The 111,291-nt window shown below is 71.6% G+C and carries 101 protein-coding genes (2 of these 101 running past the window's edge); 45 read left to right on the top strand and 56 right to left on the bottom strand.

Going from position 1 to position 111,291, the window contains the following annotated elements:
- Positions 1–161, top strand: partial view of a ribosome biogenesis GTP-binding protein YihA/YsxC gene (yihA, locus tag G537_RS0104955; RefSeq protein ID WP_051247910.1) — the final stretch only. It extends 502 nt beyond the left edge of the window; only the last 161 of its 663 coding nucleotides appear in the window; the start codon falls outside the window, past its left edge; the stop codon is at positions 159–161.
- Positions 162–489: 328 nt separating this feature from the next.
- Entirely contained in the window at positions 490–1,404 is a 915-nt protein-coding gene (gene argB, locus G537_RS0104950; protein WP_051247908.1) for an acetylglutamate kinase, read from the top strand.
- 153 nt (positions 1,405–1,557) lie between these two features.
- Here the strand turns inward: argB and G537_RS0104945 are convergent, their stop codons facing one another.
- Positions 1,558–2,790, bottom strand: coding sequence for a Zn-dependent hydrolase (locus G537_RS0104945; RefSeq protein ID WP_026869158.1), 1,233 nt, complete (start codon positions 2,788–2,790; stop codon positions 1,558–1,560).
- Between the two features lie 152 nt (positions 2,791–2,942).
- On the opposite strand from G537_RS0104945, the gene G537_RS0104940 reads away from it, so the two are divergent.
- The 3 genes from G537_RS0104940 to G537_RS0104930 all read left to right on the top strand — a co-directional run bounded on the left by G537_RS0104940 (position 2,943) and on the right by G537_RS0104930 (position 6,001).
- Positions 2,943–4,073 carry an iron-containing alcohol dehydrogenase gene (locus G537_RS0104940; protein ID WP_026869157.1) on the top strand — a complete coding sequence of 377 codons (1,131 nt, stop codon included), beginning with the start codon at positions 2,943–2,945 and terminating at the stop codon, positions 4,071–4,073.
- Between the two features lie 279 nt (positions 4,074–4,352).
- A complete protein-coding gene (locus tag G537_RS0104935) occupies positions 4,353–5,441 on the top strand; it encodes a P1 family peptidase (RefSeq protein WP_026869156.1) in 1,089 nt (362 codons plus the stop codon).
- Between the two features lie 56 nt (positions 5,442–5,497).
- A complete protein-coding gene (locus G537_RS0104930) occupies positions 5,498–6,001 on the top strand; it encodes an SH3 domain-containing protein (RefSeq protein WP_026869155.1) in 504 nt (167 codons plus the stop codon).
- Positions 6,002–6,055: 54 nt separating this feature from the next.
- Here G537_RS0104930 and trxA read toward each other — a convergent pair whose 3' ends face one another.
- From trxA to tsaE, 4 genes are all read right to left on the bottom strand, one after another.
- Positions 6,056–6,376 carry a thioredoxin TrxA gene (gene trxA / locus G537_RS0104925; RefSeq protein ID WP_026869154.1) on the bottom strand — a complete coding sequence of 107 codons (321 nt, stop codon included), beginning with the start codon at positions 6,374–6,376 and terminating at the stop codon, positions 6,056–6,058.
- A 75-nt stretch (positions 6,377–6,451) separates the two neighbouring features.
- Positions 6,452–9,889 (bottom strand): double-strand break repair helicase AddA, encoded by a 3,438-nt coding sequence (gene addA, locus G537_RS0104920; protein ID WP_026869153.1) that lies wholly within the window; start codon positions 9,887–9,889, stop codon positions 6,452–6,454.
- A gap of 190 nt (positions 9,890–10,079) precedes the next feature.
- The gene (addB, locus tag G537_RS0104915; RefSeq protein WP_026869152.1) at positions 10,080–13,028 is read right to left on the bottom strand and encodes a double-strand break repair protein AddB; all 2,949 of its coding nucleotides are present in this window, start codon (positions 13,026–13,028) and stop codon (positions 10,080–10,082) included.
- A complete protein-coding gene (gene tsaE, locus G537_RS0104910; RefSeq protein ID WP_026869151.1) occupies positions 13,025–13,495 on the bottom strand; it encodes a tRNA (adenosine(37)-N6)-threonylcarbamoyltransferase complex ATPase subunit type 1 TsaE in 471 nt (156 codons plus the stop codon). Before tsaE ends, addB begins: the two co-directional genes overlap by 4 nt.
- A 362-nt stretch (positions 13,496–13,857) precedes the next feature.
- Here tsaE and G537_RS0104905 point away from each other — a divergent pair, with 362 nt between their 5' ends.
- The gene (locus tag G537_RS0104905; protein ID WP_026869150.1) at positions 13,858–14,877 is read left to right on the top strand and encodes an NAD(P)/FAD-dependent oxidoreductase; all 1,020 of its coding nucleotides are present in this window, start codon (positions 13,858–13,860) and stop codon (positions 14,875–14,877) included.
- On the opposite strand, the gene G537_RS0104900 is transcribed toward G537_RS0104905, so the two are convergent.
- Positions 14,874–15,479: a LysE family translocator gene (locus tag G537_RS0104900; RefSeq protein WP_026869149.1), complete on the bottom strand. Its 606-nt coding sequence runs from the start codon at positions 15,477–15,479 to the stop codon at positions 14,874–14,876. The genes G537_RS0104905 and G537_RS0104900 overlap by 4 nt on opposite strands.
- Positions 15,480–15,602: 123 nt before the next feature.
- Between G537_RS0104900 and G537_RS0104895 the strand changes: the two genes are divergently transcribed.
- From G537_RS0104895 to G537_RS0104885, 3 genes are all read left to right on the top strand, one after another.
- Positions 15,603–16,220, top strand: coding sequence for a helix-turn-helix transcriptional regulator (locus tag G537_RS0104895; RefSeq protein WP_026869148.1), 618 nt, complete (start codon positions 15,603–15,605; stop codon positions 16,218–16,220).
- A 10-nt stretch (positions 16,221–16,230) separates the two neighbouring features.
- The gene (locus G537_RS0104890) at positions 16,231–17,367 is read left to right on the top strand and encodes an aminotransferase class I/II-fold pyridoxal phosphate-dependent enzyme (protein WP_034850651.1); all 1,137 of its coding nucleotides are present in this window, start codon (positions 16,231–16,233) and stop codon (positions 17,365–17,367) included.
- 77 nt (positions 17,368–17,444) lie between these two features.
- Positions 17,445–18,410 carry a hypothetical protein gene (locus G537_RS0104885; protein ID WP_026869146.1) on the top strand — a complete coding sequence of 322 codons (966 nt, stop codon included), beginning with the start codon at positions 17,445–17,447 and terminating at the stop codon, positions 18,408–18,410.
- 19 nt (positions 18,411–18,429) lie between these two features.
- Here the strand turns inward: G537_RS0104885 and G537_RS0104880 are convergent, their stop codons facing one another.
- Together G537_RS0104880 and ahcY are read right to left on the bottom strand one after the other, a co-directional pair.
- Positions 18,430–18,672 (bottom strand): hypothetical protein, encoded by a 243-nt coding sequence (locus tag G537_RS0104880; RefSeq protein WP_026869145.1) that lies wholly within the window; start codon positions 18,670–18,672, stop codon positions 18,430–18,432.
- 156 nt (positions 18,673–18,828) lie between these two features.
- Positions 18,829–20,133, bottom strand: coding sequence for an adenosylhomocysteinase (gene ahcY, locus G537_RS0104875; RefSeq protein ID WP_026869144.1), 1,305 nt, complete (start codon positions 20,131–20,133; stop codon positions 18,829–18,831).
- A gap of 183 nt (positions 20,134–20,316) precedes the next feature.
- On the opposite strand from ahcY, the gene G537_RS0104870 reads away from it, so the two are divergent.
- Positions 20,317–21,084: a DeoR/GlpR family DNA-binding transcription regulator gene (locus G537_RS0104870; RefSeq protein WP_051247906.1), complete on the top strand. Its 768-nt coding sequence runs from the start codon at positions 20,317–20,319 to the stop codon at positions 21,082–21,084.
- Between the two features lie 11 nt (positions 21,085–21,095).
- The gene (locus tag G537_RS0104865; protein ID WP_026869142.1) at positions 21,096–22,256 is read left to right on the top strand and encodes an MFS transporter; all 1,161 of its coding nucleotides are present in this window, start codon (positions 21,096–21,098) and stop codon (positions 22,254–22,256) included.
- 8 nt (positions 22,257–22,264) lie between these two features.
- Here G537_RS0104865 and G537_RS0104860 read toward each other — a convergent pair whose 3' ends face one another.
- The 10 genes from G537_RS0104860 to G537_RS0104815 all read right to left on the bottom strand — a co-directional run bounded on the left by G537_RS0104860 (position 22,265) and on the right by G537_RS0104815 (position 31,734).
- Entirely contained in the window at positions 22,265–22,669 is a 405-nt protein-coding gene (locus tag G537_RS0104860) for a hypothetical protein (protein ID WP_026869141.1), read from the bottom strand.
- A 117-nt stretch (positions 22,670–22,786) separates the two neighbouring features.
- Positions 22,787–23,770: an NAD-dependent epimerase/dehydratase family protein gene (locus tag G537_RS0104855; RefSeq protein ID WP_026869140.1), complete on the bottom strand. Its 984-nt coding sequence runs from the start codon at positions 23,768–23,770 to the stop codon at positions 22,787–22,789.
- Between the two features lie 4 nt (positions 23,771–23,774).
- A complete protein-coding gene (gene ptsP, locus G537_RS0104850) occupies positions 23,775–25,562 on the bottom strand; it encodes a phosphoenolpyruvate--protein phosphotransferase (protein WP_034850650.1) in 1,788 nt (595 codons plus the stop codon).
- Between the two features lie 5 nt (positions 25,563–25,567).
- Positions 25,568–25,870, bottom strand: coding sequence for an HPr family phosphocarrier protein (locus G537_RS0104845; RefSeq protein ID WP_026869138.1), 303 nt, complete (start codon positions 25,868–25,870; stop codon positions 25,568–25,570).
- Positions 25,867–26,277, bottom strand: a complete 411-nt coding sequence (locus G537_RS0104840) for a PTS sugar transporter subunit IIA (RefSeq protein WP_026869137.1) — start codon at positions 26,275–26,277, stop codon at positions 25,867–25,869. Before G537_RS0104840 ends, G537_RS0104845 begins: the two co-directional genes overlap by 4 nt.
- A 43-nt stretch (positions 26,278–26,320) precedes the next feature.
- Positions 26,321–27,208 (bottom strand): RNase adapter RapZ, encoded by an 888-nt coding sequence (rapZ, locus tag G537_RS0104835; RefSeq protein WP_026869136.1) that lies wholly within the window; start codon positions 27,206–27,208, stop codon positions 26,321–26,323.
- Positions 27,205–27,642, bottom strand: coding sequence for an HPr kinase/phosphorylase (locus G537_RS0104830; RefSeq protein WP_026869135.1), 438 nt, complete (start codon positions 27,640–27,642; stop codon positions 27,205–27,207). Before G537_RS0104830 ends, rapZ begins: the two co-directional genes overlap by 4 nt.
- Before the next feature lie 73 nt (positions 27,643–27,715).
- Positions 27,716–29,167 carry a pre-peptidase C-terminal domain-containing protein gene (locus G537_RS41905; RefSeq protein WP_026869134.1) on the bottom strand — a complete coding sequence of 484 codons (1,452 nt, stop codon included), beginning with the start codon at positions 29,165–29,167 and terminating at the stop codon, positions 27,716–27,718.
- Positions 29,168–29,208: 41 nt separating this feature from the next.
- The gene (locus tag G537_RS0104820; protein ID WP_026869133.1) at positions 29,209–30,954 is read right to left on the bottom strand and encodes a HAMP domain-containing histidine kinase; all 1,746 of its coding nucleotides are present in this window, start codon (positions 30,952–30,954) and stop codon (positions 29,209–29,211) included.
- Positions 30,955–31,035: 81 nt separating this feature from the next.
- The gene (locus G537_RS0104815; RefSeq protein WP_026869132.1) at positions 31,036–31,734 is read right to left on the bottom strand and encodes a response regulator transcription factor; all 699 of its coding nucleotides are present in this window, start codon (positions 31,732–31,734) and stop codon (positions 31,036–31,038) included.
- 144 nt (positions 31,735–31,878) lie between these two features.
- Here G537_RS0104815 and G537_RS36495 point away from each other — a divergent pair, with 144 nt between their 5' ends.
- Positions 31,879–32,604 carry a HugZ family pyridoxamine 5'-phosphate oxidase gene (locus tag G537_RS36495; protein WP_034850648.1) on the top strand — a complete coding sequence of 242 codons (726 nt, stop codon included), beginning with the start codon at positions 31,879–31,881 and terminating at the stop codon, positions 32,602–32,604.
- 18 nt (positions 32,605–32,622) lie between these two features.
- Here the strand turns inward: G537_RS36495 and G537_RS0104805 are convergent, their stop codons facing one another.
- A complete protein-coding gene (locus G537_RS0104805; protein ID WP_026869131.1) occupies positions 32,623–35,328 on the bottom strand; it encodes a calcium-binding protein in 2,706 nt (901 codons plus the stop codon).
- Positions 35,329–35,435: 107 nt separating this feature from the next.
- Entirely contained in the window at positions 35,436–36,386 is a 951-nt protein-coding gene (gene pip / locus G537_RS0104800; protein ID WP_026869130.1) for a prolyl aminopeptidase, read from the bottom strand.
- 76 nt (positions 36,387–36,462) lie between these two features.
- Between pip and G537_RS36490 the strand changes: the two genes are divergently transcribed.
- The gene (locus G537_RS36490) at positions 36,463–37,239 is read left to right on the top strand and encodes a thermonuclease family protein (RefSeq protein WP_211230293.1); all 777 of its coding nucleotides are present in this window, start codon (positions 36,463–36,465) and stop codon (positions 37,237–37,239) included.
- Between the two features lies 1 nt (position 37,240).
- On the top strand, positions 37,241–38,572 hold the full coding sequence (locus G537_RS0104790; RefSeq protein WP_026869129.1) for a M48 family metalloprotease: 1,332 nt from the start codon (positions 37,241–37,243) through the stop codon (positions 38,570–38,572).
- Between the two features lie 10 nt (positions 38,573–38,582).
- Here G537_RS0104790 and G537_RS0104785 read toward each other — a convergent pair whose 3' ends face one another.
- The 7 genes from G537_RS0104785 to G537_RS0104755 form a co-directional block, all read right to left on the bottom strand.
- Positions 38,583–39,470 carry an RNA polymerase factor sigma-32 gene (locus tag G537_RS0104785; protein ID WP_026869128.1) on the bottom strand — a complete coding sequence of 296 codons (888 nt, stop codon included), beginning with the start codon at positions 39,468–39,470 and terminating at the stop codon, positions 38,583–38,585.
- Between the two features lie 157 nt (positions 39,471–39,627).
- Positions 39,628–40,431, bottom strand: a complete 804-nt coding sequence (locus G537_RS0104780; RefSeq protein WP_026869127.1) for a hypothetical protein — start codon at positions 40,429–40,431, stop codon at positions 39,628–39,630.
- A 129-nt stretch (positions 40,432–40,560) separates the two neighbouring features.
- Positions 40,561–41,061, bottom strand: coding sequence for a CarD family transcriptional regulator (locus G537_RS0104775; protein WP_026869126.1), 501 nt, complete (start codon positions 41,059–41,061; stop codon positions 40,561–40,563).
- Positions 41,062–41,337: 276 nt separating this feature from the next.
- Entirely contained in the window at positions 41,338–41,679 is a 342-nt protein-coding gene (gene fdxA / locus G537_RS0104770) for a ferredoxin FdxA (protein ID WP_026869125.1), read from the bottom strand.
- Positions 41,680–41,686: 7 nt separating this feature from the next.
- The gene (locus G537_RS0104765) at positions 41,687–42,160 is read right to left on the bottom strand and encodes a tellurite resistance TerB family protein (protein ID WP_026869124.1); all 474 of its coding nucleotides are present in this window, start codon (positions 42,158–42,160) and stop codon (positions 41,687–41,689) included.
- Positions 42,161–42,169: 9 nt separating this feature from the next.
- Complete coding sequence (locus G537_RS0104760; RefSeq protein WP_026869123.1) at positions 42,170–42,535, bottom strand: RNA-binding S4 domain-containing protein; 366 nt, start codon at positions 42,533–42,535, stop codon at positions 42,170–42,172.
- Entirely contained in the window at positions 42,528–44,981 is a 2,454-nt protein-coding gene (locus G537_RS0104755) for a helicase-related protein (RefSeq protein WP_245578922.1), read from the bottom strand. Before G537_RS0104755 ends, G537_RS0104760 begins: the two co-directional genes overlap by 8 nt.
- Before the next feature lie 161 nt (positions 44,982–45,142).
- Between G537_RS0104755 and G537_RS0104750 the strand changes: the two genes are divergently transcribed.
- The 5 genes from G537_RS0104750 (at position 45,143) to htpG (ending at position 52,667) form a co-directional block, all read left to right on the top strand.
- Complete coding sequence (locus G537_RS0104750; RefSeq protein WP_026869121.1) at positions 45,143–46,645, top strand: hypothetical protein; 1,503 nt, start codon at positions 45,143–45,145, stop codon at positions 46,643–46,645.
- A 32-nt stretch (positions 46,646–46,677) separates the two neighbouring features.
- Positions 46,678–48,222, top strand: a complete 1,545-nt coding sequence (locus G537_RS0104745) for a hypothetical protein (RefSeq protein ID WP_026869120.1) — start codon at positions 46,678–46,680, stop codon at positions 48,220–48,222.
- A gap of 31 nt (positions 48,223–48,253) precedes the next feature.
- A complete protein-coding gene (locus tag G537_RS0104740) occupies positions 48,254–48,589 on the top strand; it encodes a hypothetical protein (protein ID WP_026869119.1) in 336 nt (111 codons plus the stop codon).
- A 36-nt stretch (positions 48,590–48,625) separates the two neighbouring features.
- Complete coding sequence (locus G537_RS0104735) at positions 48,626–50,677, top strand: hypothetical protein (RefSeq protein ID WP_026869118.1); 2,052 nt, start codon at positions 48,626–48,628, stop codon at positions 50,675–50,677.
- Between the two features lie 106 nt (positions 50,678–50,783).
- Positions 50,784–52,667 (top strand): molecular chaperone HtpG, encoded by a 1,884-nt coding sequence (htpG, locus tag G537_RS0104730; protein ID WP_026869117.1) that lies wholly within the window; start codon positions 50,784–50,786, stop codon positions 52,665–52,667.
- Here the strand turns inward: htpG and G537_RS0104725 are convergent, their stop codons facing one another.
- From G537_RS0104725 to G537_RS0104705, 5 genes are all read right to left on the bottom strand, one after another.
- Positions 52,668–53,816: an adenylate/guanylate cyclase domain-containing protein gene (locus tag G537_RS0104725; protein WP_026869116.1), complete on the bottom strand. Its 1,149-nt coding sequence runs from the start codon at positions 53,814–53,816 to the stop codon at positions 52,668–52,670.
- A gap of 61 nt (positions 53,817–53,877) precedes the next feature.
- Positions 53,878–54,495, bottom strand: coding sequence for an MlaC/ttg2D family ABC transporter substrate-binding protein (locus G537_RS0104720; RefSeq protein WP_026869115.1), 618 nt, complete (start codon positions 54,493–54,495; stop codon positions 53,878–53,880).
- Positions 54,496–54,625: 130 nt separating this feature from the next.
- Positions 54,626–55,069 (bottom strand): hypothetical protein, encoded by a 444-nt coding sequence (locus tag G537_RS0104715; protein WP_026869114.1) that lies wholly within the window; start codon positions 55,067–55,069, stop codon positions 54,626–54,628.
- A 7-nt stretch (positions 55,070–55,076) separates the two neighbouring features.
- Positions 55,077–55,388: an ElaB/YgaM/YqjD family protein gene (locus tag G537_RS41900; RefSeq protein WP_026869113.1), complete on the bottom strand. Its 312-nt coding sequence runs from the start codon at positions 55,386–55,388 to the stop codon at positions 55,077–55,079.
- Between the two features lie 190 nt (positions 55,389–55,578).
- A complete protein-coding gene (locus G537_RS0104705) occupies positions 55,579–55,827 on the bottom strand; it encodes a hypothetical protein (protein ID WP_026869112.1) in 249 nt (82 codons plus the stop codon).
- A 291-nt stretch (positions 55,828–56,118) separates the two neighbouring features.
- Here G537_RS0104705 and G537_RS0104700 point away from each other — a divergent pair, with 291 nt between their 5' ends.
- The 3 genes from G537_RS0104700 (at position 56,119) to G537_RS0104690 (ending at position 58,823) form a co-directional block, all read left to right on the top strand.
- Positions 56,119–57,798 carry a sensor histidine kinase gene (locus G537_RS0104700; RefSeq protein WP_026869111.1) on the top strand — a complete coding sequence of 560 codons (1,680 nt, stop codon included), beginning with the start codon at positions 56,119–56,121 and terminating at the stop codon, positions 57,796–57,798.
- The gene (locus G537_RS0104695) at positions 57,795–58,301 is read left to right on the top strand and encodes a tetratricopeptide repeat protein (RefSeq protein WP_026869110.1); all 507 of its coding nucleotides are present in this window, start codon (positions 57,795–57,797) and stop codon (positions 58,299–58,301) included. Before G537_RS0104700 ends, G537_RS0104695 begins: the two co-directional genes overlap by 4 nt.
- Before the next feature lie 282 nt (positions 58,302–58,583).
- Entirely contained in the window at positions 58,584–58,823 is a 240-nt protein-coding gene (locus G537_RS0104690) for a hypothetical protein (RefSeq protein WP_026869109.1), read from the top strand.
- 95 nt (positions 58,824–58,918) lie between these two features.
- On the opposite strand, the gene G537_RS36480 is transcribed toward G537_RS0104690, so the two are convergent.
- From G537_RS36480 to G537_RS36470, 8 genes are all read right to left on the bottom strand, one after another.
- Positions 58,919–60,184 carry a TCR/Tet family MFS transporter gene (locus tag G537_RS36480; protein ID WP_245578921.1) on the bottom strand — a complete coding sequence of 422 codons (1,266 nt, stop codon included), beginning with the start codon at positions 60,182–60,184 and terminating at the stop codon, positions 58,919–58,921.
- Between the two features lie 6 nt (positions 60,185–60,190).
- Entirely contained in the window at positions 60,191–61,168 is a 978-nt protein-coding gene (locus G537_RS36475; RefSeq protein ID WP_064742075.1) for a glycosyltransferase family 2 protein, read from the bottom strand.
- A 32-nt stretch (positions 61,169–61,200) separates the two neighbouring features.
- Positions 61,201–64,302, bottom strand: coding sequence for an efflux RND transporter permease subunit (locus G537_RS0104675; protein WP_026869108.1), 3,102 nt, complete (start codon positions 64,300–64,302; stop codon positions 61,201–61,203).
- A gap of 2 nt (positions 64,303–64,304) precedes the next feature.
- Entirely contained in the window at positions 64,305–65,534 is a 1,230-nt protein-coding gene (locus tag G537_RS0104670) for an efflux RND transporter periplasmic adaptor subunit (RefSeq protein ID WP_026869107.1), read from the bottom strand.
- 15 nt (positions 65,535–65,549) lie between these two features.
- On the bottom strand, positions 65,550–66,860 hold the full coding sequence (locus G537_RS0104665; RefSeq protein ID WP_026869106.1) for a glycosyltransferase: 1,311 nt from the start codon (positions 66,858–66,860) through the stop codon (positions 65,550–65,552).
- A 54-nt stretch (positions 66,861–66,914) separates the two neighbouring features.
- Positions 66,915–71,258 (bottom strand): non-ribosomal peptide synthetase, encoded by a 4,344-nt coding sequence (locus G537_RS0104660; RefSeq protein WP_026869105.1) that lies wholly within the window; start codon positions 71,256–71,258, stop codon positions 66,915–66,917.
- 46 nt (positions 71,259–71,304) lie between these two features.
- Positions 71,305–71,505: an MbtH family protein gene (locus G537_RS0104655; RefSeq protein ID WP_026869104.1), complete on the bottom strand. Its 201-nt coding sequence runs from the start codon at positions 71,503–71,505 to the stop codon at positions 71,305–71,307.
- Between the two features lie 255 nt (positions 71,506–71,760).
- The gene (locus tag G537_RS36470; RefSeq protein WP_034850643.1) at positions 71,761–72,492 is read right to left on the bottom strand and encodes a helix-turn-helix transcriptional regulator; all 732 of its coding nucleotides are present in this window, start codon (positions 72,490–72,492) and stop codon (positions 71,761–71,763) included.
- 533 nt (positions 72,493–73,025) lie between these two features.
- Here G537_RS36470 and G537_RS41895 point away from each other — a divergent pair.
- Complete coding sequence (locus tag G537_RS41895) at positions 73,026–73,382, top strand: hypothetical protein (protein ID WP_026869103.1); 357 nt, start codon at positions 73,026–73,028, stop codon at positions 73,380–73,382.
- Positions 73,383–73,426: 44 nt separating this feature from the next.
- On the opposite strand, the gene G537_RS0104640 is transcribed toward G537_RS41895, so the two are convergent.
- Positions 73,427–74,011 (bottom strand): DNA-3-methyladenine glycosylase, encoded by a 585-nt coding sequence (locus G537_RS0104640; RefSeq protein ID WP_034850641.1) that lies wholly within the window; start codon positions 74,009–74,011, stop codon positions 73,427–73,429.
- Between the two features lie 129 nt (positions 74,012–74,140).
- Here G537_RS0104640 and G537_RS0104635 point away from each other — a divergent pair, with 129 nt between their 5' ends.
- Complete coding sequence (locus G537_RS0104635; protein WP_026869101.1) at positions 74,141–74,458, top strand: chorismate mutase; 318 nt, start codon at positions 74,141–74,143, stop codon at positions 74,456–74,458.
- A 144-nt stretch (positions 74,459–74,602) separates the two neighbouring features.
- On the opposite strand, the gene G537_RS0104630 is transcribed toward G537_RS0104635, so the two are convergent.
- Positions 74,603–75,301 carry an extensin-like domain-containing protein gene (locus G537_RS0104630; protein ID WP_026869100.1) on the bottom strand — a complete coding sequence of 233 codons (699 nt, stop codon included), beginning with the start codon at positions 75,299–75,301 and terminating at the stop codon, positions 74,603–74,605.
- Positions 75,302–75,399: 98 nt separating this feature from the next.
- Here G537_RS0104630 and G537_RS0104625 point away from each other — a divergent pair, with 98 nt between their 5' ends.
- Positions 75,400–76,254, top strand: coding sequence for an SDR family NAD(P)-dependent oxidoreductase (locus G537_RS0104625; protein ID WP_034850639.1), 855 nt, complete (start codon positions 75,400–75,402; stop codon positions 76,252–76,254).
- Positions 76,255–76,492: 238 nt separating this feature from the next.
- Here the strand turns inward: G537_RS0104625 and G537_RS0104620 are convergent, their stop codons facing one another.
- A complete protein-coding gene (locus G537_RS0104620; protein ID WP_051247893.1) occupies positions 76,493–76,978 on the bottom strand; it encodes a GNAT family N-acetyltransferase in 486 nt (161 codons plus the stop codon).
- Between the two features lie 225 nt (positions 76,979–77,203).
- Positions 77,204–78,286, bottom strand: coding sequence for a 3-deoxy-7-phosphoheptulonate synthase (locus G537_RS0104615; protein WP_026869097.1), 1,083 nt, complete (start codon positions 78,284–78,286; stop codon positions 77,204–77,206).
- Positions 78,287–78,680: 394 nt separating this feature from the next.
- Between G537_RS0104615 and G537_RS0104610 the strand changes: the two genes are divergently transcribed.
- Complete coding sequence (locus G537_RS0104610) at positions 78,681–79,625, top strand: hypothetical protein (protein ID WP_026869096.1); 945 nt, start codon at positions 78,681–78,683, stop codon at positions 79,623–79,625.
- Between the two features lie 7 nt (positions 79,626–79,632).
- Here G537_RS0104610 and G537_RS0104605 read toward each other — a convergent pair whose 3' ends face one another.
- Positions 79,633–80,568 carry a LysR family transcriptional regulator gene (locus G537_RS0104605; protein ID WP_026869095.1) on the bottom strand — a complete coding sequence of 312 codons (936 nt, stop codon included), beginning with the start codon at positions 80,566–80,568 and terminating at the stop codon, positions 79,633–79,635.
- A 90-nt stretch (positions 80,569–80,658) separates the two neighbouring features.
- Here G537_RS0104605 and G537_RS0104600 point away from each other — a divergent pair, with 90 nt between their 5' ends.
- Together G537_RS0104600 and G537_RS0104595 are read left to right on the top strand one after the other, a co-directional pair.
- Complete coding sequence (locus tag G537_RS0104600; protein ID WP_026869094.1) at positions 80,659–81,582, top strand: MBL fold metallo-hydrolase; 924 nt, start codon at positions 80,659–80,661, stop codon at positions 81,580–81,582.
- 14 nt (positions 81,583–81,596) lie between these two features.
- On the top strand, positions 81,597–82,595 hold the full coding sequence (locus G537_RS0104595; RefSeq protein ID WP_026869093.1) for an alpha/beta hydrolase: 999 nt from the start codon (positions 81,597–81,599) through the stop codon (positions 82,593–82,595).
- 3 nt (positions 82,596–82,598) lie between these two features.
- Here G537_RS0104595 and G537_RS0104590 read toward each other — a convergent pair whose 3' ends face one another.
- A complete protein-coding gene (locus G537_RS0104590) occupies positions 82,599–82,982 on the bottom strand; it encodes a rhodanese-like domain-containing protein (protein WP_026869092.1) in 384 nt (127 codons plus the stop codon).
- 179 nt (positions 82,983–83,161) lie between these two features.
- Here G537_RS0104590 and G537_RS0104585 point away from each other — a divergent pair, with 179 nt between their 5' ends.
- A complete protein-coding gene (locus G537_RS0104585; RefSeq protein ID WP_051247889.1) occupies positions 83,162–84,133 on the top strand; it encodes a phosphoribosylaminoimidazolesuccinocarboxamide synthase in 972 nt (323 codons plus the stop codon).
- 129 nt (positions 84,134–84,262) lie between these two features.
- On the opposite strand, the gene G537_RS0104580 is transcribed toward G537_RS0104585, so the two are convergent.
- Both G537_RS0104580 and G537_RS0104575 read right to left on the bottom strand, forming a co-directional pair.
- Positions 84,263–86,257, bottom strand: a complete 1,995-nt coding sequence (locus G537_RS0104580; RefSeq protein WP_026869090.1) for an alpha/beta fold hydrolase — start codon at positions 86,255–86,257, stop codon at positions 84,263–84,265.
- A 39-nt stretch (positions 86,258–86,296) separates the two neighbouring features.
- A complete protein-coding gene (locus tag G537_RS0104575) occupies positions 86,297–86,704 on the bottom strand; it encodes a tellurite resistance TerB family protein (protein WP_026869089.1) in 408 nt (135 codons plus the stop codon).
- Between the two features lie 190 nt (positions 86,705–86,894).
- Between G537_RS0104575 and G537_RS0104570 the strand changes: the two genes are divergently transcribed.
- The 5 genes from G537_RS0104570 (at position 86,895) to G537_RS0104550 (ending at position 92,915) form a co-directional block, all read left to right on the top strand.
- Entirely contained in the window at positions 86,895–87,848 is a 954-nt protein-coding gene (locus tag G537_RS0104570) for an AEC family transporter (protein ID WP_026869088.1), read from the top strand.
- Positions 87,849–87,950: 102 nt separating this feature from the next.
- Positions 87,951–89,213 (top strand): glucose-1-phosphate adenylyltransferase, encoded by a 1,263-nt coding sequence (gene glgC / locus G537_RS0104565; protein ID WP_026869087.1) that lies wholly within the window; start codon positions 87,951–87,953, stop codon positions 89,211–89,213.
- 135 nt (positions 89,214–89,348) lie between these two features.
- On the top strand, positions 89,349–90,818 hold the full coding sequence (glgA, locus tag G537_RS0104560) for a glycogen synthase GlgA (RefSeq protein WP_026869086.1): 1,470 nt from the start codon (positions 89,349–89,351) through the stop codon (positions 90,816–90,818).
- Positions 90,815–91,585: an alpha/beta hydrolase family protein gene (locus G537_RS0104555; RefSeq protein ID WP_026869085.1), complete on the top strand. Its 771-nt coding sequence runs from the start codon at positions 90,815–90,817 to the stop codon at positions 91,583–91,585. Before glgA ends, G537_RS0104555 begins: the two co-directional genes overlap by 4 nt.
- A gap of 73 nt (positions 91,586–91,658) precedes the next feature.
- Positions 91,659–92,915 (top strand): hypothetical protein, encoded by a 1,257-nt coding sequence (locus tag G537_RS0104550; protein WP_026869084.1) that lies wholly within the window; start codon positions 91,659–91,661, stop codon positions 92,913–92,915.
- Positions 92,916–92,925: 10 nt separating this feature from the next.
- Here the strand turns inward: G537_RS0104550 and G537_RS0104545 are convergent, their stop codons facing one another.
- The 3 genes from G537_RS0104545 to G537_RS0104535 are packed head-to-tail and all read right to left on the bottom strand — an operon-like array spanning position 92,926 to position 96,370.
- Positions 92,926–93,342, bottom strand: a complete 417-nt coding sequence (locus tag G537_RS0104545; protein WP_026869083.1) for a type II toxin-antitoxin system VapC family toxin — start codon at positions 93,340–93,342, stop codon at positions 92,926–92,928.
- Entirely contained in the window at positions 93,339–93,578 is a 240-nt protein-coding gene (locus G537_RS0104540) for a type II toxin-antitoxin system Phd/YefM family antitoxin (protein WP_026869082.1), read from the bottom strand. Before G537_RS0104540 ends, G537_RS0104545 begins: the two co-directional genes overlap by 4 nt.
- Positions 93,575–96,370 (bottom strand): ATP-dependent DNA helicase, encoded by a 2,796-nt coding sequence (locus G537_RS0104535; RefSeq protein ID WP_026869081.1) that lies wholly within the window; start codon positions 96,368–96,370, stop codon positions 93,575–93,577. Before G537_RS0104535 ends, G537_RS0104540 begins: the two co-directional genes overlap by 4 nt.
- Before the next feature lie 252 nt (positions 96,371–96,622).
- Here G537_RS0104535 and G537_RS0104530 point away from each other — a divergent pair, with 252 nt between their 5' ends.
- The 7 genes from G537_RS0104530 (at position 96,623) to G537_RS36455 (ending at position 104,689) form a co-directional block, all read left to right on the top strand.
- Positions 96,623–98,233 (top strand): ABC transporter substrate-binding protein, encoded by a 1,611-nt coding sequence (locus G537_RS0104530; protein WP_026869080.1) that lies wholly within the window; start codon positions 96,623–96,625, stop codon positions 98,231–98,233.
- Between the two features lie 437 nt (positions 98,234–98,670).
- Positions 98,671–99,282 (top strand): putative adhesin, encoded by a 612-nt coding sequence (locus G537_RS0104525; RefSeq protein ID WP_026869079.1) that lies wholly within the window; start codon positions 98,671–98,673, stop codon positions 99,280–99,282.
- Between the two features lie 336 nt (positions 99,283–99,618).
- Positions 99,619–100,410 carry a response regulator transcription factor gene (locus G537_RS36460; protein WP_051247887.1) on the top strand — a complete coding sequence of 264 codons (792 nt, stop codon included), beginning with the start codon at positions 99,619–99,621 and terminating at the stop codon, positions 100,408–100,410.
- A 283-nt stretch (positions 100,411–100,693) separates the two neighbouring features.
- Entirely contained in the window at positions 100,694–101,425 is a 732-nt protein-coding gene (locus tag G537_RS0104515; RefSeq protein ID WP_155888500.1) for a hypothetical protein, read from the top strand.
- A 309-nt stretch (positions 101,426–101,734) separates the two neighbouring features.
- Positions 101,735–102,715 (top strand): ABC transporter permease, encoded by a 981-nt coding sequence (locus tag G537_RS0104510; protein WP_026869077.1) that lies wholly within the window; start codon positions 101,735–101,737, stop codon positions 102,713–102,715.
- A 244-nt stretch (positions 102,716–102,959) separates the two neighbouring features.
- Positions 102,960–103,790, top strand: coding sequence for an ABC transporter permease (locus G537_RS0104505; RefSeq protein WP_026869076.1), 831 nt, complete (start codon positions 102,960–102,962; stop codon positions 103,788–103,790).
- A complete protein-coding gene (locus G537_RS36455) occupies positions 103,787–104,689 on the top strand; it encodes an ABC transporter ATP-binding protein (protein WP_051247885.1) in 903 nt (300 codons plus the stop codon). The genes G537_RS0104505 and G537_RS36455 overlap by 4 nt, the downstream gene beginning before the upstream one ends.
- Positions 104,690–104,694: 5 nt before the next feature.
- Here the strand turns inward: G537_RS36455 and G537_RS0104495 are convergent, their stop codons facing one another.
- Together G537_RS0104495 and G537_RS0104490 are read right to left on the bottom strand one after the other, a co-directional pair.
- The gene (locus G537_RS0104495; RefSeq protein WP_026869075.1) at positions 104,695–105,540 is read right to left on the bottom strand and encodes a helix-turn-helix domain-containing protein; all 846 of its coding nucleotides are present in this window, start codon (positions 105,538–105,540) and stop codon (positions 104,695–104,697) included.
- Between the two features lie 42 nt (positions 105,541–105,582).
- Positions 105,583–106,167 (bottom strand): DUF6506 family protein, encoded by a 585-nt coding sequence (locus G537_RS0104490; RefSeq protein ID WP_026869074.1) that lies wholly within the window; start codon positions 106,165–106,167, stop codon positions 105,583–105,585.
- Positions 106,168–106,285: 118 nt separating this feature from the next.
- Here G537_RS0104490 and G537_RS0104485 point away from each other — a divergent pair, with 118 nt between their 5' ends.
- Positions 106,286–107,185, top strand: a complete 900-nt coding sequence (locus G537_RS0104485; RefSeq protein ID WP_026869073.1) for a LysR family transcriptional regulator — start codon at positions 106,286–106,288, stop codon at positions 107,183–107,185.
- Between the two features lie 5 nt (positions 107,186–107,190).
- Here G537_RS0104485 and G537_RS0104480 read toward each other — a convergent pair whose 3' ends face one another.
- A complete protein-coding gene (locus G537_RS0104480; protein WP_026869072.1) occupies positions 107,191–107,736 on the bottom strand; it encodes a methylated-DNA--[protein]-cysteine S-methyltransferase in 546 nt (181 codons plus the stop codon).
- Between the two features lie 154 nt (positions 107,737–107,890).
- Between G537_RS0104480 and G537_RS0104475 the strand changes: the two genes are divergently transcribed.
- Positions 107,891–108,238, top strand: coding sequence for a GFA family protein (locus G537_RS0104475; protein ID WP_026869071.1), 348 nt, complete (start codon positions 107,891–107,893; stop codon positions 108,236–108,238).
- A gap of 25 nt (positions 108,239–108,263) precedes the next feature.
- On the opposite strand, the gene G537_RS0104470 is transcribed toward G537_RS0104475, so the two are convergent.
- Positions 108,264–109,235, bottom strand: a complete 972-nt coding sequence (locus G537_RS0104470; RefSeq protein WP_155888499.1) for a DUF4436 family protein — start codon at positions 109,233–109,235, stop codon at positions 108,264–108,266.
- Between the two features lie 30 nt (positions 109,236–109,265).
- A complete protein-coding gene (locus tag G537_RS0104465) occupies positions 109,266–110,171 on the bottom strand; it encodes a LysR family transcriptional regulator (protein ID WP_026869069.1) in 906 nt (301 codons plus the stop codon).
- A 106-nt stretch (positions 110,172–110,277) separates the two neighbouring features.
- On the opposite strand from G537_RS0104465, the gene G537_RS44630 reads away from it, so the two are divergent.
- Both G537_RS44630 and G537_RS36450 read left to right on the top strand, forming a co-directional pair.
- Positions 110,278–110,472 carry an NAD-dependent epimerase/dehydratase family protein gene (locus G537_RS44630; RefSeq protein WP_211230292.1) on the top strand — a complete coding sequence of 65 codons (195 nt, stop codon included), beginning with the start codon at positions 110,278–110,280 and terminating at the stop codon, positions 110,470–110,472.
- A protein-coding gene (locus G537_RS36450; protein WP_211230291.1) for an SDR family oxidoreductase crosses the window boundary here: on the top strand, positions 110,418–111,291 show its 5' portion. Its footprint extends 38 nt past the window's final position; only the first 874 of its 912 coding nucleotides appear in the window; its start codon is at positions 110,418–110,420; its stop codon lies beyond the right edge, outside the window. The genes G537_RS44630 and G537_RS36450 overlap by 55 nt, the downstream gene beginning before the upstream one ends.

Below are 111,291 nucleotides of genomic sequence, written 5' to 3'. Positions count from 1 at the left end.
AGGTCGGCAAGGGCGAGCGGCAGCGCCGGATCCCGGAGGTCGAGGCGGCGCTGAAGCGCCACCCGGCCGCCTTCCCGAAGGTGCTGCTGACCAGCAGCGACAGCGGCGAGGGCATCCCCGAGCTGCGCGCCTTCCTGGCGGAGATCGCGAAGAACGGCTGAGGGGGAGACCTCTCACAATTCCCAACACCGTCATTGCGAGCGCAGCGAAGCAATCCAGGGCGGCTCGCACCGGCCCCTGGATTGCTTCGTCGGCTTCGCCTCCTCGCAATGACGGTTGGGGGGCGTTCCGGAGAGGTGCCGCAAGCGGACAAGGCTTCTCTCGGCGGTTGATCGCGGCCGCGCGCTGGGGCATGAGAGGGGCGCCGGCAACCGCCCGTGTCGCTTCGCGACACGAATATTTAAGATACTGGTGCGATTCAGCTTCGGAAATCTGTGGCACGCCGTGCCACAAATTTCCGAACCATCGCACCAGCAGGACCCGAGCCCGATGACCAAGCCTTTCGCCGCCCCGCCCAACCTGCCCGCCGCCTCGCTCGACAAGGCCCAGACCCTGGTCGAGGCGCTGCCTTTCATGCGCCGCTACGCCGGCGCCACCTTCGTGATCAAATACGGCGGCAACGCCATGGGCGACGACTCGCTGACCGAGAGCTTCGCCCGCGACGTCGTGCTGCTGAAGCAGGTCGGCATCAACCCGGTGGTGGTGCATGGCGGCGGCCCGCAGATCGGCGCGATGCTGGAGCGGCTGCAGATCAAGTCGGAATTCGTCGACGGGCTGCGCATCACCGACCGCAACACCGTCGATGTGGTCGAGATGGTGCTGTCCGGCAACATCAACAAGCAGATCGTCTCGGCCATCCAGTCGGTCGGCGGCAAGGCGGTCGGCGTCTCCGGCAAGGACGGGGCGCTGATCTCGGCCCGCAAGCTGCAGCGCACCAAGCGCGACCCCGACAGCAACATCGAGCGCATCCTCGACCTCGGCTTCGTCGGCGAGCCGGCGGCGGTGAACCCGGAGATCCTGGAGGCGTTCGAGGACAGCGACTTCATCCCGGTGATCGCGCCGATCGGCGTCGGCCCGCGTGGCGAGAGCTACAACATCAACGCCGACACCGCGGCCGGCGCCATCGCCGCGGCGCTGAACGCCACCCGCTTCTTCCTGCTGACCGACGTCGCCGGCGTGCTGGACAAGGACAAGAAGCTGATCCAGGAGCTGCCGCTGGCCCGGGCGCGCGAGCTGATGACCGACGGCACCATCTCCGGCGGCATGATCCCGAAGCTCGAGACCTGCATCTCGGCGGTCGAGCAGGGGGTCGAGGGCGCGGTGATCATGGACGGCCGCGTGCCGCACGCGGTGCTGCTCGAGGTCTTCACCGAAGGCGGCGTCGGGACGCTGATCCGCGCCTAGGTGCTTAGAAGGCCTCTTCCTTTTCTGTCATTGCCGGGCTTGACCCGGCAATCCAGGGGCCACCGAGAGCGGCTCTCGAAAGCCCCTGGATCCTCGGGTCAAGCCCGAGGATGACAATAGAATAGGGAGGGTGGGGGGCACGCTGCCAACAACCTACACCTGTCGACCCACCAACCCCGCCACCACGTCCAGCAGCACATCGGCGCCGGCGGCCAGCTTGTCGGGTTCGGTGAACTCCGCCGGGTTGTGGCTGATGCCGCCGCGGCTGGGCACGAAGATCATGGCGGCGGGCGCGATCCGGGCGATCATCTGCGCGTCGTGCCCGGCGCCGGAGGTCATGCGCCGCCAGCCAAGGCCGCGCCGCTCCGCCGCCTCGGCGATCAGCCGCACCAGCTCCGGGTCGAACCGCACCGGGCTGAACCGGGCCAGCCGCTCCGTCGCCACCTCGACGCCTTCGGTCGCGGCCAGCCTGTCGAGATAGCCGGCCAGCTCCGCCTCGGCGGCCTGCAGCCGCTCCTCCTCCGGGTCGCGCAGGTCGACCGTGAACACCGCGCGCGACGGGATCACGTTGATCGCGTCCGGCTCCAGCCGCAGCGACCCGACGGTGGCCAGCGTGCCGGCATTGGCGCCCGCCACCCGGTCGCGCAGATGGGCGATGACGCGGGCGGCGGCCAGGCCGGCGTCGCGGCGGGCCGCGATCGGCGTGGTGCCGGCATGATTGGCCGCGCCGGTGATGGTGATGCGCTGCCAGGAGATGCCCTGCAGCGAGTCGACGGCGCCGATGGCCAGCCCTTCCGCCTCCAGCACCGGGCCCTGCTCGATGTGAAGCTCCAGGTAACAGGCCGGCCGGATCGACCCGGGCTCCAGGTCGCCGGCATAGCCGATGCGCGCCAGCTCCTCGCCCAGCTCCTTGCCGTCGGTGCCGGCCGTGGCCAGGGCGGCGTCGAGGTCGAGCCCGCCGGCATGGACCAGCGACCCCATCATGTCCGGCTGGAACCGCACCCCCTCCTCATTGGTGAAGGCGGCGACCGCGACCGGCCGCGCCGGAACGGCGCCGGCCTCTCGCAAGGCCTCGACCACCGCCAGCCCGGCCAGGACGCCATAGCAGCCGTCATAGATGCCGGCGTCGATCACCGTGTCGATGTGCGATCCGACCATCACCGGATCGGCGCCGGAAGCGGGCCACAGGCCGAAGATGTTGCCGATCCGGTCGATCCGCACCTCCAGCCCGGCGTCGCGCATCCAGCCGGCCACCAGGTCGCGGCCGGCCCGGTCGGCATCGGTCAGGGCCAGCCGCGTCGGGCCGCCGGAGGGGCCGCCGCCGATGGCGCCCAGGCGCTGCAGCCGGGCGAGCAGGCGGGCATGGTCGATGGCGGAGGAGGTCATGGCGGGTCCCGGATGGTTGCGGCGGCAGCTTATCGCCGGGTCCGGTCGATCGGTTTGCGTATTGCGCCGCGCCGCGCAAAGGCTTTGCGCGGCTTCCGATGGCGGGCGGCATCCTCTAGGGTTCCCCTCGACTCCGCAGAAGGACCAGTGCGATGGCCGACACCATCACCTATCTGACCACCACCCGCTTCGGCTGGGGCGCCGTCGAGCTGCTGCCGCAGGAGCTGGCCGAGCTCGGCATCCGCAAGCCGCTGCTGGTCACCGATCCGGGCATTGCCCGGCTGCCGCTGCTCGACCGGGTCCGCGGCATGCTGCCCGAGGGCTATGCGCTGTTCACCGAGACCCCCGGCAACCCGACCGAGGCGGCGGTCGACAAGGCCTTCGACGCCTACAAGCACGCCGCCTGCGATGGGCTGGTCGCCCTCGGCGGCGGCTCGGCCATGGACCTGGCGAAGGCGGTGGCGCTGCGAGCCACCCATGCCGGGCAGCTGGCCGAATACGCGCTGATCGAGGGCGGCGCCAGCCGGATCGGGCCGGTGGCGCCGCTGGTCGCGATCCCGACCACCGCCGGCACCGGCAGCGAAGTCGGCCGCGGCGCCCTGATCACGCTGCGCGACGGCCGCAAGCTGGCGCTGATCAGCCCGCATCTGATCCCGGCCCGCGCCATCTGCGACCCGGAGCTGACGCTGGGCCTGCCGCCGCTGCTGACCGCCGCGACCGGCATGGACGCGCTGACCCATTGCATCGAGACCTTCCTGTCGCCGCGCCACAATCCGCCGGCCGACGCGATCGCGCTGGACGGTGCCGCCCGCGCCATGCGCTTCCTGCCGCGGGCGGTGGCCGATGGCGGCGACCGCGAGGCGAGGGCCGAGATGATGATGGCGGCGCTGGAAGGCGGCCTGACCTTCCAGAAGGGGCTGGGCGCGGTGCACGGCCTGTCGCACGCGCTCGGCGCCCTTCCGAACCCGGTGCTGCACCACGGCACGCTCAACGCCGTGATCCTGCCGGCGGTGCTGCGCTTCAACGCCCCGGCGGCCGCGGACAAGTATCCGCGCCTGGCCCGGGCGATGGGGCTGGCGGAGGACGCCGACCTCGCCGGCGCGATCGAGGATCTCAACGCCAGGCTCGGCCTGCCGCGGAGCCTGCGGCAGATGGGCGTGACCGAGGCGCATCGCGAGCGCGCCGTGGCCGGCGCCCTGGCCGACCACTCCACCGCCAGCAACGCCCGGCCGGTGTCGCGGGCCGACTATGAGGCGATGTTCGACGCCGCGCTCAACGGGTGAACAAAAGCTCAAAGTGCTCGACTGGTAGGCAATTTCACAGGACGCTTATGGTATGAACAAAAAATTTCGGGGGGGTGGGAACCTCCCCTTTTGCGAGGCGTTCTACGGTTGCACGTCCGCATCGTGCATGAACCTCCCTGTTCAACTCGGGCCGGCCATGGGGTCGGCCCGTTCTTTTTTGGGACCCAGCCATCCACCCCAATCGGGGCGTAGATCGGGAGGCGACGGCTCTGGTACCCAGGCGCCGGGCATGACGCTTCGAGTCACGGCGAGGGGGCGATGGCGCGCGCGAGATTGCGGGATCTGGGGCTTTCGATCGGCTCGCTGCCGCCCGGCCCGAAGAACGGCATCACCGATGTCCCCGGCGTCCTGGTCGGCCAGGTGACGCTGGTCGAGGAGGCGCCGCACGTCATCCGCACCGGCATCACCGCGATCGTGCCGCAGGAGGGCGAGATCTGGCGTCGCAACCTGTTCGCCGCCGGCCATGTGCTGAACGGCAACAGCGAGGTCACCGGCCTGACCTGGATCAACGAGTTCGGCCTGCTTTGTGGCCCCTTGGCCCTGACCGGCACCTTCTCGATCGGCGCGGTGCACGAGGGCATGGTCGACGCCGAGATGACGCTGGCCACCGGCGCCGACTTCAAGATGCCGCTGGTGGCCGAGACCTATGACGGCTGGCTGTCCGAGAGCGAGCATTTCGTGCTGCGGCCGCAGCACGTGCTGGAGGCGCTGCGCCGGGCCACGGCCGACCCGGTGGCGGAGGGCAATGCCGGCGGCGGCACCGGCACCAATGCGCATGAGTTCAAGGCCGGCACCGGCACGGCCTCCCGCATCGTCGCCCAGGGCGGCGACAGCTGGACCGTCGGCATCCTGGTGCAGACCAATTACGGCGACCGCGAGCGGCTGCTGCTCGACGGCGTGCCGGTCGGGCGCGAGATCCCGGTGACCGACGTGCCGAGCTGCTTCGCCGAGCGCCGGGTCGAGGGCTCGATCCTGGTCGTGGTCGCGACCGACGCGCCGTTGTTCCCGCACCAGCTGCGGCGGCTGGCGCAGCGGGCCGGGCTGGGGCTGGCGCGGGTCGGCGGCCTCGGCTGGCCGGGCAGCGGCGACGTGTTCATCGCCTTCTCCACCGGCAATGATCTCGGCCAGGCCACCGATACAAGGCGCGCGCAGCCCTTCGAGAACCTCCGCATGCTGCCGGATTTCGCGCTGCAGCCGCTGATGGCGGCGGTGGTGGAGGCGACGGAGGAGGCGATCTGGAACTCGCTCTGCGCCGCCGAGACCATGACCGGCCGCAAGGGCCGGGTCAGCCACGCCCTGCCGGTCGAACGGCTGCCGGAGATCATGCGCCGCTACGGACGCACTTGACGGCGCCGGTCCCGGGGATTCTTGTGTCGGCATCGACCGACGCAGCACGGACCCTCATGCGCCGATCCATCGCCGCCTTCCTCGTCCTCCTCGCCGCAGCATCGCCGTTCGCGGCCCATGCCGCCGGCAGCGGCCAGCCGGTGCCGCGATTCGTGTCGCTGCGGTCGGACGAGGTCAATCTCCGCACCGGGCCGGGCGAGCGCTACCCGGTCGAATGGGTGATCAGCAAGAAGGGCCTGCCGGTCGAGGTGATCGCGGAGTTCGACACCTGGCGCCGGGTGCGCGACTGGGAGGGGATCGAGGGCTGGGTGCACCAGGCCCTCCTGACCCGCCGGCGCAGCCTGGTGGTCACCGGCAAGGAGGACCAGCCGATCTACAACGAGTCCAGCGAGGGCTCGGGGCTGATGGCGAAGGCGGAGCCGGGAGTGATCGGCTCGCTGCTGCGCTGCCCGGGCGACGGGGCGCAGGCCGACTGGTGCTATGTCGACCTCAAGGGCTATCGCGGCTGGATGCGCCGCGCCTCGTTCTGGGGCGCCTATCCGGGCGAGAAGGTGGAGTAGAAACAAAAAGCCCCGCCGAGAGGCGGGGCTTCGCGTTTCAGGATCGCAGCGGGATCAGAGGTTGCTCTCGACCCACTGGTGCAGCGCGCCCTTCGGCACGGCGCCGATCTTGGTGGCGGCGACCTGGCCGTCCTTGAACAGCATCAGGGTCGGGATGCCGCGCACGCCGTATTTCGGCGGGGTCAGCGGGTTGTCGTCGATGTTCAGCTTGACGACGCTGACCTTCTCGCCCAGCTCGGCGGCGATCTCCTCCAGCGCCGGGGCGATCATCTTGCAGGGGCCGCACCATTCGGCCCAGAAGTCCACCAGGACGGGACCCGAGGCCTTCAGGACGTCGGTTTCGAAGCTGGTATCCGAGACGGGCTTCGTGCTCATGGAAGTTCCTTGCCTTAGGGGCGGGGACGCCACCTCACCACGTGGAGATAGGGTAGGGACCGGAACGGAACAAGGTCAAGCCGATGCGCCCGGGGCATGCCGGTCCAGCGTCTCCGGAGGGAGCTCCATCAGCCTCGGGCCTTCTGTCCACAACAGCGCACAGCGCACTGTCCGGCCTGGATAAACCAGGCGCAGCGCGGCGCGGTAGGCGGCCATCTGTGCGAGATAGGCGCGCGGCACGGACTCGATGCTCGCCGGCGGCGGGCGGTTGGTCTTGTAGTCGACCACCAGCACCGAATCGGGGGTCACGACCAGCCGGTCGATCTGGCCGGACAGGGCACGGCCGCCGATCAGGCCGACCACCGGCACCTCGGCCCGGCTGCCGGGGCCGAACAGCGCCTCGAAGCCGGGCTGGTCCAGCACCGCCAGCGTGGTCTCCACGATCTCCGCCTGCTCCGCCTCGTCGCGGCCGTGCTGCGGCCGGGCCAGGTAGCGCCGCGCCGCCGCCTCGCGCGCCTCGGGCGGCAGCTCCGGCAGCGCCTGCAGCAGGGCGTGGATCAAGGCGCCGCGGCGGAACCGGCCCTGGTCGCCGCCCTCCAGCGGCGACCGCGCCGGCGGCTCGACCTCGGGCCGCGACGGGGTCAGGGGCCGGGTCGGTTCCGGCTCCGGCGGTGCCGGCCGGTGCAGCCAGTCCGGCGCCAGCGCCTCGGCGATGACCGCCGGCGCCACCGGTTCGGGGCCGGCTGGACGGTCCGCCTGCGGCCGGTGGAGGCGCAGCCCCTCGCCCTCGATTCCATCGATCGAGGCCGTCTCGGCGTCGGGATGCGTCGCCAGGCCGTCGCGGCACAGATGATACCAGCAGCCCTCGGCCGGCTTGCCGCGCTCGGTGGCGTAGTGGCCGCAGAGATAGAGCCTATCCTCGGCCCGGGTCAGGGCGACGTAGAGCAGGCGGCGGTATTCCTGGTCGCGGCGGCGGTCGGCGCGCTCCATCGCCTCGCGGTAGACCGGCGGGCGGGCGGCCGCGCGCGGCGCCCACAGCGGCACCGGCAGAGCCTCGTCGGGCCACAGGATCTTCTCCCCGGCCCGGGCGCCGCCGCGCGGCATGCCGACCAGGTCGGGCAGGATCACGATCGGCGCCTGCAGGCCCTTGGAGCCGTGCACGGTCATGATCCGCACCTGGCCGTCGCCCTGTTCCTGCTCGCGCTTGACCTCGGTCTCGCCGGTCTCTAGCCAGTGCAGAAAGCGCTGCAGCGACGGCGGCAGCTGCCGCTCGAAGCCCAGCGCCAGCGTCAGGAACTCGTCCAGAGGGTCCTCCGCCTCGGGCCCCAGCCGGCCCAGCATGGCGCGGCGGCCGGAGACGGGGTCGCCCGGGCAGGGCCGGGCCAGCACGCCGGAGAACAGCTCGAAGGGCGGCTGGAAGTCGACCCGGTCCAGGATCTCCGTCAGCCAGTCCCGCGCCGCTTTCACCGCCGGGTCGGCCGACGCCGCCATCGCCCCCCACAGCGTGCCCGGCCGGTCATGGGCGAGGGCGAACAGCCGGTCGTCGTCGAAGCCGAACAGCGGGCCCTTCAGTAGCTCGGCCAGGGACAAATCGTCCTCCGGCAGCAGCAGGAAGCGGGCCAGCGCCATCAGGTCCATCACCGCCAGCTGCTCGGTCAGCACCATGCGGTCCATGCCGCCGACCGGGACATTGGCCGCCTTCAGCGCCCGCATCAGCTCAACGAAGAAGCGGTTGCGGGTGCGCACCAGGATCAGGATGTCGCCGGGCCGGATCGGCCGGCCCTTCGACTCCAGCAGCGCGCCGTCGCGCAGCCAGCCGGCGATGCGGGCCGCGATCAGCCGGGCCAGCCGGGCGCCCGGATCGCTGATGCCGCGCTGCTCGGTCGGCGGCTCCCAGGCCGGGGGCTCGTCGCTCTCGCTCGGGCCGACCAGCGGCCACAGCTCGACCAGCCCGCCGTCCAGACGCCGGCGCTCCGACACGAAGTGATGCGGCGGCTTGGGCGCGACGCCGTCCAGCGCCGGGTCGCGAGCGAAGACGGCGTCGACCAGCTCCAGCACGGCGGAGACCGAGCGGAAGGAAGTCTCCAGCGGCACGATCTCGAAGGGGCGCTCGGCGGCGCGGATGCGGCGGTCGAAGACGGCGCGCATGCGGGCGAACTCGGCCGGGTCGGCGCCCTGGAAGCTGAAGATCGACTGCTTCTCGTCGCCGACCACGAAGACGGTGCGCTCGACATCGCTGCGCGCGCCGAGGCCGGCGAAGAACTCCTCGGTCAGGGCGGCGACCACCCGCCACTGCTCCGGGCTGGTGTCCTGCGCCTCGTCGATCAGCACATGGTCGATGCCGCCGTCCAGCTTGAACAGCACCCAGGCCGACTTGCCCGGCCGCTCCAGCAGGGAGGCCGTCTGCAGGATCAGGTCGTCATAGTCCAGCAGGGCGCGGCGCGTCTTCTCCGCCCGGTAGCGCTCGATCAGCGCGGCGCCGAGGGCCAGCAGCGCCTCGGTGGCCTCGGCGGTCTCGGCGGCGCGCAGCCGCTCGGTCAGGGCCAGGATGCGCTCCGCCTCGGCCTGCAGCGCTTCCAGCACGCCCGGGGTCTTGGCCACGCCCTGGGTCGCCAGCCGGGCGCGGATGGTGCCGTCGGCGGTCAGAAAGGCCCCGACATAGACGGCGAAGCCGGCGGTACGGTCGGCCGCATCGGCCAGCCAGGCGGCGATCATGCCGCCGCGCTCCTGGTCGGTCTTGCCGCCGGCCATCAGCGCCTCGGCGGCGGCGCGCAGGGCATCGCAATCCAGCGCCGAGTCGGCGCAGGCCTCCTGCAGCAGGCTGTCGCGGGTGGCGCCGGCGGGCAGGTCGAGCAGTTGGCGGATCTGCGCCACCAGCGGCGCCAGCCCGCCGTGCTCGTCGAGCAGACGGGTCAGCCGCCCGCGCTCGGCCACCAGAGCGCGCACGATCTCGCCGAACTCCTCGGCACCGACCGCGGCCGCGATCCGGTCGACCGCCCAGCCGAGGCCTTCGTCCTCCAGCACCTGGCGGCGCACCCGCTCCAGCATCTCGCCGGCGCTGCGGTCGTCGATCAGCTCGAATTGCGGCGGCAGCCCGGCCTCGACCGGGAAGCGGCGCAGCAGCGACTGGCAGAAGCTGTGCACCGTCTGGATCCGCATGCCGCCGGGCACGTCCAGCACTTTGGCGAACAGACGGCGGGCCTCGGTCTGCACCTCGGTGCCCGGCGGCGCGCCCATCAGGTCGGCCAGGGCGAGCTGCAGCGCGTCGTCCGGCAGGGTGGCCCAGCGCGCCAGGGTGGCGGCGATGCGGTTCGCCATCTCGGCCGCGGCGGCGCGGGTGAAGGTGATGCACAGGATCCGGTCGGGCGGGGTGCCGGCCAGCATCAGCCGCAGCACCCGGTCGGTCAGCACCTTGGTCTTGCCGGTGCCGGCCGAGGCGCCGACCCAGACCGACCGTGCGGGGTCGGAGGCGCGCCGCTGCGTCGCCGTCGGATCGGGGCGGATCAGGCTCATGGCGCGATCCCGGGGCCGGAGCTTCGGCGCGAACCCCCTCCCCCCACCCCCTCCCGCGAGGGGAGGGGGGACAAAAATGGACTGGCCCGTTCACCGCGATTTCGGGCCAACAACACAATCGAGTCCCCCCTCCCCCCGCGGGAGGGGGGTAGGGGGAGGGGGGTTCCGGCGCCCAAGCAGACCCCGATCCTCATCCCTCGCCCCCTGCCGACCACTCCTTCACCCGCGCCAGATGGGCGTAGTCGGAGAAGCGCGGCGCCAGGCCGCGCGGCTGGGAGAGATACGGCGTCTCCGGCAGGTCGAAGCGGGCGATCAGGCCGTGCAGCCCGGCCAGCGCCTGCTCGGCCAATGCCGCGATGTCGCCTTCGGCCGGCTTCACCGGCTTGATCTCGCCGGCCTGGGCGCCGCCGGACAGGCGCCAATGCTCCAGCCCGGCGACCGGCACCTCCGCCGGCGCGCCGGGGAAGCCGCCGGCGCGGATCATCATCGCCTCCAGCGGCAGCTGCGGCTGATAGCCGGCCAGGATCTGCTCGTTCGACGGCACGGTGCCAGTCTTGTAGTCGACCACCACCAGCCCCTCGACGCCGCGGTCGATGCGGTCGGCAACGCCGCTCAGCGCGAAGGGGCCGGCCGGGGCGTTCAGCACGACCTGGCCCTTCTGCTCGGTCAGGATCGCGCGCCGCCCGGCCGCGCGCTGCCGCGCCTCGGTGTCGACGAACCAGGCGGCGATGCGGGCGAAGCGCGGCCACCAGAAGGTGCGGATGTCCGGCCCCGGCGGCAGCTTCGCGAACTCCGCCCGGCCCAGCGCCAGCAGCCGGTCGAGCGCGTCCGGCGGCAGGGCCTCAGGATAGGCCTGCAGGAAGGCGGCGAGGGCGGCGTGGATGGCGGTGCCGCGCTCCGACGCCCCCGGCTCGGCCTCGATCGGGTCCAGCCGCGACAGGTTCAGCACCATCCGGGCGTAGATGGCGTAGGGGTCCTGCATCCAGACCGAGATCTGGGTGACCGACAGGCGGCGCGGCCGGGCGGCGACCGGCGGCCTGGGGGTGGGCGGCGCCACCGGCCGCACGGCGTCCGGCGCGTCGATCCGGCGGACCAAGGCGCGCCAGTCGCGCTGCGGCGGGGCCAGGGCCAGGCCGGCGCCGTCCAGCACCGCCTGCAGGCGCAGCAGCCAGCGCGACGGCACGGTCGGCGTGCCCTCCACCTTCTCCGCCCGGGTCAGGAACACCTCGGGGCCGGCGGCGGCCTGGGCGAAGTCGTTGGCCGCCAGGCCGACGCGCCGCTCCGGCGCCGGCAGGCCGAACGCCCGCCGCATCGGCCGCGACATCCAGGGATCGGCAGCGGGCATGGCCGGCCAGGTGCCCTCGTTCAGCCCGCCCAGCACGATGCGGTCGAACCGCGCCATCCGGGCCTCGACCGGACCCAGGATCGCCAGCCGCGGGTGCCGGCCCCAGCGCGGCCGGACCACGGCCCCGTCCATCATCGCCTCGAACAGGCCGGGCCAGTCCTGGCCGGGGATCGGCGGGAAGCCGTCGAAGCCGGCCAGCAGCTCCTCGACCAGCGCCTGCGCCGCCTCGCCGTCCTCGGCCCGCCACAGCCGGTCCGGCCCGGGTTCGGCGTCGGTCGCGGCCAGCGCCTCGGCGCATTCGATGTGCAGCCGCAACAGCTCGGCCGGGGACTGGCCGTCCTCGCGGACAGCAGCGACGAAGGGGGCGAGAATGGCGCCGACTCGATCCAGCCACCGGTCCAGCGCCGGGCCGGCGCCGCTGGCCGCCAGCGCCGCCCCGAGGCCGGCGATGCCCGGCTCCGGCGCCGGGCCGCGCAGAACCTGGCGCTCGAGCCGCCGCAGCGCCTCGCGGAACAGGCCGATCGGCTCGCCGCCGGACGCGAAGGGATGCTTCAGCAGGGCCAGCAGCGACAGCGGCGAGGCGTCGCGGAAGCCGACATCGCCGACCAGGCGCAGATAGGCGCCGACCGGGGTGTCGGCCAGCGGACGGCCCGCCGAATCGTCGACCGCCACCTGCCAGCGCCCCAGCTCCGCCGCCACCCGGCGGGCCAGGTCGCGATCCGGTGTCACCAGCGCGGCGGTGCGGCCCGGCGCCTCCAGCACCTCGCGCAGCAGCAGGGCCACGACTCCGGCCTCCTCCTGCGCCGTGGCGCAGTCGATCCGCGTCAGCCCGGCCAGCGCCGCGCCGTCGAGGCCGGCCGGGCTGCGCCAGGCGTCGGTGGTGGCGGCGGGCCGCATCACCTCGCGCAGCAGCACGGCGCGGTCGGGGCCGGCCGCGGCCGGCGCTGGGGGTGGCCAGTCGGCGACCGCGGCGCGGTCCACTCCCAGCCCCTCCAGCAGCCGTTTGAACGGCTGCTGCGGGTGGCCGTCGTCGAGCTGGGCCCAGCTCTCCTCGTCCATGCCGCGGTCCAGCCCGGGCAGCACCACCGCGCCCTGCGGCAGCGCCGCGACGACGCGCAGCAGCTCGATCTCCGCCGGATTGGTGCCGATCAGCCCGGCGGCGATCACCGGCTCGGCCGGCGGTGAAGCCGACCAGGCCTCGGCCTGGGCCAGGGTCAGCCGGGCGCGCCATTCGGCCGGGTCGAGCGCGTCGAGCTCCTGCAGCACTCCGGGCCAGGTCTGGGTGACGATGCCGAGGAACCTCAGCGTCTCCTGCCAGTGCTCGGCCAGTTCCTCCGGCACCAGCCCGTCCAGCCGGTCGAAGCCCAGCCCTTCGGCCTGCACCTCGTCGATCAGCCGGGCGAGGGCCGCGGCCAGATGCATTGCCTGGTCGGCGCCGACCTCCTGGTCCCGCCGGGCCAGGATCAGCCGCGCCAGAAGGATCTGCCGCCGCCGCGGCGCGATCGCCGGCGGCAGGTCCAACACCTCGGCCACCGCCGCGGTCTCGCCCGCCGCCAGGCCCAGCGCGTCGGCGTCGATGTCGCCGACCGGCAGCAGCCGCGGCAGCAGCAGCGGCCGGCCTTCGGCCGCGCGCAGGAAGGCGTCGCGCAGGGTGACGCCGGCGCGCCGGCTGGGCAGCAGCACGGTCATGGCGCCCAGAGCCAGCGGGTCGCCCGCGGCCCGGGTCATGAGGCCGCGCGCCAGGGCGTCGGCGACGCCGCCGCCGGCCGGGATGGTGAGGACTCGGGCGGTCACGGCTGCTCGCGCAGGGCCCGCGCCAGGGCCGCGCCGCGACCGCCCAGGCCGATGATCGTCGCCGTCCGGCCGTCGCCCCGGCCATGGGCCAGCTCGATCTTCAGCCGGTCGGCGGGCAGCAGCGGGCCGAGGCGGTCGGGCCACTCCACCAGGCAGATGCCCAGCCGCGCCTCGTCCCAGCCCAGCTCCAGCACCTCCTCCGGTGCCGCCAGGCGGTACAGGTCGAAATGCCACAGCGGGCCCGCCGGCAGATCGTAGGACTGGACCAGGGTGAAGGTCGGGCTCGGCGCCTCGAGGCCCGGCTCGCCGGCCGCGGCGCGGATCAGGGCGCGGGCCAGGTACGACTTGCCGGCGCCGAGATCGCCGGCCAGGAGGACGATGTCGCCGGGCTGCAGCAGCGCCGCCAGGCGCGCCGCCAGGGCTTCGGTCGCGGCTTCGTCCGGCAGGTCGAGGGTGAATCGGAACATCGGCGATAGTTTGCACAGCCCGTCCGCCGCGTCACCCCCGTGCACCGCGGCGCGGAACCGGCTATCCCTGGAAAGTCTGGATCTCCGGAGGACAGTCATGCCTAGCCCGCATTTCCCACCCTCCTTGTGCCCTGCGCCGTCGTCCCATCCCGGCAGGGCAGGAGCCGCGCGCGGCGCGATGCGGCACATCGGGCAAGCGCGGCGACGAACCCTGCCGGGATGGGGCGACGGCCCGAAGGGTCGCCTTGCGGCGGCCGTCTGCGGGCGCGGGCCACTCGACCGTATGGCCCGATACGCTCTTCGCGGCCCGCGCCCTCACTCGACTCACCGCAAGGCGACGCAGGGCGCAAGGAGGGTGGGAAATGCGGGCTAATCCGCACCGCACCGACGTCGCCATCATCGGGGCCGGCCCGGTCGGGCTGTTCGCGGTGTTCGAATGCGGCATGCTGAAGATGAAATGCCATGTCGTCGACGTGCTGGACGTCCCCGGCGGGCAATGCGCCGCCCTCTATCCGGAGAAGCCGATCTACGACATCCCCGGCCAGCCGCGGATCGAGGCGGCGGAGCTGATCGAGCGGCTGACGGCGCAGGCCGCGCCCTTCCACCCGGTCTACCATCTCGGCCAGCGGGTGGAGACGCTGGCGCGCCAGCCGGACGGACGCTGGCTGGTGGGCACCAGCGCCGGCACGCAGATCGACGCCGCGGCGGTGATCGTCGCCGCCGGGGTCGGCGCCTTCGGCCCGAACCGGCCGCCGCTGCCGGGCATCGAGGCCTACGAGAACCGCTCGGTCTTCTACATGGTGACGCGCAAGGAGGCGCTGCGCGGCAAGCGGGTGGTGGTGGCCGGCGGCGGCGACAGCGCGCTCGACTGGTCGATCCTCCTGGCCGACATCGCCGCCAAGGTCATGGTGGTGCACCGGCGCGACAAGTTCCGCGGCGCGCCCGACAGCGTCGCCAGGCTGCATGCCCTGGCCGAGGCGGGGACGGTCGAGCTGGTCACGCCCTACCAGCTGCACGGCCTCGAAGGATCGGACGGGCAGCTCTCCGCCGTCACCGTGGCGACGCTGGACGGCGAGGTGCGGCGGCTGGAGGCCGACGTGCTGCTGCCCTTCTTCGGCCTGTCGATGAATCTCGGGCCGATCGCCGATTGGGGCCTGGCGCTGGACAGGAACCATATCGCCATCGACCAGGCCACGGCGGCGACCAGCGCGCCCGGCATCTTCGCGGTCGGCGACATTGCGACGTATCCGCACAAGCTGAAGCTGATCCTGACCGGCTTCGCCGAGGCCGCCTCGGCCGCCCATGCGATCTATCCGCTCGTCCATCCGGGCGAGGCGCTGCACTTCGAGTATTCGACGACGTCCGGCGTGCCGACGCTCTAGCCCAGCATCTCCGCCGCGATCGGGTACAGCGAGGCGACCAGCAGCAGGGCCATGACGATGTTGAAGGCGCGGACCGCGGCGGGGGCGTGCAGCACCCGGCGCAGCGCCGTGCCGAACAGCGCCCACCAGCCGACGCTGGGCAGGTTCACCAGGCCGAAGACGGTGGTGACGATCGCCAGGTTGCCCAGAAAGCCGGCCTGCGGCGTGTAGGTGGCGATGGCGCCGACCGCCATCACCCAGGCCTTGGGATTGACCCATTGGAACGCCGCGGCCTCCAGGAAGGTCATCGGCCGCCCGGCCTCGCCGCCGGCGGCGATCGGCCCGGACCGCGCGATCTTCCAGGCGAGATACAGCAGATAGGCGGCGCCGCCGTATTTCAGCACCTCGTACAGCAGCGGCCAGGCGGCGAAGGCGGCGCCCAGCCCCAGCCCGACCGCCGCCACCATTACGGTGAAGCCGGCGGCGATCCCGACCATGTGCGGCACCGTGCGGCGGAAGCCGAAGGTCAGGCCGGAGGCCGTCAGCATGATGTTGTTCGGCCCCGGCGTGATCGAGGTGACGAAGGCGAACAGGACGAAGGAGGAGAGCAGCTCGGGAGTCATGGCCGCAGAGTGGCGTGGCGGCAGAATCAGGACAATCGAAACATTGTCCCGAACAATCCTTCCATGGAATGGGAACAATCAATGTGATAGACTCATACGAACTGTCTGATCTAGACAATTCGTATGAATTGGTCCTCCCGATACGAGCCGGTCGCGGAAGCAATCGCCGCCCTGCTCGGCCCCGAGGCCGAGGTGGTGCTGCACGATCTCGCCACCGACCGGATCCTGCGGATCGTCAACCCGCTGTCGCGCCGCCAGCCCGGCGACCCGTCGCTGCTGGATCTGGAGGAGGGCGACCTGGCGCCCGGCCGCACGGTGCTCGGCCCCTATGAAAAGGCCGGCCCATCGGGCGACCGCATCCGCTCGGTCAGCGCCGTGCTGCCGGGCGATGACGGCCGGCCCGCCGGCCTCCTCTGCATCAATCTCGGCCTCGGCCGGATAGACGCCGCGGCCCGCCTGCTGGCCGGGCTGTTCCCGCCGCCGGCGCCGCGGCCGGAGCCGCTGTTCCGCCGCGACTGGCGCGAGGCGATCAACCTGATCCTGCGCGACCACCTGGCCGCGGCGGGCCTGTCCGCCGACCGGCTCGACCGCGCCGGGCGCATCGCGCTGGTCGCCGCAATCGACGCCGAAGGCCTGCTGGAGATGCGCCATGCCGCGGGCTATGTCGCGGCGCAGCTCGGCATCTCCCGCGCCACCCTCTACGCCGACCGCGCCGCCGCGCGGTCCCGAGCCGCCGCCTGAGGAGATCCCGATGCGCCTGCCCGAATTCGCGCTCGAAGCCTATTTCGCCCGCTGGAAATTCACCGCCCGCCACAATCTCTGCGCTTCCGACATGCAGTCGCTGACGCTGACGGATCTGCTGGCCTTGGGCACGCCGCAGCAGCGCGACGCCTGGGACCGGCTGTGGCTCGGCTACACCGAGACCGTCGGGGCGCCGTCGCTGCGGGCCGCCATCGCCGGCATGTATGCCGGCCTCGAGGCCGACGACGTCGCGGTCACGGTCGGGGCGGGGGAGGCGATCTTCCAGTCGGTGCGGGCGCTGCTGGGGCCGGACGACCATGCGGTGACGCTGATCCCGAACTACCAGTCGCTCGAGGCGGTGGCGGGCAGTATCTGCGCCGTCACCGGCGTGCCGCTCGATCCGGCGCCCGACTCCGGGCGCGGCTGGTCGCTCGACCCGGACCGGATCGCGGCGGCGCTGCGGCCGAACACCAGGGCGATCATCCTGAACCTGCCGCACAACCCGACCGGCTACCTGCCGCCGCGGCCGGTGTTCGAGGCGATCGTCGGGCTCGCCCGGGCGCGCGGCATCTGGATCCTGTCGGACGAGGTCTATCGCGGGCTGGAGCGGCGCGAGGAAGACCGCCTGCCGCCGGCGGTCGAGCTCTACGAGCGCGCCCTGTCGGTCGGGGTGCTGTCCAAGACCTACGGCCTGCCGGGGCTGCGTCTCGGCTGGATCGCCTGCCGCGACCGCGAGCTCTTGCGCCGGATCGTGCGGCAGAAGGACTACACCACGCTCTGCGCCCCGGCGCCGAGCGAGGCGCTGGCCGAGATCGCGATCGGCGCCCGCGACCATCTGGTGGCCCGCAGCCGCGCCCTGGTGGCCGAGAACCTGCCGCTGCTCGACGCCTTCTTCGCCCGCCACGCCGACCGGTTCGACTGGCAGGTGCCGCCGGCCGGCTGCATCGCCTATCCGCGCTATCACGGGGCGGAGGGCGTCGACGCCTTCACCGACGACCTGGTCGAACGCGCCGGCGTGCTGCTTCTGCCGGCGCGGGTCTACCGCTCGGCCCTCGGCCCGGTGCCGGCGGACCGGTTCCGCATCGGCTTCGGCCGGGCCGACCTGCCGCAGGCGCTGGAGGCGTTCGAGGCGTATCTGGCGCGCTGAGACCGTGCGACGCGATGGCGGGGAGGCGCGGCGGGGCCGCAGCGTGTAGGGTGCGGCCGGACCATCGGGAAGAGATCATGCTGCGCCGCCTCGCTTTCGCCCTCCTGCTCCTGCTGCCGGCCGTGCCCGCGGCGGCGGCCGACCAGACCCTCGGCACCTTTCACGGCACGGTGGAGGGGCCGGGCGGCGAGACCGAGACAATCGAGGGCTTCGCGGCCGCAGTGAAGGATGACCGTGGCCGATTCATCATCGGAATGACCGCGACCGGCGAGGGGGTGATCCGCGCCCGCCAGATCCAACTGCTGCTGCCGGCCGATGTCGCGCCCGGGACCCTGCAGGTCGGCAGTTACGACTCGGCCCGGCATGCCTCGGACGGCAAGGCGGTCGGCGCGCTCTACCTCGCCATCGGCGCGGACGGGGCGCGGGTGCGGGACTGCCGGCTGGTGCCCCAGGGCGCGGTGGAGTTGTCCGCCGTCTCGCCCTTCGCCGGCACGCTGAACTTCACCTGCCGCGATTCGGCCGAGGCGACGCTGTCGCTGACCTTCGACGCGGTGCCGGTCGACCCGAACCAGGTGGTGCCGTCCGAACCGGCGGCGGCTTCGGCCAGGCCCGGCCGGGTCAGCACCAAGGTCGGCGCGCCGGTCAACGCCACCATCACCGGCACCGGCGCGGCCAAGCGCCAGGCCGCCGGCAGCCGCTGGCTGATGCTGTATCTGGAGCAGGAGCGCGAGGTCCACGGCACCAAGCAGATGATGCCGGTCGGGGCCGTGGTCCTCGCCCTGCCGAAGGAGCTGAGCCTCGGCACGCACGACCTCAAGCCGTTCTCCCAGGCGGTCGCGGCCGACAAGTCGGCGACCGATTACGGCATCTCCTTCAGCCTCGAGGCCGGCGACGGCTCGATCGACGGCTGCGACCAGGCGGCGAGCGGCACCCTGACCCTGACCGGCCTCGACCCGCTCGCCGGCTCGGCCCGCTTCACCTGCGCCGACCAGAAGGACCTGTCAGTGGAGAGCGACTTCGACGGGATCCCGACGACCGATTGAGGGCGAGGGGCGCGCCGGGTCAGTCGACCAGATCGAGCCGCTGCTTGATGCGGTCGATTTCCTCCCGCAGCCGGTCGAGCCTGGCTTCGAGATGCGCGATCGTCTCGGCATCTCCGGCCTGCTCGCGGCGCAGTCCGGCGATCGCTGTCTCGATCCGGGCAAGGCGATGGCCGTGCTCGCCCAGCACCTCGAGAATTCTGCTCTGCCCGGCATGGAGGCGGCGCAAATGCTCGAGGGGCAGATCGGACGGCTTGTCGCTCATCGAGGGGCTCGCGGTCGATTGCTGTTGGGTAGCATACACCACAAGCGGCAGCTTTACGAAATCAGCGGCTGGGCGGGCCGGTCGGACCACCCGGCCCAAGACAAAAAGCCCCCGCCGGAGGGCGGGGGCTGGTCTCCATCGAAACCCGAGGGGCGATCAGTAGCGGTAGTGGTCCGGCTTGTAAGGACCCTGGACCGGCACGCCGATGTATTCGGCCTGCTTCGGGGTCAGCTGGGTCAGCTTGGCGCCGATCTTGTCGAGATGCAGCGCCGCCACCTTCTCGTCCAGGTGCTTCGGCAGGACGTAGACCTTGCGCTCATAGTTGGCGTGGTTCTGCCACAGCTCGATCTGCGCCAGCACCTGGTTGGTGAAGCTGGCCGACATCACGAAGCTGGGATGGCCGGTGGCGCAGCCGAGATTCACGAGGCGGCCCTTGGCCAGGACGATCAGGCGCTTGCCGTCCGGGAACACCACCTCGTCGACCTGCGGCTTGACCTCCTCCCACTTGTAGTTGCGGAGGCCGTCGATCTGGATCTCGCTGTCGAAGTGGCCGATGTTGCAGACGATGGCGCGGTCCTTCATCTGCCGCATGTGATCGACGGTGATGACGTCGACATTGCCGGTGGCTGTGACGAAGATGTCACCGATCGACGCCGCCTCGTCCATGGTCACGACCTGGTAGCCCTCCATCGCCGCCTGCAGGGCGTTGATCGGGTCGATCTCGGTGACCATGACCCGGGCGCCCTGGCTGCGCAGCGAGGCGGCCGAGCCCTTGCCGACATCGCCGTAGCCGGCGACGACCGCGACCTTGCCGGCCATCATCACGTCGGTGGCGCGCTTGATGCCGTCGACCAGGCTCTCGCGGCAGCCGTAGAGGTTGTCGAACTTCGACTTGGTGACGCTGTCGTTGACGTTGATGGCGGGGACGCGAAGCGTGCCCTTCTTCATCATCTCATACAGGCGGTGCACGCCCGTGGTCGTCTCCTCGGACAGGCCGCGGACGTCGTTCAGCATCTCCGGGTACTTGTCGTGCATGATCTGGGTGACGTCGCCGCCGTCGTCCAGGATCATGTTCGGGGTCCAGCCGCCCGGGCCGCGCAGCGTCTGCTCGATGCACCACCAGAACTCCTCCTCGGTCTCGCCCTTCCAGGCGAAGACCGGGATGCCGGCGGCGGCGACCGCCGCGGCGGCCTGATCCTGGGTCGAGAAGATGTTGCAGGACGACCAGCGCACCGTGGCGCCGAGGGCCGTCAGCGTCTCGATCAGCACCGCGGTCTGGATCGTCATGTGCAGGCAGCCGACGATGCGGGCGCCCTTCAGCGGCTGCGACGGGCCGAATTCCTGCCGCAGCGCCATCAGGCCGGGCATCTCGGTCTCGGCGATCGCGATCTCCTTGCGGCCCCAGTCGGCGAGGCTGATGTCCTTGACCTTGTAATCGGTGAAGGTGGCGGCGTCGGGCATCGGGTGCTCCTCGAGGCAATGCGGGATTGCCGCAGGGTGTAGCAGCCGGGCTCGTCCGCCACAAGCATAAAGATATCTTTATATATTTGATTCCGTTTGGCGGGCCATGGAATCTTTGCCCTTCTGCCGGATGTTGCGCGTTTATGCCTGATCGTGCATGATCGGGCAAAATCAGGCAACGCCATGACCGATATCCTGCTGCCGGAGGAACGGCGCAAGCGCCTCCTCGACCTCCTCGCCCTCGACGGCAAGATCCTGGCCACCGCCGCCAGCGCCGCGCTGGGCGTGTCGGAGGACACGATCCGGCGCGACCTCAACGATCTCGCCCGCGCCGGGGTGGTGCGCCGCGTCCATGGCGGGGCCCTGCCGCTGGCCCCCGCCGCCGGGACCTTCGCCACCCGGGCCGGCGAGCGCCCGGAGGCCAAGGCGGCGCTCGGCCGGCTGGCGGCCGGGCTGATCCGGCCGGGCGAGGTGGTGCTGCTGGACGGCGGCACCACCATGCTGGCGGTGGCGGAGGCGCTGCCGCCCGACCTGCGCGCCACCATCGTCACCCCGAACCTGCCGGCGGCGCTGGCCCTGACCCGGCATCCGACGGTCGAGGTGGTGCTGCTGGGCGGCCGGCTCGACAAGGCCGACCAGGCGACGGTCGGCACCTCTGTGCTGGCCGCGCTCGACGGGCTGCGGGCGGATCTCTGCCTCCTCGGGATCTGCGGCCTCGACGTCGAGACCGGGCTCGGCGCCATGGACCATGAGGAGGCGCTGGTGAAGCGGCGCATGGCCGGCTGCGCCGCCCGGGTCGCAGCCGCGGTCACCGCCGACAAGCTGGGCACCGACGCACCCTTCCCGATCCTGCCGATCGACCGGCTGAACGCGTTGATCACCGAGAAGACCGCCGACGCTTCCCTCCTGGCCGCCTGCCGACGGGCCGGCCTCACCCTGATCCTCGCCTGAGGGGAATCCTGATGACCAGCCTCGCCCATACCGAGGGCACGACCGCCGATCTCCGCGCCGCGCGCCTCGCCACCCGCGCCATGTTCCTGATCTGCGGCACCGTCACCGCCAGCTGGGCGCCGCAGGTGCCGCTGGCCAAGGCCCGGCTCGGGCTCGATGACGGCGTGCTCGGCCTCGCCCTGCTCGGCATGGGCGCCGGGGCCATGGTGGCGATGCCGCTGGCCGGCTTTCTCGCCGCCCGGTTCAGCAGCCGCCTGATCACGGCGCTCGGCGGGCTGGGGCTCTGCCTGTCGCTGCCGCTGATCATCCTGGCGTCGGACGCATGGCTGCTCGGCCTGGCCCTGTTCCTGTTCGGCGCCACGACCGGGTCGATGGACGTGGCGATGAACGTCCAGGCCGCGGCGGTGGAAGCGCGCGGCCGCCGGCCGCTGATGTCCTCCTTCCACGGCATGTTCAGCGTCGGCGGCCTGGTCGGCGCTGGCGGCGCCAGCCTGCTGCTCGGCCTCGGCCTCTCGCCGCTGACGGTCAGCCTGATCGTCAGCGGGCTGATGCTGGCGCTGCTGGCCACCCAGGCCGGATCGATGCTGCCGCCGGAGCGCGGCGCGACGCAGGCCGGGATGCGCCTCACCCTGCCGCGCGGCATCGTCCTGGTGCTCGGGCTCCTGACCTTCGTGCTGTTCCAGGCCGAGGGCGCGGTGCTGGACTGGAGCGCCGTGTTCCTGCACGAGAGCCGCGGCCAGGACCCGGCGGTGGCCGGGCTCGGCTACGCCATGTTCGCAGTGGCGATGGCGGTGATGCGGCTGGCCGGCGACGGCATCACCAGCCGCTTCGGCGGCGAGACGGTGGTCCGGCTCGGCTCCACCCTGGCCGCGGCCGGCTTCCTGCTGGCGATCCTGGCGCCCTGGCCGGTGGCCGGGCTGATCGGCTTCGCCCTGGTCGGGGTCGGCGCCGCCAATGTGGTGCCGGTGCTGTTCAGCGCCGCCGGCCGGGTCCCGGGCATGCCGCCGGGGCTGGCGATCTCGACCATCGCCACGCTCGGCTATTGCGGCATCCTGGTCGGCCCGGCGGCGATCGGCTTCGTCGCCGATCACCTCGGCCTGCCGGTCGCGCTCGGGATCGTGGCAGCACTGCTGGTGGCGACGGCCGCCTCGGCGCGGGCGGTGCGGGTCTAGAACAAGGGCTAGAAGAGCCGCCGCAGCTCGATGACCTGCGCCGGCGGAGCGTGGGTGCGGTGCCGGTCGCGCGGCGAGGCGGCCGGGCCCGAGGTGGCCGGCGCCGCTCCGCCTCGGTCCGGCACGGCAGCGGCGACGGACACGCCGTTCAGCCTGGCGATCGCCGCCACGACGTCCCGGCGCAGCTCGGCCGGCAGATGGTCGACATCGGCATCGATCGCCGCCTCCACCCGGGCCAGCAGCGCCTCCAGCTCCAGGACCTGGCGGTCCCGGGGCGACGGCCGGCTTCGCATCAGCGACGCACATGTCCGGCCCAGCCAGTCGGCAAGGTCGTCGGCATCGCCCAGGCAGATCGGCGACCGGTCCCCATCCCGGATCCAGATCACCGGCGTGATGTGAACGTTCCCATGCATGCCCGGTTCCCGGCTGCGAGTCGGCATCAACTAGTTTTGTGTAAAATATTATGCAATGCAAGATCGAGAATGCATCTTATTCGTTTCCGGCCGCCGGTCCGGATCGCCGGCGCCGGCTCAGCCGACCGGGTAAGGGCCTTCGGCGAAGGTCTCGGCGTGGTAGCCTTTCGACCCGATCAGCCGGGCCAGCGGGCTCCACAGCCCGCCGCCCGCCCGCATCCGCTCGATCACGGCCGGGAAATCGTGGCGCGGCTGCCAGCCCAGCTCGGCCCGGGCGCGGTCGTTGACATAGACGCGGTCGATGCCGGGCATCATGACCCAGCCGCGGCGCGCATACTCCGCTTCGAAGCCGGGGACGCGGCGTCGCACCACCGCCGGCGCGTCGTGCCGCAGCTCCGCCAGGTCCTCGGGCCGGAACGGCGTGGTGGCGCTGACGATGTAGCGGCGGAAGCCGATCGCCGGCGCCTTCTCCAGCGCCAGCAGATGGGCGTCGACCACGTCCTCGATGTCGACCCGCCGGAACAGGTGCTCGTTGGCCTTCAGATTGTCGTCGGCATAGGCCTCGCGCTTGGCCCTGTCGTCATCCGCTTCGGGGAAGAAGCGCGAGGTCCGCAGCACGATGCAGGGCAGGCCCTGGTTGCGGTGGAAGATCTGGCACAGATCCTCCGCCGCGGCCTTGGTGACGCCGTAGATGTTCTTCGGCACCGGCACCACCTCTTCGGTCACCCAGGCCGCCGGGGCGCCGGCGGGCGGCACCAGCGCGTCGCCGAACACGCTGGTGGTGCTGGTGAAGACGAAGGCGCCGACGCCGGCAGCGACGGCCTCCTCCAGCAGGTTCAGCGTGCCGGTGATATTGGTGTCGACGAAATCCTGCCGGCCGTGGGTAGCGACATGCGGCTTGTGCAGCGTGGCGGCGTGCAGCACCGCCTGCGCCCCGGCCATGGCGCGACGCACGCCGTCGCGGTCGGCGACCGAGCCGACCAAGTCGGTGAACGGCCCGGGCCGCAGGTCGAATCCGACCGCCTCATGCCCCCGGCCGCGCAGGCTGCGGACCAGCGCCTCGCCGAGATGGCCGGAACTGCCGGTGACCAGGATCTTCATGCGCTCAGCCGCCCTCGTTGAAATCGTCCAGCAGCGCCGCGATCCGGCCGGAATCGGTCTGGTCCAGCATCATCCGGGCGCGGCGGGCGGCGGCGACGCTGTCCAGAGTCAGGATCCGGCGCTTGACCTCGAGCAGCCGCAGCGGCGCCATCGACAGGTCGCGGACGCCGAGGCCGATCAGGAGGGCGGTGAAGCGCGGGTCGCCCGCGATCTCGCCGCAGGCGCTGACCGGAATGCGGGCCTGCAGCGCGGCCTCGACCGTGAACTGCACCAGCCGCAGCACCGAGGTGTGCAGCGGATCGTAGAGATGGGCGACGGTCTCGTCGCCGCGGTCGGCCGCCAGCGTGTACATCACCAGGTCGTTGGTGCCGATGGCGAAGAAATCGACCTCGCGCGCCAGGGCGTCGGCGATCAGCGCCGCCCCCGGCACCTCGATCATCACCCCGAGCGGCGGCATCGCCGCCGGCACCGGCACCCGGCGCCGCTTCAGCCGCCGCAGCGTCCGGTCGAGCGCCGCCTTGACCGCGCGGATCTCGCCGATCGTGGTGATCAGCGGCAGCAGCACCCGGATCGGCCCGTGCGCCCCGGCGCGCAGGATCGCCGCCAGCTGCGTCTCCAGCAGCTTCGGCTCCTTCAACGACAGCCGAACGGCGCGCAGGCCCAGCGCCGGGTTGGCGGTCTCGGCGAAGCGGCCGCCGAGGGCCGAGGCGATCTTGTCGCCGCCGAGGTCGAGGGTGCGGATCGTCACCGGCTTGCCGGCCATGCCCTCGACGATGCCGCGCAGGATGGAATACTGCTCCTCCTCGCCCGGCAGGTCGTCCCGGTTCATGAACATGAACTCGGTGCGCAGCAGGCCGACGCCCGCGGCGTTCAGCTCGGTCGCCACCTGCACGTCGCGCGGCAGCTCGACATTGGCCGACAGGGTGACGGCGACGCCGTCGCGGGTGCGCGAGGGCAGGCCGACCAGCGCCTCCAGCTGCTTGCGGTCGGCCCGCGCCAGGTCGCGCCGGATGCGGTAGGCGGAGAGGGTCTCGGGCGTCGGGTCGATGATCACCCGCCCGGCGGTGCCGTCGACGATCACGGTCTGGCCGGCGCGGACCCCGGCCAGGAGGCCCGGCACGCCCAGCACCGCCGGCAGGCCCAGCGACCGGGCCATCACCGCGGTGTGGCTCTGGGCGCCGCCGAGGGCCGAGGCGAAGCCCGCCACCCGGCGCGGATCCATCAGCGCGGTGTCGGCCGGGGTGATCTCCTCGGCCAGCACGATGCTGCCCTCGGGCAGGCTGGCGAAGGCCTGGAACTGACGCTTGGTCAGGTTGCGGATCAGCCGGGCCCCGACCTCGCGGATGTCGTCGATGCGGCTGGCGAGATAGCTGTCGTCCATCGCCGCGAACTGGGCGGCGATGGCCGCGATCTCCGACTGCACCGCGTATTCGGCGTTGACCCGCTCCTCGGCGATGCGGGTCTCGACCCCGCGCAGGAGGCGAGAGCCGGACAGGATCGCGGCATGGGCGTCCAGCAGATAGCCGACATCCTCCGCCGCCTGCTCCGGCAGCGCCTGGGCCTTGGCCTTCAGCTTCTTGATCTGCCGCCGGGACTTGGCCAGCGCCTCGGCGAAGCGCTCGCGCTCGCCGGCGACGTCGGCCTCCTCCAGCCGGTATTCCGGCACCTGCTCGAAGCCGCTCTCGATCAGATGCGCCGGGCCGATGGCGACGCCGCCGGAGACCGGAAGGCCGCTCAGCTCGATCTCCCGGCTCGGCGCCGGCGGGGGAAGGTTGGCGATCCGCGTCGCCATAGAGGTCAATCCTCGTCGAAGCCGCGCTCGACCAGCGCCGCCAGGGCCGTCAGGGCTTCCGCCGCCTGCGGCCCGGTCGCCGCGATCGAGATGGCGCTGCCGGGCCCGGCCGCCAGCATCATCAGACCCATGATCGACTGGCCGCCGACCTCGGTGCCGTTGCGCTCGACCCAGATCTCGGCGTCGAACTCGGCCACCAGCTTGACGAACTTCGCCGCCGCCCGGGCGTGCAGCCCGCGCTGGTTGCAGATGGTGACGCTGCGAGTCAGCCGCTGCTCGGCCGCGTCCGGGGACGCCGGACCGCTCATTTCCGCTTCTCCGGCTTCAGCAGGGCCGAGGCGACGCTGATGTATTTCTGCCCGGCCTCGCGGGCGGCGGTCACGGCATCGGTCAGGGTGTCGGTCTTCCGCACCGAGGCCAGCTTGATCAGCATCGGCAGGTTGATGCCGGCGATCACCTCGACATTGGCGCGGTCGAGGATCGAGATCGCCAGGTTCGACGGCGTGCCGCCGAACATGTCGGTCAGAAGCACCACGCCGCGCCCGCCATCGACCGCGGACACCTTGTCCATGATCTCGGCCCGGCGCTGTTCCATGTCGTCCTCGGGTCCGATGCAGACCGTGGCGACCTGGGGCTGGGCGCCCACCACATGCTCCATCGCCGCGACGAACTCGTCGGCGAGGCGACCATGGGTCACGAGGACCATGCCGATCATCGGGTGGGTGGTCATGTCGTTCCGGTTGCCTTCCTGTCAGCCCTTATGTCGGCATGTCGCGGTGGACCAGGCCGCGGCGGTAGCCCTGGCCGTCCAGCCAGGCCGCCAGCGTCTCCGCCACGAACACCGAGCGATGCTTGCCGCCGGTGCAGCCGACGGCGATGGTGAGATAGCTCTTGCCCTCACGGTTGTAGCGCGGCAGCAGCGGTTTGAGCAGGCCGAACAGCGATGCCATGAACGGGTCGTACTGCGCGTCGCGCCGGATCATCGCCTGCACCGCCGGGGCCTGGCCGGTCTGCGGCCGCAGCTCCGGCACCCAATGCGGGTTGTCGAGGAAGCGGACGTCGAACACCAGGTCGGCCTCGCGCGGCAGGCCGCGCTTGAACGAGAAGGACATCACCGTGACGTAGAGGCCCGGCGTGGCGTCCAGCCCGAAATGGCCCTCGATCATCCGCCGCAGGTCCTGCGGGCTGGTCAGCGAGGTGTCGACGATCACATCGGCCAGCAGGCGCAGCGGATACAGCTCCGACCGCTCGCGCCGGATGCCGTCCGCGACCGGCCGGTCGATCGCCAGCGGGTGCCGCCGCCGCGTCTCGGTGTAGCGGCGCTGCAGCACCTCGTCGTCGGCGTCCATGAACAGCAGTCTGACGTCGACGTCGCCGCGAGTGCGCAGGGCGGCCATCTCGGCCTCCAGCGCCTCGACCGAGAAGCCGCGGGTGCGGGTGTCGATGGTCACCGCCATCGGCCGGCCTTCGGCGTGGTCGACCAGGGGGCTCAGCAGCGCGATCGGCAGGTTGTCGATCGCCTCGTGCCCGAGATCCTCGAGGATTTTCAGCGAGGTGGAATGGCCGGCGCCGGACATGCCGGTCACCAGCACCAGACGGTGGCGGAGACCGGGTCGGGCCGGCGGCGATTGGGGAATGTCGGTCATCTTGCGAGACGGTGTTCGGGCAGCGCCAGCGCGGCCAGGGCCAGGCGCAGCTTGACCGGCGCCGAAGCCTCGAAGGGCGCCACCGCGACCAGCGGCAGGCGGACGCCGAGATAGGCGCAGACCGCCGGCTCCGGCAGCCTTTCGATCGCCTCGGCCGCCTTCAGGTCGGCGACCAGCAGCACCGGCGCGGCGGGCACGAAGGGCACCGGGATCGGGCCGAAGCCGCGGGCCTCGATCAGACCGGCCAGAACGGCGGGCGGGCGGGCGACCACGACGCCGCCCTCGAGCGAGAGCTGCACCCGGTCGTCCGCCACCAGCCGGCCGCCGGCATCGATCAGCCGGAGCGCCAGGTCGGATTTGCCGCTGCCCGACGGCCCGCGCAGCAGCACGCCGCGGCCGTCGACTGCGACGCAGGTCGCATGGATCGTCGCCATCGCGGGTGGGAAGGTGACCGGCGCCCTGGTCCCTGTCAATCGCAACGGCAAAATCATCGGACAAGAAGACGCGTTATTTCGTCGGCACCGCCTTGGCCTCCAGCGTGTAGGGCGTGTCGCCCTGATAGGAATAGACCCGCAGCAGATAGGTGCCGGGCTCGAGCCGCAGCTTCAGCTCCTCCGGGTCGGTGCCGGAATTGGCGCCGCTGATCAGGCTTTCCTGGTCCGAGGCGCGCAAGAGGTCGATATCGGCATCGCCCTGCTCCATGGTCAGGCGGATGGTGACGTCGGCGCGGGCGACCAGGGTGAAGCGCCAATAGTCGTCGCGGTCGGTGAAGCCGACCCAGTCGCGGACCGTGGCCGGCTCCGGCCCGACGCGCTCGATCGTCCCGGCCGCGTCCGGGGTGTTGCCGGCGCCGTCCGGCGGCGGCGGAGGGGCGTCCGCGCCGGTCACGGTCACCCGGTATTCGGTGGCCTCGCCGTCGGCCGGATAGACGTTCAGGTAGTACGTGCCGGGGTCCAGGGTGGCGGTCAGCGATTCCGCCTCGGCATCGGCGTTGGTGCCGCTCAGCAGGGTGCCGTCATCGCTCTCCAGATTGATGTCGGCGTCGGCCGACATGCCGTCCAGGCCGATGGTGACGGCCTGCCGCTCGCGGATCCGGAAGACGTAGTAGTCGACGGAATCGGCCGGCCCGACCCAGTCGCCGGCCTCCGCGCTGCCGCCGGTGACGTCGCCGAGGTCGTGGGCGTCGGACTGGCTGGACCCCGCCGAATCCGGCGGCGGCGGCTCGCCCGGCGTGCCGGAGACGGAGAGGCGGTACGGCGTGTCCTCGTCATAGCTGGTGACGACGAGATAATAGCTGCCGGGCCCGACCGAGGTCGTCATGCGCTCGTCGTCCGAGCCGCCGGCGGAGGAGGAGCCGAGGCTGTTGCCGTCGCCGTCGCGCAGCTCCAGGTCGGCGTCGCCGGTCATCCCGGTCAGCTCGACCGTGAGGTCGGTCCAGCCGGTGGTGGTGATGCTGTAGACATCGGTCTCGTCGCTGCGCGAGACGCGGCCCTCCGCCGCCAGCGGGGCGGGGCCGACGGCGCCGAGCGGCGTCGCGCCGGCGATGTTGTCGTCGGCGGATTCGTCGGCCGGGGCCAAGCCGGGCGCGCCGGCACCGGGCGCGACGGTGCCGGGCAGGGTGATGCGCATCGGCGCCAGCGTCTGCGCCCACATGTAGCCGACCGGCGTCTTCGGCGTCTGCACCCGCACCCAGCCGCCGACGGCCAGCCGGCCGGTGACGATGACCTGGGCGCCGAAGGGCAGGGTCTCCTGAAGCTCGGCGGTGCCGCTCGGGGCGGCGCGGACCGAGGCGCTGGCCCAGGTGACGAAGGACAGGGCGTCCATCTCCTCCACCACCGCCGGCGGTGCCGGCGGCGCCGGGACGGGCGCCGCCGGTTCCACCTGCTCCTGGGCGAAGGCCGGGCCGGCGGCCAGGGCGAAGACGCTGCCGAGCAACAGCCGGCGCAGGCTCGATGTCATGAAGTTCCCCCTTCGATGCGGATTGTCGTCGATGCCGCCCCTCACTTCGCGGGGATCTTCACCGTGAAGCGGGCGCCGGGGCGCCCCTCCCGGTTCTCGGCGAAGATCTGGCCGCGATGGGCGGTGATGATCTGCTTGGAAATGCTGAGCCCCAGGCCGGAATGGGTGCCGAACTTCTCGCCGGCCGGACGCTCGGTGTAGAAGCGGTCGAAGATCGCCTCCAGCTTGGCCGGCGGGATGCCGGGGCCGTCATCCTCGACCGTCGCGATCACCCAGGCGCCCTCGCGGCGGGCGCGCAGGGTGATGGCCCCGTCGGGCGGCGAGAACGAGATCGCGTTGGTGATCAGGTTGCGGAACACCTGCACCAGCCGGTCCTCGATGCCGGGCACGGTCAGGGTCGAGCCGGGCGGCAGGCTCAGGCTGATCTTGAGGCCGGTGTCCTCCAGCGTGGTCTTGTACAGCTCGGTCAGCATGCCCAGCATGCGGGCGATGTCGACCGTCTCGGTCTCGGCCCGCGACAGCTCGGCGTCCAGGCGCGAGGCGTCGGAGATGTCGGTGATCAGCCGGTCCAGGCGCTGCACGTCCTCGAGGATGATGGTCATCAGCCGGCGCTGCTGTGCCGGGTCGGTGATCCGGGCGGTGGTCTCGACCGCGCTGCGCAGCGAGGTCAGCGGGTTCTTGATCTCGTGCGAGACGTCGGCGGCGAAGCGCTCGATCGCGTCGATCCGGTTCCACAGCGCCGCGGTCATGGCCCGCAGCGCCGAGGCCAGCTCGCCGATCTCGTCGCGCCGGCCGCTCATGTCCGGGATCTCGATCTTGCGGCCGCGGCCCTGCTGCACCCGCTCCGCCGCCCGCGCCAGCCGGCGGATCGGCCGGGTGATGGTGCCGGCGAGGTACAGCGACAGGATGATGGTGACGCCGAGCGCGATGGCGAAGACCTTCAGGATCTCCTCGCGCACGGTCTGCAGGTTGCCCTCGATGTTGACGCCCTCGCGAGTCATCAGCACCGCGCCCAGCACCAGCCGCACGCGCTGCACCGGCACGGCGACGCCGAGCATCAGCTTGCCGTCCTCGCGGGTCCAGATCTGGCGGCCGACCCCGCCGCCCAGCGCGGCGCGGACGCTGGCGTAGTCGTTGGCCTGCTGGTCCTGGCGCTCGACATAGGCCGGCCAGCGCTTGCGCGGCCCGGCGAATTCGGTGCTCCAGTCGTAGATCGCGTCCCAGATGCTGCGCAGCCAGCCCTTGGACTGCGGCGGCAGCAGCGGCCGCACCTCGATGATGCCGCCGGGCTGCCCCAGCATCCGGCTGTCGGCCACCAGCTTGCCGTCGGCGCCGAACAGCCGGGCCCTGGTGTCGTTGGTCTGGTACACCCGGCGCACGATCTGGCGGGCGGTGTCCGGGTCCAGCGACTGCACCGTGTCGACGCCGCCGACCACCGCCGCCTCCGCCAGGTTGGCGGCCAGGATCGTGGCCTCGGCGTCGAGCGAGGACAGCTCGTTCTCGATCAGCCGCTCCTGATAGGACGACAGGTACAGCATGCCGCCGACCAGCATCATCAGCGCCATCATGTTGACGGCCAGGACGCGGGCGGTGAGCTTGGAGAAGAAGCGGCGGCGGATGCGCACGACGGGCGCGTCGACGGTGCGGCCGCCGACGGGGGTCGCGGTGATCGGCTCGGCGGCCGGCTCCGGCACGGCGGCCTGGGCGCCGGCCTGGACCGGGCTGGCCTCGGCCGCTTCGCCGAGGCGCGGCGCAGGGCCGCGGGAGGCTCGCAGCGGGGCCGTCATGGCGTCATGGGGCGGTCAGCCTCCGCGCGGCCGGCACGGGAGGCCGGCTGCGGGCGAGGGCAGGGGCGGCAGCCGGCGCGTTCACGCCTCCTTGTAGCGGTAGCCGACGCCGTACAGCGTCTCGATGTGGCTGAAATCCGCATCGATCGCCTTGAACTTCTTGCGGATCCGCTTGATGTGGCTGTCGATGGTGCGGTCGTCGACATAGATGTGCTCGCCATAGGCCGCATCCATCAGCTGGTCGCGGCTCTTGACGTGGCCGGGGCGCAGAGCCAGGGCCTTGACCAGAAGGAACTCGGTGACGGTCAGGTCGATGGTCTCGCCGCGCCACAGGCAGGCGTGGCGGTTGCCGTCGAGCGTCAGGTCGCCGCGCGTGACCACGGCCGAGGGGTCGGCCGGCGCGGTGTCGGCCGCCAGCTGCTCGCGCCGCAGCAGGGCGCGGATGCGCTCGATCAGGAGGCGTTGCGAGAACGGCTTCTTGATGTAGTCGTCGGCGCCCATGCGCAGGCCGAGCAGCTCGTCGACCTCGTCGTCCTTCGAGGTCAGGAAGATGATCGGCATGTTGGTGGTCTTGCGCAGCCGGCCCAGCAGCTCCATCCCGTCCATGCGCGGCATCTTGATGTCGAGCACGGCGAGGTCGACCGGCTTCTGGGTCAGGCCGCGCAGCGCCTCGTCGCCGTCGGAGAAGGTGCGGACCTCATAGCCTTCGGACTCCAGCGACATCGCGACCGATGTCAGGATGTTGCGATCGTCGTCGACCAGCGCGATGGTCTGGGCCATGGCCCCCTCCACTTTCACCACCCGCCCCCGGCAGGCACAGATTCAACGTTGCCGGCGACGCTGAACGCCCAATATGGCGTATCTGCGGCCAAAATGTCACTCGGACGAGGTAATTTCCAATTAAACCAGCGAGGTAGCGGCGCGATGACGACATCGGAACCCGCCCCGGCCGAACGGGCCCGGATCCTGCTGCGCAGCCTCGACCGCGCCGCCCTGGCGACGCTGGACGCCGAGGGCGCCCCCTACGCCTCGCTCGTGCTGGTCGCGACCGACCCGGCGGGGCAGCCGCTGCTGCTGATCTCGCGGCTGGCGGAGCACACCGGCAATCTCGAGCGCGATTCCCGGGCATCGCTGCTGTTCGACGGCACCGCCGGGGTCGACCAGCCGCTGACCGGGCCGCGCCTGACCGTCTCCGGCCGGGCCGAGCCGGCGGACGACCCGGCGCTGCGCGCCCGCTACCTGGCCCGGCACCCGGACGCGGCAACCTATGCCGGCTTCCCGGATTTCAGCCTGTGGCGGGTGCGGGTCGCGCGCGGCCACATGGTCGCCGGCTTCGGCGCCATCCACCGGCTCGACGCCGCCGATCTGCTGATCGACCCGCCGCCGGCGCTGGCCGCGGCCGAGCCCGGCATCCTCGCCCATATGAACCAGGACCACGCGGACGCGCTCGACCTCTACGCCCAGGCGCTGCTCGGCCGGACCGGCAGCGGCTGGCGGATGACCGGGATCGACGCCGACGGCGCCGATCTGCGCCTCGGCGGCGCCGTCGCCCGGCTGGCCTTCGCGGCGCCGGTGACCGACGCCGACTCGGCGCGGAAGGAGCTGGTGCGCCTGGTCCGCCACGCCCGCGGCGGCGGGCTGGCGGACTGAACGGCCGCGGCCGGCCCGTCAGAGCACGAAGTCGGCCGCCGTCACCGACGGCAGGACCTGTCCGCCGAAATTGATCTGGATCTCGATGTCGGGCCCGTTCTTGCCGTCGAGATCGATGGCGACGATCAGCTGGTCCCAGGAGAGATAGTAGCCGACCTCGCCGCCCTTGCCGCTGAACCCCTCCCGGCCGATGAAGGTGAAGGCCTGGTCGCCGGCGGTCAGCGGGTCGGCATCGATCCGCGACAGGTCGATGCGGTCGCCCTCGGCAGTCTTGAAGCCGGAGATCACGTCGCGCTTGCCGGCGCCCAGCCCGGTATCCGCCGTGCTCTGATAGATGAAGCGGTTCGCGCCGCTTGATCCGCGCATCGTGTCAACCCCCTGGCCGCCGGTCAGCGAGCCGGCGCCGGCGGCCGAGAGCGTGTCGGCGTAGCGGGAACCGATGATGCCCTCGACGCCCGAATAGATATCGCCCTCCGCATCGCCGCCGACGCCGGGGCCCTCATTGACCCCGAGCCTCACCTGCACCGCGGCGCTGCTGGTGGAATAGTCGACGGTGTCGATGCCGGCTTCGCCATACAGCCAATCCCTTCCGGCGCCCCCGGCCAGGACGTCGTCGCCATCGCCCCCGCCGAGGAAGTCGTTGCCGGCGTCGCCGATGATCCGGTCGTTGCCGGCCCCGCCCAGGAGCTCGTCGGCGCCGAGACCGCCGAAGACGATGTCGTTGCCGCCGCCGGCATCCACCTTGTCGTCGCCACCGTCGCCGGCGAGCTGGTCGGCGCTGCCGCCGCCGGTGACGCGATCGTTGCCGTCGCCTCCCGTCACGACATTCGAGCCTTCGCCGACGCCCAGGGTGTCGTTGCCGGCGCCGCCGCTGAGGAGATCGTCGCCGTTGCCGCCGTTGAGGATGTCGTCGCCCGTGCCGCCGTAAAGGCGGTCGGCGAAGGCGCTGCCCGTCAGCTGGACGATCTCGATGTTCACCACCGAGGTGCCGTCGGATGTGGTGGACGTCGCCCCGGGAGTCATGTTGAGGGCGAAGCGGACGGCGCCGCCGGCACTCTCGAAGCTGTGGCTCCAGGTATCGATGCCGGTGCCGCCATCGACCTGGCTCCGGCCGATCCCCCCGGTGGCGATCAGGTCGTTGCCGTCGTCGCCGCGGATGACGTCGTTGCCGCCACCGCCGCCCAGGGTGTCGTCGCCGATGCCCCCCTTCAGGAAGTCATCGCCTCCGTCGCCAAAGACGCTGTCCGCACCTTCGTCGCCGCTGATGACGTCGTTGCCGGCTCCACCCCGGAGGTTGTCGTCGCCGTCGCCGCCCCCGATATCGTCATTGTCGTTCTCGCCATAGACGAAATCCCTGTCGGCGTCGCCACGCAGCACGTCGGTGCCGTCGCCGCCGTACAGCGTGTCCGTGCCGGCTCCGGCCCAGATTCGGTCGATGCCTGCGCCGCCGCGGAGGATATCGATCCCGTCCTCGCCATACAGCCGGTCGTCGCCGAGGCCGCCGTCGAGCTCGTCGTTCCCGGCCCCGCCGAAGAGCCGGTCGTCGCCGCCATGTCCCTTCAGCGAGTCGCTGCCGGCGGCGGCGCCCAGCAGATCGGCGAACTGGCTCCCTTGGATGAAGACGGTCTCGATGTTGCGCAGCGTCAGGCCTGTTGATGCCGTGGTCAGCGCGCCGGCGGCCGGATTCATCTGCAGCACCACCGCCCGGGTGACGACGCTGAAATTGCCGCTCCAGGAATCCTGGCCGTCGCCGCCGTCGATCTGGTCGCGGCCGATGCCGTCGACGTCGCCGCTCTGGATCACGTCGTCGCCGGCGTCGCCATACATCAGGTTGTTGTTGGCGTGGCCGGAGGTGATCCGGTCGCTGCCGCCGCCGCCGTGAAGGTCGTTGTCGCCGGCGCCGCCATTGAGCACGTCGTTGCCCCCGTCCCCCAGGAGGGTGTCGTTGCCGTCGCCGCCGATCAGGTCGTCCGCGCCGTCGCCACCCGAGATCCGGTCGTCACCTGCCTGGCCCTTGAGATCGTCGTTGCCGTCGCCGCCGTCGAGGGTGTCCGCGCCCGCGCCGCCGACCAGATCGTCGGTGTCGACGCCGCCGAGCAGGGAATCGTCGCCGTCGCCGCCATCCAGCTCGTCCTGGCCTCCCCCGCCGATCAGCGTATCCTGCCCTGCCTCTCCGTACAGCTCGTCTCCGCCGGCCCCGCCGGTGAGCCGGTCATTGCCGTCGCCGCCGCCGATCGTGATGAACCCGTAGGTGTCGGTCACGACGTCGTCGCCCCGGCCGCCCCAGATATCGAAGCCCTCGACATTGCGGATCGTGGTGCCGTCGGAGGCGGTGGTGGTCGCCCCGGGCGTCCGATCGATCGTCAGCAGCAGGTTGGCCGTCAGGCTGCCGAAGTCGAGGGTCAGGAAATCGTAGCCGTCGCCGCCGTCGATGACGGCGGTGCCGAGGCCCGGCGTCGCCGACCAGCGGATCAGGTCGTCGCCCGCCCCGCCCTCCAGCCGGTCGGCGCCGGTGCCGCCGTTCAGGGTGTCGTTGTTGGTCCCGCCCAGCAGCGTGTCGGCGCCATCGCCGCCGGTGAGCGTGTCGCGGCCGGCCCCGCCGTCCAGCAGGTCGCTGCCCGCGAGACCGTCGAGCCTGTCGTCGCCGTCGAGACCGTAGATCTGGTCGTTGCCCGACGTGCCGGCCAGCACATCGGCGCCCTGGGTGCCGTTGACGATCGCCACAGCCCGCCTCCCCGCGGAAAAAGAACAATGCAAATCAGATAAATTCGAAATATCCGACGAGGAACGATGTCCTGATTCTGCGGTGCGCGCAATAGGGGGCAGAGGGGTCAGGCGACGGTCTTCAGCCGCTCCATGGTGTCGACCAGGGCGGTGCGGATGCCGGGCTCCATCGCCGAATGGCCGGCGTCCGGCACCACCACATAGGTCGCCTCCGGCCAGGCGCGGTGCAGCTCGTCCGCCGTCCTGATCGGGCAGACCGTGTCGTAGCGGCCCTGCACGATGGTGGCCGGGATGTGCCGGATCCGGTCGACCTCGCGCAGCAGCCGGTCGGGCGGGGTGAACAGGTTGTTCAGGAAATAATGCGCCTCGATCCGGGCCAGGCCCAGCGCATGCGCGTCCTCGCCTGCCGAGGCGACGATCTCCGGATTCGGCAGCAGGGTGGAGCAGGAGCCCTCATAGATGCTCCAGGCCCGGGCCGCGGGCAGGTGCACCGCCGGGTCCGGGTCAGTCAGCCGGCGGTGATAGGCGCGGGTCGGGTCGCCGCGCTCGGCCGGCGGCAGGAACTCGACGAAGCTGCGATGCGCCTCGGGGAAGAAGGTGCCCATGCCGTGGAAGAACCAGTCGATCTCCTCGGGCCGCATCAGGAAGATGCCGCGCAGGGTCAGCGACCGGCAGCGCTGCGGATGCGCCTGGGCATAGGCCAGGGCGAGGGTCGAACCCCAGGAGCCGCCGAAGACGTGCCAGCGGTCGATGCCCAGCATGCGGCGCAGCTGCTCCATGTCCTCGACCAGATGCTCGGTGGTGTTCTGCCGGGTCTCGCCCAGCGGCCGGGACCGGCCGGCGCCGCGCTGGTCGAAGATGATGATGCGGTAGAAGCCGGGGTCGAAGAAGCGGCGATGGGTGGGCGAGGCGCCGGCGCCCGGGCCGCCGTGCAGGAACACCACCGGCACGCCGTCCGGCCGGCCGCACTGTTCCCAGTAGATGCTGTGCAGGTCGTCGACCGGCAGCATGCCGGTGGCGAAGGGTTCGATGGTCGGGAAGATCAGGTCGCGCGGCATGGGTCTCGCTGTCGGCTCGGGCTCGGCCTTCCACTCTACGGACTCGGCGGCGCGTTGCCAAAAGCCGATCGAGGCGATGCCGGGCGCTTTGCCCTATGCTGCGCCGATGCGCCGCGCTCTGCTTCCCCTCCTGCTGCTCTGCGCCGCCGGTGCCCGGGCCGAGCCGCCGGCCCCGCCGGAGGACGGCCCGCCGGTCGCGGTCTCAGCCGTGCTCGACGGCCGCACCGTCGCCCTGGCCGACGGCACGGTGCTGCGGCTCGCCGCCCTCGACATCCCCGCCGGCCGCTGGCGGGACATCGCCCGCTCGGTGCTGGCCGGGCTGCTGCAGGACCGGCCGGTCCGGCCGCTACGGCTGGCGCCGCCGGACCGCTACGGCCGGGTGCCGGCCGAGCTGCAGTGGGAGGACGGGCTCTCGCCCGAGGCGGAGCTGCTGCGCCGCGGCTTGGCGCGGGTCGATGCCGGCGGCGCCGATCCCGCGGCGGCGCTGGCCCCGCTGCTGGCGGCGGAGGCCGAGGCCCGGGCCGCCGGCCGCGGCCTGTGGGGCGATCCCGCCTTCGCGGTGCGCCTGGCGGATGTGCTCGGCCGCGGCGATCTCGACCGCTTCCAGATCGTCGAAGGGCGGGTGCTGGGGGCGGCGCTGGTGCGCGGCCGGGCCTATCTCAACTTCGGCGCCGATCCGCGGCAGGATTTCACCGTGACGGCGGAGCCGGAGGTGGTCCGCCGGCTGGCCGAAGCCGGGCAGGATCTGACGGCGCTGCAGGGGCGTCGGGTGCGGGTGCGCGGCTGGCTCGACTGGTCCGGCGGGCCGCGTATGGTGCTCGGCCGGATGGAGCAGATCGAGAGGCTGGACTGAGATGAACCGTCGCGACCTGCTGCTGGGCCTGACCGCCCTGCCGCTGCTGCCGCGCATGGCCCGCGCCGCCCCCGACGAGGCGCAGGCGATCCGGGCGGCCTTCGGCGGCCCCTACGACGCGCCGGCGCTGCGCGGCCATGTCGCCCGCATCGCCCAGCGGGTGGCGGATGCCGAGACCGGCGGCCGCCTGCGGGTGGCGGTCGAGCTGCTCGATTCCGACCAGGTCAACGCCGCGGCGCTGCCGGACGGCCGCCTGCTGGTCAATCGCGGCCTCCTGGCCCTGGCGCGCAGCGAGGCCGAGGTGGCCTCGGTGCTGGCGCATGAGATCGGCCATGTCGTCGCCGGCCATGCCCGGCAGCGCGCGGCGCGGCCGCCGGTCGACCCGGCGGTCGCCGGGCTGGCGGAGGTCCGGGCCGAGGCCGAGTTCGACCGGGCGCAGGAGCAGGAGGCCGACCGGATCGGCATCGACGCCCTGGCCCGGGCCGGCTTCGACCCCGCGGCGGCGCCCGCCTTCCTGGCCCGGCTCGGCGCCGCCCAGCGCCTGGCCGCGTCCCTGTCGGGCCGGCCGGAGATGGCGACGGCGGCGATCAGCGGCGGCGACCATCCGGAGACGGCGGAGCGGCTGGCGGCGGCCCGTGCCCGGGCCGCGGCGCTGCCGCCCGGCGAGGCGGGGGAGGAGGCCTGGCTCGCCGCCGTCGACCGCCTGCCCTGGGGCGAGGGGCGGGGCCAGACCCCCATCCGCGGCCAGGCCGTGATCGACCCCGCGGCCCGCTTCCGCTGGGACGCGCCGGTCGGCGTCGCCCTGCTGCGCCAGCGCCAGCGGGTGATGGGGATCGGGCCGGATGATTCGGTGATCCTGTTCGACCGGCTGTCGCAGCCGCGGGCGCTGCCGGCGCGGCTGTTCCTGGAGCGGGTCTGGAGCCGCAGGGCCGGGGGCGTGCAGGGTGTCGGCGAGGGCGATCTCGGCGGCTTCCACGCCGCCTGGGGCGTCGCCGGGATCGCGATCGGGGCCGATCGGTGGGAAGCGCTGCTGGTCGCGATCGAGACCACGCCGGAACGGCGCGAGCGCTTCACCGTCCTGACCCGGGCCGGCAGCCCGGCAACCCCGCTGGTCCGCGGCGCGGTCGAAAGCTTCCGCCGGATCGGCGCCGCCGAGGCCGCCGCGGTGCGGCCCCGCCGCCTCGCCGTCGCCGCGGTTCAGCCGGGCGACACCATGCCGGCGTTGGTGGCGCGCATGCGGGTCGAGGCGGCGGAGGCGCAGTTCCGGCTGCTGAACGACATCGCCGGAGAGGCGCTGACGCCTGGGACCAAGGTGAAGCTGATCGTGGAATGAGGACGGAGCCTCACTCCTCCAGGAACAGCTCCCGAGGTTCGGCCACGCGGCGGGAGATCGAGGCGCGCAGCTTGGTCAGCGCCCGGTGCTCCAGCTGGCGCACCCGCTCCTTGCTGACGCCCAGCTGGCGGCCCAGCTCCTCCAGCGTCGCGCCGCTGTCGCGCAGGCGGCGCTGGCGGATGATGGTCTGCTCGCGCGGGCTCAGCGCGCCGATCGCCTCGGCCAGCCAGCGCGAGCGGGTGACGTTGTCGCGCAGGCCGATCACCACCTCCTCGGGCGAGGGGCGGCTGTCGGCCAGAAGGCCCTGCCAGTCGTCCTCGCCGTCCTCCGAGATCGGGGCGTTCAGCGACTGGTCGGAGGCGGCCAGGCGCATCTCCATCGCCTCGACATCGGCGATGTCGACCCTGAGCTCGCTGGCGATCCAGGCGCGGCCGGCCTGGGTCATGCCGGACTGGCCGTCGGCGCTCTCGATCTTGGCGCGCAGCCGCCGCAGGTTGAAGAACAGTGATTTCTGCGCCGCGGTGGTGCCGGTGCGCACGATCGACCAGTTGCGCAGCACGTAATCCTGCATCGCCGAGCGGATCCACCAGGCGGCATAGGTCGAGAAGCGCACCTCGCGGTCGTGCTCGAACCGCGCGGCGGCCTGCATCAGCCCGACATTGCCCTCCTGCACCAGGTCGCCGATCGGCAGGCCGTAGTTGCGGAAGCGCGAGGCGGTGGCGATGACCAGCCGGGTATAGGCCCGCACCAGGGCGTGCAGCGCCGGCTCGTCATGGTCTTCGCGCCAGCGTCGGGCGAGCTCGAACTCGGCTTCGCGCGACAGCAGCGGTTCGTTCATCGAGGCCTTGATGAACTTCAGGTTGGCGCGCTGGGTCTCCGGATCGTCGAGATGCGGCATGGATGCCCCCTCTTCGGCCGAACGGCGCCGCGGATCCATCCCGCGACCTCGATAGACGAACACCCTCCCCTGTGGCGGCGTTCCCTTGCCGGGTCGGGGTTCGTCCCTAGTGATGAATTCGCCGGAACGGGTTGATCCGTTACAGGGAAAAGGGCGGTCAGGCCTCGACGATCTCGACCAGCGTCCCGTCGGGGTCGAACAGGCCGGCGGCGAGGCGGCCGCCGCGGCCGCAGCCGGAATCGAGCGTCACCGCCGGCCCGTCGAGCCGCAGCCCGCCGCCGGCCGGGTCGTAGCCGCGGATCAGCCGGCGGAAGCCGGCATAGGGCTCCTGCAGCGCGGCGAAGGCGGGGGCGGACCACCAGAAGGCGTCGCCCTGGGCGGCGAGCGGCCGGCTCGGGTCGAGCCCGGCGCTGACGAACAGGATGCCGTCATCCTCGGTGTAGGCGGCCCGGCGCAGCGCGGCGTAGAGCGCGTTGTGGCCGGGGGCGGCGCGGATCGCCTCGCGCAGCCCGTTGGTCCAGCGGGTCAGCCGGACGGCGCCCTCGCGCGCCGCGGCCAGGCCCTCCTCGGGCCGGCCGCCATAGGCGCGCAGCGTGCCGTCGACCCCCTGCGCCAGCATCCAGCGCAGCACGTCCTGCGGGTTCGGCGCGAATTGCAGCTGCAGCATCTTCTGCCACATCTCCTCCTGCGCTCCGCGCAGGAAGACGACGTCCTCGGCCAGCACGCCGGGGCGGGCGATCAGGGCCCGCCGCATCGACAGCACCTCGTCGACCAGGGCATGCAGCCGGTCGGACCGGCCGATCAGGTTGCCGAGATAGAGCAGCCGGTCGCCGGGCTGGAACCGGGCCGCGACATGGTCGTGCAGCACGGCCAGGCGGTCGACCTCGCCATGCACGGCGCCGACGGCCCAGATCCGCTTCGGGCGGCCGAGCCGGGCGAACTTTTCGGAATCGCGGGTCACGCGCGAACGGGGAGAGAGGAGCTGGTCATCTGCCGCCGCAGTTTAGCGGCTCGCCCCGGTGAAACCAGCCCTAATCATCGCCATGAAAAAGGCGGCCCGAAGGCCGCCTGTTTTCGTGGGAAGAAGGTCTCAGGCCGCCTTCTTCAGCACCTGCTCCAGCTTCTGGGTCGCCTTGACCTCGTCGATCTTCTCGACCGCGGCCAGCTCCCGCGCCAGGCGCTCCAGCGCCGCCTGGTAGATCTGGCGCTCGCTGTAGGACTGCTCCGGCTGGTCGGTGGCGCGGTGAAGGTCGCGCACCACCTCGGCGATCGACACCGGGTCGCCGGAATTGATCTTGGCCTCGTATTCCTGGGCCCGGCGGCTCCACATGGTGCGGCGCACGCGGCTGCGCCCGGTCAGGGTCTCCAGCGCGGTCTTGATCCGGTCCTTCGACGACAGCTTGCGCAGGCCCGACTTCTTGGCCTTGGCGACAGGAACCTTGAGCGTCATCCGCTCCTTTTCGAAGCTGATCGCGTAGAGCTGCACGGTCATGCCGCTGATGCTGTGCGTTTCGAGCGCCTCGATGCGGCCGACGCCGTGCGCCGGATACACGACGTAGTCGCCAACGTCGTACTCAAGTTCCTGAGCCATGTCTGCCAATGGAGTCACCCTCTGTGGTCGGACCCAGCGGCGATGGCCGCCAAATGGCCGCCGCCCCGCAATTCGCCGCGCCGTGACCGCCTTGGACCTCCGCACCGAAACGAAGACGCAGAAGTCGATTCCGGCCCTGTGGTGATGGGTCGGAATGTGGTCGTCAGCACCGGGAATGGACAAAGATTATAATACGTTGCGCTTCCGATATGAAGGCCGAGTCCGCCCCGGTATGACGCTTTTTTTGCAATGCAGGCCGGCGGACTCGGCGAATCGTTAATTGCCTTCGCCCGGATTCGGGCTGAAATGCTCGGCGAATTTGTTCCCCACGTCCTTCCAGGAGTCGGCGTCGGCCGGCGCGTCCTTCTTGCGGGTGATGTTCGGCCAGATCGCGGAGTATTCGCGGTTCAGCTCACCCCATTTCTCCGCGGCCTCGGCCTCGGTGTCCGGCTTGATCGCCTCGGCCGGGCACTCCGGCTCACACACGCCGCAGTCGATACACTCGTCCGGGTGGATGACCAGCATGTTCTCGCCCTCGTAGAAGCAGTCCACGGGGCACACTTCGACGCAATCCGTGTACTTGCACTTGATGCAAGCTTCACCCACCACATAGGCCATACTTGATTTACTCCGGGTCTCCTTCGGCGGCCGCCGCGGCGCCGTTGCGGGCAAGCACGCGGCGGCGGGCAGCGCCGCTATCCGCATCCGAGACGAATAGAAGCGCTGCGACTCGCCGCATCAGATTGGCTTCAAGGTCGTCGACCTTACCATCCGCGAGGATCACATCCCACAGCATTTCCACAATGCGGATGCGCGCCGGCTCGTCGCAATGCTCGCGGATGGTGTGGGTCAGGGCGTGCCAGGAGACGGCGCCGTCGCTGTCGCGCTCGGCCTCGGTCTCCAGCTGCGCCGCCTCGAAGGGGCCGAGCCGGAAGCGCCAGGTCAGCAGCGTCTGGATCCGCTCGCGCTCCGCCTCGTCCAGCGAATCGTCGATTCGGGCCGCCTCCATCAGCAGCGCGGCGACAGCACGGCGCAGCGTCGCATCGTCCGGAGCCGGCCGGGCGTCGCCGCGGGCCCAGTCGAGAATGTGGCTCAGCATCGGCTAGATCTAATCGCCGCCGCCCTTCGGCGGAAGGGACCGGCGGTCGCGGCCGGTCGGGCGGGGGCCGCCGGCCATGGGCAGCGCCGTCTCCGGCGTCGGCGGCTGCAGGTCGCGGTACAGCAGCTGCGCCTCGCTGGCCGGGCCGCGGCGCTCGGCCAGGGCCAGCACCTCGATGACGCGGATGTGCCGGCCCTGGACGAAGGTCAGCACCTGGCCGGGACGGATCGTCGCATGCGCCTTCTGGGTCGGGACGCCGTCGATGCGGACGCCGCCCGAGGAGCACAGCTTCGCCGCCAGGCTGCGGGTCTTGAAGAAGCGCGCCTGCCACAGCCACTTGTCCAGCCGCGGGCGGTCGGTGTCCCGCTCAGCCATCGCGGCGGAGGAGGGCAAGCTTGGCGAACGGGCTGTCGGCCGCCGCCGCTGCGCGCCGCGGCGCCTGGGGCCGTCTGGTCCTCACCGGAACATAGGTCACGCGTCCCTCGTCGTCCTGGGCCGGCCGATACCCGACCGCCTGCAGGATAGCCGGGATTTCGGCGACGGTGCAGCCGACGATCGGCGCCAGCGCAGGATCGGCGGTCAGCCCGCCGCGGCGGCGGCGCGATTCGGCGGCGTCGCGCAGCACGTCGATGCGGTCGAGCCGGATGCGCCGCGGGCCGCAGGGAACGAAGCCGGCCAGGTCCAGCGCCGCGGCGTCCTGGCCTTCCTCCGCCGGCACCGAGATCCGGGCCGGCGCGGGCAGGACGGCCGGCAGCTTGCGGCCGGCGGCGACGGCGCCCAGAAGCACGCGCAGCGCGGTCGGCCGCGGCTTCAGCATCGGCGCCAGATAGACATGGCTCGGCCCGAACCGCACGCCGAAGCCGGCCAGCTGCTTGCGGTCGGCCGCGGTCAGGGCGTGAATCAGCCCCTCCAGCGCGCGCCGCGGCTGGATCCCCAGACCCTCGACCAGCTGGAAGGCGATGCCGCGGGCGGCGCCGCTCAGCGCCGCGTCGCGCAGCCGCAGCAGCGGCTGCAGCTCCTGCGTGACATGGTCGGCCAGGAAGCGCGTCAGCCGTGCCGCCACCCGGTCGCGGCCAGCGCCGTCCAGCAGGTCGGTGTCGCGCACCTTGACCGCGGGCGCCAGCGGCGACGGGCCGGCGGCGATGCGGCCGATGCCGACGCCGCGCCAGGACACTACGCCGTCGGCGGCCAGGGCGAAATCGGCATCGGGCGCGGCCTCCAGCCGGGCGATTCGGGCCGCCACCTCGTCCTTCAGCGCCCGTCGCGCGGCGCTGCGGATGGCCCGCAGGTCGTCGTCCTCGATGGTGGCGTCGGGCAGGAAGGCGAAGCCCTCGATGCTGCCGACGTGCTCGCCCTCGACCAGCACCTCGCCCCGGGCGTTGACCGCGGCCAGGAGCTCGCCGCCCGCCTTCATCGTGCGGACCAGCAGAGCGGTGCGCCGGTCGACGAAGCGCTGGGTCAGGCGCTCGTGCAGCGCGTCCGACAGCCGGTCCTCGACCGCGCGGGTGCGCTCCTGCCAATGCGCCGAATCGGCGATCCAGGCACCGCGATGCGCGATGTAGGTCCAGGTCCGGATATGGGCGATGCGGGCGACCAGCGCGTCGATGTCGCCCTCGGTCCGCTCCAGCTTCTCCACCTGCTCGGCCACCCAGTCGGTGTCCAGCCGCTCCTCCGGGCTGGTCAGCTGACGGAAGATCTGCCCCTGCATCCGGATATGGGCGTCGGACAGCACCTTGCGGAAGTCCGGGATCTGGCAGACCTCCCACAACAGGCGCACCGCCGCCGGATTGCGGGCGCGGCCGGTCAGCTCCGCGTCACGCATGAGGAGACCGAGCGAGAGCTGGTCGTCGGCCTCGGCCATCCGTCGCAGCTCCGGCCGCTGCGGCCGCCGCTCCAGGCTGCGCAGCAGGCCGAGCGGGCTGCGGAAGTCGAGATCGGCGTTGCGCCACATCACCGATTGCAGCGGGTCGAAGCGGTGGTTCTCGACCCGGTCGACCAGCTCCTCGTCCAGGGTGCCGGCCTCGTCGGTGGTGCCGAAGGTGCCGTTGGCCATGTGCCGCCCGGCGCGGCCGGCGATCTGGGCGATCTCGGTGGCGCGCAGGCGGCGCGGGAAGCGGCCGTCGAACTTGGTCAGCCGGGCGAAGGCGACATGGTCGATGTCCATGTTCAGCCCCATGCCGATGGCGTCGGTCGCCACCAGGTAGTCGACCTCGCCCGACTGGTACAGCCCCACCTGGGCGTTGCGCGTGCGCGGGCTCAAGGCGCCCAGCACCACCGCGGTGCCGCCGCGCGTGCGGCGCATCAGCTCGGCGATCTCGTAGACGTCGTTGGCCGAGAACACGACGATGGCGCTGCGCGGCGGCAGCCGCGTCAGCTTGCGCATGCCGGTGTGGGTCAGCTCGGAGAAGCGCGGTCGGGTCACGAACTCCGCCTCCGGCACCAGCTTGCGGATCAGGGGCCGGATCGTCTCCGCCCCCATCACCATGGTCTCGGCGCCGCCGCGGGCGTGCAGCAGCCGGTCGGTGAAGACGTGGCCGCGCTCCGGGTCGGCGCAGAGCTGGATCTCGTCGATGCCGAGGAAGGAGACCGGTCGGTCGAGCGGCATGCTCTCGACCGTGCACAGGAACCAGCGGGCGCCGGGCGGCACGATCTTCTCCTCGCCCGTCACCAAAGCGACATGCGCCCGTCCCTTGATCGCCACGATCCGGTCGTAGTTCTCGCGGGCGAGCAGGCGGAGCGGGAAGCCGATCATGCCGCTCGCATGGCCGAGCATGCGTTCGATGGCGAGATGGGTCTTTCCGGTGTTGGTCGGGCCGAGCACGGCCGTGAGCCGCGGGCGATCACCTGCGAGGTCCATACCCGACAATTGAATGCTGCAGGGCGCTAATGCAAGACTGCCGCCCGCCGGCGGCGCGGGCGGCCGCTTTGGTCGCAGCCGGCAACTGCCAGGGCCTCCGCCCGGATAGACGGAGAATTATAGAGATGCGTTCGCTTTCCCTGTTTGCCGCCGGCGTCGCCGCCTGGGTCCTTTTGCCGGCCGCCGCTCAGGCGCAGGCGACGGCGGACGGTGCCGAGAAGATCCGGCTCGGCCTCAAGGACTGGATCGCCAGCCACCTGACCACGCCGGACAAGTCGGTCGTGGTCAACTTCCAGGGGCCGATCACGGTCGATCCGCAAGGTGATTCCTACAAGGCGGTGATCCCGAAGGCCGAGGTCGTGTTCGCTTTCGAGGGCGACCCCGCCAGCCTCGCCCTCGATCCGATCGAGCTGACGCTGACGCCGCTGGCCAATGGCTGGCTGGACACGGTCGCGACCATCCCCTCCGCCTACCGTCTCGTCCCGGCCAAGGGCGACGACAAGGGGCTGGAGGTGGCGATCGGGACGCAGTCGCTGCGCGGCGTCTTCGCCCCGCAGTACCACGCCTTCATGTCGCTGGACGGCAAGCTGGGCCAGGTCACCGCCCGGTCGCTGAACCCGGACGAGGCGAAGGGCGCGTTCCGGATCGGCGAGGTCGCGCTGGTCGGCGACAGCCACGAGGTCGGCCGCGACACCTATGACAGCACCGGCACGGTGACGCTCTCCGACATCGCCTTCACCGACGACACCGGGGCGCAGCTCCTCCACTTCGACGGCGCCACGGTGGAAGGCAAGGCGACGGCGGCGAACATGGCGGCGCTGCGCGCCTTCAGCGACGCGCTGACGGAGCTGCAGAAGCGCTACCCGCCCCAGCCCGACGGGCAGATGCCGAAGGAATTCCTGGCCGAGCTCGGCCGCATCTTCGGCGCCACCCCGAAGCTGTTCGACGATTTCGGCTTCACCTACGGGCTGAAGGGGCTCGAGGTCACGCCGGGCGACGGCGAGGTCAACAAGGTGACGGTCGCCTCCGCCGGCTTCGGCGCCGGCATCGCCGGCCTGGCCCAGGACGCCTCGACCTTCCGCATCACCTTCGACCTGGCCCAGCTCGGCATCGACCCGCTGCCGCAGTTCGGGCAGTTCATCCCGCAGAGCGCGACCGTCGACCTGGCGCTGACCAACCTGCCGAACCAGGCGCTGCTGCAGGCGCTGACCGGGATGCTCGACAGCTCGGCCACGCTCGGCCCCGACCAGGCGGCGGAGATCGCCGGCGCGCAGCTGCAGCAGGCGGTGCTGAACAGCAACGGGGCGGTCGAGATCCGCTCCTTCAAGGCCGCGTCGCCGCTGACCAGCTTCGACCTGACCGGCACGCTGCGGCCGAACGCGAAGGCGCCGCTGATGATGACCGGCGACGCCCGGCTGGTGGTCACCGGCCTCGAGCAGGCGCTGGAGGCCGCCAAGACCATGCCGGACGGGCAGGAGATGGTGCAGGGGCTGACCGTGCTGCAGACCATGGGCGCGCAGGAGGAGGTCGACGGCAAGCCGGTCCGCACCTACAAGCTCGAGATCAAGGGCACGGGCGAGATCCTGCTGAACGGGACCGACCTCAAGCCGCTGCTCGGCATGCGCTGACGGACCGGCGAACTCGCATTGGGGAGGCAAGCATGACACGGTCGATCTGCATCCTTCTGGGCTCGGCCCCGCTCTGGCTCGCCGGCGGCGCCCTGGCCCAGTCGACCGCGGACGGCGCGGCGGCGCTGCGCGACGGGCTGAACGAGATGCTGAAGCCGATCCTGGGCATCCAGGTTCAGCAGCAGCCGCTGTTCACCGGACCCGTCACGGTCGAGCCGTCCGGCGCCGGCTACACGGTGGAGTTCCCCGGCATCGACCTGCGGCTGAAGGGCTCGCAGGAGAAGGGGCCGAAATCGGTGGCGCTGCGCTGCGACGCGCAGACCTACAACGCCGTTTCGACCGGCGCCGCGACCTGGCGGCTGGAGAGCAGCCAGCCGATGAACTGCGTCGCCGAGCCGGAGGGCGAGCCCAGGGTCACCCTGACCAGCCGGGCCCTGCAGGCGCATTTCGTGGTCGATCTCGACCAGAAGCTGTTCACCGAAAGCGAGATGCGGGTCGAAGGCGTCGCCATCGGGCAGGAGGGTGAGGCCGGCAAGGTGACGATCGACCGGGTCTCCGGGTCCAGCCGGATCGATCCGGCCGCCGACCCGTCCCGCCACGACGTCGCCTTCAAGATGGAGGCCAGCGGCCTCGGCGCCTTCGACGAGACCGGGGTCGAGCGCTTCACGCTGGGTCACGCCGCCTATGACGCCACCATGAAGGGCATGGATGTGCGGCAGGTCATGGCCACCACCGGCGAGGTGCTCGACGTCTATGCCGAGATGATCGAATCGATGGCCGAGACCGGCGGGGCGCCGGGCGGCCCGAAGCCGGCCGACGCCATGCCGCCCGAGATGATGCAGAAGCTGATGGACCCCATGAAGCGCATGATGGAGTCCTACGGCCCCGCCGGCGAGTTCGCCGGCACCTTCACCGATCTGCGGGTGAAGGCGCCGGACGTGCAGGTGACGATCGACCGGGTGCGCTTCTCGGAGGGCTACGACGGCGCGCCCGGCCCGAAGGGCACCGGTGCGCTGGAGATGGAGATGGCCGGGCTGGCCCTGGCGCCGAAGCCGCCCTTTGTCGAGTGGATCCCAACCGACACCACCATCCGGCTGAACGCCAGCGGCATCCCCTGGGCGGAGGTCGGGACGGCCTACATGGCGATGATGGAGGCCTCGACCGAGCAGATGGAGAAGCCGGCCGAGGCGGAGCAGCGCATGGCCCAGTCGATGATGGAGCTGGCCGGCATCCTGCGCCGCGCCGGCAGCCGGCTCGACGTTACCGCCTTCCGCATCACCGCGCCCGAGGCGGCGATCGATCTCGGCGGCTCGGTGCAGGGCGCCGACGCGGCGGCGCACGGCGTGACCGCCGATCTCGACCTCCGCATCACCAATCTCGACGGGCTGATCAAGTTCGTGCAGGGTCTGCCGGACGGCGACCAGGCCGCGGCCGGCCTGACCATGGCGCAGGTGATGGGGCGCCAGGCCACGACCGATGACGGCCGCCCGGCGCGCGACTACGACATCGTCGTCGACGACGCCGGCAAGATCCTGGTCAACGGCACCGACCTGGCCGCGATCGCGCCGAAGCAGTAGCCGCGAGACGTCACCGTTCCCTGAGACGAGGATGGAGGCGATGAAGGTGAGAGCCCTGGTTTTGCCGAGCATCGCGGCCCTTCTCGTCATGCCGCAGTCTTCCGGTGCCGAGGAGCTGAAGGCGGGGCCGCTCTTTGCGATGTGCTCCACCCGGAACGCCGCGAACTCCAGCCTTGGCTGCGCGGCTTTCACCGAGGGCTTCGTTCAGGGGTTGGCTGGTTCAGGCGCCATTTGCCCGCCGCCGGAAGCATATAAGGACGTTATCGCCGATCTCCTGACCCTGCCGCGTCAGGAAATCGGCGACAAGAGTGTCGCTCAGGTGCTGGTTCCGCGGCTGAAGGCGAAGTATCCCTGCTCACCTGCGTGAGCGCCTGTGCAGTGGCGGCTTCAACACGAGAATTCCATGCGCTGTCTCGCTTCGGCCCTGCTCGGTGCCGCATCCGTTCTGGCCGCCGGCCCGCTGTTCGCCCAGGCCACTCCGGAAGGCGCCGCGGCCCTGCAGAAAGGGCTGACCGCGATCCTGACCCCGACCCTGGCGACGGCCGGGCTGGGGGAGCCGATCTTCGAGGGCGGTTGGACGGTCGAGCCGGCCGGGGCGGACTACCGCATCACCGGCCCGGCCCTGTCGCTGGTGCTGCGCGACGATGTCGACGGCCGCAAGCGCGTGGTCCGGATCCGCTGCGACGGCGACCGCTACACCGCCGTGGCGGGGGAGGGGACGGCCTATCGGCTGCGTGGAGACACGCCCCCCCGCTGCGAGATCCGGCCGAGCGGCGGCGAGCCGCCGGTGACGGTCACCAGCCGCGCCCGCAGCGCCGAACTGACCCTGGACCTCGCCGCGTCGCTGCTGACCGCCTCCACCGACCGGTCCGACGGCGTGACGGTGACGAAGGGCGGCGAGACCCTCCTCGCCATCGACCGGTTGCGGCTGACCAGCGCCACCACGCCGCGTCCCGGCTCGCCGCGCCAGGACATCGACATGCAGGTCGAGGTGGAAGGCATTTCGGCCGGCGATCCGGCGGCGGGCGACGACGTCACCCTCGGCCGTCTGCGCTATGGCGGGCGGCTGGAGGATGTCGACGTCGCGGCGCTGCGCGACCGAGTGTGGCGGCTGATCGCCTTCGCTCTCGACGCGGCCCGGCGCGATCCGAAGGCGCCGTCCCCGCCGAACGGCGACCGTAAGCTGGACACGCTGATGCGCCAGGCTCTGGCGCTGGCGGGAGAGACATCGCGGAGCGAGCTGGTCCTGACCGATCTGCGCGGCGGCGGGGGCGACACCACGGCCGGCTTCGATTCGCTGACCGTCGCCGGCGGCTATCGCGGGTTCGACCGCGCCGCCCCCGGCCGCGGCCTCGGCGGCGACGTGACCTTGGATCTCCGGGGCCTCGAGGTCGCGGATGTGTCGGGCGGAACGGTCGAGGAGCCGGGAGCCCTCACGATCGACCGGGTGCGGCTGTCGGGCACGCTCGACCCCGTTGCCGGCGCGCCGACCGCCGGGGCGGCCCTCGCCCTCGATTTCGACGGGGTGTCCTTCGCCCTGACCGAGAACGGCGGCGAAACGCCGACGGAAACGCATTTCGATCTGGCCAAGGCCCGGTACCGCGTGTCGGCCGACGGCATCGACGTCGCCGGCCTGATCGACGTGATCGGCGGCTTCGAGGCGATGCTGGCGAAGCATGGGGACCAAGACCCGCCGCAGGAGGAGCTGTCCCCCTGGCTCGGCCGTCTCCGGACGACGATCGCCGCGCTGTCCCGCTACGAGACCGAGATCAGCCTGAGCGACCTCCGCATGCGGTCGCCGGAGGCGAATCTCACGCTCGCCGGCATCTCCTACGGCGAGACCTATTCGGGGCTGGACGGCGACGAGGCCGGCTACGGGCTGCGTCTGGCGTTGGACGACCTGGCGCTCGACCCGTCGCTGCCCTTCGCCGGCTGGGTGCCGCGGCAGGCCAGGATCGACATCGCGCTGAAGGACGTCCCCAGCCGCTCGATCCAGGCGCTGTTCTGGGACGGCATCGAGCGGGCCATCCAGGCCGACGCGCTGCAGGGGGACGATCCGCTGCAGTCTGGCGGCGATCTCGTCTTCGCCGAAACGTTGCAGCAGATCTCCGCCCGGCTGCTCTCCTCCGGCGTCAGCCTGTCGATCGGCAGCTTCCGCATCTCCGCCCCGAAGGGGGCGATCGATCTGGGCGGCGGCGGCGCGGTGGACGCGAAGGCGGCCTTCGGCGTCACGGCGCAGGCGAAGCTCCAGGTCGCCGGGCTGGACGAGTTCGTCAAGTTTCTGCAGTCCCAGGCCGAAGCGGAGGCGGCCGCCGGTTTCACCGTCTTCCAGATGCTGGGGCGCGAGGCGAAGACCGCGGAGGGGCAGGCGGCGCGCGACTACGACCTCGTGGTCGACCCGCAAGGCCGGATGCTGATCAACGGCACGGATCTCACCACCCTGATGCCGAAGTAGCGCGGGCCGCGGGCGCAGGAGAGGGCTGCCCGGGGCGGGGGTTGCGGGTTGCGGTCGATTTGCCCATATCCGGCGGCAGCCACGAAGAAGCACCCCGGACCCCGAGATGGACCAGCAGAAGACCGACGAAACCCTGACCTTCCAGGCCGAAGTCAGCCGCCTTCTCGATATCGTCGCGCATTCCCTCTACAGCCATAAGGAGGTGTTCCTCCGCGAGCTGATCTCGAATGCGTCGGACGCCTGCGACCGGCTGCGCTATGCCGCGATCACGGCGCCGGAGCTCACGGCCGGCGATGCCGAGTACCGCATCGCCCTGTCCGCCGATCCCCAGGCCCGCACCCTCACGGTCGCCGACAACGGCATCGGCATGGGGCGGGAGGAACTGGTCGGCAATCTCGGCACCATCGCCCGCTCCGGCACCCGCGCCTTCCTCGACACGTTGTCGGGCGACGCCAAGAAGGATGTCGGGCTGATCGGCCAGTTCGGCGTCGGCTTCTACTCGGCCTTCATGGTCGCGCGCGAGGTCGAGGTGTTCTCGCGCAAGGCGGGGGAGGAGCAGGGCTGGCGCTGGGTCTCCGACGGCAAGGGCGCCTTCACCGTCGGCCAGGCCGAGGACGTGGCCCGCGGCACCCGGATCGTGCTGCACCTGTCGGAGGGCGAGGACGAGTTCCTGTCGCCGCTGCGCCTGCGCCAGATCGTCAAGGCGCATTCCGACCACATCGCCATCCCGATCGTGCTCCTGGGCGAGGACGGCAAGGCCGAGACGCTGAACCGCGCCTCGGCGCTGTGGACCCGGCCCAAGGCCGAGATCACGGCGGAGGAGTACAAGGAGTTCTACCGCCACGTCGCCCATGCCTTCGACGAGCCGTGGCTGACCGTGCATTGGAAGGCGGAAGGGGCGATCGAGTACAGCTCGCTGCTGTTCGTGCCGTCGAGCCAGCCCTTCGACCTGTGGGAGCCGGAGCGCAAGCACCGGGTCAAGCTCTATGTCCGCCGGGTGTTCGTCACCGAGGCGGCGGAAGGCCTGATCCCGCCCTATCTGCGCTTCCTGCGCGGCGTGATCGACAGCGAGGACCTGCCGCTCAACGTCAGCCGCGAGATGCTGCAGTCGAACCCGATGGTCGGCAAGATCCGGCAGGGCGTGACCAAGAAGGTGCTGGCCGAGCTCGGCCGCAAGGCCAAGGACGACGCGGAGGCCTACGGCAAGTTCTGGACCGCCTTCGGCGCGGTGCTGAAGGAGGGCGTGTACGAGGACCGCGAGCAGCGCGACGCCCTGCTGCCGCTGCTGCGCTTCCGCTCCACCCGAAGCGAGAAGACGGGGGGCGAAGGCCTGGTCAGCCTCGAGGAGTATGTCGGCCGGATGCGGCCGGGCCAGGACGCGATCTGGTACATCACCGGCGACGACGCGGCGGCGCTGGCCCGCTCGCCCCAGCTCGAGGGTTTCCGCGCCCGCGACGTCGAGGTGCTGCTGCTGACCGACCCGGTCGACGAGTTCGCCGTGCCCTCGCTCGGCGAGTTCCAGGGCAAGCCGTTCAAGTCGGTCACCCGCGGCGGCGCCGACCTGTCGAAGATCGAGGCCCCGGCCGAGGCGCCGAGGCCGGAGGAGAAGGCCGAGGGGCTGGACGAGCTGGTGGCGGCGCTGAAGCTGGCCCTGGCCGACCAGGTCAAGGATGTCCGCGCCTCGCAGCGCCTGACCGACAGCGCCGTCTGCCTCGTCGCCGACGAGGGCGACACCGACCTGCATCTGGAGCGGCTGCTGAAGCAGCACCGGCGGGTCGACGCCGGCTCGAAGCGGATCCTCGAGATCAACCCCGGCCATCCGCTGATCCGCCGGCTGGCGGAGCGCGCCGCGGCCAAGGATGCGGGGCTGGAGGACTGCGCCTTCCTGCTGCTGGACCAGGCCCGGATCGTCGAGGGCGAGCCGCTGCCCGACCCGGCCGCCTTCTCCCGCCGCCTGTCCGAGGCGCTGGTGCGCGGCCTCGCCGCCTGATCAGGCCCGGATCGCGAAGATCGGCTGCGGTGCCGCCAGGCCGCGGATCGGGTGCGACCCGAGTGGCTCGGCGGCCCCGCCCCAGGCCTCCCGGAACGGCTCGGAGCACACCGTGGGCCGGTCGAGCTGCTTGGCCAGGCCTTCCAGCCGGCTGGTCAGGTTGACCGCCGGGCCCAGCACGGTGAAGTCCAGCCGGTCCGGGCTGCCGATGTTGCCGTACAGCACCGGGCCGAGATGCAGCGCCGCGGCGAAGGGCAGGGGCTCGGGCCCGGCGGCCAGTCCCTGGCGGATCGCCCGCACCGCGCCGACCGCGGCCTCGCAGGCGGCCGGCGCCCCGCCGGCCTGCTCGACCGGGAAGATCGCCAGCACGCCGTCGCCGAGGAATTTCAGCACGTCGCCGCCGCGGTCGACGATCGCCTGGGCGACGGTCTCGAAATAGCGGTCCAGCACCGCCAGCACCGCGGCCGAGGTCAGGCGCTCGGACAGGGCGGTGAAGCCGCGCATGTCGACGAACAGGATCGCCGCATCGACGGCGACGACGTCGCCGCGGCGGATCGCCCCCTCCGCCACCCGGTCGGCCGGGCCGACGCCGAGATAGGTGCGCAGCAGGCTGGCGGCGGAGCGGCGCATGGCGTTCGGCTCCATCGCCGCCGCCAGGGGGTGACGCAGCCCTTCGATCAGCGCCACCTCGTCCGCGGCGAAACCGTCGGGCCGGTCGGTGACGAAGCTGGCCACCTGCACCGTCCCGTTGCCGTAGACGATCGGCACGGCGACATAGTCGGTGCCGCCGCCGGCGGCGATCTCGTGGAACACGCGGTGGTCGTCCGGGCCCAGCCCGGCCAGGCGGCGGCGCAGCGGCTGGCGGCTGCGGATCACCGCCTCGAACGGGCTGCCGACGAAGGTGCTGGTCGCCAGCACCTTGCGGTCGATGGTGTACTCCTCGCCGCCCCTGGCCGCGGTCCACACCACGCCCCAGGCGCTCAGCAGCGGATGGGTGATGCTCTGGCCGATCCGCACGCGCTGCAGCGGCAGGCCGGCGGCGATCAGGCGGCGGCAGAAGGCGTCGACCAGCGCGACCGGATCGGTCAGCAGCCGGCCTTCTGCGACCAGCCAGTCCGCGACCTCTCTGCCGCCGTCCGATACCGCCATCGCATCCTCGTCGGGCCCGGCACCCGTCCACGGTGCCGGGCCCTGTCAGGGTTCCGGCGGATCAGCCGCCGGCCCGCTGGCGCATCGCGCGCAGCAGGCCGTCGATGCTGCCGCCGTTCTGTGCGATCACCGAGGCGAACTCGTCGCGCTGGGTCACGCTCATGCTGACCCGGGCGACGATGACGTCGACCACCTTGTAGCCGCCGCCCGCCTGGCGCACCCGCCAGTCGACCTGGATCGGCGGCCCGTCCTTCTGCCGGATCTCGGTCGCGACCAGCGTGTCGTTGCCGCTGCCCACCGCCCGGGTGCCCTTCACCACCAGGGTCTCGCCCTGGTAGTTCTGGAACCGGCGCGAATAGGTCTCGACGATCATCCGCTCGAACAGGTCCATATATTCCTGGCGCTGTTCCGGCGTGGCGCTGTTCCAGTAGCGGCCCAGCACGAAGCGGCCGATCGTCGGCAGATCGAAGCCCTGGTTCAGGATCTGGGTGAATTCGGCCTTGCCTTGCGCCGTCGAGGCGCCACCGGCCTGGAGGATGCCGATCGCGCGCTTGGCCATGCCGTCGATGAAGGCCGCGGCTCCGTCGGCCTGGGCCGCGGCCGGTCGCGGCAGCCCCGCCAGCAGCAGCGAGGCGGCCGCCGTGGCGCCCGCGGTCAGCACCGTCCGTCTGTCGATCATGTCTGGACCTTGCGTTGTTCTGGATACCGGACCCGCCGTCCTCCCCGCCCTGGGCCGGGGCCCCCAAAGGAGGCGGAGGCGGGATTATAGACGAAACGCAGCGGCGGTCATGGGGCAAGCTGCCCCGGGGTCAGTCTCTCCGTCGGCCACCGCCCAGCAGGGGCAGGGCGCCGACCGCGATGCCGATCACCAGGGCCGCGAGGGCCGCCTTGGGCGCGGCCTTGGCGGCGGAGAGGCCGAGTCCGGCGGCGAGGCCCTCCAGCCCGACCCCGGCGGCCGTGGGGGCGGGCCGTCGGCGGCGCCGGCGGCCGGCCAGGACGCCGATCAGGGCGGCGACGGCGGCGAGGCCCAGCGCGATCAGCCCGATCACCAGCGCGGCGCCGGCGGGGCCCAGCCCGGGCAGCAGCAGGTAGAAGCCGGACCAGGCCAGCATCGCCAGGGCGATCACCGCCAGCACCAGGGCGACCAGGAACAGTGCCGCCGCGATGCAGGCCCGGCGCAGCGCCTGGCCGAGGCGGAGGCGCTGGCGGGCCGCGAGAGCCCCCAGCAGGGCAACGCCGAGATCCGTCTTCACGCCGGCCTCAGCGGTCCAGCAGCTTGCCGATGACGAGACCGACGCCGAAGGCGACGAGGACGCTGGTGATGGGATTCTGCTCGATCCGCTGCTCCAGCGCGGCGATGCCCTCCTCGCCCTGGGCCCGCGCCGTGTCGGCGAGACGCTGCGCCCGCTCCTTGGCGGCATGCGCGGCCTGGTTCAGCCGGGCGCCGCCGGCCTTGGCCTCGGCGGCCGCGGCATCGCCCAGCGTGCGGGTCAGCGCGGCGATATCCTCGCGGATCTTGCCGAGGTCGGCGCGCAGGGTGTCGAGCTCCTGATCCAGGTTCCGCGTGGCCATGTCTCTCCTCGCCTAGATGGGTCGAATCGCGCGGATGGGCGCGCCACAAAGCAGAACGGGGACAGAGGTGACTCTGTCCCCGACCGATATAGCATCAAACGAGACGACGGAAACTCCGGCGCCTCTTTTATGCGGGCCGATACCGGCGAATGGGCCCGGTACCGGCCCGAAGGCTCCGGCAGCCCGGAAATCAGCAGCGGCCGCCGAGGTTGATGTCACGGCAGCTCGTCGCCGCGCCGCCGACCGCGCCGACGGCGCCACCGATCAGCGCGCCCGTGGCGGCGTTGCCGCCGGTGAGGGCCGAGATACCGGCGCCGGCGCCGGCACCGAGCAAGCCGCCCGACAGGGCCCGGCCGCCCGTGTCGCGACCGCACGCCGCGAGCGCCAACGTGGCCGCGAGCACGATCATGGTGGGTTTCAACATCGTCTTCGTCTCCATGCTCAAGCACCGGTTGCAGCCGGGCACTTCACAGTTGAAAAAACGGGCCGTCTGACAGTTTGTTCCCAGAGCCGGCGGTGACCAATCTGCGGCCCGGTGATGGCTTTTCCAAGGCCGCTGTCGTAGAACGCGCCGGCGGCCCCGCTTCGCCGTCGCGGCAAGGGCGGCGCGGCGGGGTTGCGGGTTGGAATCGCGCGGAGGCCGCGTCAGGATGGGGGCGATGACGTCGGGGCAGGATATGAGCTCGAGGTTTCCAGCCTGCGCCGCCTCCCGCCGCCGGTTGCCGCCGCGATGAACCTGCTCTCGCGCCTGTTCCTGCTGGTCGCCCTGGCCGTCGCGCCGGGCATCGCGCTGCAGGGCTACAACGAATACGCGCTGCGGATCGCCCGCACCAACGAGATCCAGGACGATGCGATCCGCCTGGCCAATGTCGCCGCCGGGGCGCAGTTCCGCATCGTCGACGGGATCCGCCAGCTGCTCGCCGCCATGGCCCGGGTGCCGGCGATCCGCCAGGGGCAGGGCGGCCGCTGCACCGAGGTGGTGGACGATCTGCGGTCGGAGGTGCCGAGCCTGAACGCCATCGCCGTGGTCGACGCCGACGGCAACCTGCTGTGCGGCGCCAACCACACCGCCGCGATCTCGACCTCGGTCGGCCATCAGGGCTTCTTCCAGCGCGCGCGGGAGATCCGCGGCTTCGCCGTCGGCGGCTTCGCCACCACCGATGCGGTCGGTGAGAAGGTGCTGCACGTCGCCTATCCGATCTTCGACGGCGACACGTTCCAGGGCGCGGTGGTGGCAGCGCTCAGCGTCGACGCCATGGCCGCGGCGATCAACATAGACACCGAATCCCGGAACGCGGTGATCATGATCACCGACCGCGCCGGGGTGGTGATGTCGCGCCTGCCGGGGCCGGACACGCCCTGGGTCGGCAAGCAGCTGCCGAACAAGTTCCTCGACCTCCTGGCCTCGCCGCAGGCGGGCTCGATCACCAGCGGCGCGATCGACGACACGATGCGGATCTACGGCTATGTGCCGATGCGGTCGGAGGAGCTGGACCTGTTCGTCCTGGTCGGCATCGACCGGGCGGCGGCCTTCGCCACCATCGACGCGGCCACCCAGCGCGGCATCGCCCTGATCGTCGCCGGCCTCCTGGTCTCGCTCGCCGCCGCCGGCATCGGCGGCCGGCTGTTCCTGCTGCGGCCGATCGACCGGCTGGTGGCCGCCACCCGCGACTGGCAGCGCGGCCGCCTCGACGCCCGCGTCCGGCTGCGCCACGGTAGCGATGAATTCGGCCGCCTCGCCACCGCCTTCGACGCCATGGCCGACCGGATCGAGGAGAACCTGAAGCAGAAGGACCTGCTGCTGCGCGAGATCAACCACCGGGTGATGAACAGCTTCCAGCTCCTGTCCAGCCTGTTCGGGCTGCAGGCGCGGCGGGCGCAGAGCCCGGAGGCGAAGCATGCCCTGGCCGAGGCGAACGACCGGATCCAGGCCCTGGCCATCGTCCACCGCCGGCTCTACGCCAATGTCGACGTAGACCGGGTCGAGGTGAAGGAGTACCTGACCGGGCTGTGCGACGACCTGTCCCGGGCGCTTCTGTCCGAGGATGGCGGCAAGTCGATCGTGGTCGAGGCGGCGCCGGGCGAGCTGCCGCCGTCGCGGATCGTGCCGCTCGGGCTGATCGTCAACGAGCTGGTCACCAATGCCGTGAAATACGCCTTCCCGGGCCGCCGGGAAGGGCGGGTGGAGATCCGTTTCCGGCCGCGGGACGGCGGCGGCTGGCGTCTCGAGGTGGTCGATGACGGCGTCGGCCTGCCGGAGGGCAGGCTGCCGTCGAACGGCGGTCTCGGCATGATGGTGCTGCAGGCTCAGGTGCGCCAGCTCGATGCCGCGATCGACATCGACAGCGGGCCCGCCGGCACCCGCTTCACCATCGACATCCCGGCCCAGCGCGAGCCGGAGGGGGCATGACCGGTAAAGCGGAATGGGACCGGCGGATGGCGGATCTCTGGGCCGCCTTCGACTCGCTCGATCCGGCCGACTTCCTCGCGCGGGTCGAGGCTCTGGCGGCGGAACGCCCGCCGGACGACGCGGCCGCGCTGTTCGAACGCGCCTCGGCCCATGATTCGACCGGCCACGAGGCGCAGGCGGCCGGGCTGTATCGCCTGGCTCTGGCCGCCGGCCTCACCGGCCTGCGGCGCCGCCGCGCGGTGATCCAGCTCGCCAGCACCCTGCGCAATCTGGGGCAGGCGGAGGAGAGCGTGGCGCTGCTGATCGCCGAGCGGGACGCCGGCTCCGACGAGCTCGACGACGCGGTCGCCGCCTTCCTGGCCCTGGCGCTGGCCGACACCGGGCGGGAGCGGGAGGCGGCGGCGCTTGCGCTCGCCGCCCTGGCCCGCCACCTGCCGCGCTACAACCGCTCGCTGGCGAACTACGCCCGGGCCCTGGCCGAGCGGCCCGGCGGCGAGGGGTGACAGGCTCGCCGGCCCGGGGCAATCGTGCCGGCCGGCGGCGAAGATCATTGACGGCGCCGTCGCCGTCCCCGATCCTGCCGGCATGAACGCTGTCCTCAACATATCGCTGCGCATGCGACGCCGGCATCAGCCGGCGGCGGGCGTGCTGCGCGTTGGGGAAGGAGTGGCTCAGAGGGCCTAGGCCCGGGATCGTCCAGACTCCCTCGCGTTCACCCGAACCCGCCGCGGATTCCCCGGCGGGTTTTTTGTTGCCGTCCCACCGCTCACGAAAGGACCAGGGTCATGACCCCGCCCGCTCCGGACAGGGTGCCGTATCTCCGGTTGGTGCCGCCGGTCGAGCCGCGCGCAGCGGTGCCGCGACTCGGCCTGTGGCTGCGCCTCTCGATCCTGGTCGAGGCGCTGCGCCGGCGACGCGCCCGCACGATGTCCGTGGAGCGGTTGAACGACTACCAGCGTCGCGACGTGGGGCTGGAGACGTACCGCCCAGCCCGGGACCCGCGAGACCTGATCCTGCGGATGTGAATCGTAGGCTGGGTTCGCCTTGGCGAACCCAGCACCGGCTCGGCTGCGCGATGTTGGGTTCGCTTTCGCGAACCCAACCTGCGACGGCGGGCGCGCTATTCCGCCGGCGGCCGGGCCGGCTCCGTGTCCGACCGGACGCCTTCCACCCGGGTGATCCGCCACGCCAGCACCAGGGCCAACGCCAGAAGCGCCGCCGCCAGCCCGTAGGGCAGGCCGGGCGAATCCAGGCCCGCCGTTGGTGCGATGCCGAACGCGAAGCTCTGGGTGAACAGCACCGGGCCGATCATGCCGGTGATGCCGCGCAGCCCCGCCAGCGCCCCCTGCAGCCGCCCCTGCTCGTCCGCCCCGACCCGGCGCGACATCAGCGCCTGCAGCGCCGGCCCGGTCAGGGCGCACAGCGAGAGCAACGGGATCGCCGCCAGGAACACCCAGCCGGTCCGGGCCAGGGCGAACAGGGCGAAGCCGGCAACGCCGAAGACCAGCCCCGCGGCCATCGCCCGGCGCTCGCCCAGCCGGGCCACGGCCGGGCCGATCAGGGCCGCCGACACCACCATCGACCCGGCGCCGGCCGCCGCCAGCGACAGCCCGACCGCCGCGTCGTCCCAGCCGTAACGCTGGATGGCGTAGAGCACGTAAAGGCTGGGTATGGATTCTTGTGCCAGGAACATCAGCAAGGTTGCGCCGGCGAGGCCGAGCAGCGCCGGGGACGAGCGCAGCAGCGCCATGGCGCCGAAGGGGCTGGCCCCGTTCCAGGTGAAGCGGGCGCGCCGCTCCGGCGACAGCGATTCCGGCAGGATCAGCAGGCCGTAGGCGGCATTGGCGAGGCTGAGCGCCGCCGCGGCCCAGAACGGCAGCCTGGGGTCGATGCCGGCCAGGAGCCCGCCCAGCGCCGGTCCGGCGATGAAGCCGAAGCCGAAGGCGGCGCCGAGCAGTCCGAACTTGGCGGCGCGCTGCTCCGGCGGCGTCACGTCGGCGACATAGGCGATGGCGGTCGAGGCGCTGGCGGAGGTGATGCCGGAGACCAGCCGCCCGACCAGCAGCCAGGTCAGGTTCGGTGCCAGCGCCATCAGCAGGTAGTCGAGGCCGAGGCCGAGATTGGACAGGAGGATCACCGGCCGCCGCCCGAACCGGTCGGACAGCGCGCCCAGCACCGGCGAGGCCAGAAACTGCATCGCCGCCCAGGCCAGGCCGAACAGCCCGGTGATCGACGCCGCCCGCTCCATGTCGCCGCCCTCGAACTCGACGATCAGCTTGGGCAGGACCGGCACCATCACGCCGAGCGCGAGGGTGTCGAGCAGGATGGTGACGAAGACGAAGGCGACCGCGGCGCGGCCCGGTCGGCGCGGAGGCGGGCTGGACATCTGCATCTAACCACGCCCGCTGCGGCCCAGCCTCGGCTCGAGCTGTCGTCGACCGGCCCCGTGTGCAAAGCGCGCGACCAATCGCGGACGTGTCTTCTCGATCGGCCCGAGGCGCCCGGACAGCCCGTCCACGATTCCCATCACGATGCCGGTGAGCTTGGCGAGCTTGGCCTCCTCGAGCAACGCGATGAAAAAGATCTCCCTCAAGGTGAACAGATTCACCATGAAGACGACCGGATATCGCCTCCCGTATCGCAACAGAAGCTGAACGGCGTTGCGGGCGTTGTAATAGCGCCGGCGCCAGGGATGATTCAGCGTCACCGTCTTGAACGGGCCCAGCTTGTGGCGACGCAGATCCCCGATCCGATGAGACAGCGTCAGTGCCGGGGTGACGTATAGCGGGATCTCATGGGCGTGCGCTCTGAAGCAGTATTCGGTGTCGACGTGATCGATGAAGAGCGTCTCGTCGAACGGGCCGAGCTTCGCAAACGCGGCGCGTGAGATCACGCAGCCGGAGGATATCAGGAGTGCACAACGCTGCATGCCGGCGTCTTCGCGCATGTCGATCTGCCGTACGGTGATGCCGTTGGTCTCCAGCACCGGCAGGTACGCTTGAACGATTTCGTCGAAGATCCGGGGTCCCACCATGAAGGGCTGTGAACCCAGCGTCGCGCAGATCTCGCGCATGACCGGGAAATAGGCCGCCGGCATGACCGAGTCCTGGTCGATGAGGGCAACCGCATCCGCGCCCCGCTCGAACTGGCTCGCCAATCCGCGATTGTGGGCTCCGGCGATGCCGTTCCTGTTCCCCTCATGAATCAGAGCGATGTCGTGTTCCGCGAACAATGCGGCCAGCCGGTCGTCGGGCTGCGGTGTGTTGTCCACGACGACGAGCTGGTCGCAGTGCCTGCGCAGCTCGACGACCCGCGCGATCTGGTCCGCCGTCGGGTGGAATAGGACAACCACGGCTCCAAGCGACGTCATCGGGTCTCACCGTCTTCGTATGATTTGTCGGCCTATTCCGCCGGCGGGGCGGCCGGCTCCGGCTCGTCGCGGGCGCCGACGAAGCGGCCGAAGACGCGGCCGAACAGGCGGTTCAGGTCGTCCAGCACGGTGAACACCGCCGGCACGAACACCAGGCTCAGCACGGTCGAGGTGATCAGCCCGCCGATCACCACCGAGGCCATGGGCGAGCGGAAGGCGCCGCCTTCGCCCCAGCCGATGGCCGAGGGCACCATGCCGGCGATCATCGCCACCGTGGTCATCACCACCGGCCGGGCACGCTTGCGCCCGGCCTCGATCAGCGCCTCGGTACGGCCGGCGCCGGCGGCGATCGCCTCGATCGCGAAATCGACCAAGAGAATCGCGTTCTTGGTGACGATGCCCAGCAGCATCAGGATGCCGATCACCACCGGCAGGCTGATCGGGTAGCCGGTGGCCAGCAGCGCCAGGAAGGCGCCGCCGATCGACAGCGGCAGCGACACCAGGATGGTGACCGGCTGGGCGATGTCGGCGAACAGCAGCACCAGCACCGCGAAGACCATCAGGACTCCGGCGCCCATCGCCAGGGTGAAGCCGGAGAACACCTCCTGCATGATCTCGGCGTCGCCGAAGGGCCGGATGGTGACGCCGGGCGGCAGATTGCGGACCGAGGGCAGCGCCAGCACCGCGGTCATCGCCTCGCCCAGCGGCGTCTTGCCCACCAGGTCGCCCTCGATCGAGACGCGGCGCTGGCGGTCGTAACGGTCGATTGTGGTGGCGCCCTCGCCGAAGCCGATATGGGCGACCGAGGTCAGCGGCACCTTGCCGCCGGTCGCGGTCGGCACCCGCAGGGTCTCGAAGGTGGCGAGGCGACCGCGCGCATTCTCGGCGATCTGCACCCGGATCGGGATCTGGCGGTCTCCCGAGGAGAACTTGGCGAGGTTGGCGGAGGTGTCGCCGAGCGTCGCGATCCGCACCGTCTCGGCGATCTGCGCCACCGACACGCCCAGCGCTGCGGCCTCGGCCAGGCGGGGCACGATGCGGATCTCCGGCCGGTCGATCGCGGCGGTGGAGACGACATTGGCCAGCACCGGCACGCGCTCGCGGATCTCGCGCTCGATCGCCAGCGAAGCCCGCACCAGCTCCACCGAATCATTGCCGGAGAGCAGAAGGGTGTATTCGCGCGCCCCGCTGGCGCTGAAGCTGAAGCGCAGGTCGGGCTCGGCGGCGATCTTCGGCCGCATCGCGCTCTCCCACGCCTTCTGGTCCAGGCTGCGCTCGGCCCGCGGCACCAGGGTCGCGACGATGGTCGCCTTGCGCACCTCGCCGCCGACGACGTCGAGCGGATTCACGCCGTCGCCGCCGACCACGGCATAGACGCTCTTCACCTCCGGCTGGGCGCGGAGCAGGGCCGACAGGCGGTCGGCCACCGCCTGGGTGTCCTCCAGCGTCGATCCGGGCGGCAGCTCGATCGAGAGGGAGGAGCGGGAGATGTCGTTGTTCGGCAGGAGGCCGGTCGGGAACAGGCTGGCCAGCGCGGCCGAGGCGACGAAGATGCCGAGCCCCGCCGCGATGGTGCGGCCGCGGTGCCGGATCGACCAGTCCAGCAGCCGCAGATAGACGCGCATCACCCGGCCGTCGCGTTCCTCTTCATGCGCGTGGTCGCGCATCAGATAGGCCGCCATCAGCGGCGTCACCAGCCGCGCCACCAGCAGCGAGAAGGTGACCGCGACGGCGACGGTGATGCCGAACTGCTTGAAGTACTGGCCGGCGATGCCGCCCATGAAGCTGACCGGCAGGAACACCGCGACGATGGTCATGGTGGTGGCGACCACGGCCAGGCCGATCTCGTCCGCCGCCTGGATCGCGGCGCGGTAGGGCGATTTGCCCATGCGCATGTGGCGGACGATGTTCTCGATCTCGACGATGGCGTCGTCGACCAGGATGCCGGTCGCCAGCGTGATCGCCAGCAGGCTGATCGAGTTCAGCGAGAAGCCCAGGGCCTCCATCACCGCGAAGGTCGGCAGCACCGACAGCGGGATGGCGAGGGCGGAGATGATCGTGGCCCTGATGTCGCGCAGGAACAGGAAGACGACGATGACGGCCAGGATGGCGCCCTCGATCAGCGTCTCCATGGTCATGTCGTAATCGGCGCGGGTGTAGCGCACGATGTTGTCGATCTCGGCGATCGACAGCTCCGGATGCTCCGCCGTCAGCTGCTGCAGCCGCGCCTGGGCGGCGTCGGCCACCACGACGTCGGAGAAGCCCTTGGCCCGGTACAGGCTGAAGGCGACCACGGGCTTGCCGTCGACCCGGGCGAAGCTCCGCGGCTCGGCCCCGCCGTCGGTCACAGTGGCGAGGTCCTGCAGCAGCGCCTGGCGGCCGCCGGGCAGGGCGATGCGGCGCTGCGCCAGCTCCTCGACCGTCGCCGCACCGGCCAGGGTGCGGATCGACTGCTCCTGCACGCCCACCGTGCCGCGGCCGCCGGCCAGGTCGATGTTGCTGGCGCGCAGCTGGTCGTTCACCTCCGACGCGGTGATGCCCAGCGCCGCCAGCCGGTCCGGCCTCAGCTCGACCCGGATCTCGCGGTCGACGCCGCCGATGCGCTTGACCTGGGCGATGCCGGGCACGCCCTGCATCGCCCGCACCACCGTGTCGTCGACGAACCAGGACAGCTGCTCGACGCTCATGCCCGGGACCGAGGCGGCATAGGTCAGGATCGGCAGCCCGGCGACGTCGATGCGCTGGATCACCGGCTCCTCGATGCTCTGCGGCAGGGTGGAGCGGATCTTGGACACGGCGTCGCGCACGTCGTTCACCGCCCGGTCGGTCGGCGTGTCCAGCACGAACTCGACCATGGTGACGGCGGCCCCGTCGGACAGGGCGGAGGTGACGTGCTTGACCCCGGTCAGCCCGGCGACCGCGTCCTCGACCGGCCGGGCCACCTGGGTCTCCAGCTCGCTCGGCGCGGCGCCGGCCTGGGCGATGGTGACGGTCACCACCGGCACGTCGATGTTCGGCATCTGGGTGACCGGCAGCGACCGGAAGCTGACGAAGCCGAGCACGATCAGCACCGCGAACAGGACCAGCGGCGGGATCGGCTTGCGGATCGACCAGGCCGAGATGTTCAGCGCCATGATTACCCCGCCGTCGCGGCGGCGACCGGCGGCGGCACCGGGGCGATGCGGTCGCCGGAGCGCAGGAAGCTGCCGGCGCGCAGCACCACCGCCTCGCCTTCGGCCAGGCCGCGGCGGATCTCGACCCGTCCGTCGCCGATGAAGCCGGTTTCGACCGGGCGGCGGTCGACCACGGTGTCGCGGACCGCCTGGACATAGGCGCCCTCGGTGCTGAAGAACACCGCCGACAGCGGCACGGTCAGCGCCCGCCGGCGGCCGGTCTCGATCGCGCCCTGGGCGAAGACGCCGGGCCGCAGCCCGAGCTCGTCCGGCAGGGTGATGGCGACTCGGCCGAGCCGGCTGGTGGCGTCGACGGTCGGATCGACCAGCCGCACCGTGCCGCGCACCGGCCGGTCGAAGCCGGTCAGCTGCAGCTCGACCGGCTGGCCCACCGCGACCCGCGGCATGCCGGTCTCGGTCACCTCGGCCAGGAACTCGACCTCGCCGTTGCGGATCAGCCGGAACAGGGGCGCGCTCGACATGCCGACCACGGCGCCGATCCGGGCCTGCCGCTCCGACACCACGCCCGCCACCGGCGCCTTGATCTCGGCCCGGGCGATACGCAGCGCGACATCGTCCCGCTGCGCCTGGGCCAGCGCCTTGTCGGCCATGGCCGAGCGCGCGGTCTCCTGGGCCGAGGCGATGCGGGCCTCGGCGACCTTGACCTCGGTCTGCCGCGCCAGCAGCTGCTCGGCCGAGGCGTTGCCGTTGGCGCGCAAGGTCTGCGTCCGCTCCAGCGAGGCCTGGGACTGGATCGCCGAGGCCTGGGCTTCGGCGACCGAGGCCTGGGCCTGCTGGATCGCGGCCTCGGCCTTGGCGATGCTGGCCTCGCTCTGCGCCAGCTGGGTGTCCAGCTGGGCATGGTCCAGCCGGGCCAGCACCTGGCCGGCGGCGACCCGGTCGCCGACATCGGCGTCGATCGTGACGATGCGCAGGCCGTCGACCTCGGCGCCGACCAGCACCTCCTCGCGCGCCGCCAGCGTGCCGGTCACGGCCAGGGTCTCGACCACGTCATGCATCTCCGCCCGGACGACGGTCGTGGCGGGGGCCGGGGCAGCGGGATCGTCGGCGGGCCGGTCGAGGCGGTCCGAGGCCAGGATGCGCCAGCCGCCGGCCGCCACCGAAAGGCCGACCACCGCCAGCGCCAACAGGCCGAGCCGGCGGGACCGCCAACGGGGACGAACACCACTCATCACCGGATCTCCCGCTCAGGCCAAGGCGCGGCGCTTCTGACGAGGGACCAGATCCTCCAGGATTGCGGCGATCTCGCGGCGGGCGTCGTGGCGGGCGAAATCGGCCTGCATCGCCTGGGCCCGGCGCCGGTAGCGCGGGTCGGACAGGACGGCGCGAACCGAGTCGCGGATCTGTTCCGGCCGCGGCTGGCCGGTGCCGAGATTGATGCCGGCCCCGCTCCAGGCCACGCGGGCCGCGATCTCCGGCTTCTCCTCGGTGTCCCCCGCCACCACGATCGGGACGCCGAGGCTGAGGGCATAGTTGACCGAGCCATAGCCGCCATTGGTGACGAACACGTCGACCTTGGGCAACAGCCGGTCATAGGGCACGAAGCGCTCGGCGCGGGCATTCGCCGGGATCGGCACCGGGATCGCCTCGACCGGCGGGCCGCCGGTGGTGGCGATGACCAGCGCGTCCTCGCCGGCCAGTCCGGTCAGGGTCGGGCCGATCAGCTGGCTGAAATCCTCGTTCGCCAGCGTGCCCTGGGTGGCCAGCACCACCGGCCGCCTGCCGTCCAGCTCGCTCCACCAGCCGGGCGGGTCGAAGGCCTTGGTCGGCGGCGACAGCAGGGGGCCGACGAACCGCACCGTCTCCGGCAGGTCGCTGCGCGGATACTCGAAGGATTCGCCGGTCAGCTGCAGATAGTAATCGGGCAGGATGATGAAGCTGTCGAACATGAATTCGGGCAGCGGCGGGCAGCCGATCGAGGCCAGCGTGTCGTCGAACTGCTGCTGCATGCCGGCGCAGAGGGCCTGCATGGTCCGGTGCATGGCGATGTTGCGGGCCCGACCCTCCGCGGTCGAGGAGGGCGGCATTCCGGAGCCGAAGAAGGCGGTGTCGACGCTGGTGGCGGCCAGCGCGGTGATGCCGAGCGTGACCACCGCCGGCCGGGCCTCGCGCGGGCCCAGCAGCATCGGGATGGTGCCGGCGAAGACCGTGTCGGCCACGATGGCGTCGGCCGGGAAGCCGCTCAGGATCTCCTCCAGCCCGGCCTTCTGGCCCAGCATCGCATCGCAGACGAAATGCTTCAGCCCGAACATCATCTTCTCGGGCCCGGGCTTCGTCTCGCGGTACTCCGGGAAATATTCGTCGACCCGGCGGTAGTCGAGGTCGATCTCGCTGCGGAACGGGACGAAGCGCGCCCCGGTCGCCTCCGCCTTCTCCCGGAACGGGCTGGCGGTGTGCATGACGACCTCATGGCCGAGGCCGACGAGATGATGCGCGATCCCGAGAAGCGGCGAGACGTGACCCGGCAGGGCGGTGGCGGCGACGATGAAACGGGCCATATCGGATGGGTCCTTCCGCCGGGCGGCGCTCATGCCGCCCGGCCTTGCTGCATGTCACTCGGCGGCGACGGGGGTCGGCTCCGGCGTCCAGGCTTCGGCGGCCTCGACCGATTCCACGATCTTCAGATTGCGCAGATAGCGCTCGATCAGCTCCGGCCCGATCGGCCGGATGGTGCCGCCGACCTGCTCCAGCCGCGCATGGGTGGCGTCGCAGGACAAGGTCGGCAGGGTGACCGACGTGTCGTACTCGCCGAAGATCGAGAGCACGGTGGCGAGATCGTGGTCGCGGCCGTCGAGCCGCGCCAGCTGCGCCCGCTCCAGCCAGGCCCCGACCGGCAGCAGCTCGGTCTGCAGCCCCAGCCGCGCGAAGATCGGCACCATGTCGCGCAGATGGACGGTGCCCTGGCTGACCAGGTGGTAGACGCCGCCCCAGGGCTTGTCGCTGCGCGCCAGCCGCAGCATCGCGTCGGCGATATCGTCGGCCGGGGTCATCGGCAGGTGGATGTCGGGGATGGCGCGAAGGCCGGCGGAGGCCCGCACGATCCGCCAGATCATGTCGCGGTCGTTGCAGATCGCGGAGATCCGGTCGCCGGTGATGGTGCCCAGCCGGTACACCGCCACCGGCAGGCCGCGCGCCAGGGCCTGCCGGGCCAGCGTGTCGCCGACCCATTTGCTCTGGCTGTAGCCGCCGACCAGCCCCCGCCAGCTCTCCAGCGCCGATGTCTCGGTCACCACGCCCGGGCCGCTGGCCGGGTCGATCACCGACTGGGTCGAGACGTAGTGCAGGGCCTTCGGCCGGCCGGACGCGGTCCAGCCGATCAGCGTGCGCACCGCCTCGACATTGGACGCCTTGAGGGCGGAATAGCCCTGCATGAAGTCGATCATCGCGCCGCAATGGAAGATGGCGTCGCACTCCTCGCGGACGACGGCGATGCCATGCTCGTCGAGGCCGAGATCGGGCTCGCTCATATCGCCCATCAGGATCTCGATGCGGCGGTCGTCCCACAGCTCGGACAGGCCGCGCTCCGCCAGGGTCCGGCGCAGTCGGGTGCGGGCCGCGCCCCGGCTCATCGCCCGGACCAGGCAGACGATGCGGGCGTCGGTGTCGCGCAGCAGCGTGGCGAGGATCTGGCTGCCGACGAAGCCGGTGGCGCCGGTCAGGAACGCCTGCTCGAACTCGACCGGCGGCAGCGCCGCCAGCGGCCGGATGCCGTCGTCGAGGCGGGCGTCGGCGGCGAGGTCGAGCGAGGCGGCGGCGAGGCCGTCGCCGAGGGCCTGATCGATCTTTCCTGCCAGGCCGGCGATGGTCGAGACCTCGAACACCATCGACAGCGGCAGATCGACGGCGAAGGTGGACTTCACCCGGCCGATCAGCTGCGCGACGAGCATCGAATGGCCGCCGAGCTCGAAGAAGTTGTCCTCGACGCCGACCCGCTCGAGGCCGAAGGTCTCGGCCCAGATCGCGGCCAGGGTCGCCTCGGTCGGCGTCCGCGGCGCGACGTAGCCGGCGGAGGACTGCCGCTCGGGCGCCGGCAGCGCCTTGCGGTCCAGCTTGCCGCTCGGGGTCAGCGGCAGGGCGTCCAGCGCGGTGAAGGTGGCCGGCACCATATAGTCGGGCAGGTGGCGCGCCAGCTCCTGCCGCAGCGCCGCCGGGTCCAGGACCGCGCCGGTCTCCAGCACCACATAGGCGGCCAGATACTGGTCGCCCGGCCGGTCCTCGCGGGCGATCACCGCCGCCTGGGTAACGGCGGGGGCGCGGACCAGCGCCGCCTCGATCTCGCCGAGCTCGATGCGGAAGCCGCGCAGCTTGACCTGGTGGTCGAGCCGGCCGAGGAAGTCGAGAGTGCCGTCCGGGCGCCAGCGCACCAGGTCGCCGGTGCGGTACATCCGGCTGCCGGGCGGGCCATACGGGTTGGCCACGAACCGCTCGGCCGTCAGCATCGAGCGGTTGATGTAGCCCCGGGCGAGGTTGGCCCCGGCCAGGTACAGCTCGCCATTGACCCCGACCGGGACCGGCTGCAGCCCGGGGTCGAGCACGTAGAGCTGGGTGTTCCAGATCGGCCGGCCCAGCGGCACCGGACCGGGGGCGGCGTCGCGGCGGCACTCCCAATAGGTCACGTCGACCGCCGCCTCCGTGGGTCCGTACAGGTTGTGCAGCGGCACGACCGGCAGCGTCGCGTGGAACCGGGTCTGCAGGTCCTCGGGCAGGGCCTCGCCGCTGCAGAAGACGCGCCGCAGCCCGGTGCAGCCGGCCGCCTCCGGCTCCTGCAGGAAGGCGCGCAGCATCGAGGGGACGAAATGGATGGTGGTGATCCGCTCGTCGCGGATCAGCCGGGCCAGGTAGGCCGGGTCGCGGTGCCCACCGGGCCTGGCGACCACCAGCGTCGCGCCCTGGATCAGCGGCCAGAAGAACTCCCAGACCGAGACGTCGAAGCCGGACGGCGTCTTCTGCAGCACCCGGTCATCGGCCGTCAGGCCGTATTCGGCCTGCATCCAGCGCAGCCGGTTGACGATGGCGCCGTGCGGCACGGCCACGCCCTTCGGCCGGCCGGTCGAGCCCGAGGTGTAGATCACATAGGCGGGGTGCAGCGGCTCCAGCCCGCCGGCCTCGAGGCTGGTCGGGTCGGCCGCGGCCAGCTCGGCCTCCGTCTCCGCCGCGTCGAGCACCAGGCGGTCGGCGTCGTCCGGCACCACCCAGGCGGAGTCCCGGCTGGTCACCACCGTCACCGGCCGGGCGTCGCCGAGCATGAAGGCGATCCGGTCCTGCGGATAGTCGGGGTCGATCGGCAGATAGGCGGCGCCGGTCTTGAGGATCGCGAGCAGCCCCACGACCAGCTCGACCGACCGCGGCAGCGCGACGGCGACGATCCGCTCCGGCCCGGCGCCGCGCGCGGCCAGCAGCCGGGCCAGCCGGTTGGCGCGGGCGTCGAGCTCCGCATAGCTCAGCTCGGTCTGCTCGAACACCAGCGCGGTCGCCTCCGGCGATGTCCGGGCCTGGGTGTCGAGCAGCGCGGTCAGCGTGTCCGGCGCCACCGGGTGGTCGGTCCGGTTCCAGTCCACCAGCAGCCGCTGCCGCTCCTCCGGGGCCAGGATGTCGATCCCGCCGATGGGCTGGCCCGGGTCGGCGAGGACCGCCCGCACCAGGCGCAGCAGCTGCTCGCGGTGGCCGGCCAGCTCCTCGGCCGTGTACAGCGCCGAATTGGCGTCCAGGTCGATGCACAGGCCCTTGTCGTCGCCGCGGTCGTAGATGAACACGCCGAGATTGTTGGTCGACCCGTTCGACAGGTTCTGCGGCGTCATCGGCAGGCCGCCGAAGCGCAAGGCGTAGTCGAAGGGCTCGATGTTGACCAGCATGGTGAACAGCTGCTGGTTGTTCGGCAGCAGATTCAGGTCGCGCCGCAGGTCCTCGTAGCGGTACTGCTGGTGCCGCAGGCACTGGCGGACCTCGGTGCCGACCTGGCGGATCACGTCCTGCACGCTCAGCGCCGGGTCCATCCGCAGCCGCAGCGGCACGGCGTTGGCCAGCATCGACGGGGTGCGCCGCATCCGGGCATTGGCCCGCGCAGTGACGGTGAGGCCGACGATCAGGTCCTCGGCCCCCGTCACGCGGTAGAGATAGGCGGTGGTCAGGGCGATCAGGATCTGCGGCAGGCTCGCGCCCGTGGATTGCGCCAGGGCCCGCAGGGACGCCACCATGCCGGGTTCCATGAAGGATCGGTCGCGCAGCAGGCTGCCGGCGCCCGGCCGGCGGTGGGACAGGGTGATCGGCGACGGCGTGTCGGCGAAGCGCTCCATCCAGTAGTCCCGGTCGCGCAGGAACCGGCCGGAGGCGCGATAGGCAGCCTCTTCCTCCAGGATCTCGGCGAGGCTGCCGAAGGCGGTCTCGTCCGTCGGCGCGCGGTCCTCGACCATGGCGGTGTAGAGCTCCGCCACGCGGCGGGTGCACAGCCCGCCGGACAGGCCGTCCATCAGCAGGTGGTGGACGCGGTGGTACCAGATGAAGGCATCGTCGGCGATCTTCAGGACGGCGGAGAACCACAGCTCGTCGGTCAGCGGGTTCAGCGGCCGGCTGTAATCCGCTTTCATCCAGCGGCCGGCGGCCTCCCGCGGGTCCGGCTCGGCGCTGAAGTCGACGAAGGGAATGCCCCCCTCATATTCATGCCGGATCAGCTGCCGCGGGCCGTTGCTGTCCTCGATGAAGCGGACGCGCAGCGCCTCGGCCTCCCGCGTCAGCTGGCGCAGCGCCGCCTGCATCAGGCCGGGATCGAGCGGGCCATGGATCTCGATCGCCTCGGCGAGGTTGAACTCGATCTCGGGCATGAACTTCTGCGCCAGCCACATGCCCGTCTGGGCCGTCGTCAGGGGCAGCGAAGCGCTGCCGAAATCGATGCTGTCCATGGCTCAACTCGCTCGCAGAATGAAGGGGCCCGTCCCGCGGCGGCCGTCACCGGCCGGCCAGCGATCTCGGCCGCAGATCGGTCCAATGGGTGTCGATGTGATGCTGGCAGTCGGGGCGGGCGGCGTCGCGCAGCACCGCGGTCCAGCCGGCCGGGACCGGGATGAAGGCCGGCCACAACGAATGCTGCCCGTCGTCGTTGACGAGGACGTGGAAACGGCCTTCCGGATTGTCGAAAACGCTGGTCATGTCACGCTCCCCCATGCCGGTGCGGACGGCACGGGCGGCCGAAAGGATTCGGGTCGAAATCCCGCATTCGGCCGCGGGGCCACGGCCGATGCCTTCGGTCATGATTGCGATCCGCACACCGCCTCGCTCCGCCGGGCCAGTCCAGCGCATGACGGAAATGCGTCGGACTGGCGCCACAGCTCAATGAGTTCTCATCGCGCGGAGCTTGGTTCGAATCGAAAGCTGTCGGGAGCTGTATAGGTTTACAGGTTTTGTTTAGGCGCAGATGATGATGTCATGCATCAATCCTCTGGCGATCGCCTGTGACAGTGTTGCGACACCGAATTTCTGCTTGGCGTTCTCTGTGTGGAATACCACCGTGCGGCGGCTGATCCGCATGATCTCGGCGATATCGGACGCGCTCTTGCCCTTGGCCGCCCATTGCAGGCAATCGATCTCCCGCGGCGTCAGCGCCGGCCGCGTCTCGGGCTCGGGCCGCTCCTCCTGGCGCAACCGGGCATGCAGATGCAGCGCGACCAGGTGCAGCGCGTGCTGGTGCCGGTCGACGCAGCTCTGGAAGTCCGGCTCGGCGCCGAGCTCGGCCAGGGTCAGGCTGGATGCCCGGCCCTGCCGGTCGTGGATCGGGATGGTCACGCCGCGCCGGAAGCCGGCCTCCGCCGCCTCGTCCAGGAACGACTTCAGCCGTCGCGTGACCGGCTGCCGCGACGATTTCAGCGAGTCGAGCGTCCAGCTGAAGGGCAGCATGGTGCCGACCGCGCGTGCGATCACCGGATCGATCCGGTCATAGCGGTTCTCGCGGTAGCGCTCGACCCAGTCCGCGGGGTAGGTCGTCAGCATCAGCGGCATGTCGTCCTCCCCCGACGGGAAGCTGACATAGGCAAAGTGTCTCAGCCCATACCCCCGGATCGTCTGCTCCAACAGCCCCCGCACCGCCTGCCGGCCGCTGCCGGGCAGCCGTAAGATGAAATTTTGAAAAATTTGATCCATTTGCCCCTCATCCGCATCGTGCTCTACCTGGGGATTCCCCCTTTCTTGAAAATTTTATTGGTTATTTCCAAGTTTTGTGGCGTCACATTACAGTCATGCCGACTGGGCCTATGTTATTTCTATTTTGCCGATGCCGCAAAGAAGATTCGCATAAGGCCGTATGGAGCGCCGGCTGCGGCAACCGCCGCGGTCACCCTCGGCCTGCACTCCAACCCGTAAGCCGTCGCTATCGCCATTCGCCTTCGCAGCATGAAGCTGCGATCTGTGGGCGGATGTCTCGATTCTCGAGTTTGATCGGCAGTCAATCTGCATAACATATCAGGTATACTTGCCTGATCCGAGTGATACGAATGACTTTTGTCGGTCGGTTTCTGCGAATCGGCGGGCCCGCTGCCCAGGAAAGTGCGGCTTTGTCGGACGGATCGTTTCTGCGTTCGAAGAAGAATGTCTCCTGATCCGGGCTTGTTTGGTCAAGCCGGGATCCCGGCGGCGGCAATCAGATGCAGGTCCCTTGCTTCACACAGGAGAAGTTCATGAGCGGCATCCTTGATCTGACCGGCCTTCTCGGCGGCGTGCTCAGCGGCGTCGGCGACGTGGTGGGCGACGCGGTCGCCGGCGTCGGCAGCACCGTCGGCACGGCGGTGGGAGAGACCGGCGAGATCGTCGGCGGCGTGGTGAGCGAGGTCGGCGCGGTCGTCGGCGACGCGCTGGGCGATGTGGTCGGCGGCGCCACCTCGGCCGTCGGCTCGGTGCTCGAGGGCACCCAGTCGGCCGTCGGCGACGTCGTCGACGGCGTGGGCAGCGCGGTCGGCAGCGTCGCGGACGGTGTCGGCGACGCGCTGGGCAGCGTGCTCGGCGGCCTGTTCGGCCATATCGACTTCAACCTTTGAGTCGCCAGGCCGGGGCAGGGCGATCCTGCTCCGGCCTCTCGGCCTCAGCGAATTGGGCGGCTCAGGAAGGGCGATCCGGCCAGGCCGAAGCGCCATGGCGTGTCGGTCCCGCGGGTGATGCCGATGCGCGGCCCGGCCAGAACGGGCGGCATCGCCTCTGCTCGTGGCAGCAGGCGGAACGGCGGTTCGTCCAGCGCCAGCCCGTCCATCGTCCCGGTGACGCCCAGCGCCTGGGCCAGACGCCCGGGGCCGGCGCAGAGGCGCCGCAGCTCGTCCAGCCCGCGCCGCGCCCGCATCGTCTCGATCCCGGCCGTCGGCGCCAGCGCGCGGACCAGTACGGCGCTGCCCGGCCGGGCGGCGTCGCACACCAGGTTCAGGCACCAGTGCAGGCCGTAGGAGCGGTAGACATAGGCGTGGCCGACCGGCCCGAACATCGCGGCGTTGCGCGCATTCGGCCCGGCGAAGCTGTGCGACGCCGGGTCCTCGCGGTCATAGGCCTCGGTCTCCACGATGATGCCGCCGACGCCGTCGACCAGCAGCACGGCGCCGATCAGGGCCCGGGCGACGGTCGGGGCATCCGCGGCGAAGGCGCTGCGGTCGAGCGGAACAGGGGCGGAGGCGTCGGGCATCAGGCCTCTCTCTTCGACCGCGCCGCCGGGCGCAAGCGGAATCCGCCGGTTCGCCGCTTGTCGGCCTGACGGCTTGGCGCGGACCGGACCGGTGCCGTATGGTCGGACCTTTCCGACCCAGGTGACCCGATGGACCAGCACGCCGACCCGAAGCCCGCCGTCCCGCCCGAGCTGGCGGAGCTGCGCAGCAGCATCGACAACATCGACGCGGCCCTCGTCCATCTCCTGGCCGAGCGCTTCAAATGCACCCAGAAGGTCGGGCGGCTGAAGGCGACGGTCGGCCTGCCGCCGGCGGATCCTGCGCGCGAGGCGGCGCAGATCGCGCGGCTGCGCCGGCTGGCCGAGGAATCGCATCTCGATCCGGACTTCGCCGAGAAGTTCCTGGCCTTCATCGTCGCCGAGGTGATCCGCCACCACGAGGCGATCCGCGATGGATCGAGGGGCTGAAACCTGCGCACCGACGTGCCGATTGAGAATGCGCTGGCGTGAGTCGGCTGGCGGCGGTTTCGAGAACCGGAGCGCAGCGGACGTGAAGTCCGTGAGCACCGGAAGCGGAGAAACCGCCGTCAGACGGCCGCGCCAGTAGCATTATCAACGGCACGTCCCGAACCATCCCACATCGAGATGCAAGTGATCCCGGTGGGCGGCGTTGTAGTCGGGTGACAGCACCACGTCGAAGATGCGGCAGGCGCGGTCGCGCAGGCGGCGCAGGAAGCGCGCCTCGGGCCCATCGCCGGCCCAGCCCCGCGCCACCGTGATCCGCCGCCCGTCGGCCAGGCGGACAGCAGCCAGGTCGATGGCGTCGGCGGTGGCGTGGCGGCTGCGCCGGCCTTCGGCCCGGTGGTTGACGTTGCGGCAGGCATAGGTGCCGAGATGCTCGACCGCCGCGACCCGCTGGCCAAACGCCTCCTCCGCCGCCGGCTGCAGCGCGTGCCGCTCGAACAGGGCGAAGGCGACGGCGAGGCGGCAGGAGGCGATGAAGCCGCGGTCGAAGGCGACGCCGGAGCGGGAGACGGCGACCGCGTCCTCGATCGCGCAGCCGGGCGCCTCCTCGCGGTCGGGCACCGGGCGGATGCTCATGCCGGCGGTCGCCAGCACCGCCCGGCACAGAGCCGGGTCGGCCTTGATCCGGGCCAGCTTCAGGCCGGTCAGCAGGTTCGGCGGGGCGCGCAGGTCCAGCGGCGCCCAGGGGTTCCAGCGGTCCGGCACGGCGATGTCCCCGCGCCACAGCAGCACGCCGGCCAGAAGGGCCAGCATCAAGACGGACAGGAAAAGGATCCGGCGGCGCATCTGCGATCATATCGGGCCGCGCCGGCTTGCCGGCCAGCCCCGTCCGGCCCAGATGAGTGAGGGCCGCCCCATCTCCGGCCATCTCCAAGGAGTCCTCCATGCCCACCCATCCCGCGATCCGGGCCGGCCGCGTCGCCGTCGTCACCGGCGCCGCCGGCGGCATCGGCCTCGCCGCCGCCACGCGCTTCGCCTCGATCGGGCTCCGGGTCGTGCTCGCCGACCTGCCCGGCGACGCGCTCGACCTCGCCGCCGATAAGGTGGCGCAGCACGTCGGCAGGTCGAGCGACATCCTGGCCGTGCCGACCGACGTCTCCCGGCCGGAGGAGGTGGAGCGGCTGCGCGACGAGGCCTATGGCCGCTTCGGCGAGGTCTCGGTGCTGATGAACAACGCGGGCATCGGCGGCGGTGGCGGCCCGTGGGAGGCCTATGACCGCTGGCGCCGCCTGCTCGACGTCAATCTCTATGGCGTGATCCACGGCGTCCACATCTTCACCCCGGCGATGATCGCCCAGGGCGGCGACGGGGTGATCGTCAACACCGGCTCGAAGCAGGGCATCACCACCCCGCCGGGCGATACCGCCTACAACGTCTCCAAGGCCGGGGTGAAGGTGCTGACCGAAGGGCTGGCGCACGCGCTGCGCGAGACCGAGGGCTGCCGCATCACCGCCCATCTCCTGATCCCGGGCTACACCTTCACCGGCATCACCGCCCGCGGCGCCGCCGAGAAGCCGGCCGCGGCCTGGACCGCGGAGCAGGTGGTGGAGTTCATGCTCGACGGCCTCGGCCGCGGCGACTTCTACATCCTGTGCCCCGACAACGAGGTGACCCGGGCGGTCGACGAGAAGCGCATCCGCTGGGCGGCGGAGGACATCATCCGGAACCGGCCGGCCCTGTCGCGCTGGCACCCCGACCACAAGGACGATTTCGCCGCATATATGGCGCGGCCGGACTGACCATCCCGGGCCGAGGCCAGGGAGGAACGGCGGACAGGTCGCGGCGATTAACCAAACGGATTTTCTGAGGATTTTCGGAATGTTTGATGCATCTATAGATTGAGCGCAAGAATCGATCTTGCGCTCTTTAGTAGTTGTGAATAAGACTCAAGTCCCATCCTGGACTCATTTCAGGCATTTCATCGTCCTCTCATTTTCATTTTCATCACGGGTTCAGGCTGGGGCTGTCCTCCCCGGTTCAGCCCGAGAGTCCGGGCCGGTCCAGCCGGACGGGCTTGCTCATATGCACGGTGGTGCCCTCCATGAACGGCTCCTCGCGGTCCACCGCGAAGCCGGCGCGGGCATAGAGGTCGACATTCCCGGCGAAGCGCGGATTGGTGTAGAGCCGCAGCAGCGGCCGCCCCAGCTCCGCCGCCAGCGCCTCGGCATGGGCCAGGAGGCGGCGGCCGTGGCCGCGGCGCTGGGCCTGCGGCGCGACCGCCAGGTTCTTGATCAGCAGATGGTCGCCGCGGTCGACGATCTCGATCAGCGCGGTCAGGTCGTCGCCCTCGAACAGCAGGTCGATGCGGTGCTCGCGCACGGCCAGGTCGTAATCGGCCGTCATCGGCCTCGGCTCGCGGCCGATCACCGGCACCCATTTGGCGTAGGCGGCGCGGGTCAGCGCCCGGACGGCGGCGGCGTCGTCCGCGGTGGCGCGGCGGATCCGGAATTCGGGCTGGCTCATGGTCTCGTGTTCCTTCGGGGGTGCTGGACGGCCGGCAAGAAAAAACCCGCCGGTCGGAGACGGCGGGTTGCGGTGGGTCGGGATCCGGTCGGGATCAGCCGGAACTGGTCCCGGCGGTTCCCCCGCTTCTCCCGGCGCGTCGCAGCACCGCCGTCGCCGAAGGGCGACGTCGTCTGGTGCTGGTGGTAGCTCGGAAGAAGCGGGTCATGCGGGGATGATCCGGCCTCAGGCGGTCGCCGTCAACGTCCGAGGTGCTGCAGCCCGCCGCGCCGCCACCGCGGCGGCCAGCCGCTCCAGCACCGCGACCGACTCGTCCCAGCCGATGCAGCCGTCGGTGATGCTCTGGCCGTAGACCAGAGGCTTGCCGGGGACCAGGTCCTGCCGCCCGGCGACGAGGTGGCTCTCGACCATCACGCCGATGATGCGGCCGTCGCCGGCCGCGACCTGGCCGGCCACGTCCTCGATCACCTTCGGCTGGTTCTCCGGCTTCTTGCTGCTGTTGGCGTGGCTGGCGTCGATCATCACCGCCGGCCGCAGCCCGGCCCGGGCCAGCTCGGCGCAGGCGGCGTCGACGCTGGCGGCGTCGTAGTTCGGCGCCTTGCCGCCGCGCAGGATGATGTGCGCGTCCTCGTTTCCGGCGGTCGAGGCGATGGCCGACCGGCCGCTCTTCGTCACCGCCATGAAATGATGCGGCTGCGAGGCCGAGGACACGGCGTCGACCGCGATCTTGACGTTGCCGTCGGTGCCGTTCTTGAAGCCGACCGGGCAGGAAAGGCCGGACGCCATCTCGCGGTGGATCTGGCTCTCCGTGGTGCGGGCGCCGATCGCGCCCCAGCCGACCAGGTCGGCGATGTATTGCGGCGTGGTCATGTCCAGGAACTCGCAGGCCGCCGGCAGCCCCAGCCGGTTGACCTCCAGCAGCAGGCCGCGCGCCAGCCGCAGCCCCTTGTCGATCTGGAAGCTGCCGTCCAGGTCCGGGTCGTTGATCAGCCCCTTCCAGCCCACCGTGGTGCGCGGCTTCTCGAAATAGACCCGCATGACGATCTCGAGCTCGCCGCCCAGGCGCTGGCGCAGCGGCAGCAGCCGGCGGGCATAGTCCAGCGCCGCCTCGGGGGCATGGATCGAGCAGGGGCCGATCACCACCGCCAGGCGGTCGTCGCCGCCGTGCAGGATGGCGTGCAGGGCGTGGCGGGCTTCGGTGACGGTGCGGGTGGCCACGGCGTCGCGCGGGAACTCCTGCATCACCTCGGCGGGGATGCTCAGCTCCTTGATCTCGCGGATGCGCAGGTCGTCGGTGGTCTTCAACACGGCTTGGGCTCCTGGGTTCACCCCGCCGGCGGCAACAAAAAAGCCGCCAGGAGGTCTGGCGGCTCTCGGGTCGTCTCGTCGATCGATCTTCAGATCACGCGCACCCTCGCTCCGCCGCTGGCAGCGGGTAGCTAAAGTACCAAAAATAGGGGACGCGGACGAAGGTCATGTCCTGCATATAAGCCGGGATCGCGGCTTTGTCACGGCCGTTCTTTCGGGAAGCGTCGCGGGCGGCCGTGGCGGCTTTCGGGAAGTTGCCCGGCCGTGCCGCTTCGGAACCGCGGCGCCGCCCGAGGGTTTTTCCGGCACGCCGCTCGGAAGGGCTTGAGCCCGGCCGTCCGGCGCGTCAGAACGGCAGTCCCCGCCGTCGCGACCTGGAAGCGGAGCCCCGTCGATGAAACCCGTCCGAGTCCTTCTTCCCGTCCTTGCCGCCGCCCTGCTGTCGACCACGGCCCTGGCCCCGACTGCCATGGCACAGACGACCCAGCGCTATGCCCCGTGGCAGCCGCCGCAGCAGGACCAGACCAGGGCGCTGCTCGACGACCTGTCGCGGATGGTCAATCAGGCCGAACGCGACCGCGCGGCCAGCCCGGACTTCATCGCCGATCTGAAGGGGCTGATGCAGCGCTATTCGGCCTCCGCCTCCACGGCCGCCCCCGCGGCCCCGTCGCCGGCCGAGCCGCCGGCGCAGCCGCCCGTCCCCGCCCAGCCGCCGGCCGCCGCCCCGGCCCCGGCTCCGGCTCCGGGCCAGCCGCCGGCGCAGCCGGCCTCCGCCTCGCTCGCCGGCACCCGGGTGTTCAGCGACGATTTCAGCGACGGCAACTACACCGCGAACCCGGCCTGGACCTCGCTGCAGGGCAGCTGGACCGTCGACAGCCGCGGCCTCCACAGCGACACCAAGGCCGCCGCGGGGCAGCAGGGCGGGGTCGCGGCGATCGCGCTGCAGCAGGGGCTGAAGAACAGCTTCGGCCTCGAATTCGATCTCACCGACGTCGCCAATCAGGGGCAGTTCGAGATCCGGGTGTATCAGGGCGCGTCGAAGGATTCCGGCTACCGGCTGGTCTACCTGCCGTCCAACAGCCCGGTCTTCGCCCTGTACCGCGCCGGGCGGTCGGGCATCACCCAGGTGGCGCAGACCACCAACACCGCGCCGCTGCGCCGCGGCGACCGCACCCGCATCACCTGGACCCGCGACGCCGCCGGCCGGATGGTGGTGGCGCTCGACGGCAAGACCGTCATCGAGGCCAGCGACAACGGCTTCCGCGACGGCTGGAACGGCGTGATGCTGGTCAATTTCGGCGGCGACTTCGCCGTGCGCTCGGCCCAGGGCGTGAACTGACCGGCGGTTAGTTCGACTGCCGCTGCAGGATCGGCGCGACGCGGTCGCGCAGCCAGGCGGCGGCGGGGTCGCGGTCGGTCTGGGCCGACCACACCATCGCCACCGCCGGCAGCCGCAGCTCCAGCGGCAGGGGCAGCGGGCTCAGCGTCAGGCCGAACAGCGGGCCGTAGCGCCGGGCCATGCGCGCCGGCAGGGTGGCCAGCACCGGCGCCTCGGCCGCGGTCGACAGCACGGTCATGAACTCGGCCGAGGCCATCACCACGTTCAGGCTGGCGCCGGCCCGGTTCAGCGCCTCGTCCAGGCAGCCCTGCAGCAGGGTGTTCAGCGTCACCAGGGCATGGCCGGTCGAGAGATAGGTGTCGAGGTCGACCGGGGGGTCGAGCGGCAGCAGTTCGCGGTTGAAGCAGCAGGCCAGCGCCTGCTCGAACAGGGGCAGGCCGCGGTGCCGGCTGGCGCCGTGGTCGAAGCAGCCCACCGCCAGATCGATCTCGCCTTCGTCCAGCAGCCTGTGCACCTCTTCCCTGAACACCGGGCGGCCGATCAGCCGAACGCCGGGGGCGCTGCGCCGCAGCTCCGCCGTCAGGTCCGGCATCAGCAGCAGCTCCAGCTCGCTGGAGAAGCCCAGGCGGAAGATCCGCTCCTGCGTCTCGGGGTCGAAGCTGTCCTCGGCGCGCAGCACCTCCTGCATCTGCAGCAGCGCCTGGCGGATGCGCGGCGCCAGGGCGCGGGCCTTGGCGGTCGGCTGCATCACCTGGCCGACGCGCACGAACAGCTCGTCCTGCAGCAGCACCCGCAGCGTCGACAGGCTGTGGCTCATCGCCGGCTGCTGCACCTTCAGCCGGGCTGCGGCGCGGGTCACCGTCCGCTCCTCCATCAGCGCGTCGAAGGCGACCAGCAGATTCAGGTCGAAGGAACGAAGATCGAAATGATCGATGGAGCCCATGAGGCGGATCGATTTGATTGCTGACCTTGCGGACCTTAGCTCTGGGGCCGGCGCCGTCAAGCGGTGCGTCCCACAGCGGAGAAGGCTCGCATGGCTTCCCCCAGCTTTCGCATCGGCGACGTCACGGTCACGCGGATCGACGAGATCCCGCTGACCCACGGCTCGCCGACCGATCTCTACCCCGATGTCGATCCGGAGGCCGCCGACCGGCACCGCGGCCGGGTGTCACCCGGCTCGCTGGATCCTGAGACCGGGGCGATCAGCCTCAGCATCCACAGCTGGCTGGTGCGCACGCCGCATCACACCATTCTGGTCGACACCGCGACCGGCAACGGCAAGGAGCGGCCGACGGTGCCGCTGATGCACCGGCTCGATGTCCCCTACCTGCAGCGCCTGGCAGCGGCCGGGGTGCGGCCGGAGGATGTGGACCATGTCCTGATCACCCATCTCCACGCCGACCATGTCGGCTGGAACACCCGTCTGGCCGACGGCCGCTGGGTGCCGACCTTCCCGAAGGCCCGTCATCTCTTCTCGCGGGTCGAGCAGCGCTACGGCGAAAGCCTGACGAACCCGTCGGGGTCTGGCTTCCGCCCCGACCCGGCGCTGGGCGCGCCGCGCCACCCGCCGCTCGACGGCGTCTACCAGGACAGCGTCCGCCCGATCCTCGAGGCCGGTCTGGCGGAACTGGTCGATGTCGACGGCGGCGAGGTGCTGGACGGCATCTCGTTCCACCCGGCCCCGGGCCACAGCATCGACCATGCCGTCATCCGCCTGCGCTCGCGCGGCGAGGAGGCGCTGTTCGCCGGCGACGTCATGCACCACCCGCTGCAGGTCTGCGAGCCCGGCTGGAACTCCCGCTACTGCGAGTTCCCGGAACCGGCCCGCGCCTCCCGCCGCTGGCTGCTGGAGCAGGCGGCAGAGAGCGGCGCCCTCGTCCTCACCGGCCATTTCGCCGAGAGCTCCGCCGGCCGCGTCACCCGCCGCGGCGAGCGCTTCGACTGGACCTTCGCCTGATCCCGAGGGAGATCATGACATCGATCACCGACACGCCCGCCGCGGAGATCGCGGTCGAGGACCTGATGATCCCCAGCGATACGCCCGGCATCCGCCTGCACGTCCGCAACAAGCGGCCGGCGGCGATGCGGACGTTCTCGCCCGAGCGCACGATCGTGCTGATGCACGGCGCCACTTACTCTTCCGGCACCCTGTTCGACGTGCCGGTCGGCGGCTTCTCCTTCATGGATTACCTGGCCGGCCGTGGGTACGACGTCCATGCCGTCGACGTCCGCGGCTATGGCGGCTCGACCAAGCCGCCGGAGATGGAGCAGCCGCCGGAGGAGAACCCGCCGCTGGGGCGGACCGAGGCCGGCATCCGCGACCTCTCGGCCGCGGTCGACTTCGTGCTGGAACGGCGCGGCCTGAAGCGGACCAACATCGTCGCGATGTCCTGGGGCGGGTCGGTCGCCGGCGCCTACACCGCCCGCAACAACGCCAAGGTGGCGAAGCTGGCGCTGGTCGCGCCGCAGTGGCTGAACCCGGGCCCGGCGCGGATCGACCCGGGCGGGCCGCTCGGCGCCTATCGCCGGATCCCGGTGCTGCAGGGCAAGGCGCGCTGGCTGGAGGGCGCGCCGGCGGACAGGCGTGACGGCCTGATCCCCGAGGGCTGGTTCGAGGCCTGGGCCGATGCCGCCCTGGCCACCGACCCCGAGGGCGCATCGCAGGTGCCGCCGACGATGCGCGCCGTCACCGGGCCGATCCTCGACACGCGCGAATACTGGTCCGTCGGCCGCAGGCTCTACGAGCCCGGCGACATCGGCGTCCCGGTGCTGCTGGTCCACGCCGAATGGGACCTCGACGTGCCGCTCGGCGTGGCGCAGGCCTACTTCACCAGCCTCACCGGTGCCCCGTACCGGCGCTGGGTCGAGATCGGCGAGGGCACTCACATGGTGCTGATGGAGAAGAACCGCCTGCAGGCCTTCCGCGCCGTCGCCGACTTCCTGGACGAGGACTACGCGCCGGAGGGCTGAGGGTCAGGCCGGCACCGGCTCCACCGCGCCGCCGGCCTCGGCCCAGTCCTTGAAGGCGCCGAGGTTGCGGACGTCGGTGTAGCCGAGGTCCTGCAGCGCCTTGCCGGCCAGGGCCGACCGGCCGCCCGAGGCGCAGTACAGGATCACCGTGCGGTCGCGGCGGAAGGCCGGGTCGTGATAGGGCGATTCCGGATCGGCGCGGAACTCCAGCATGCCGCGCGAGACGTTCACCGCGCCGGCGACCTTGCCGGCGGCCTTCAGCTCCGGCGCGTCGCGCACGTCGACCACCAGCGCGCCTTGCTGCATCAGGGCGGCCGCCTCCTCGCGGCCGATCCGCGGCACCGCGGCGTTGGCGGCGGCGAGCATCTCCTTGACCGATGTCGGCATGGGAACCTCCTGGGTCATCGGACGATCAGGATCGGGAGCGGGCGAGGGGCCGTCAATCTCCCGAATGGGAGGTGACACGCGCGCCGGGTTGTGCATCGGGCGCGCCGCGCCCGATTTCGGATGTGCGCGGCACCCGGTCGCGCTAAAGATCGCATCGGCTTCCCGAAGGACGAAGAACGATGGATTTCACGGTCCTGGACGACCGCCCCTATCCGGTGCTCGCCGATGCGACGATCCCGGAGCTGCCGGCTCATTACCGCGGCAAGGTGCGCGACAACTACGACCTGCCGGACGGGCGGCGCATCATCATCGCCACAGACCGGATCAGCGCCTTCGACCGGATCCTGGCCGCGATCCCGCTGAAGGGCCAAGTGCTGACCCAGACCGCGCGCTTCTGGTTCGAGGAGACGCGCGACATCTGCCCGAACCACGTGCTCGACTACCCCGACCCGAACGTCGTGGTCGGCCGCCGGCTCGACATCCTGCCGGTCGAGATCGTGGTGCGGGACTATCTGGCCGGCACCACCGGCACCTCGATCCTGACCCTGTACAAGGCCGGCCAGCGCCAGATGTACGGCGTCCGCCTGCCCGACGGGCTGCGCGACAACCAGAAGCTGCCGCAGCCGATCATCACCCCGACCAGCAAGGCCTTCGCCGGTGGCCATGACGAGCCGCTGACGCCGGAGGAGATCGTCTCCCAGGGCCTGCTGACCGCGGCGCAGTGGCAGCAGCTCAGCGACACCGCCTTCGCGCTCTTCGCCCGCGGGCAGGAGATCGCGCGCCGGCACGGGCTGATCCTGGTCGACACCAAATACGAGTTCGGCACCGATGCCGAAGGCCGCATCGTCCTGGCCGACGAGATCCACACGCCGGACAGCAGCCGCTATTGGTTGGCCGGCAGCTATGAGGACCGTTTCGCCCGCGGCGAGCGGCCGGAGAGCTTCGACAAGGATTTCGTCCGCAGCTGGGTGGCGGCGCGCTGCGACCCGTACAAGGACCCGATCCCCGAGATCCCGGCGGAGGTGATCCGCGACACGGCCCAGGTCTATGTCCGCGCCTGCGAAACCATCACCGGCCGCCGCTTCGAGATGCCGGACCGGAACCGGCCGGTGCTGGAGCGGATCCGGGAGAATCTGGCGAAGTACTTCTAGGACGCGGTTCAAACCCAAACTGTCATGCCCGGGCTTGACCCGGGCATCCAGAGAATGTCGAGGCCGCTCTGGGTGGCCCCTGGATTGCCGGGTCAAGCCCGGCAATGACAGTAAGAGAGGTCTGTGCCATTACGGCGCAAGTCTTTCCGCCGCCACCGTCCGCCCCTCGATCGTGCCGGTGATCCGGGCCATGGCGTCGGTGTCGCGGTCGTTCCAGGCCAGGGCCAGAGTGCCGGTGGCGGCGCCCGCCAGGGTCAGCTCGGCGGCGATATCGCCGGTCGCCTGGTTCCAGCGGACCGTGCCGGACACGGCGAGGTCCTCGACCCAGCGCAGCTGGTCGAGGATGAAGGCGTAGCCTTCGTCGAAGGCCTCGAAGCCGAAGGTGCCGCCGCGCAGCCCGACGCCGCCGCCGGTCGAATTGACGAAATAGCGCGCCAGCACGTCGCCCGCCGTTTCCGCCGCCGCGGAGGCGATGCGCAGATCCGCCTCGGTCGCGGCGTTGCCGGCATCGGCCTTGGCCGGGGCGACATCGGCCGCCTTGATCGCGAAGGCCGGCACGGTGCGGATCGGCCGGATCCGCTGGGTGCAGGAGGTGTCGCCGGCGTCGCCGCCCGAGCGCACGAAGGTCAGAACGATCGGGGCGACGCAGCCGGTGGCGTCGGCGCCCTTCGGCGGCACAAAGATCGCCTGGTCGGTGATCGCGGTGATGTGGGTCAGGTTGCGCACCGGCACATAGGTCGCGTCCGGGAACAGCCGCGCCGTCTCCAGCCCCTCGATCGGCGAGGTGATGCTGTCGATGTCGCCCGACAGCACCAGGGTCGGGACGTTCGGGAAGGGCTCGCCGGGATCGGCCGCAGTGCCGGGAACGACGCCCTTCGGTGGCGCCGGCCAGTCGAGGCAAAGGTCGCGCCGCTCCCATTTGTGCGGCGACCCGTCGATCTCGGCGATGGTGAAGGGGGTGTAGACCTCGCGGTCGGTCGCGGTCTTCTGCGCCGTGGCGCGGGCGAGCTGCCGCCGCCGTTCGGACCGCGACGCCTCGGCGCGGAACAGCCGCGGATAGTCGCTGCAGACCACGGCGGCATAGAGCGCGGTGGAGAAGGCGGAGGCGTCGCTGCCCGGCGTGTTCCAGGAGGAGGCCTCGGCCATCAGCCGGTGCAGCGGCGCCGGGTCCTGGCCGTCGAGAAAGGCGCGCGCCGCGGCGTCCAGCTCGCGGTAGAAGGTCGGGCTGCCGCCGGCGCTGTTCATGGTCAGGAACAGGGTCGGGGCATCGACCGCGATGCCGACGGTGTTGCCGTCGCCGTCCGGCGCCTCGGCCTTGCTCGGACTGGCCCGCAGCGCCGCCAACAGACGCTCGATCCGCTCGATCGAGCGGCCGCCGAGGGCGCGGCAGCTCGGCGAGCGCCGGCATACCAGCTCGAACCCGTCGCGGGCGGTGGCCCATTCGGTCTCGAACCAGGGCGACAGGCCGATGGTCGGATAGGCGCTGTCCAGCACCAGGGTGCGCAGCCGGTCCGGATGGCGCTGGGCGAAGATCTGCCCGAACCAGGTGCCGTAGCTGTCACCATAGAAATCGACCTTGCCGATCTGCAGCGCATCCAGCACCGCCGCCACGTCGTCGGCCGCCAGCGCCGTGCCGTACATCCAGGCGGCGGGTCCCAGCTGCTTGCCGCAGGCGGCGATGGCGGCGGGCACGAACTCGCCCGCCTCCTGCAGCGCCTGACACTGGATCGGGTCGGACAGGCCGGTGCCGCGCTTGTCGATCAGCAGCGTGTCGCGCCGGTCGCGCAGCGGCTCGAACAGCCTGAGATAGCCTTCGCGCGTGCCAGTGGAGGAATAGCCGGGCCCACCCTCCTGGGCCAGGATCACACCCTCGGCCGGCTGGTCGATGTCGCGGCGCGGATAGTATTCGAAGCCGATCGTCACCGTGCCGGGCAGCGCGCCGGCGGGGTCCAGCGGCCGGGTGATCCGGCCGCAGAAGCCGCCGAAATCGGGCTGACAGGCGGTCAGGGTCAGGCTGCCGACCTGGATCGTCGCGGCCGGTGCCGGCGCCTGCTCCTGCGCCACGGCCGGCGCGGCGCCGATGGCGGCCAGCAGCGCGACGGCGCCGAACATGCTCCCGCGCATGAGCCCCCCTTCGTCGTTGGCGGCCTCGGCCGCTCGCCGCTACAAGGTCCGGTGCCGGGCGCGGGACCCGCGCTCGATCGCCGACGCCACCAGCCGGTCGACCTCGAACTTGTCGCGCATCAGTTCCAGGAGGCGCAGCTCCGGCTGGCTGGCGCTGCCGTCCGCCGCGATCGAATCGCAGGCGATGGCGTAGGCCGTCTCGCGCAGATGCTTCGGCAGCGTCTCGGCGATGATGTCGAGGGCGCGGTCGATGCCGTCATCCTGCTGCAGCAGCTCGATGCAGTCGCGGGTCAGATCCGGGATGCGGTCGATGTCGAAGCCGCGGAACACCGGCAGGAACCGCACCATCTCCGACAGGGTCTCGACCTCGGCGTCGGTCATGTCCTTGTCGGCCACGGAGGCGATAACCATGGTGTAGATCAGGGCGCCGTGGGCGTCGGTCGTCATGGCAGTCTCCGCTGGCCTGCGAGTCGCGGGAAGGGTCGCCCCGGATATGGCGCGGAACGCCGCGGGGCGTCAAGGCGAGGGGCCGCGGACGAGGCGTCCGCGCGGCCCTCCGGGCGGGCGCACTCTTTTGCAACCCAGCCTCCAGCCGCCGCGCTTCCCCGCTCCGGTCCGGCATGGCATGAGGGGCGCCATGCAGGCGGTCATCGACGTGGCGTTGCCGGTCTTCGGCGTGATCTTCCTCGGCGTCTTCGCCGGGCGCATCCGGCTGCTCGGCCGGGCCCAGTCCGAGGCCTTGAACGGCTTCGTCTACTGGATCGCGCTGCCGGCGCTGCTGTTCCTGGCCATGGCCCGCACCCCGGTGGCGGAGATCGTCAACCTCAACTTCATCGGCGCTTTCCTCGGCGGCGTCCTCGCGGTCTGGCTGCTCGGCTCGGTGCTCGGCGCCCTGATCCACCGCGCCGATGCCGGCGAGGCGACGATGCAGGGCATGAACGCCGGCTTCTCCAACACCGGCTACATGGGCATCCCGCTCTTCGCCGCCGCCTTCGGCCCGGCCCGCGGCCTGCCGCCGGCCTCGCTGGCAACCGTGATCATGAGCGTGGCCTGCGTCGGCCTCGCCGTTGTTGCGCTCGAGCTGACCGGCAGCCGCGGCCGCGGCCTCCTCCACGCGCTGCGCGATGTGGCGGCGGCGCTGGTGAAGAACCCGCTGGTGGTGGCGCCGGTGCTCGGCGTGCTCTGGTCCTGGGCCGGCCTCGCCGTGCCGGCGCCGCTGGCCACGCTGCTGTCGCTGCTCGGCGCCGCCGCCAGCCCCTGCGCCCTCTTCGCCATCGGCCTGTTCATGGCCAGCCAGACGCTGCGCACCGGCCTCGGCGAGGTCGGCTGGATCTCCGTGCTCAAGCTCCTTTGGCAGCCGCTGATCACCTGGCTCCTGGCCGCGACCCTGTTCCCGATGGACCCGTTCTGGACCGCCAGCGCCGTGATCCTGGCCGCCCTGCCGACCGGGGCGCTCACCTTCGTCGTCGCCCAGCGCTACGGCGTCTATGTCGAGCGGACCTCGGCGGTGATCCTGGTCTCGACCGTGGTCTCGGTGCTGACGCTGTCCCTCCTGCTGGCGATCTACGCGCCGCGCTTCCCGGCCGGGTGAGCCCCCGCGAAAACGAACAAAATTTGGCACAAACGGACGGTGCCGGATCGCGAAACCTGATGTTACTCTCCCGGAAACAGCCGAAGCCGGGAGGACCCCTGGATGCGTGACGACGGCCCGATCCGCCAGCTTCCGAAGCGCACGATCGCCCTGGTCCTCGCCGGCGGAAGGGGCAGCCGGCTGAAACAGCTGACCGACCGCAGGGCCAAGCCCGCGGTCTATTTCGGCGGCAAGTTCCGGATCATCGACTTCGCGCTGTCGAACTGCATCAACTCCGGCATCCGCCGCATCTATGTGCTGACCCAGTACAAGTCGCACAGCCTCCTGCGCCATCTGCAGCGCGGCTGGGGCTATCTGCGCGCCGAGATGCACGAATTCGTCGACCTCCTGCCGGCGCAGCAGCGGGTGGACGAGGCGATGTGGTACCGCGGCACCGCCGACGCGGTCTGGCAGAATCTCGACATCTTCGAGGCCGAAGGGCCGGACCACGTGCTGATCCTGGCCGGCGACCACGTCTACAAGATGGACTACGCGGCGATGATCGAGGATCACGTCCGCAGCGGCGCCGACGTCACCGTCGGCTGCGTCGAGGTCCCGCGGATGGAGGCGACGGCCTTCGGCGTGATGCATGTCAACGACCAGTGGCGGGTGACCAGCTTCCTCGAAAAGCCGGCCGACCCGCCGGCCATGCCCGGCCGGCCCGACACGGCGCTGGCCAGCATGGGCATCTATGTCTTCAGCATGCGCTTCCTGGCCGAGCAGCTGCGCCGCGACGCCGCCGACCCGACCTCGGAGCATGATTTCGGCAAGAACATCGTGCCCTTCCTGGTCGACACCGCCCATGTCCGCGCCCACCGCTTCTCCGAGAGCGCGATCCCGAACCCGAGCTACGCCGAGCCCTATTGGCGCGACGTCGGCACCATCGCCGCCTATTGGGAAGCCAATATCGACCTGACCACGGTGACCCCGGCGCTCGACCTCTACGACAAGGACTGGCCGATCTACACCTATCAGGAGCAGCTGCCGCCGGCGAAGTTCGTGTTCGAGGACGGGGCGCGGGTCGGCAAGGCGGTGAACAGCACCGTGTCGGGCGGCTGCATCGTCTCCGGCTCCACCGTGCGGCAGTCGGTGCTGTTCTCCAAGGTGCGGGTCAACTCCTTCGCCCGGCTGCACGAGGCGGTGGTGCTGCCGGAATGCGACATCGGCCGGCATGCCCGGCTGAACCGGGTGGTGCTGGATCACGGCGTGAAGATCCCCGAGGGCCTGGTGGTGGGCGAGGATCCGGAGCTCGACGCCCGCCGCTTCCACCGCACCGAGAACGGCATCGTCCTGATCACCCAGCCGATGATCGACGCGCTGGGCTGAGAGCGGCAGCGCACTTCACCCTTTGCCGTCATTCCCGCGAAAGCGGGAATCTCTCGACCGCCTGTCTGCCCGCACGGTAAGAGATCCCCGCTTTCGCGGGGATGACGATCCTCTTCCAGGCAGAGGGACAGCCGGATGAACGTCCTGCACGCGGTGTCGGAGATCTATCCGCTGGTCAAGACCGGCGGCCTGGCGGATGTCGCCGCGGCGCTGCCGCCGGCGCTGGCGGTGGCCGGGGTCCCGGCCCGGATCCTGGTCCCGGCCTATCCGGCGGTGCGTCAGGCGATGCGGCGGCCGGAGCTGGTGCTGGAGGATGCGGCGCTGTTCGGCGGCGGCCCGGCGCAGGTGATGCTGGCGGAGCTCGAAGGCATCGCCGTCCCGGCCTATGTGCTGGACTGCCCCGGCCTGTTCGGGCGGGACGGCAATCCCTATCTCGGCCCGGACCGGCAGGACTGGCCGGACAACCACCGCCGCTTCGCCGCCCTCGGCTGGGCCGCCGCCCGGCTCGGCCTCGGCGCCGATCCGCAGTGGCGGCCGGACATCGTCCACGGCCATGACTGGCAGGCCGGCCTCGCCCCGGCCTATCTGTCGTTCTGGGCCGGCGCCCAGGAAACGGGTGGGGGCCGCCCGCGAACCGTCACCACGATCCACAATATCGGCTTCCCCGGCTGGTTCCCGGCCGAGACGGCGGCGGAGCTCGGGCTGCCGCCGGAGAGCCTGTCGATCGACGGGCTGGAGTATTTCGGCGGCGTCGGCTTCCTCAAGGCCGGCCTGTACTACGCCGACCGCATCACCACGGTCAGCCGCACCTATGCGCAGGAGATCCAGACGCCGGATTACGGCTATGCCCTGTCCGGGCTGCTGGCCGCCCGCGCCGCCGACCTCGTCGGCATCGTCAACGGCGCCGATTACGGCGTCTGGGACCCGCGCCACGACCCGCATCTGCCGGCGCCCTACGGGCCGGACGACCTGTCGGACAAGGCGGCGTCGAAGGCGGCGCTGCTGCGCGAGTTCGGCCTGCCGGAGGATGACGGCGCGCCGCTCTTCGCCATGGTCAGCCGGCTGACCGGGCAGAAGGGCTGCGACCTGCTGCTGCACGCCATCCCGGCGCTGGTCGCGGGCGGCGGCCGGCTGGCGCTGCTCGGCTCCGGCGACGCCGAGCTCGAAGCCGGCTTCCGCGCCGCAGCGACCGAGTACCCGGACCACGTCGCCGTCCGCATCGGCTATGACGAGGTGCTGTCGCATCTGGTGCAGGCCGGGGCCGACGTGCTGCTGGTGCCGTCGCGCACCGAGCCCTGCGGCCTGACCCAGATCTACGCCCTGCGCTACGGCACGCTGCCGCTGGTGCGCCGCACCGGCGGCCTGGCCGACACCGTGGTCAACGCCAGCCACGACGCCATCGTCGAGGACCGCGCCACCGGCTTCAGCTTCGACGACCCGACCGCCACCGCCCTGGCCGGCACCATCAGCTGGGTCTGCGGCCTGTGGCGCGACCGGGCGCTGTGGGCGCAGCTGCAGCGCCGCGCCATGGCCCAGGATTTCAGCTGGGACCGCGCGGCCCGGGACTACGTCGACCTCTACCGCGACCTGCTGGCGACGCCATGACCGGGCAGACCGGAACCATCCCGGCGGCCGACGGCACGCCGGTGGCCTGGCGCCGCCGCCCCGGCACCGCCGACGGCCGCCCGGGCCTCGTCTTCTGCGGCGGCTTTCGCTCATCCATGGCGGGGGAGAAGGCGACCTTCCTCGACCGCTTCGCCGCCGAACGCGGCCTCGCCTTCCTGCGCTTCGACTATCGCGGCCACGGCGCCTCGGGCGGTGAGTTCACCGACCTCGTCCTCGGCGACTGGATCGCCGACGCCCTCCTGGCGCTGGACCGGCTGACCGAGGGCCCGCAGATCCTGGTCGGCTCCTCGATGGGCGCCTGGGTCGCGGCCTGCGCCGCGGTCGCCCGGCCGGGCCGGGTGGCGGGGCTGGTCGGTGTCGCCGCCGCGCCCGACTTCACCGAGGACCTGATGCTGCCGGCGCTCGGCGAGGAGGGGCTGGCGCGGATGCGCCGCGACGGCTTCGTCGACCGCCCCTCGGCCTATGGCGACGGCCCCTACCGCATCACCTGGCGGCTGATCGAGGAGGCGCGCTCGCATCTGCTGCTGCGCGGCCCGATCCCGTTCACCGGCCCGGCGCGGCTGCTGCACGGAATGGCGGACCCGGACGTGCCCTGGCGCCAGAGCCTGCGGCTGGCCGAGGCCCTGTCCGGCCCGGATGTCCGCCTGACCCTGGTCAAGGACGGCGACCACCGCCTGTCCCGCCCGCAGGACCTGGCGCTGCTGGGCCAGGCGGTGGAGGAGGTCGTGGCGGTGTCACCGATCTAGCCGCCCGCCGATCACACTCCTGTCACCATCCTCGGGCAGGACGGAGCGGACATCGTCCCGGGGGAGAGACGGCATGGCCTCGAAGCGGATCGCCATCGGCACGGACGTTGCGGCCTTCGTGCTGTTCCATCCGGACGACCTGGCCCATCGCAAGGACGACCCGATCGCCTGGTACGCCTATGGGTTCGCCTGGCAGCGCGAATCGCGGGCCGGCCGGCTGGTCGCCTTCGGCACCGGCGCCGACGGCGGCTACGGCTTGCGCCTGACCACGGAGGGCCTGACCGCGGCGGAGGCGCCGTTGGCCTGCCAGTCCTGGTCCTTCCCGCTGGCGGTGCGCCACGGCCGGATCCTGCTCGACAACACCGACGCCCTGCCGGGCGAGGAGCAGATGACCGACCCGGCCGGGCTGCCGGAGCAGTGGTTCGAGCTCGACAGCGACGCCTACCGGGTCACGGTGCATGCGCTGGCCTGGAAGGAGGCGCCGGGCGCAGTCGGGGCCGACGGCCGGGTCTCGCCGGACGCGCCGCCGGACTACGTGGTCGTGTTCGAGCCGGTCGCCGACATCGCCGCCGTCCCGGTCGCCGCCGCCATGCCGCGGCTTCTCCCCGACCGCGACTCGGCGCCCGGGCTCGAAACCGGCGTGCAGGTCGACGCCCTGTTCGCCTGGCCGCGGAAGCCGCCGGAAGGGACGGAATTCCCGGCGCTGCCGGTGGCCTCCTCGGCGGCGCTGATCCCGGGCCAGGACCTCAGCCTGCCGGTCGACGACGCCGTCGCCGCGGCCATCTATCCGGAACGCGGCAGCGGCCGAGAGGGGCTGAAGCATCTCGTCCTGGCGCCTGCCTTCGAGACCGACGGTCTGGCCTGCCTGGCCCGGGCCCATGGCCTGTCCCGGATGGGGGACGATGCCGCGAGGCTGAAGCTGCGGGGCGAGGCCGTGGTCCGCATCCGGCGCGGGGGCCGGGCGCAGCCGCTGCAGACGGTGACGGTCGTCCCGCTGGACAAGCCCGACATGGCCGCGCCGGCGGAGGCGCTGGAGCCGTTCCGGGCCCGGCTGCTGGCGCTGGGGCGGGAGGACGCCGTCTTCCGCACCCGGCTGCGCCACCCCTCCTTCGAGCTGGAGCGGCTGGCGGCGCTGGGCACGGCCGAGGCGGTCACCGGCTGGGCGCTGGCCCATCTCGACCTGCCCTTCGCCGCCCGCCTCGCCTGCTATGCCGGCCCGGCGGCGCAGCGCATCGAGGCCCTGACCCGCTTTCTCGACGGCGGCGGCCTGCCGCCGGAGTCGGCGGCGGAGAAGCGGTCTCTGCTCGGCCGCCTGTTCGGCCGGGGATGAGCCGGAAAGATCAGGCCGACGGGGCGAACGGGTTGAGGACCGGCACGCCGAATCGTTCCAGGTCCCTGACGTTGCGGGTCACGACCGTCAGGCCGCGAACCGCGGCCGTCGCGGCGATGATCGCGTCGATATCCAGGCCCGGCGTCGCGGCGGTCATCCGACCCCAGCGCCGGGCAATATCCCGGTCCATCGGGATGATGCGATCCTGGAATTGCGTGACCGTCGCCTCGATCCATGAGGCCAGGCGCTTCGCCCGGTCCGGCTCGCGCGATCCGAGCCGTGCGATCCCGCGCTCGATCTCGCCGACGGTGACGACACTGATCCACAGCGAATCGGGAGGCTGAGAGGTGAGCCAGGCGGTCAGCCTGGCATCGGGTCTGCGCCGCGAATGCTCGGACAGAATGTTGGTGTCGAGCAGGTAGCTCACAGGTCGACGTCACGGGACGGAGGATTGACCCGCTCGAACTCGATCTCGACCTTCGGCATGGCCAGCAGATGCTCCACGAAGCTGCGGCCCGGCTTGCGCAGCTTCTCGTACTCGGCCTCGGCGATCACGACCACGGCGGGGCGGCCGCGGCGCGTCACCCGTTGCGGGCCCTCGGTCAGCGCCTTCTCGACCACCTCGCTGAAGCGGTTCTTCGCGTCCTGCAGCTGCCAGCTCATGCGCCACTCCTGTCTAGACTGTCTAGATGGGGCAGGACGGCGGCCGGCCCAAGGGCCAGGAAATCCTTCGTGATCGCCACCGCCTCGGCCAGGCCGATGCGCTGCACCTCGACCCCGGGCGGGAAGGCGGTGCACAGGCGGGTCGGCATCATCGGGTCCAGCAGCACGAAGACGCCGCGGTCGTCGGCCCGCCGCACCAGCCGGCCGAAGGCCTGCTTCAGCCGGAAGCGGGTCTGCATGTCGGTCCAGCGCTGCTTGCCGAAGTGCCCGCCGCGGGCGCGCGACAGGATGTCGGGCCGCGGCCAGGGCACCCGGTCGAACACCATGAGGCGCAGGGCCCGGCCCGGCACGTCGACGCCGTCGCGCACCGCATCGGTGCCCAGGAGGCAGGCGTCGGTCTCGCCGCGGAAGATGTCGACCAGCGTGCCGACATCCATACCGTCGACATGCTGGGCGTAGAGCGGCAGGCCGGCCGCCTGCAGCGCCGGGGCGATGGCGTGGTGCACCGCGCGCAGCCGGCTGACCGCGGTGAACAGCCCCAGCGCGCCGCCGCCCGCGGCCAGGAACAGCTCGCGATAGGCCGCGCCCACCTGCTCCAGGTCGTCCTTGCGCACGTCGCGCACGATCAGCACGCGGGTCAGGGACGGGTAGTCGAAGGGCGAGGGCACCTGGGCCCGGATCGCCGGCCGCGGCAGGTGGCCGGCGCCGGTGCGGTCCTCCGCCGCCCGCCAGTCGTCGGGCTGGTCGCCGGCGCCGTCGGTCAGCGTGGCCGAGGTGACGACCACGCCATGCGCCTGCCGCACCAGCGCGTCGACGAAGGGCCGGGTCGGGTCGACATAGTGGCGGTAGAAGCCGAAATCGAGCTCGCGCCCCTCCACCCGCTCCACCCCGAACCAGTCGACCAGCCAGGGCGGCGTCGGCTCGCTCAGCGAGGTCAGCATGGCGCGCCAGCCGCCGATCTCCATCTTGGCGCGGCGGTCCAGCGACCGGGCGGCGGCGTCCAGCCGCTGCCGCTGGTTCGGGTCCAGCGATCCGGCCTCGGCGTCCAGGCGCTCGCGGAACGACTTGGCCAGCGCCTGCAGCGGCGCCTGCAGCTCGGCCAGGGCCGCGTCCAGCGCCAGGGCGGCGTCGACCAGCCCTTCGATCGGATCGGTGGTGTCGCATTCCAGGCTGTAGGGCCCGTCGGCGCCCTGGGCCCGGGCGTAGACCTGGGTGCGGGCCAGGGCCAGGAAACGCTCGGCCGGCCCGCGCGGCTGGTCCTCATGGATGCGCTTGCCCCAGCCCGGGCCGGGCAGGGCGCGGGCGGCGCGTTCGATCTCCTCCAGCGCCGTCAGCGCGCTCTCGTCCGGCAGCAGATCCTCGACCCGCCGGCGCAGCCCGCGGCCGCGGCTGGCGCGGCGGCCGCCTTCCTCATGGCCCAGCAGCCAGCGCCGCAGGTCGGTGGCCTCGAGGCCGGTCAGGTGTCCGGCGAAGGCCGAATCGGCGGCCTCGAACAGGTGGTGCCCCTCGTCGAAGACGAAGCGGCTGGGCGCGTCGCGGTCGTCCGCCCCGCCCAGCGCCGCCTGGATCATGACGAGGGCGTGGTTGGCGATCACGATCTGCGCCTTGCGCGCCCGGCGGATGCCGCGCTCGATGAAGCAGCGGCTGTAATGCGGGCAGCCGGAATGGATGCATTCGCCGCGCCGGTCGGCCAGGGCCAGGCTGTTCGGCCGGCCGATGATGTCGGCCAGCCAGCCGGGGAAGTCGCCGCCGGTCAGGTCGCCGTCGCGCGTCGCCGCGGCCCAGCGCGCCATCAGCCCCAGCGGCACCGCGTCGCGCGGGTTCAGCGCCAGGCCGCGCACCGCATCCTCGTAGTTCAGGAGGCACAGATAGTTCTCGCGCCCCTTGCGCAGCACCACCTGCCGCGCCTTCAGCACCGGGTCCGGGAACAGCCGGTCCATCTCGCCGTCGATCTGGTGCTGCAGGTTGCGGGTGTAGGTCGACACCCACACCGGCGCGCCGTTCTTCTGGGCCCAGACCGTGGCCGGCGCCAGATAGCCCAGCGTCTTGCCGGTGCCGGTGCCGGCCTGGGCCAGCACCACGGTCGGGTCGTCCGGCGCCGGGCGCGGGGCGAAGGCGGCGGCCACGGCGCCGGCATAGTCGCCCTGCTGCGGCCGCGGCTCGGCGCCCTCGCCCAGCATCTGCGCCAGCCGGGCGCGGGCCTCGCGCGGTTCGACCGGGTGCTGCGACGGCGGCGGGTTCGGCGGCTCGGCCTCCCATTCCGGCAGATGCGCCCAGACCTGGTAGGCGCCGCGCTTGCGGTGGTCCTCCACCGGCGCCCGCAGCCCCAGCGCCTTCAGCACGAAGGGCCCCCAGGGCCAGCCGGCCTCGCCCATCCGCGCCGCCAGCGCCGCCGGGTCGCTGCGCTCGTCGGGGGCGGGGACGGACAGGCCGCGCAGCAAGGCCTCGGCCAGGCGGGGCAGGGCGATCGCCGCATCCTCCAGGCCGGCCGGCACCGGCAGGCCGAGGGCGGCGGCCAGGCCGCGCGGCGTCGGCACGCAGAACCGGCCGGGCCGGGCGAAGGCGAACAGCTCCAGGAGGTCGAAGGCGCCCAGCACCTCGAGGCCGCAGCGCCTTCCCACCGCCTTGGCGTGGCACAGCAGCAGCGGCGGCCCGTCGATCCGTCGGCGCAGCGCCGCCGCGTCCAGCGTCGCCAGCTCACCGTCGGCGGTCAGCAGCACGCCGCCCTCGGGGGCCAGCACCAGCGGCTCGGCGTCCGGCAGGGTCAGGGAGAGGGCGGGCGGGGCGATCATGCGCGCACTATAGGGGCGCGCGCCGCCGGCACCAGCCCCGACGATGCAGTTATGGTCACGAATTGTTCCGGCCCATCGGTCTCGGCCCGACCCGCCCCTCTACTCCCCCGCGCGGGAGGGGCAGGGGGAGGGGGCGCGCCACCAGAACCGCCTCCAGAATTCACGCCGACTTATCGTTTATGCAAATGATTGTACCTTGTGGCACCCCTCGGCTCGGCTAGACTGCGCCGTCCCGTCCCCTCGAGGTCCGCCATGCCCGCCCGGTTCCCGCTGTCCCGTCGCGCTCTCCTGTCCGGCCTCGGTGCCGCGGCGGCGACAGCGGCGCTGCGGCCCCGGCTCGGCCGGGCGCAGGACCCGGTGAAGGGCGGCACCCTGACCGTCGCGGCGGACACCGAGCCGCGCAACCTCAACCCGGCGCTGGTCGCCTCCAACGGCGTCTTCTACGTCGCCAGCAAGGTGATCGAGCCGCTGGCCGAGATGGCCTTCGACGGCCGGCTGACCCCGGTCCTGGCCACGCGCTGGGAGGGCAGCGCCGACGGCCGCACCGTCACCTTCACCCTGCGTGACGGCGTGCTCTGGCACGACGGCCGGCCCTTCAGCGCGGCCGACGTCGCCTTCTCGGCGACCGAGCTCTGGGCCAAGCGGCAGAATCTCGGCCGGGTGGTGTTCAAGGACCTGGAGGGGGTGGACACGCCGGACCAGCGCACCGCCGTGTTCCGCTTCCGCCAGCCGACGCCGCTGCAGCTGATCGAAAACGCGCTGCCGGCCCTCACCGCCGTGGTGCCGAAGCACCTGTTCGAGGGCACGGAGATCGACGGCAACCCGCACAACGAGCAGCTGGTCGGCACCGGCCCCTTCCGCTACCGCGAGCACCGGCCGGGCGAGTACTACCTGCTGGAGCGGAACCCGGACTACTGGAACGCCGGCCTGCCCTATCTCGACCGCATCGTCTACCGCGTGCTGCCGGACCGCGGCGCCATCGCCGCGGCGCATGAGGCGGGGGAGATCCAGCTCTCCGCCTTCTCCGCCGTGCCGCTGGAGGAGCTGGAGCGGCTGCGCGCCCTGCCGGACATCGCGGTGGTGCGCAAGGGGTACGAGGGCATCACCTACCAGCTGACGGTCGAGATCAACCACCGCCGGCGCGAGCTGCAGGATGTCCGCGTCCGCCGCGCCATCGCCCATGCGATCGACCAGAGCTATGTCGTCGGCACCATCTTCCGCGGCTATGCCGAGGCCGCGACCGGCCCGGTGCCGAAGACGGGCGTGCCCTTCTACACGCCGGACGTCCCGACCTACCCCTACGACCCGCACAAGGCCGAGGCGCTGCTGGACGAAGCCGGCTTCCCGCGCAGGGACGGCGGCGCCCGCTTCGCCCTGCGCCTCCTCCCGGCGCCGTGGTTCGAGCAGACGCGCCAGATGGGCGACTATCTCCGCCAGGCGCTGCAGGCGGTGGGCATCGACGTCACCCTGGTGACGAACGACGCGGCCGGCCACACCCGCGCGGTCTACACCGACCACGCTTTCGACCTCGCGATCGGCTCGCCGGTCTACCGCAACGACCCGGCGATCTCGACCACCATCCTCTACCGCGGCGGCCTGCCGTCCGGCGTGCCCTTCTCGAACCAGTATGGGTACGACGACCCGGCGATGAACGACCTGATCGACCGCGCGGCGGCGGAGCTCGACCGCGGCCGGCGCATCGACCTTTATCAGCAGTTCCAGCAGCGCGCTTCCGACCAGCTGCCGCTGATCGTGGCGGCGGAGTTCACCTTCATCACCGTGGCCAGCCGCCGCCTGCACAACATCGCGACCAATCCGAGATGGGCGACCTCCTCCTGGGCGGAGACGTGGATGGAGGGGTAGGACGGAGGGCGATTGCCTCCAGGCGCCGAACCCACACCCTTCCTGTCATTGCCGGGCTTGACCCGGCAATCCAGAGAGCGTCGATATTTTCTGGATGCCCGGGTCAAGCCCGGGCATGACAAAGGATACGTGGTTGGCGGCCGAACTGCCCTAACGATCCCGATAGTCGGGTGCCGTCTCTAAGTCGAGGCGTGGGGTTTGCGCCGAAACCCAGCAGATCGGAAGAGGATCATCGGGCGGCGCCGTCAATTCCCTCTGTTTCACCCCTGTGAAATCTCGCCTCACCTCGTCCGTCCCTCCAGGAAAGTCTTCATTTCAGAGGCGCGATATCATATGGATCGGGACATCCATGACGATGCCGGCCCGCCGCGCACGCCCTGGCCCCGACCGGGAATGCGGGCGTCCCGTCAGGGCCGGCGAGACGGAAGGAGACGCGCGTGCCCCTGACCCAGAACATCGTCGGCGACCATCTGCGGGTGTGGACCCGGACCGCCGGCCGCCCCAGCACCCAGGCCTGCGCGATCTCGGCGCACGGCACCGATCTCAGCCCCGGCCGCACCCTGCGCGCCCCGGATGTCACGCTGGTCTACTACACTCCCCACGGCATCACGCTGCCCGACCCCAGCCTCGAACGCTTCACCGCGGGGGCGCTGCGCCAGGTTGAGACTCTCCGCACCGCCGACTCGCCGGACTACGCCCTGTCGAAATACACGAACTCGCAGACGGAGGGCGGCCGGCGCCACAACCAGGCGGGCGAGAGCTATGCCAGCGTCGCCGCGCTGCCCGAAACCATGGCCGGCAAGGCGCAGACGGCGCGGGACAACGCCGCCGCCTTCCGCAGCGCCGGGCAGGAAAGCTACGCCCTCGCCTACGATGCGGACGAGGCGCTTTACGCCAAGGGCTGCCAGTACGACGTGGTGACCATCCGCAACCGGGCTTGGCGCACCTCGTTCAACCCGCTGACGTTGTCCGAGGTCATCACCACGCTGTGGAACGCCGGCTATCGCTACAGCACGATCCACTGCGTGTTCTGCCGCGGCGGCGGCTGAGCGGCCATCCGGGACCGCCCCGCCCTGGGGCGGCCGGCGGGTTCGGGGGCGATGCCCGAAACGGCGCGCTCCCGACGGGCGGCCGGCGCTTGGCGTCCGGGCTAATGCTTTCGGAGAAGCTGTACCTCGAAAGGATAAAATTATCTCAATTGATTTTGCATAAAATATAATACAAATAGGACTGAACTTGGCCCGGTTCGGCTCGCGTTCCTGCCAGCCTCACCGGGCTTCCAAAGCAGGCAATAATTCACAGAAACGATAAGGCACCTTCGATCTCTGGCAAGGAAGCGGGAGGGGAAACATCCCTTCACCAAGCTAAGAGGCGGTTGGACCACCATGTCTTTCAACGGCAATGAAACGGATGCCTATTCCGACACCGGGGCGGCGGCAGAATCCGGGGCTGACAGCTTCACCGGCACCCGACCTGCAGGCAATGCCGCGCAGGGCCCGGTGACGGTCGCGATCATCGACAGGCGTGCCCTGGGCCGGGAAACCCTGACACACGCGTTTGCGTCGGCCGACGGCCGCTTCCGAAGCCTGGCGTTCGCCGATATCGACGAATGGGAACTCAGCCCGGATCGGGGCGACACGTCGCTGATCCTTCTGGAATGCAGCGGCGCCGGCAATCCGTCGATGGAGAAGCAGCTTCAGCGCCTGGTCGGCGCCCATCCCGATATCCCCGTGGTCGTGATCGGCGAAGACGAGGATTCACACCATGTCGCGGCGATCCTGGCGCAGGGGGCCCGCGGCTATGTCCCCACCAGCGTCAGCCTGAATGTCGCGGTCGGCGCGCTTTGTCTCGCGCTGGCGGGGGGCACCTTCGTTCCCGCCAGCGTTCTCCAGCACTCCGGCCGCGGGCGGCCGGAACCTCGGCCGTCCGTTCACAGCATGCTCGGCCTTTCGGAACGGCAGGCGGCGGTCGCCGATGCCGTCGCCCTCGGCAAGCCGAACAAGATCATCGCCTATGAGCTGGATCTCTGCGAGAGCACCGTGAAGGTGCACATCCGGTCCATCATGAAGAAGCTGCAGGCCCGGAACCGGACGGAGATCGCCTTCAAGCTGCATGCGGCCAGGAGTGCCTCCCATTCATCCCGAGGGGGGCGCCCGGTCGGAATCCGCGCTGCATGATATGGAAAGGCCGCCATTGCAGCGGCGGCCTTTCCAGCTCCAAGCGTTCCTTCCCGATCCGTCAGCACGGGCAGGAATATTTTATCCGCGAGACCGTGTGCCGGGTGACGGCCCGAACACATTCATTTCCTCGGTCGAAGCACGCGGACCATAGCATGTTATGGCAGCCGCCGAAGTACTCCTTTCGGCGTATGGGCGCGCCCGGCGTCGATCTCTGCTCCCGAGAGCCTGCGGTGGCACGCGTGAACGCAATGTCCAGTTGCGTTAACTCGCGATCATGTTCATGATATGTTCCATGAACATGGCGCAGACCGATGGCGAGGCGGGCGAGAGCCGGCGGCCCGATCCCGACCTGAACTGGACGGGATGGGCGCTGGAGAAGCTGCGCGAGGTGGTCGAGATCGACATCCGCAGCAAGCGGCTGACCGAGCGGCAGCAGCAGGCGACCCCGGCGGGGCCGCAGGAGCCGCCGGATTTCCCGCTGATGCAGTCGCGCCTGTCGCGCTCGATCCGGCTGTTGATCGCGATGGCCGAGCGGGTCCGGGGCGACTACCTGCACCGCCGGGCCGAGGGCGAGGAGTCGGGGGCGCTGGAGCGCCGCCGCCGGCGGCGGGAGCAGGCTGTTCAGGCGGTGGTCGAGGCGGTCGCGGCGGCCGAGGCTGCGGACCTCGCCGCGGCCGGCGAGGCCGTCGATCCCCAGGAGACCGAACGGCTGCGGGAGCAGGTGTGGGAGCGGCTGACCGAGGACGAGGTGCTGGACGTGCAACTCGACACCCTGTCGGCCGGGGAGTTCGTGCGGGAGGTCTGCCGCTGGCTCGGCCGCCGGCTGGACCCGAGCCGGCTGCCGCAGGGCTGGGACGATGTCCTCGGGGCCAACGACAACGCCGGCTCGGCCGGTGAGGGCACGGATGCCGCCGTCGTGGCTTCCGACGCCGGGAACGGCTGGTCCGAGCAGCCGGATGCGCCCGGCGATGGCCGTCCGTCGCCCAGTCTTCCCAAGCTGGACAGCAGCTGAGCGCCGCCTGTTGTTCAGCACCCTCTCACGACGGTTCGGACCTTGTTTTTGCCTCTCCCGCTTGCGGGAGAGGTCGGAGGCGCTTGCGCCTCCGGGTGAGGGAAGTGTGTCGAGGCCAGGGCCGGCCCTCACCCGGTCTCGCTCCGCGAGCCCGACCTCTCCCGCCAGGCGGGAGAGGTAACCCAGCGGCCGGACAGGGACTATCATCCCTTGCCTTCTCCAGGGGGGCCCGGCGCACCACCCACAACCCTGTGGCGTCCCGGACCCGCCGCGCTAAGCTGCCGCTCCCGCGGATCCCGGAGCCGCCCGATGAAGTCGCTCCTCGTCCGGCGCCTGGTCCAGGCGGTGCCGGTGCTGCTGATCGTCCTCTGCCTGGCCTTCCTGCTGCTGCGGCTGGCGCCGGGCGACGCGGTCGATGCGCTGGTGGTCGAGATGGGCGGCGGCGACCCCGGGCTGACCGCCCGGCTGCGCGCCGACTACGGGCTCGACCGGCCCTGGCCGGTGCAGCTCGGCCTCTATCTCTCCCATGTCGCGCGGCTCGACCTCGGCTGGTCGGTCGGCTTCTCGCGGCCGGTGCTCGACCTGGTGCTGGAGCGGGCGGGCAACACCGCGCTGTTGATGGCCGCATCCCTGTCGCTGGCGCTCTCCGTCGGCATCCTGCTCGGCGTCGCCGCCGCCCAGAGCCATCTCAAGGGCCGCGGCTGGGCCGACACGCTGATCACCGGCTTCGGCCTGCTGCTCTACGCTATGCCGGGCTTCTGGATCGGGCTGATGCTGATCGTCGTCTTCGCGGTCAAGCTGCGCTGGCTGCCGCTGGCCGGCCTCGCCACCGTGCCCAGCTTCGACACCGGCTGGGCCTATGCCGCCGACGTCGCCCGCCACCTGGTGCTGCCCACCGTGGCGCTGTCGCTGATGTATGTCGCCGTCTATCTGCGGCTGATGCGCGCCGGCATGCTCGAGGTGGCGGGCAGCGACTTCGTCCGCACCGCCCGGGCCAAGGGCCTGTCGCCGCGCCGCATCACCTGGCGCCACATCGTCCGCAACGCCCTCCTGCCCATGGTGACGGTGTTCGGCATCCATTTCGGCATGCTGCTCGGCGGCAGCGTGGTGATCGAGAGCGTCTTCGCCATCCCCGGCCTCGGCCGCCTGGCCTATGAGGCGGTGACGAAGCGCGACCTCAACCTGCTGCTCGGCATCATCCTGGCCAGCGCGGTGATGGTGATCCTGGTCAACCTGCTGGTCGACCTGCTCTACGCCCGCCTCGACCCGCGGCTGAGGGGGACGAGGTGACCTTCGAACTCTCCCGCCGCCAGCCACGCAAGCCCTCCGAGTCCCCCCTCCCCCCGCGGGAGGGGGGTAGGGGGAGGGGGTTCTCTCGGCCGGATCAGGCGGTCGGCGGCGGGCGGCCAACCCCGGGCCTTTCGCGCGCGGACGCGCGCAGACCCCTCCCCCTGCCCTCCTCCCGCAAGGGGAGGGGGGATAAGGTTGGGCTGGCCTCTGTCCTTCGCGGCCGCCCCCGCCCGGAGCGCCCGTGATGCCCGTGCTGCGCCGCTTCCTGGCCGACCGCAACGGCCGGCTCGGCCTCGTCGGCCTCCTGCTCGTGCTCGGCATGGCGCTCTCCGCCGGCTGGCTGTTCCCGGGCGACCCGCTGGCCGTCACCGGCCCGGCGCAGCTGCCGCCCTTCCAGGACCCGGCGCATTGGCTCGGCACCGACCGGCTGGGCCGCGACGTGCTGGCCCAGCTGTTCCACGGCGCCCGGGTGTCGCTTCTGGTCGGCGCCGCGGCCGCCGCCGTGGCGGTCGGCATCGGCCTTCTCATCGGCACCGCGGCCGGCGCCCTCGGCGGCTGGGCCGACGAGGCGCTGATGCGGCTGACCGAGGCGTTCCAGACCGTGCCCAGCTTCGTCCTGGCCCTGGCGCTGATCCTGGTGCTGGGCCCGTCGCTCGGCCATGTCGTCCTCGCCATCGGCCTCGGCGCCTGGCCCAGCCCGGCCCGGGTGGTGCGGGCCGAGGTCATGGCCCTCTCGCGTCGCGACTTCGCCGAGGCCTACCGCGCCCTGGGCATGGGCTGGCTGGAGATCGCCTTCGCCCGCCTCCTGCCCAACGCGCTGGCGCCCGTCCTGGTGCTGGCGACGGTGATCACCGCCAGCGCCATCCTGATCGAATCGGCGCTCTCCTTCCTCGGCCTCGGCGACCCGAACCGGGTCAGCTGGGGCAGCATGATCGCCGACGGCCGCGCCGTGCTGCGCAGCGCCTGGTATCTCTCCGCCATTCCCGGCCTCGCCATCGTCCTTGCGGTGCTGTCGGTCAGCCTGCTCGGCGAGGCGCTGACCGCGGCGCTCGACCCGCGGCGGACGCGGCGATGACCGCCGGCCTGCTCTCGATCCGCGGCCTGACCGTCGACTATGTCAGCCAGGACGGGGGCGAGGGCGCGGCGGCGCGGGCTGTCGACGGCATCGATCTCGACCTGATGGCGGGGGAGACGCTGGCCCTGGTCGGCGAATCCGGCTCGGGCAAGTCGACCGTGGCGCTGGCGCCGCTCGGCCTCCTGCCGCCCAACACCCGCACCGCCGGCTCGATCCGGCTGGCGGGGACGGAGCTGCTGGGCCTGGCGGAGGAGGCGCTGCGCCCCATCCGCGGCCGCCGCATCGGCATGGTGTTCCAGGAGCCGGCGACCTGCCTGAACCCGGTGCTGACGGTGGGCGAGCAGGTGCGCGAGGTGCTGGAAGCGCACGGGCTCGGCCGCGGCCGGGCGGCGCGGGCGCGGGTGGCGGAGCTCTTGGCCGAGGCCGGCATCCCCGACCCCGCCGCCCGGGCCGGGGCCTATCCGCACGAGCTGTCGGGCGGCCTGCGGCAGCGGGCGATGATCGCCATGGCCCTGGCCGCCGACCCCGAGCTGCTGATCGCCGACGAGCCGACCACCGCGCTCGACGTCACCATCCAGGCCCAGATCCTCGACCTGTTCCGCGCCCTGCGCGACCGCCGCGGCATGGCTGTGCTGCTGGTCACCCACGATCTCGGCGTGGTGGCCGAGCTGGCGGACCGGGTGGCGGTGATGCAGGACGGCCGCGTGGTCGAGACCGGCCCGACGCGGCAGGTGCTGGACGCGCCGCAGCACGGCTACACCCGCCGGCTCCTCGCCGCGACCCTGTCGCTCGATGACCCCCCAGGCTGGACCGGCTCAACGGAGTCCCCCCTCCCCCCGCGGGAGGGGGGCAGGGAGAGGGGGGGCCCTCCGCCCGAGCCGACGGAGGACAGGTCGTGAGCGGGTCAGGCCGGCAGCGCCAGCCGCTCCAGCAGGATCGCGCGGTCGCCCCTGGCCGCGCGGCGGAAGCGCTGCGGCGAGACGCCGGCGGCGCGGTGGAAGCTGCGCACGAAGTTCGACAGGTCGCCGAAGCCGACCTCATAGGCGATCTCGGTCACCGGCCGCGCCTCCTCCGCCAGCAGGCGGGCGGCGCGGCGCAGCCGGGCCCGCAGCAGGTACTGGTGCGGGGTGACGCCCAGGCTCGCGGCGAAGACGCGCAGGAAGTGGAACGGGCTCAGCCCCACCGTCCGGGCGGCGCCGTCCAGATCGACCGGCTGGTCGGCGTTGGCGTCGATCCACAGCGCCGCCTCGACCGCGCGGCGGCGGTCGCGCGCCGCCGGCTCGGCCCGGCGCCGCTGCCGCCCGGCGACGAGGTCGACGAAGCGCGCGGCGAAGGCGATGCCCACCTCGTCCAGCCCCAGCTCGCTGCGCCCCTCGGCCGCGGCCTGGGCCAGCTCGCCCAGCACCATCAGCCCGGGCAGCGGCGGCAGCGCCCCGGCGCGCCAAGCAGCGCGGTCGTCGCCGATGGCCCCGACCAGCGCCGGCGCCAGCTCGAAGGACAGGCATTCGTCGCCGCCATGGTGGTGCTCATGGGTGCAGGTGAACTCGTCGCCCGGATGGCCGACCAGCACCGACCCCGCCACCAGCTCGTCGACCCGGCCCAGCTGCCGGCAGCCGAAGCTGCCGCGCCGGACATAGGACACGGAATAGCCCGTGTGCAGCTCGGTGAAGGGCCGGTCGCCCGGCCCGGCGCTGCACCGGTAGGCGTAGACCGTGACCGACGGGCTCTGCAGGATCGTCTCGGCGGGCATGCCCCGACTCTGCGCCCGGCGGCGCGGCCGGGCAATCCCCGCTCAGCCCGCCAGGACCTCGGTGCCGTAGCCGACCGACCCGACCGGGCAGCGTCCGTCCACCGCCTCGATCACGCGCGACGCCGCGGCGGAGTCGAAATCGCCGAACAGCTCGATCAGCGTCACGCCCTCGGCGACGAGGTCCGTCGCGATCCGGACCGCGGCGTCGGCGTCCGGCACGGCGACGATCGTGGTGTGGTGGCCGTCGCGCTCCCGCACCGTTCGGTCGACGGCCGGGTCGGCGCCGGGCTCCAGCGAGATCAGCGCCTCGCGGCCCGGCCGGCCGGCCTCGAACCCCGCCTTGTAGGCCGCGACGCCGGTCAGGGACTCGAAGGCGTAGCCGACCAATCCGGCCACGGCCCGGCCGGCGACCGCCTCGGCCACCCGGGCCCGCCACGGCAGCGCGAAGCCGCCGCACAGGGCGATGCGGTCGACGCCGTCGCGCGCCAGCGCCGCCGCGATCCGCGGCGCGTCCTTCGGGTCCGACAGGCCGATGATGGTCATGCGGCCGCCCGCCCGCTCGCGCGTGATCCGGTCGGTCTCGGGGTCGGCGTCGATGCCGAGATAGAGGAAGGCCTGATGGCGCATCGTCCTGCTCCTGTCCGGCGGCGAGCGCCGCCCATGGGGTCTATGCCCAAGACATGGCAAGCCGGACTGATCGACGGAACTGGTGAATTTTTCACGAAAATGATCGAAGATATCGATCATGCTCGACGCGCTGACCCTGGACCAGATGCGGGCCTTCGTCGCCGTGGCCGATGCCGGCAGCTTCCGGGCTGCGGCCGTCCGCCTGGCCCGGGTGCAGTCCGCGATCAGCCACGCTGTGGCCAATCTGGAGGCGCAGCTGGGCGTCGCCCTGTTCGACCGCAGCGGCCGCCGCCCGGTCCTGACGGCGGAGGGGCGGGCGCTGCTGGCCGACATGCGCGCCATCCTGCTGAAGACCGACCTGCTGCGCTCCCGCGCCAAGGGGATGGGCGAGGGGGTGGAACTCGGCCTGTCGATCGCGGTCGACCCGCTGTTCCCGGAGGACCGGCTCGCCGCGGCGCTGGCGGCGATGCATGCGGCCTTCCCTTCGGTCGGCGTGCGGCTGTGGCCGGCGCCGCTGGGCGCGGCCGAGGCCGCGCTGCGCGACCGGCGCTGCACCCTGGCTCTGACCACGGCCGAGATCGCGGATCCGCGGATCGAGGCCGAGGTCGTGCTGACCCTGCCCTTCGTCGCCGTCGCGGCGCCGGCCCATCCGCTGGCCGCCCCGGGCGGCGACCGGCCGCTGTCGGCCGCGGCGCTGGCGGACCACCTGCAGATCGTGGTCGAAGACCCGTCGGCCCTGACCGGGGGCCGCGACTTCGGGGTGCTGTCGCCGGGCACCTGGCGGGTCGGCGACCTGCAGGCGAAGCGCGCCCTGATTCGGGCCGGGCTCGGCTGGGGCCGGCTGCCGGGCTGGCTGGTCGAGCGCGACCTGGCGGAGGGGCGGCTGGTGCGGATCCCGGCAGGCGCGCTGGGCCGCGGAGGCGAAGAGATGATCGCCGCCGCCCTGGCGCATCGGGTCGAGGACCCGCCCGGCCCGGCCGCGCGGCGGCTGCGCGACGCACTGCTGCAGGCCGGCTGACCGGATCAGAGGTCGAACAGCGAGGCCTGGGCGGCGGCCGCGGCGCCTTCGATCCGCAGCATCCGCATCTTGGTGTCGACCCCGCCGGGGGCGGAGAAGCCGCCGGGCTTGCCGCCGGCCGCCAGCACGCGGTGGCAGGGCACGACGATCGGGAACGGGTTGTGCCCCATCGCCTGGCCGACGTCGCGGGCCAGCAGCGGGTCGCCCAGCCGCTTGGCGATCTCGCCATAGGTCATGGTCGACCCCGGCGGGATGCCGCGGGCGATGGCATAGACCCGGCGCTCGAACTCCGGCACGCGGTCGAGGTCCAGCGGCACGGCGGACAGTTCGGCCGGCTCGCCGCGCAGCAGCGCGGTGATGCGGTCGATGACCTGCCGGATCTCGGGCGTCGGTTCGCCCTCTTCGGCGCCGGGGCAGCGCCGCAGCAGCCGGGTGCGCGTCGTCGCGGCGCTGGACCCGGGCAGCTGGACGCCGGTGATGCCGCGCAGGCCCCAGGCGATGCCGCAGGTCCCGAGCGCGGTCTCGAACAGGGTGTAGAGATGCTCGCTCATGGGTCGGATCCTACCACCCGCCGTCCGGCCCGGCCGCCCGATCCTTGCGGTCAAATCGCGGAAATCGGACCCGGATGCCGCAGCGTCGGAAGGGATTGCCGCGCTGCGCGGCCGATCCAGTTCACTTCGGACCATAACCCAGGGGGAGGGAACCATGCTCTACAAGGGAAGCTGCCATTGCGGCCGGGTCGCCTTCGAGGTGGAGGGCGAGCTGACCGGCGCCGTGTCCTGCAACTGCTCGATCTGCTCGCGCAAGGGCGCGCTGCTCTGGGCCGTGCCGCATGGCAGCCTGCGGCTACGCGCGGCGCCGCAGGACCTCGCCGCCTACGAGTTCAACCGCCACGCCATCCGGCACCGCTTCTGCCGGAGCTGCGGCATCCACCCCTTCGCCGAGGATGTCGAGGAGGGGGCGGAGCGATCGGCCTACATCAACATCCGCTGCCTCGACGACATCGACCTCGCGTCAGTGCCGGTGCACGAGTTCGACGGCCGCTCGATGTGACGAGCCTGCCGGGGGCGTGGCCGCTTCAGGGGCGGGGGCCGCGGCGCGCCCAGGCCGCGATGAACAGGCACAGCGCGATGACGGCGCCGAGCTCGGCCCAGAAGAAGATGACGATGTCGGCGCGGACCCCGAGCGGCGGCTCGCCCGGCAGCGCGCTGCGCAGCGCGGGCAGCGCGAAGATCACGGCGCCGAGCGCGCCGGCGAGCGTGACCTCGATCCGCCGGACGCCGACGAACACGAGGCTGCCGATGACCAGGGCGCAGAGCGCCATCACGACAATGGCGCCGTAGATCGCGATGCCGAAGAACGCAACGGCCCCCGTGCGGCGGACCGCGAATTGAAGCTGCAGCTCATCGGCGTTCTGGGCCGCCACCGGCTGCGCCTTCACGGTGTAGCCGAGGAGGCCTTCCCAGACCGTGACCCGGATCGGCAGCGGCGTCTCGATGTCGTCCCGGCCTCGTTCGCTCGCCGCCAGCGTCATGGCCGAGACATACCGGTCCAGCGGATAGTCGCGCACGCTTCCGTCCTCGAGATCGAATTCGAAGGTGACCTCGGGGAGGGGCTGGCCGGCCCCGATCTGCACGTGCTCGATCTGCTTGCCGCGCCTGATCTTGATCAGGAAATCGTGATCCGCGGTCGCCGCCGCCGCACCGGCCAGAGCGGGATCAGGCGTCACGCTGATCCGCATCTGCAGGGAATCGTTGACCGGATCGACCTGAATCGGCTGCACATAGAGCCTGACCCGCGCATCGCCGGCCGGGACGCCGAACTCGGTTTCGGCCGGCGCGCTCGACACGTCGAACCGGGCCAGCATGAGGACATAGGCAATCGCGCATCCGGCCAGCAACACGGCCAGCACCACCGCCCGGCGTAGCGGCGAAGCGGGCCGTGCCTGCGGAGCTTCACCTCCGGCTGCATCGGTTGCCGATTTGTCGGAGACGTCCATGGCCTCGCACCGGGGTTTACGGATCATTTCAAGCCGGCGCCCGGGCGGCAAGGTCTGATCGGCGCGGTTACGTCCGATGGCTTAGTCCCGGTCCAGCCCCGGAATCCGCGGCAGCTCGGCCACCAGGTGGTCGACGAAGGCGCGGACCCGGCGCGGCACGAAGCGGCCGGAAGGATAGACCGCGTGCATCTCCAGCGGGGCATAGGCGTAACCGCGCATCACCCGCACCAGCTCGCCGCGGTCCAGCAGCGCCTGCACCAGCGGCAGCTGGGCTCCGCCGACGCCGATCCCGGCGCGGATCGCCTCGATCAGCACGAAGGCGTTGTTGGCCAGGAAGCGCGACCGCACCCGCACCTCCAGCGCTCCCTGCGGCCCGATCAGCGGCACCGCCTCGCCGGCCGCCACCCAGCTGAAGCGGACATGGGGATGGCGCGCCAGCTCCTCCGGCGTCTCCGGGCTGCCATGGGCGGCGACGTAGTCCGGCGCGGCCACCAGGATCCGGCGCAGCGTCGCCAGGCGCCGCGCCACCAGGCCGGGGGCGATGAGGGCGCCGAGGCGGATGGCCACGTCGACGCCCTCGCCGATCAGGTCGGCGTAGCGGTCGTCGGCGATCAGCTCGACCGTCAGGCCGGGATGGCGCTGCTGGAAACCGATCAGGATCGGCGCCAGATGCGCCTGGCCCAGCCCGGCAGGCGCATGCACCCGCAGGCTGCCGGTCAGCGCGTCGGGCGTCTCGGTGAGGCTGTCCTCGGCCTCCGCCACCGCCTCCAGGATGCGCCGGGTCTGGGCGTGGTAGCGCTCGCCCGCCTCGGTCAGGGCCAGGCGGCGGGTGCTGCGGTTCAGCAGGCGGACGCCGAGGCGCTGCTCCAGCGCCGCCACCTGCTGGCTGACCGCCGGCTGGGTCAGGCCCAGGTCCCGCGCCGCCGCCGACAGGCTGCCCAGCTCCGCCACCCGGACGAAGGTGGCCATGGCGGTGAACCGGTCCATGCGATCATCTCAAAGCTTCGTTTATGGATGATAGTAGAGGAGTCCAGCTACTCAAAGTGTCTGGAATGGATGATCTCTGGGCCGAGACATCGGCACGGAGAGAGCGATGGACCGGAAGGTGGCGCTGGTGGTCGGCGCACAGGGCGTGATCGGCCGCAACCTGGTGCAGCATTTGGCAACGTTGGAGGACTGGAACGTTATCGGCCTGTCGCGGCGGGGCGGCGAGCCGGAGGCCGGGTCCGGCACGTGGCGGTCGACCTGCTCGACCCCGCCGATGCGCGGGACAAGCTCGGGACCTTGAGCGAGGTCACCCACATCTTCTACGCCGCCTTCCAGGACCGGCCGAGCTGGGCCGAGCTGGTGGCGCCGAACCTCGCCATGCTGGTGAACGCGGTGGAGGCGGCCGACGCGGCGGCTCCGGGGCTGCGCCATGTCAGCCTGATGCAGGGCTACAAGGTCTATGGCGGCCATCTCGGCCCGTTCAAGACCCCGGCGCGGGAGGACGATCCCGGCCCGATGCCGCCGGAGTTCATGATCGACCAGCTGGCCTGGCTGCAGGCCCGGGCCGCGGAGCGGGGCTGGGGCTGGTCGGCGATCCGCCCGGCGGTGGTCGGCGGCGCGGCGCTCGGCAACCCGATGAACCTCGCTGTCGCCATCGCCGTCTATGCCTCGATGGCGAAGGAGCTCGGCCTGCCCCTGCGTTTCCCGGGCAAGCCGGGCGCCTACGGCAAGCTGCTGCAGATGACCGATTCCGGCCTGCTGGCCCGGGCCACGGTCTGGGCCGCGACCGACCCGCGCGCCGCCGGACAGGCCTTCAACATCGCCAATGGCGACCTGTTCCGCTGGACCGAACTGTGGCCGCGCCTGGCCCGCTTCTTCGATCTCGAGGTGGCGCCGCCGCTGCCGATGCCGCTCGAGACGGTGATGGCGGACAAGGAGCCGCTGTGGCGCTCGATGATCGAAAAGCACGGCCTGGCGCCGACCCCGTATCGCGACGTCTCGTCCTGGCGCTTCGCCGACTTCGTCTTCGGCTTCGACTACGACATGTTCGGCGACACGACGAAATCGCGCCTCTTCGGCTTCCACGACACGGTCGACACCGAATCGATGTTCCTCGCCA

It is taken from the genome of Inquilinus limosus DSM 16000, from assembly GCF_000423185.1.
Taxonomy (GTDB): domain Bacteria; phylum Pseudomonadota; class Alphaproteobacteria; order DSM-16000; family Inquilinaceae; genus Inquilinus; species Inquilinus limosus.
Note: the sequence above shows the minus strand (reverse complement) of the source record. Positions and strands in the feature narration are given on the sequence as shown.

What these genes read in the sequence shown, in the direction of transcription:
- G537_RS0104880 (WP_026869145.1), bottom strand. Translation starts at nt 18,672, where the DNA reads ATGAGCGACAAGCCGTCCGATCTGCCCCTCGAGCATTTGCGCCGCCTC.
- G537_RS0104595 (WP_026869093.1), top strand. Translation starts at nt 81,597, where the DNA reads ATGACATCGATCACCGACACGCCCGCCGCGGAGATCGCGGTCGAGGAC.
- G537_RS0104815 (WP_026869132.1), bottom strand. Translation starts at nt 31,734, where the DNA reads ATGGCCCAGACCATCGCGCTGGTCGACGACGATCGCAACATCCTGACA.
- G537_RS36470 (WP_034850643.1), bottom strand. Translation starts at nt 72,492, where the DNA reads ATGGATCAAATTTTTCAAAATTTCATCTTACGGCTGCCCGGCAGCGGC.
- tsaE (WP_026869151.1), bottom strand. Translation starts at nt 13,495, where the DNA reads ATGTTCCGATTCACCCTCGACCTGCCGGACGAAGCCGCGACCGAAGCC.
- G537_RS0104635 (WP_026869101.1), top strand. Translation starts at nt 74,141, where the DNA reads ATGGACCAGCACGCCGACCCGAAGCCCGCCGTCCCGCCCGAGCTGGCG.
- G537_RS0104505 (WP_026869076.1), top strand. Translation starts at nt 102,960, where the DNA reads ATGCCCGTGCTGCGCCGCTTCCTGGCCGACCGCAACGGCCGGCTCGGC.
- G537_RS0104830 (WP_026869135.1), bottom strand. Translation starts at nt 27,642, where the DNA reads ATGGCGACGATCCATGCGACCTGCGTCGCAGTCGACGGCCGCGGCGTG.
- G537_RS0104820 (WP_026869133.1), bottom strand. Translation starts at nt 30,954, where the DNA reads ATGACGGCCCCGCTGCGAGCCTCCCGCGGCCCTGCGCCGCGCCTCGGC.
- G537_RS0104585 (WP_051247889.1), top strand. Translation starts at nt 83,162, where the DNA reads ATGGATTTCACGGTCCTGGACGACCGCCCCTATCCGGTGCTCGCCGAT.
- G537_RS0104785 (WP_026869128.1), bottom strand. Translation starts at nt 39,470, where the DNA reads ATGCCGCATCTCGACGATCCGGAGACCCAGCGCGCCAACCTGAAGTTC.
- G537_RS0104935 (WP_026869156.1), top strand. Translation starts at nt 4,353, where the DNA reads ATGGCGCGCGCGAGATTGCGGGATCTGGGGCTTTCGATCGGCTCGCTG.
- G537_RS36480 (WP_245578921.1), bottom strand. Translation starts at nt 60,184, where the DNA reads ATGTCCAGCCCGCCTCCGCGCCGACCGGGCCGCGCCGCGGTCGCCTTC.
- G537_RS0104765 (WP_026869124.1), bottom strand. Translation starts at nt 42,160, where the DNA reads ATGCTGAGCCACATTCTCGACTGGGCCCGCGGCGACGCCCGGCCGGCT.
- G537_RS36475 (WP_064742075.1), bottom strand. Translation starts at nt 61,168, where the DNA reads ATGACGTCGCTTGGAGCCGTGGTTGTCCTATTCCACCCGACGGCGGAC.
- G537_RS0104760 (WP_026869123.1), bottom strand. Translation starts at nt 42,535, where the DNA reads ATGGCTGAGCGGGACACCGACCGCCCGCGGCTGGACAAGTGGCTGTGG.
- G537_RS0104580 (WP_026869090.1), bottom strand. Translation starts at nt 86,257, where the DNA reads ATGCGCGGGAGCATGTTCGGCGCCGTCGCGCTGCTGGCCGCCATCGGC.
- G537_RS0104745 (WP_026869120.1), top strand. Translation starts at nt 46,678, where the DNA reads ATGACACGGTCGATCTGCATCCTTCTGGGCTCGGCCCCGCTCTGGCTC.
- G537_RS0104630 (WP_026869100.1), bottom strand. Translation starts at nt 75,301, where the DNA reads ATGCGCCGCCGGATCCTTTTCCTGTCCGTCTTGATGCTGGCCCTTCTG.
- glgC (WP_026869087.1), top strand. Translation starts at nt 87,951, where the DNA reads ATGCGTGACGACGGCCCGATCCGCCAGCTTCCGAAGCGCACGATCGCC.
- pip (WP_026869130.1), bottom strand. Translation starts at nt 36,386, where the DNA reads ATGCCGCGCGACCTGATCTTCCCGACCATCGAACCCTTCGCCACCGGC.
- G537_RS0104840 (WP_026869137.1), bottom strand. Translation starts at nt 26,277, where the DNA reads ATGATCGGCATGGTCCTCGTGACCCATGGTCGCCTCGCCGACGAGTTC.
- G537_RS0104490 (WP_026869074.1), bottom strand. Translation starts at nt 106,167, where the DNA reads ATGCGCCATCAGGCCTTCCTCTATCTCGGCATCGACGCCGACCCCGAG.
- G537_RS0104655 (WP_026869104.1), bottom strand. Translation starts at nt 71,505, where the DNA reads ATGACCAGCGTTTTCGACAATCCGGAAGGCCGTTTCCACGTCCTCGTC.
- rapZ (WP_026869136.1), bottom strand. Translation starts at nt 27,208, where the DNA reads ATGACCGACATTCCCCAATCGCCGCCGGCCCGACCCGGTCTCCGCCAC.
- argB (WP_051247908.1), top strand. Translation starts at nt 490, where the DNA reads ATGACCAAGCCTTTCGCCGCCCCGCCCAACCTGCCCGCCGCCTCGCTC.
- htpG (WP_026869117.1), top strand. Translation starts at nt 50,784, where the DNA reads ATGGACCAGCAGAAGACCGACGAAACCCTGACCTTCCAGGCCGAAGTC.
- G537_RS0104515 (WP_155888500.1), top strand. Translation starts at nt 100,694, where the DNA reads ATGATATGTTCCATGAACATGGCGCAGACCGATGGCGAGGCGGGCGAG.
- G537_RS0104665 (WP_026869106.1), bottom strand. Translation starts at nt 66,860, where the DNA reads ATGGCCCGTTTCATCGTCGCCGCCACCGCCCTGCCGGGTCACGTCTCG.
- G537_RS0104940 (WP_026869157.1), top strand. Translation starts at nt 2,943, where the DNA reads ATGGCCGACACCATCACCTATCTGACCACCACCCGCTTCGGCTGGGGC.
- G537_RS41895 (WP_026869103.1), top strand. Translation starts at nt 73,026, where the DNA reads ATGAGCGGCATCCTTGATCTGACCGGCCTTCTCGGCGGCGTGCTCAGC.
- G537_RS0104895 (WP_026869148.1), top strand. Translation starts at nt 15,603, where the DNA reads ATGAATTGGTCCTCCCGATACGAGCCGGTCGCGGAAGCAATCGCCGCC.
- G537_RS0104690 (WP_026869109.1), top strand. Translation starts at nt 58,584, where the DNA reads ATGACCCCGCCCGCTCCGGACAGGGTGCCGTATCTCCGGTTGGTGCCG.
- G537_RS0104485 (WP_026869073.1), top strand. Translation starts at nt 106,286, where the DNA reads ATGCTCGACGCGCTGACCCTGGACCAGATGCGGGCCTTCGTCGCCGTG.
- G537_RS0104905 (WP_026869150.1), top strand. Translation starts at nt 13,858, where the DNA reads ATGCGGGCTAATCCGCACCGCACCGACGTCGCCATCATCGGGGCCGGC.
- G537_RS0104750 (WP_026869121.1), top strand. Translation starts at nt 45,143, where the DNA reads ATGCGTTCGCTTTCCCTGTTTGCCGCCGGCGTCGCCGCCTGGGTCCTT.
- G537_RS0104725 (WP_026869116.1), bottom strand. Translation starts at nt 53,816, where the DNA reads ATGGCGGTATCGGACGGCGGCAGAGAGGTCGCGGACTGGCTGGTCGCA.
- addA (WP_026869153.1), bottom strand. Translation starts at nt 9,889, where the DNA reads ATGAGCCTGATCCGCCCCGATCCGACGGCGACGCAGCGGCGCGCCTCC.
- G537_RS0104900 (WP_026869149.1), bottom strand. Translation starts at nt 15,479, where the DNA reads ATGACTCCCGAGCTGCTCTCCTCCTTCGTCCTGTTCGCCTTCGTCACC.
- G537_RS0104550 (WP_026869084.1), top strand. Translation starts at nt 91,659, where the DNA reads ATGGCCTCGAAGCGGATCGCCATCGGCACGGACGTTGCGGCCTTCGTG.
- glgA (WP_026869086.1), top strand. Translation starts at nt 89,349, where the DNA reads ATGAACGTCCTGCACGCGGTGTCGGAGATCTATCCGCTGGTCAAGACC.
- G537_RS0104530 (WP_026869080.1), top strand. Translation starts at nt 96,623, where the DNA reads ATGCCCGCCCGGTTCCCGCTGTCCCGTCGCGCTCTCCTGTCCGGCCTC.
- G537_RS0104865 (WP_026869142.1), top strand. Translation starts at nt 21,096, where the DNA reads ATGACCAGCCTCGCCCATACCGAGGGCACGACCGCCGATCTCCGCGCC.
- G537_RS0104660 (WP_026869105.1), bottom strand. Translation starts at nt 71,258, where the DNA reads ATGGACAGCATCGATTTCGGCAGCGCTTCGCTGCCCCTGACGACGGCC.
- G537_RS0104775 (WP_026869126.1), bottom strand. Translation starts at nt 41,061, where the DNA reads ATGGCTCAGGAACTTGAGTACGACGTTGGCGACTACGTCGTGTATCCG.
- G537_RS0104605 (WP_026869095.1), bottom strand. Translation starts at nt 80,568, where the DNA reads ATGGGCTCCATCGATCATTTCGATCTTCGTTCCTTCGACCTGAATCTG.
- G537_RS41900 (WP_026869113.1), bottom strand. Translation starts at nt 55,388, where the DNA reads ATGGCCACGCGGAACCTGGATCAGGAGCTCGACACCCTGCGCGCCGAC.
- G537_RS0104495 (WP_026869075.1), bottom strand. Translation starts at nt 105,540, where the DNA reads ATGCCCGCCGAGACGATCCTGCAGAGCCCGTCGGTCACGGTCTACGCC.
- G537_RS0104885 (WP_026869146.1), top strand. Translation starts at nt 17,445, where the DNA reads ATGCTGCGCCGCCTCGCTTTCGCCCTCCTGCTCCTGCTGCCGGCCGTG.
- G537_RS36490 (WP_211230293.1), top strand. Translation starts at nt 36,463, where the DNA reads ATGCCGGGCGCTTTGCCCTATGCTGCGCCGATGCGCCGCGCTCTGCTT.
- G537_RS0104590 (WP_026869092.1), bottom strand. Translation starts at nt 82,982, where the DNA reads ATGCCGACATCGGTCAAGGAGATGCTCGCCGCCGCCAACGCCGCGGTG.
- G537_RS0104540 (WP_026869082.1), bottom strand. Translation starts at nt 93,578, where the DNA reads ATGAGCTGGCAGCTGCAGGACGCGAAGAACCGCTTCAGCGAGGTGGTC.
- G537_RS0104705 (WP_026869112.1), bottom strand. Translation starts at nt 55,827, where the DNA reads ATGGAGACGAAGACGATGTTGAAACCCACCATGATCGTGCTCGCGGCC.
- G537_RS0104890 (WP_034850651.1), top strand. Translation starts at nt 16,231, where the DNA reads ATGCGCCTGCCCGAATTCGCGCTCGAAGCCTATTTCGCCCGCTGGAAA.
- fdxA (WP_026869125.1), bottom strand. Translation starts at nt 41,679, where the DNA reads ATGGCCTATGTGGTGGGTGAAGCTTGCATCAAGTGCAAGTACACGGAT.
- G537_RS0104510 (WP_026869077.1), top strand. Translation starts at nt 101,735, where the DNA reads ATGAAGTCGCTCCTCGTCCGGCGCCTGGTCCAGGCGGTGCCGGTGCTG.
- G537_RS0104790 (WP_026869129.1), top strand. Translation starts at nt 37,241, where the DNA reads ATGAACCGTCGCGACCTGCTGCTGGGCCTGACCGCCCTGCCGCTGCTG.
- G537_RS0104720 (WP_026869115.1), bottom strand. Translation starts at nt 54,495, where the DNA reads ATGATCGACAGACGGACGGTGCTGACCGCGGGCGCCACGGCGGCCGCC.
- G537_RS0104600 (WP_026869094.1), top strand. Translation starts at nt 80,659, where the DNA reads ATGGCTTCCCCCAGCTTTCGCATCGGCGACGTCACGGTCACGCGGATC.
- G537_RS36455 (WP_051247885.1), top strand. Translation starts at nt 103,787, where the DNA reads ATGACCGCCGGCCTGCTCTCGATCCGCGGCCTGACCGTCGACTATGTC.
- G537_RS36495 (WP_034850648.1), top strand. Translation starts at nt 31,879, where the DNA reads ATGACGACATCGGAACCCGCCCCGGCCGAACGGGCCCGGATCCTGCTG.
- G537_RS0104870 (WP_051247906.1), top strand. Translation starts at nt 20,317, where the DNA reads ATGACCGATATCCTGCTGCCGGAGGAACGGCGCAAGCGCCTCCTCGAC.
- G537_RS0104620 (WP_051247893.1), bottom strand. Translation starts at nt 76,978, where the DNA reads ATGAGCCAGCCCGAATTCCGGATCCGCCGCGCCACCGCGGACGACGCC.
- G537_RS0104735 (WP_026869118.1), top strand. Translation starts at nt 48,626, where the DNA reads ATGCGCTGTCTCGCTTCGGCCCTGCTCGGTGCCGCATCCGTTCTGGCC.
- G537_RS36460 (WP_051247887.1), top strand. Translation starts at nt 99,619, where the DNA reads ATGTCTTTCAACGGCAATGAAACGGATGCCTATTCCGACACCGGGGCG.
- G537_RS0104860 (WP_026869141.1), bottom strand. Translation starts at nt 22,669, where the DNA reads ATGCATGGGAACGTTCACATCACGCCGGTGATCTGGATCCGGGATGGG.
- G537_RS0104535 (WP_026869081.1), bottom strand. Translation starts at nt 96,370, where the DNA reads ATGATCGCCCCGCCCGCCCTCTCCCTGACCCTGCCGGACGCCGAGCCG.
- G537_RS0104740 (WP_026869119.1), top strand. Translation starts at nt 48,254, where the DNA reads ATGGAGGCGATGAAGGTGAGAGCCCTGGTTTTGCCGAGCATCGCGGCC.
- ptsP (WP_034850650.1), bottom strand. Translation starts at nt 25,562, where the DNA reads ATGGCGACGCGGATCGCCAACCTTCCCCCGCCGGCGCCGAGCCGGGAG.
- G537_RS44630 (WP_211230292.1), top strand. Translation starts at nt 110,278, where the DNA reads ATGGACCGGAAGGTGGCGCTGGTGGTCGGCGCACAGGGCGTGATCGGC.
- G537_RS0104845 (WP_026869138.1), bottom strand. Translation starts at nt 25,870, where the DNA reads ATGAGCGGTCCGGCGTCCCCGGACGCGGCCGAGCAGCGGCTGACTCGC.
- G537_RS0104625 (WP_034850639.1), top strand. Translation starts at nt 75,400, where the DNA reads ATGCCCACCCATCCCGCGATCCGGGCCGGCCGCGTCGCCGTCGTCACC.
- G537_RS0104555 (WP_026869085.1), top strand. Translation starts at nt 90,815, where the DNA reads ATGACCGGGCAGACCGGAACCATCCCGGCGGCCGACGGCACGCCGGTG.
- ahcY (WP_026869144.1), bottom strand. Translation starts at nt 20,133, where the DNA reads ATGCCCGACGCCGCCACCTTCACCGATTACAAGGTCAAGGACATCAGC.
- G537_RS0104855 (WP_026869140.1), bottom strand. Translation starts at nt 23,770, where the DNA reads ATGAAGATCCTGGTCACCGGCAGTTCCGGCCATCTCGGCGAGGCGCTG.
- G537_RS41905 (WP_026869134.1), bottom strand. Translation starts at nt 29,167, where the DNA reads ATGACATCGAGCCTGCGCCGGCTGTTGCTCGGCAGCGTCTTCGCCCTG.
- G537_RS0104570 (WP_026869088.1), top strand. Translation starts at nt 86,895, where the DNA reads ATGCAGGCGGTCATCGACGTGGCGTTGCCGGTCTTCGGCGTGATCTTC.
- G537_RS0104700 (WP_026869111.1), top strand. Translation starts at nt 56,119, where the DNA reads ATGAACCTGCTCTCGCGCCTGTTCCTGCTGGTCGCCCTGGCCGTCGCG.
- G537_RS0104610 (WP_026869096.1), top strand. Translation starts at nt 78,681, where the DNA reads ATGAAACCCGTCCGAGTCCTTCTTCCCGTCCTTGCCGCCGCCCTGCTG.
- G537_RS0104465 (WP_026869069.1), bottom strand. Translation starts at nt 110,171, where the DNA reads ATGGACCGGTTCACCGCCATGGCCACCTTCGTCCGGGTGGCGGAGCTG.
- G537_RS0104930 (WP_026869155.1), top strand. Translation starts at nt 5,498, where the DNA reads ATGCGCCGATCCATCGCCGCCTTCCTCGTCCTCCTCGCCGCAGCATCG.
- G537_RS0104475 (WP_026869071.1), top strand. Translation starts at nt 107,891, where the DNA reads ATGCTCTACAAGGGAAGCTGCCATTGCGGCCGGGTCGCCTTCGAGGTG.
- G537_RS0104480 (WP_026869072.1), bottom strand. Translation starts at nt 107,736, where the DNA reads ATGAGCGAGCATCTCTACACCCTGTTCGAGACCGCGCTCGGGACCTGC.
- G537_RS0104945 (WP_026869158.1), bottom strand. Translation starts at nt 2,790, where the DNA reads ATGACCTCCTCCGCCATCGACCATGCCCGCCTGCTCGCCCGGCTGCAG.
- G537_RS0104695 (WP_026869110.1), top strand. Translation starts at nt 57,795, where the DNA reads ATGACCGGTAAAGCGGAATGGGACCGGCGGATGGCGGATCTCTGGGCC.
- G537_RS0104640 (WP_034850641.1), bottom strand. Translation starts at nt 74,011, where the DNA reads ATGCCCGACGCCTCCGCCCCTGTTCCGCTCGACCGCAGCGCCTTCGCC.
- trxA (WP_026869154.1), bottom strand. Translation starts at nt 6,376, where the DNA reads ATGAGCACGAAGCCCGTCTCGGATACCAGCTTCGAAACCGACGTCCTG.
- G537_RS0104675 (WP_026869108.1), bottom strand. Translation starts at nt 64,302, where the DNA reads ATGGCGCTGAACATCTCGGCCTGGTCGATCCGCAAGCCGATCCCGCCG.
- G537_RS0104670 (WP_026869107.1), bottom strand. Translation starts at nt 65,534, where the DNA reads ATGAGTGGTGTTCGTCCCCGTTGGCGGTCCCGCCGGCTCGGCCTGTTG.
- G537_RS0104575 (WP_026869089.1), bottom strand. Translation starts at nt 86,704, where the DNA reads ATGACGACCGACGCCCACGGCGCCCTGATCTACACCATGGTTATCGCC.